The organism is Cyanobium sp. Cruz-8D1 (genome assembly GCF_024345975.1).
GTDB lineage: Bacteria > Cyanobacteriota > Cyanobacteriia > PCC-6307 > Cyanobiaceae > Cyanobium.
In genome coordinates this window covers 112006-219860 of sequence record NZ_JAGQCD010000002.1, presented here as the reverse complement: position 1 = coordinate 219860, position 107855 = coordinate 112006, and the positions used below count along the sequence as shown (strand labels likewise).

Genomic DNA, 107855 nt, shown 5'->3' with positions numbered 1-107855 from the left:
TCCTCCGGGCCTTTCCCAGCTTCCAGTTCAGCCGCTTCTCGGAGCTGCTGATCGGCCTTCTCCAGCAGGTAGCCGATGGCCAGCTGACGCGACTGATCGTCTGCTGTCCACCGCGGGCTGGTAAATCCGCTCTTGTATCGCGCCTGTTCCCCGCCTACTGGGTGAGCCAGCACCCGCAGCTGTTCTGCGCCATTGCCAGCTACTCAGCGGAGCTGGCCTATGCCCACAGCCGCGAGGCACGCCACTACTACCGCCTCACAGGCCATGCCCTCTCCAAGGATTCGGCCGCGGTGGGCAACTGGCTCACCCCCCAGCGCGGCGGCTGCATCGCTGCCGGTGTGAGAGGCCCGTTCACCGGCAAGGGCTACAACCTGGGGATCATCGATGACCCCTACAAGGGCCCGGAGGATGCCAAGTCGGCTCTTCAGAGGGAACGGCTGATCGATTGGCTCAAGAGCGTGTGGTTCACCCGGGCAGAGCCCGGCCAGAGCAGCGACGGGCAGTGGCTGCCGGCGGCCCAGGTGGTGGTGCAGACCCGCTGGGACCACCAGGACATGATCGCCTGGCTCCTCGCCCAGGAGGGCCAGGGGCACGAGGGCGGCGAGAACCCCGAGCACTGGACCGTGCTCAACCTGCCGGCGATTGCCGAGCCGATCAGCATCGCGATGCCGATCCCGCCCACCTGCACCCGCGTTCCGGACTGGCGCCAGCCCGGTGAGGCCCTCTGCCCCGAGCGGGTGCCGCTGGCGGTGCTGCAACGCATCCGCACCCGCCTGGGCTCCTACTGGTGGAATGCGCTCTACCAGCAGCGCCCCAGCCCGGCCGAGGGTCTGCTGTTCCGCAAGCAGTGGCTCCAGCCGCCCCTGCCTGTCGCCCCTGGCCAGCCCCGGCGCTACGCGCCGCTGGTGCTGAGCTGCGACCTGAGCTTCAAGGACGGCAAGGACAACGACGCCTGCGGCTTTGCCCTGCTGGGCCTGCTGGAGCCTCAGCGCCATCCGGCGGTGGAGGCGCGGCGACAGGGTCTGGCGCTGGCCGCCAACGCGGCAGGAGTTCAAGGGGCCCGCAGGGGTGTGAATACCACTCACACCCCTGCGGGCAGCCCAGACCCATGGGCGGAGCTGCAGATCGAGGCCCTCTGGGCCCACCGGCAGCGGCTCGACCTGCCGGGGGTGATCAAGTTTCTGCTGGCCTCGTTGGCGTCCCTGGAGCGGCAGGGCCTGCGGCCCAATGCCGTCTTGATCGAGGACGCCGCGAACGGCCCGGCGGTCTGCCAGCTGCTTAGGCGCCAGGTGCCAGGCCTGATCGCCATTCCGCCGAAGGGCAGCAAGGCCTCCCGCGCCCATGCCGTGGCCCCGCTGGTGGAGGCGGGCCAGGTGCGCTTTGCCCGCAAGGCCGACTCCCTGGTGGAAGAGCTGCTGGCCTTCTCCCCCAGGGGCGGTGTGGACGACCAGGTGGATGCCTTCTGCCAGGGGGTGCTCTGGATTGAGGCCCAGTTCTGGCGGGGCCGTGGCTACGGCAGCTCGCCGGTGCCGATGGTGTTTAGCCGCTGAGCGATGACCCACGCCATCGCTCAGCCCCTGCGAACGCCCGCCTGCCGCGCTGCAGCAAGCCAGCTCGATTTACCCCTGCGGCCGCCCGTGGTGGCGACATGCGTGCCACGGCAACGCCGTGCTCAGCGGGTGCGGATCGGTCTTCTAGCGAGGGAGCGACCCCAGCGCCAGGGCGATGCCGTTCAGCTGGTGCTCGCCTTCCCTCCCAAGCCACGCCGGCACCGGCCGGTGAATCCCCATGCCGCCGCTAATGCCCTGGCCCTTGAGCACCTCGACATCGCCAAGACCGTGGCGGCCAACATCTCCCGCCGCACTGGTCACCCCAGAGAAGACCTGGAGCAGATCGCCATGCTTGGCATCCTCCAGGCCGCGAGGCGCTATGCACCGGAGCGAGGATCATTCAGGCCCTTTGCGCGCACCTATGCGAATGGGGAGGTGTATCACTACCTCCGCGACAAGGGCTTCTTGATCAAGGTGCCGGCCTCCTGGCGGGAGCTGCATGCCAGGGGACAGAAGTTGCTCAGGTTGGGGATTTGTGTCGGTGAAGTGCCCAAGAGGCTGGGGGTAAGCACGGAGAGGTGGGGGGAAATTATGTTGGCATGCACTCAACGTGTCGTAACCATGGAAGCAGAAAAGGATTAACGGAAATATGCCATATTCCGCTAGTGAGAAACAATCGTTTATCGATCAGCGTGTTCATTCAACGGGACGAATAGCTTGCCTGCTGAACCCAGGCAATCCCAGGCGCACAGACATCCCCGTCGAGTCGATGTATAATTACAAGATCCGCAAATTCGGGACATTCGCCGTGAACGACCACACCCTCCTTGATTCCGCCGTCATGAATGTTTTTCACTTTGAAGACGGAAAGCCAAATTTCAACGACCTGGCGCAAGAGATAAATGGATTTACTTATTGGTCTGCGCGCGATTACATGAAAATGCTGGGCTACGAATCCTTTGAAGCATTTCGGAAGGCAATCAATAAAGCGATTTCAACGTGCACCACACTTGACATCGATGTTTCTGAGAATTTTCAGCAAGCCACTGCAGATATTGACGGCCATCCGGAAAGAGATTTTCGCTTATCTAGGTTCGCCTGCTACTTGGTGGTAATGAATGCCGATTCGAAGAAGTTGCAAGTTGCTCAGGCTCAGGCATTCTTTGCGGCAACTGCTGAGAGCATAAGGAGATATGTGGACAGAGCTGAGGACGTGGAGCGGGTGCTCATACGCGACGAAGTTTCGACCCACGAAAAAGCCCTAAACTCCGCTGCTATGTCGGCAGGCGTCTCAAATCAGGGGTTTGCACTTTTCCAGAATGCCGGCTACAGAGGAATGTACAATATGGATCTTAATCGACTCAAGAAGCATAAGGGGTTGCAGCAAACCAAGAGATCTCTGCTCGACTTTATGGGTAAAAATGAGCTCGCCGCCAATCTTTTTAGGCTTACCCAGACTGAGCTAAAATTGAAGAATGAAAACGTTCGAGGCCAGGCCAATGCCGAGCGAGTAGCCGAGGATGTCGGCAAAAAAGTAAGAGCCACAATGCTGGAAATTAGTGGAACAAAGCCGGAAGATATGGAGCTCACTGAAGACATTAAAACGGTCCGCACTTCATTGAAGCAAACCCATAAAGGACTTAGTAAAACAGATGGCTGACCTCCTTCAGGTTGCTCTTGCTGCCCTGGGGGAACGACTTCATCCCTGAGCTCTGATCAATACCATCGACACTGGACTTGTCGATATTCTGGGGTCTCGTTCGTTCCAGAGTTTGAAAGTTCTTAATGAACTTGTATCGCTTAACCTCTAGCCACCTCTAGGGATTTCGCCTACTTCGCCGCCGAGGAGCAGCGGCGTTCTTTGGCAATAGGAGGCACTTCTCTTGTGCGCGACGTGCTCGCCATCAAAACCTCTCCATGGCATACACATCTCGCTCTCACAGCGCTGAGAACGTCCCTGCAGATCACCGCCGACTGCTGGGCCCTGCTGGCCGCCTCCGACGGCACCAGCCGCAAAGAGCAGTACCTTCCCAAGGGCGAACGGGAACCGGAGACCGCCTACCGCAAACGCCTCGATGCCGCCCGCCCCTCGGGCTTCTTCCGCGATGCCCTGCGCACCTACGCCGGCATGCTCAGCCGGGGGAGCTGGATCAGCCTCCCGGCCAGCCTGACCTCGGTGCTGACCGACGTGGATGGCCGAGGCACGGACCTGGGCGTCTTCCTTGCTGCTGCCGACCTGCTGGTCCTGCGGGACGGTGCCGCCCTGGTGCTGGTGCTGCCGCCGGAGCACAGCTGGCCTTCAGAAGGCGACCGGCAGGAGGCCCTGCGCCGGGGTGATCGGCTGTCGCTGCCCCGGCTGCAACTGGTGCCCCGTGCCAACTGCCTGAACTGGGAGCTGCCCGTCTCCTACGGCCTGCCGGGCCGGATCATCTGGCGGGAGCCGGTGAACCGGCCCATGAATGCTGAGCCCGCTGGGCCGGAAGAAGCGGTGGCCGAGCAGATCAACGCCCTGCTGGGCGATGCCGACGCCCCCGACCGCTGGCACTACCGCAGCCTGCAGCTGCTCATAGCCGGGGAGGCGAGCACCGGCCTGCAGCTGGCCCATCACCCGGTCTGCGCAGACCCCCAGGCGACCAGCGGCTGGCGCTGCGGCGAACCTGTGGTCACCAGCTACGAGGGCATCCACCGGCTGCCGGCCTGCTGGTACACCTCAGATGGCTCGGCCTTCGGCGAGGGTGATCTGCCCCACCTGGGCCTGGCGCACCAGTACCTCAACCACTTCCGCTGCAAGAGCGAATACGAGGAACTGCTCTCCCGCACCGCCCTTCCGGTGGGGGTCCGCAAGGGGATGGTGGACGCCATGGGCAACAGCCAGGCCGGTCCGGTCGTGCTGGGCCCCAACACCTGCATGGACCTGCCATCGGACGCCTCCTTTGAGTTCGTGGAGATCCGGGCGCGCTCGCTGGCGGAGCACCGGGCCTGGCTGCAGATCCTCGATGACACCATGCGGCGCGATGCGCTGATCCCCTCGCAGAACCGCGGTGCGGCCCGTACCGAGATGGAGATCAGCCTCACGGCCTCCCAGAGCTACGCGCTGCTGCAGGCGATGGCAATCCAGAAGGCCTCGCTGTTCTCGACCCTGCTCCAGCACTGGTGCGCCCTGACTGGCGAGCCCCTCGATGCGGCGGCTGGTCTGCAGGTGACGGTGAGCCCGCTCACCCCGCCGATCCAGCCGCAGCCCCAGGTGAAGGAATGGATCGAGCTCTACGACAAGGGGGTGATCAGTCGGGAGGAACTGCGCCATCAGTTGGCGCTGGCCACGGCCAACGCCATCAGCAGTCCGACGCTCGATGACAGCCCGGCCACCAGGGCAGGCGAAAGCAGTCCTCCCCCAGTGGCCCTACGGCAAGAGGCAGCAGAGACCACCCCTGCTGCCGCATGAGCCAGACCCCCACCGACTCGCCCTACCGCTGGCGGGCTGCTGACCTGGAGGAAATTCGCATCGCCCTCTCGATTCCGGCCCGGATGCCGGCGATCCGCGCCATCAGCGATGCCATGGCGGATCTTGAGCAGCTCTACCCCGACGCCATCCCCACCGCCCGGCGGGAGCTGGATGCCATCGCCGCCATTGACATCGAGCTGGCGGGGCTGGGCCCGGAGCAGCTCCAGGCCCCGATCGAGCAGCGACGCAAGGCTGTGGCGCCAGATGTCCTGCCAGAGGACGGGACGTTGCCGGTGAAAAAGGCGGATGTGATCGAATTCGACACCGAGCTGCTGCGGGAGGAAACGGTCACCCGTTTTGGTGTGGGCCTCTCGATCGAGGCGGCTCTCCGGCGCCAGCGGGGCAGCCATGCCCAGGCCCTGCTGCTGATGCTGCCGAACCTTGCGAACTGGAGCCGCGATCCGCAGCTCAGTGGTCAGGGCAGTGCATTCACCACCGCTCTGGAGCGGGGCTGAACCGTGACCAGCACTCCCGCCACAGGCGGGCGGCCCCCCTCGGCGCTGCAGCCCTATGCCAACGCCCGCATCCTGCTGTTTTCCAACGCCATTCCCGGCGTGCTCGATTCCGACCGTACCGGCCGCTTTCTCTTTGAGGGCTTCCTCAAGCGCCTGCGAGGGATCTCCAGCAAGGAGAACGCTCCCGGCCTCGATACCGGTGACTTCACCTACGAGGGCTACCTCACCCGCGGAGCAGTGCTGTCGCTGACGCCCTCCCAACCCTGGGACTGGCTGGGGGCGGCCATCAGCTGGAGCACCAGTGGCATCCGGCCCGTGTCTGCCACCACCCCGGCGCTGCTCACCCCCTGCTTCGGTGCCGTCTGGTTGGGGCCGCTCACGGAGCTGCGCACCCCAGGCCTGCTTCCCTCCCCCAGCCGGGGGCAGTTGGGTGCCTTCTCGGTGACGGAGTTCGGCGGGCTCTACGGCGCCGGCGGCATCGGTTCATTGACCCAGCCGCTGCTGGGCGAGCGCATCCAGGCCGCGCTCAAACCCAACCGGGTGGCGGTCGTCGGCACCGGCGACAGCCTCAACCTGCTGGCCGAGCGCCACGGCACCACCGTGACCACCCTGCGTGGCCTGAACCCCACCATCACCAACCGCCCGTCGGATCTACTACCCCTGGGGAGCTGGCTATTCATCCCCAAGCGCCGCGCCGCCGCCAACGCCGACACCAGCACCACCAGCCTGCCGGCTGGCTTCTACACGCCCGAAACCCTGGCCACCTACCTGGGGGTGTCGCTCTCGACGATCTACAGCTGGAACTCCAGCGGCTATGGCCCGCCCTTCGTGAAGCTGGGCAACCTCGTCCGCTACACCTTCGAGGACGTGGAGCTCTGGCTGGCCAGGCAGCTGGAGCTCTCGCGGGGGTGAATTGGACCCATGGCAATAGTTGGAGAACGCAGCCCGGATGGGGCGTTCTTCCACGACAGCCGCGATGGGTCATGGCCACTGCCACTTCTTCTTCCACCACCTCCACTGCCCCTGCTGCTGCCACCGGCGGCCAGGGCGTTGACGACACCTACAGCGCCACAGGCCAGAGCGCCGATGCTGCTGCTGATTCACTGGGCGGCGACAGCATGCCGAGTGACCCACCGGCCCAGCCCCCGGCTGCTGCTGCACCACCTGTCGACCTTGGCAGCGACGACGCTCGATCATCTGACCCCCTGCGGGCCGAGCGGCGCAAGAACAACCAGCTTGAGAAAGACATTCGCACCCTGCGCCAGCAGCTGAACCGCTTCTCGGAGATCAACCCCGAGGAGTACGCCCGCCTGCAGGAGGCCGAACGCCAAAAGCAGATCCTTGAACAGCAGATGGATCTGCGCGAACGCCAGATGGAGGAGGCCTCCGCCCAGAAGGTGGCTGCTGTCTCTGCTGAGCGCGATGAAGCCAAGCAGCAGGTGCTCCAACTACGCAAGGACCGCCTGCTGGAGCGTGTCTTCTCCCAGGCCGAAGGCCGCACCGGCGGTGACGCGCGCGGCACCTTCTTTGACATCTTCAAGGGGCAGCTCGGCACCTGCTTCCGCCTGACCACCGGCGGTGACTGCAAGGACGTGCTCGAACCCCTGGACTCCCAGGGCAAACCGCTGCTGGGTGATGACGGCCGTCCGATGACCACCACCGAGTTCCTCGATCAGATGCGGGTGCATCCCGTCTACGGCTTCCTGTTCCAGCAGCGGGGGCCAGCCGGCATGCAGGCCGCCGGTGCCATGACCGCCTCCGGCATCGCCAGCAACGGCGAACCGCTCAACCCCCAGGCGATGTCGGCCTCGGAGCTTTACCGAGCCTCCTTCGCGGTCAACGGCCGCACCCCCTCCCGCCGGGCTTGAACGTCCGGCCACCTGCATAACCCCGAGGTGTCCCGTGACCCTCCGATTCCTTCATCACCTCCTCTCACCCTTCAGAGCCATGACTGCCCTGCTCGATCGCATCGTCGGCGTGATCGCCGGCTTCCAGTCCCGTGAGGCCAGCCTCCGTCAGCAACTGGCTGAGGCCCTGGCTGATGACGCGGCCGATGACGCCGCCATCGCAGCCGCCCAGCGCGATGCCCTTACCGCAATGGAGCGCGCATCCACCGCCGAAGCGCTGATGGCCCAACTGCAGGCCAGCGCTAAGGACGCCGACACCGAGCTGCAGGCCATCCGCGCCTACACCGATCAGTTCGTGCCGCCGCTCACCGACCAACCCCAGAGCACTGCTCTCCCTGGTGGCGACACCGCGGCGGTGCCTGCCGAACCGGTGGTTGTCGCCGGCGACAGCGACGGCGCCGATGAACCGGAGCCCAGCGCTGTCGCCGGCGATCCTGCCCTTGGGCTGGGCGCTGCTGACCCCGAGGCCAGCAGCAGCCGCGATCAGCCCCCGGCGGCCTGATCCCATGCCACGCCGAGGCAAGGACTACTACCGCGGCATCTCCTTCCAGCCGCCTGCTCCTGTCGCCGCTGCTGCCCGCCGCGCCCTCGAACGGCGGGCCCAGCAGCCACCGTCCAACCGCGGCATGACAACGGTGGGCCTGGCCCGGGCCCGGCAGCTTTCCAACCGCCAGGAGCTATCGCCCACCACCATCGACCGGATGGTCAGCTACTTCGCTCGCCACGAGGTCGACAAGCAGGGCTCCAGCTGGGAGAGCTACGGCAAGGGCCGTCAGGCCTGGGATGGCTGGGGCGGTGACCCCGGCCAGCGCTGGGCCCGCTCGATCGCCCGACGGATGGATGCTGCCGAGCGGCAACAGAACCAGCGCCGGACCGCCGAGCAAACGCGGTGATAACAGGCCTGCCAAGCCATCCAGCGATGTTGCTGATTCGGGAGAAATTCCTTACACGAACCGATCACATCCAGATCAAGCCAACCAAACTGGCCGATCCAGCATCAGAGCCGATCTGACGAAATCGATGCGAATCTTGCATAAGAAAGCTTGGACAATAAATGCGGGACCGCTTATAATCTATCGTCACCATTTAAGTACAAGCGTATCAATGCCCTCCCCCCCCCCCGCGCAGGGGCTGTCCGGATTTGATGCTTCCCGGATGCCGCAGCGATTGGATCTGGAGATTCAGCCTGAGATCTATGCGCAGATCGAGGAAATCTCCATCCGCAGTGGACGCTCCATCCCAGAAATCATCCAGGAGCTGATCAGCCGCTCCCTGCCTGATCCTCCTTCGATCGATACCTAGATGGGCATCATCAGGGCTGATCTGATCAGCACAGTGAAAAACCGGCCACAGGCGAACCCGCAGCCGGTGATGCAGGGCTGAGGGGGCCGCCGGCCCCAGCCGGAGCCTGCTGGCTCAGAGCACCGAGACGGTGCCAAGGCGCTGGGCCTGCAGCTTGCGAGCCCACTGATGGGCCAGAGCCGCCGGCATGAAGCGAGGCTTTTTGACTGGCCGACCACGACGGCCATAGAAGACCGTGATGCGCTCAGCACCGGGGCACTTGCTGCCACCGGGATAGACGTGCACCAGCAACTGGCGGATTTCGCAGCTGGGGGGAAGAAGAGGCCAACACGAGAGAGGAAAGGGACCGCTGGGCTGAGGGAGCCTGTCGGCCTCCAAGGCGGAGCTGCGCACCTGATTCAGCTCCTGCAGGGCTGCAGCGTGGTGTGGGTGAATTGAGGCGGCGGGTGGCCTTCGGCCTTATTCGCGGCTGAGCTCCTCCACGTAGCGGGCCAGATTCTGCCGTTCGGCTTGGCTGCCGGTGCGCAAGCTGCGGGGGGCGCGCTGCGGCAGACGCTGCAGCCGATCGAAGGTTTCGAGCAGCAGGGGCAGCTCGCGGCCACGGCGCTGGGCGAGGCCGGCGAAGCCGAGGCAGAAGCTGAGCAGCAGGAGAGTGTTGCGGCTGGCGAGGGGCACCACCTTCCAGAAGCGGCTGCGGGCCGCATCGGCGCGGCGAAGGTTGAGCTGTTGTTCGGCATCGAGCAGATCCCGCTTCATCCTTTCGCGCAGCACCGGCAACGGCATGGATTGATAGGCGGCTGGCGGGGGTGGTGCCGAGAGGCTCCGCAGCCGACTGAAGACCTCAGTGGTGCTGCCCGACTGCCGCACCACCTGGCGCAGGGAGGTCACCAGCGTTTCGAGACGGCTGAGTTCGCGCTGCCTCTGGCCGTCGGCCTTGCTGTTGAGCTGGCCGAGCGCTGCCCACTGGAGCGGGATCAGCAGCAAAAAACCCAGACACACCGGCAGGGCCAGGCGAGCCGCCCAGCGCAGCTGACGTCGCAGCCGCCGATCCCAGTCGCTGAGGCCGGAGGCGAGATGCAGCAGGCCGAGGCCGAGCAGGGGGAGGTAGGCGATCGCCAGCAGGGAGCTGATCAGCGAGAGCTGCCAGGCTGGATCAATCAGGCGGACCGGAACGATCGCCGCCAGCACCTGAATGACGAACAGTCCGAACAGCACATAGGCAAGAAAGGCGAGCCTCCAGGAGAGAAAGAGATGCTGGAGGGATGGGTCTTCTGAGCTCAAAATTGCGGTGCTCGCGGGTGAAGATCAACCTGCTGTATCAGGCGCCACTGGGCGAGCGAGGCGAATGCGACGCTTCAAGCGACGGCTGGCCCCGAAGGCGGCGGCGGCACCGAAGAGGGGGAGGGGGGCGGGAACATCAGTATTATTGGAGGGGGAGAAAGGATTGTTGTTCGCAACAATGAAACTTGCGCCACCACCAAAATCTCTAAATACAGCGTAAAGGGTGTGCGATCCTGCGGTGAGGTTAACAGTGCCAGCCCTATTCTCAAGATCTGGAAAATTTGTGGCCTCAAGGCCAATTTGGCTGCCGCCTGTAATGGTGGGTTGATCAAGAGTCCCTCCCAGATTCCCATTAACAAATAACGTTAATCCGTTATCAGCGCCAACTTCAAAATCAAAAAGATAATTGCCTGCTTGATTGACGGTAAATGTTTGTGCAAAAATCCAATTTCTCTCATTGCTGTCTCCAAAGGGATCAAATCCTGTATCATTTATGGAGATCCAATTGAAAGTCGTTCCCATAATAGTTGAAGGTCCGAATGCATTGACAACATACGAATCGTACCCAATTGATTGAGAGTCGGGTGGCGTGAATCCTTGCGGCGCGGCTATGATTTTCCAGCGCGTATCTCGATCGCCGATGTTGAGATTTTGACCCGTACCGAACACCGGCGCCGGCGTGGCGGCGCGAGCAGGGCTGCTGCCGATACTGAGAATGATGGAGGCCGTCAGGGCAACGGCGGATGCGAAGTTGCGAGCAAGCTTCATAGCAAAGATTTTCCGAGCGGAAAAAATTAGTTGCCAAGAGTTTAGGTAAGAAGGTTCGCCCAGTCTTCGCTGTTTGTTGACCTGGCGTCCGAGGTTTTTCACCTGGCGTCCGGCGACGGCGCCCCTCGATCGCGGCTGAGCCGTTGTACGGCCTTGTAATAGCGCTGCGCTCCATCCTTAAGCGCGTGCAGGCTGGCTTCGTCGGCTGCGCCCGCGGCTGTGGCTGATGCGGTATCTCGCTCGAGGTGGGCTGGGAGTGGCTGGTCGCCTGCCTGCTGCCGGGCCTGTTTCGGGGAGAGGCCCCAGCGATCGCTGAACGCTCGGCTGAAGCTGGAGACGCTGCGAAAGCCGAGCTGGATGGCGAGCTGGCTGATGCTGAGGCGGGAATCAGCCGATTCGAGCATCTCGCGGGCCATCTCCAGCCGCCGCGCCTGCAGATAGGTGCGGATGCCGCCCCAGGGTCTGAACAACTCATAGAGCGTGGATCGCGACAGGTGGAAGGCGGCCGCGATGCTGGCGGCATCGAGATCGCTTCTGTGCAGATTGCTGTCCAGCCATTGCTGGATGGTGCCGATCAGGGAGTGGTGGTGGTCGAGATCAGTACCCTGCGCGGAGACTGGTTCGCAGAAGTAAATGCGGGTCAGGCTTGCCAGGCCCAGTGCCAGGCCCTGGCCCAGGTTGGGCTGGGGACTCGGGGGCCTCAATCCTGTGGACTGCATCTGCCAGAGGCTGAGCAGGTGCTGGCGCAGCAGATCGGCGCGGGGGTCGTCCGAGCGCAGCAGGGCGGTGTGTGGTTCCGACCAGCCGGGAGCGGTGAGCAGGCTGCGCGGCAGAACGGCGTAGAGCTGCTGGTGCTCGCTCCATTCACAACGGAAGGTTTCGTGGTTGTTGAGCAGAAAGAGATCACCTACTTTGACCTGATACTCATTCTGCTCGCCGGCCCACTGCATCGAGCCGCTTTCCATCAGCACCAGCATAAAACTGTCAACATGATCCCGCCTGATCATCGTGGCGGTGCGCTCGAAATACTGAGGGGTAGACGTCATCTGCCCGATCATGATCTCCCCCATGTTCTGCAGCTGGGCGCGCACCATCAGGCTGGATGGTTGCTGATAGCGCTCATGAACTGGCCTGTGGACCAGTGAGCCGACGTCGTGCCAGAACGAGAAGCGTTCACGCCGCTCCACCAGCAACAGATCGAACGCAATCGGTGGCTCCTGCGGCTCCATTCGGGAGCATTGCTTTGAGGTTGCCTGGGAGTTTAGCTTGCTTTTGCTTTTGGATTGTCGCCTTTGTCACCTGGAGGTGGCCTGTCGCGGGCTTTGCCGATTGATGTTTCCCTTACACTTCTGCGGCTGCCTTCTGCTCTCCCCTGAGCTGTTCAGCGAGGTGTGCGAAGCCAACCTCGACGCCGTGGTTTCGCCCCGCTCAGCCCTGATCTGGCGGTGGAACTGGTGAGTGCGCGCGTAGCCGCAGGCTGGGCAGGAGTGGCAGGCCCGCGCGGGAGCACGGCGCTGTGCAGGAAGATGGCCTCCTTTCAGCCGCCGGCTCCTGTTGCCGCTGCTGCCCGTCGCGCCCTGGAACGGCGGGCCCAGCAGCCACCGTCCAACCGCGGCATGACACCGGTGGGCCTGGCCCGGGCCCGGCAGCTGCTCCACCGGCAGGAGCTCTCACCGCAGACGATCGATCGGATGGTGAGCTACTTCGCCCGTCACGAAGTCGACAAGCAGGGCTCCAGCTGGGAGACCTACGGCAAGGGCCGTCAGGCCTGGGATGGCTGGGGCGGAGACCCGGGCCGGCGCTGGGCTACGGCTGTTGCCCGGCGGATGGATGCTGCCGAGCAGGCAGGTGAACGCTCAGCCGACCAACGCCGCCGCTGACGGACGCATGATCGCTCCCACAACCAACCAGTTCCACAACCGACATCGCCACCGATAGAGCTGCCAACCCCGAACCGGTGAAACCAGAATCGCCGAACGAATCGAGGCTGAAAAGGGGGGTATACCCCCGAATATCAAAAACCCGCGCCGGCTGCCTCGGAAATTTCTCAGATTCTCGGAAATCACCACCCTTCAACCTTTGCTGTCCTGATCGACCACCAGCAACAGACCGCCCATGATTGCCAGGTTCTTGAACAGCTGAATCCGCTCCATCCTGTCGGCCACATCTCCGTGGAACAGCAAGGTGGTGGGCACCAGGAACACCAGCAGCAGCACCGCTCCCAGTCGGGCCTTCCAGGCGCTGATCACCAGCGCTGAACCCACCGCCATCAGGGCCATGGCCGCCACCAGCAGCACCGGTGCCAGCGGTAGTCCCTTGGCGGCAATGGCGCCGGCCACGCCGGCAAAGCCCGTCAGCTTGCCAATGACGGCATGGATGAACACCAGGCACAGCAACACCCGGGCGATGCGGTTCAGCAACGAGGGCTGGTGGCTCTGCTGGTTCATCGGGGTGAGGGCTGCTGCGGGCATTGTGTGGCCGGTGGCCAAGGTCCGGGCGTTGCCCGCGAGTTGTCCTGTATGCCTTTACTGCCCCACAGGGAAAAGCCCCGGGGGCCCGCAGGCCCGCCGGGGCAGGGGCCGCAGCCCCTGGCGGCTCAGAGCACCGAGACGGTGCCGAGCCGCCGGGCCTGCAGCTTGCGAGCCCACTGATGGGCCAGCTCAGCCGGCATGAAGCGGGGCTTTTTGACCGGGCGACCACGACGGCCATAGAAGACCGTGAGGCGCTCAGCAGCGCCCGCCTTGCTGCCACCGGGATAGACGTGCACCAGCAGCTGGCGGATTTCGCAACAGGGGAAAGAAGAAGCCATCACGAGGAAGGCGAGGGACACCCGCGTCAGGCCTCGGCTGTAGCGGCCCGCAGGGACGAGACGGCCGGGGCAGCGGTGCAGTCCTCCCCCCTCGCCGACCGTGATGGCTCCGGTCCCCACCAGTGCTCCACTTCCGCCAGTGGTGTCGTGGGTCCCGGTGGATCGGCTGCCAGGCCATGCCGGGCAAGTCGTCCATTGCGGCCGCGAGCAGCAGAAAGACAGGGCCCCGGGGAGCCCTGCCGGCTGGTGTGCCTGCCTCAGAAGGGCACCAACGCCTCCAGCGCCGGATCAACGGGCATGGCTGGCGCGGCCGACTGCTGCTCAAACAGCACCTCAGCCGCCAACTCAGCCAGCCGGGGATAGCGCTCGCTGCAGAACGCCAGATCATCGAGCAGCTCCCAGCAGCACTGCTGCAGGTGGGCTTTGCGGGACAGAGAAGCCATGGAAGGGCTCCGCGTAGGACTCCTCTGCCGGCGGGGGGCGGGTCAAGGGCCCGGCCACAACTGAGATGCGCAGCGCCGCGGAGCCAACGTCAGCACCGGCGGGCTCGTGAAACCCTTGAGGCGCCCCCCGACCATGAAGCGGGCCGGAGCGGAGCCCGTTCAGGAGCTGGTGGCTGCAGTGCCGCCGCGCTGCTCACTTCGGCGGCTGCACGAACGCCGCCGATCTGCTGATCGGCCGTTTGCAACGCCCTGGTATTCAGCGTGACAGTGCAACATCCGGCACAGTGGACAAAGTTGCTTTGCAAGCGGATCCCGTGATGGCACCCCTGAACGGCCCCATGCTTTTCTCTCGACAGCACGCGAGGCGGGCCTACCGGCTCATCGACGCCTTCCTCCAGCCCCATCCCTACCTTGATGGTCGTTACGAGTCGATCGAGGAGGCCATCTCAGAGGCCATCGGCTGGCTGGCTGGATTCGAACCTGACCCGGGCCAGGCCTCCATCGGCCTGGAGGTGAGCACCAGCAACGGTGACTGGCGCACCATCCGCCACCCCGTGCAGCTGCTCTGCCCGCTGCCGACGACGGCGCTCTGATTCCGTGGCGATCATGGGCAGCCAAAAGCTCTCGCTATGGCTGCTGACAATTCCGCGACAGATCGATCACCAGATCCCGCGAAAGAAGTCACATCGAGCGCTCCGCCGGCCGATCGGAAGCTCGCCCTGATCCGCTTTGCGGTGCGGGCCGTGCGGGTCACCGCCAGCACGATCGCCGTGGTGGCCCTGCTGCGGCAGCAATGGGTGGCGGCCGCTGCCTTCAGCGTGGCCTGGTTGCTGATCCTTGGCTCGCCCAGAGTGTTTCCCCTGCTGCAGGATCCCGCAGAGGCTCCATGAGCGGTGGGCATGGCCCGTTGGGCACTCAATCCAGCTGCGGGAGCAGGAGCAGGCGCAGATTCGCGCACAGGTGCGCTGCACCGGGCTGGAAGTCGTAGCGGCCGCCGCTGATCAGGGCCCCATGGGAAGTGGGCCAGCCCTGAGGCATCCGGCTGCCTGCAGGGACGCGACGCAGCAGGCGGGGCGGGCTGGTGGACCCTCCCTGGCGGGCTGCCGATGGGGTGTTGGGGTTGGTCATGGCCGCAGATGCGATGCCCCGATGCTCAGCACAAAACGCAAGACCGTAAGTATTTGTGCTCAGGCCCGGACGTTGGCAATAGCCGGTGACGTCAATTGGGGCCAGGCCCCGGGAGTGCAGCACCAATGGGCCTCACCCTGATCGAGGCAGCCAAGTACGAGAGCCGTCTGGAGCACCTGGCGGTGATCAAGACCTTTGCTGAGGGCGAACTGCTCAGCTGGCTGCCGTTCATGAACATCGCCGGCGGCGGCCTCTTCTATTCCGTCGAGAAGGAGCTCCCCTCGGTGGGCTTCCGCGCCGTGAACGAGGGCTACAAGCAGAGCTACGGCGTCGTTGATCCCCAATCAGAAGCGGTGCACCTCTTTGGCGGTGACGTGGATGTGGACCGCTCGATCGTTGACCTGCAGGGCCCCGAGGCCCGCGCCTCCCAGGTGGAGATGAAGGTGCGCTCGATGCGGTTGACGCTGGAGGCCGCCCTGGTCAATGGCGATGCCACCGCCAACCAGGGCAGGGGCTTTGACGGCCTAGCCAGGCGTCTCACCCCTGGAGCTGAGATGGCGCTGAACAACGGCGGCGGGCCCTTGGATTTCGACAAGCTCGATGAGCTGATCGATTCGGTCAACTCCTACGGCGGCATGAAGTACCTGGTGATGAGCAAGGCGATGCGCCGTCAGCTCAATGCCTTGGCTCGGGCCACCGTTGGTCAGGGCGTTTACAACGTCACCACCAACAACCTGGGGGTGATGGTGCACCACTACCAGGAGTGCCAGATCCTCACCGTCGACCGTGACGCCCAGGGCCTGGAAGTGCTGGGTTACGGCGAGGCCGGGGGCACCAGCTCGATCTACTGCTGCACCTTTGGCGACCAGGCCGTTACCGGTCTGCAGGGCCCGTTCCAGGGTCGTTATGGGATTTCGGTGCGGGACCTCGGTGAGGTGCCCGATGCGCCTGTGTTCCGCACCCGGATCGATTGGTACGTGGGCTTTGGCGTCATGCACCCCCGCGCTGCTGGCCGGCTGCACAGCATCGCCCCCATTTCCTGAGCTGCACCACACACACCTGATCTGGAGATCGCCCGATGACTCGCCTGAAAGCCAACGCCCTCCTCGATGCCGCCACGGTGCTGGTGGGCTGGACTAACCGCTCCGCCACCCGCGACACCGAGAAGGTGTTCACCAGCGGTGAGGTGGTCAAGCTGAACACCAAGCTCGATGCCGCCTCACAGTTCTCCCTGCTGGTGTCCCACCCCGGCCACAGCGCTGCGGTGACGGTGGTGCTGCACCTGGCCCCTGAACTCCGCGACGGAACCATGGGCACCTTCGTGCCCGTCGCCACCGTCGCCGTGCCTGCGGAAGGCGGCCGGGTGGAGGCCTACATCAGCGGCCACGACATCCTGCTGGACACGGCGGATGTGGATAACGCCGACCTGCCGGCGCTCTGCTTCGCCAAGGCTGTCGTCACCCCCTCAACGCCCGAGGGAATGGTCGTCGGCCTGACCGCCACCCTGCCGGCCTGAGCATGAACCCCTCACCCATGGTTGGTCAGGCGGCCCAGGGTCCGCTGCCGGCCGGGATGCTGCGTATCCGACAGGGCAGCCAGGAGCGCTACGTCTGGCCGGTGCATCTGCCGGGCTGGCTGGCACTCGGTTGGCGGGTTGCCGGGGTCGAGGCCACAGCCGGAGCCCCCTCAGGTGGGGTTTCCGCAGCAGAGCCGCCGGCACCGATCGCCGCGGCCGCTGGCGAACTCCTTGAGCAGGACGATGCAAAACCTGCAGCAACCCGCGGCCGGCGCGGGCGACGCCGCAAGGAAGAGCAAGAGCAGCCCCCTGTGGTCATTGAGGCCACGCCAGAACAGACCGGGACGATCGCTGAGGCGGGCGCGGCCGAAGCTGAGTCCCCGGTAGCCACTGATTTGGCACCGGAGCCAGGAACCGATTCAGGTGACGACTCCGCCGCAGATGGGGAGCTTGCGTTGACCGCCCTGCCTGATGACCTCTTCGACGACTCGTTGATCTGATCCCACCACCTGCTGGCCATGCCCTACCCCCTGCCCCAGCAACCCAGCACCGTGGGCGGCCAACGGGTACGGCTGCTTCCACCCATCGGCTGCCCGGGGGTGGAGCAGTGGGTGCTGCCGATGGAGTTCAGCCGCTGGGCCGAACTCGGCTACCGCAAGGGACCCATCCCGGCGGATGACCTGGAGTTGTTCTGGCTGCCGGCCGACAGCCGCTGGAACGAACCCATCGGTTCGGTCGCCATCGAGCTGCTGATCAACCCCCGCCAGACCATCCCCTCACCGATCTCGGTGACCTGGGGCGACGGCAGCAGCAATGTCGTCCCATGGCCGGCGATATCGCGCACAGCACCGCGCCTACGGCACGTCTACAGCCAGCGGGCGGATGTGACGGTGCAGGTGCAGCTGGGCATGCTCGTTGCCTCTCTCTCTGTTGCCCTGCTGGGTTGTCCGGTGCCGCCCCAGCAGCTCCTCAACAACCGCGATGGCGGCGGTGGAACAGGTGGTGTGATCCAGCCACTGATTCCCAGCGCCGGCATCAGCGGCGAGCCCTACGACGGCCGCCATGCCGTGGTCTGGCGCCTGCGGCTGCACCCGAACGGCGGTCTGGGCTTCATGCCGGACCCCAGCAGCGGTGAACCCGCCCTGGCGGTGGTGCAGGAATCAGGCGTCGGCAGCCGCGCCACCCGCTGGTACTCCGGCGATGGTCCACCGCCCACGACCTTGCAGCCTGCTCCGGCGGTGGGGGACTTCTACCTGGACCGCCTCAGCGGGCAGGTCTACGAACTCTCCGCCTGATCGCCGTGCCTGACACGAATAAGGGCCTGGCCGAGCGGGTGGAGGTGTTCACCCGCGCCACCAGCGATGCGCTGCAGAAAGCCGTCGGCGATGTGCTCGATGCCCGCAATCCCTGGCAGCTGCTCTATCGCCTCTCGCGCATCGTGCTGCTCGGGCTGGTGCTCTACACCGCCTGGCTGCTGATCACCCTGCAGCCGGACCTGGCCAAACGGTTCAGCACCACCCACCTGCAGACCCTGCAGGAGCAGGTAAGGGCGCATCAGGGGCAGGTGCAAACCCTGCTGCGCAGCGCGATCGAAAGCAGTGGCGATGGTCTCCACACCCTGGCGCTGCTGCAGTGGGAGGGCGGCGGCAGCGTGACCGTGCTGGCGGCCGATGGGCGCCATGGCCAGCTGGCTCTGACGCCGGGACAGCAACCGCTGCTGGGTGTGGAGATGGCCGAGGCGTTGGGCCACGCTGCCCTGGGCCTGTGCGCCAGCGATGAAGCCGGCGCTCTGCCGATGGCGGTGCGTTCGCCGGCAGGCAGCAACGGCGTGATCCTGGTCTGTCCTGTGGGTTGCAGCAGTGCAGGGCGCAGCCAGGGGCTACTGCTGGCGCTCTACGACCAAGAGCGGTCAGACACCCCTGGTGGCTTGCACCAGCGGCAGCAGAAGCAGTTGCAGCTGATCTCCCAGCGACTCGGCCAGCTCCTGGAGCAGCGCTGAGCGCAACTCCAAATTTGGCGTCGATTAGGAGTTCGCTTGGAGTTGGGGGAGCCCAGCCCGTGGGCAACTGGCAAAAGCCAGTGATGCCGCCATCTGTTCTCCATGCCCCTCTCCTGGCGTCAGTTGGCCTCGCTGCTCGGACCGCCAGGGCCGATGACACCGCTGGTGCTCTCGATGCCCAGCCCCCTGGTCAATGACCGGCGCCTCCTGCTGCGGGCACCCCAGGTCTTGACCATCAGCCGCGTCGATGCCGTGCTCACGGGCGGCACCAGCCCCAGCGTCTCCTTCTCGCTGCGCCATGGCGCCGATGTTTCCGCCACAGGCACAGCTGCCACGACAGATCCGATCACCGTCACCAGCACCACGACCGGCAGCGCAAGCACCATCTTTCAGAGCCCCACCATCCCCTCGGGTCACTGGCTATGGCTGCAGGTCACGGCGGCCTCCGGCAGCCCTCTGGGCCTGACGGTTTCGATCGAGCTGCAGTAAGGCCCCTGCCTTCCGGAAGGGAAGACAGGAGGCTGGGGCCGGGCTTGGGAAAGCTGGGGCGCGGGACTGCACGCGCCCAGCGTCGCCGGTCTGGATCAGCAGGTGGCTGGGGAGGCGCTGCCTGCGCCGGCAACACTCCACCTCTATTCGGACCCTGCCAGCCCTGGCCGTCCCCCGATGGGGACAATCCCGCTCCATGGCAATAGCCCGTGACGCAACACCCGTCTGGCTGCCATGGGGTCCTGGAATTCCACCGGTTCAATCCGCGGTCCTGAGGGGCCCGCTGGCCCGCAGGGTTCACCTGGTGTGCAGGGCAACCAGGGGCCTGCTGGCCCCCAGGGACCCCAGGGCCCGGCCGGTCTGCAGGGCCCCGAGGGTCCCGCTGGCCCTTCTGGTCCGGCTGGTCCGACCGGATCGCAGGGCATCCAAGGTCCAGCCGGCATCGGTATCAACTTCAAGGGCTCAGTGGCGGCGATCGCCAACCTGCCCGCCAATGCCGCCCAGGGCGATGCCTACTTGGTGCAGGCCGACGACTCGCTGCGGGTGTGGGACAGCGGCACCAGCAGCTGGGTGAATGGCGGCTCGATCCAGGGCCCGCAAGGCCCTGCGGGTGTGGCGGGCCCTGCTGGTGCGGCTGGCCCGCAGGGACCTGCTGGTCCCCAAGGTCCCCAGGGAATCCAGGGACCTGCCGGCATTGATGGGGCGATCGGTCCCCGCGGCACCGGCTGGTTCACCGGCAGCGGCGCTCCACCGCTGACCATCCCTGGTGCGGTCGATGGCGACCTCTACCTCGACCTGCTCACCGGCACCGTCTATCAGCTCGGCCCGATCCGCGTCGCCGATCTGCCGGCCATCGGCAGCTCCTTCCAGGGCGGCTTCTATGCCGGTCTGATCAGCCACACCGCCAACGGCGTGGCCAGCCATGCGCTGATCGTGGCGCCCAAGACGGCCGGCTCGCTGCTGAACGTGGCCTGGAAGAGCGCCAACACCACCAGCACCGGCACCACGAGTGTGTTTGACGGCTGGGCCAACAGCGAGGCGATGAACAACGCCAGCCATCCGGCGGCCCAGTTCTGCCGCTCGCTCACCATCGGCGGCTACGACGACTGGTACCTGCCGGCATCCCAGGAGTGGGATGTGCTGTATCGGGCCTTCAAGGCGGAGGCGACAGCTGCTGGCACCTACTCGGGGGCGGGCTTTGGCGCCAACCCCTATGCGGTGCCGGCGGGCGGGAACTACACCGACAGCAACCCGGCCCTCACCTCGGTGCTCGCTTTCCGCGCTGGTGGGGCGGAGACGCTCCGGCACTTCGACGAGAACGTCGGCGACGATCCCTTCTTCCACTGGACCTCCACCCAGGCCGCCAGTGGCACCGCCTACCTGCGGATGACCTACCTGGGTGATCAGTTCGCCGAGAGCAAGACGATCGCCTCAGGCACCCAGGTGCGGGCTATCCGCCGCATCCAGGTGCTGCCCTGATGCTCTGCCCCACCCTCTGCTGCTGATGGGAACCGGCTGATGGCCAACTGGCTGCCGCGCACCCAGGTCCCCGGCCAGTGGCTGAGCGTGAGCGCCACCACCACGCCCCTGCTGCCGGGCGCCAGCGCCCTGCTGGACCTACCTGGCCTGGGGCGGCTGGGCCATTTCTTCACCATCAGCACCGATGCACCGGCCTGGGTGAGCTTCTACAGCTCGGCGGTGGCGCGGGAGGCCGATGGCAGCCGCCCCCTCACCCAGGACCCGGCCCCGGGGAGCGGGGTGCTGCTCGATCTGGTCACCACGGCTTCTGCTCTGAACATCACCGCCCCACCAGGCGGCACCTACTTCTCAACCGAAACCGCTGCGGCGATGCCGCTGCTGCGGGCGCTGGTGCGCAACACCAGCACCGCCCAGGCCGCCATCGCCCTCACCGTCACCGCCGTCGTGTTGGCGCCCTGAGATGAGCCGCACCCTGATCGACATCAGCCGCCTCGGCACCGACACCACCTGGCCCTCGGTGGCCACCGAGGTGAACGGCTATCTGCAGAACTGGCTCACCGCCGCCAACGCCCAGGTGAGCCAACACCAGCTGCGCATCGCCACCGCCCCCAACCCCACGGCCACCGCCAGCGATCCCTGCGGCTGGCGGATCGAGGCGACCCTGTCGCAGCTCACCCCTGGTGGAGATCCGGCGGTGCTGCTGCTGGAGGTGTTCCTTACCGGCACCACCCTGCAGATCCGCCCTGGGATCGGCAACAGCGAGCCCTACGTGGGTGCCGATTCCCAGCAGGGCTGGGTGTATCCGGGCGCTGATGTCGGCACCAGCAGCGGGGCCTGGAGCACCACCCCGCTGCCGTTCAACGCGCAGGTGGGTTGGTCGCTGGCAGCGGGCGCTGAATACTTCGTGTTCGCCTACAGCCAGCACCGGTTCACCAACCGCCAGGCGGTGCCGCTGCTGATTGCCCGTGATCAGGTGTCCGGGCACTGGATCCTGGCGGCCTCGCCCCCCTCCACCAGCTTTGATGCGCTACGGGCGGTGAGCTGGAACGTCCGCTCGGGCCAGCCCTCAGGCTCCCGCACCCTGCTGCGTGAAAACTCCTTCGCCCCGATCCAGATCCGCCGGCCCGCTGAGTTGGTGATCGCCACCACCGACTGGAGCTACTACGAGAGCGCCAATGAACCGGCCCAGTTCTGGGAGCCGCTGCTGCTTCCCCCCGATTTCGCGGCAGTGAACCTCAGCAGCGGGGCGATGAGCTACTTCAAGCCGCCCGATGGCAGCGAGTGGCTGGCGATCGGCGGCCATGGCCTGCTGCTGCGCATCAAGGACGCACCCCCATGACCTATCAGGTGTTCTGCCAGAGCTTTGCGCCCGGCAGCTGGAAGTGGACCGGCAAGGACCCTGCTGGGGTCGGCCTGCAGCTTGACGCGGCTTTTCGGTCCTTTGCCGCCCTGGTGAACGCCCTCCCCGATAACGCCAGCACTCCCCTCTCGGTGGTGCGTTCCCACTCCGATGCGACCGCCAACCGCTGGGGTTACACCTGGCAGCTGGGCCATCCAGTGGAACCCGCCCACCTCTGGTTCCTCTCCGAAACCACAGGAGCCATCCCCCAGGGCGATACCCAGAGCAGCAGCAGCGCCGCGTTCGGCAGTGCGCTGGCCAGCACCTTCTCGAACAACACCAGCAACGGCGGCTACGGCACCTACAGCGACTCCAGCGCCAACAGCACCGGGTTGGCCTATGTCGACAGCACCCTCACCGGGGCCACCGCCATCGGCGCGATCCTGCTGATTGCCCAGGACACCACCCCCGGCCAGGAGTTCTTCTGCTGGGCCCTCAAGACCCATGGCGGCAACGACGAGCTTCATCGCGACAGCTGCCATGCCCTCTACAAGAGCCCTGGCTCGACGGGCTGGAACTCGATCGCCGTCTTCCCCCGCACCAGCAAGCAGTTCTACGGGCAGGTCGTGCTGCACGGCTATTCGGGCAACCGCTTTGGCGGTCTTCCCTCGGCGATCGGCTCGAGCATTACCGCCAACGGCCACCAGCTGCGCAGCGGCATCGCCCTGGGTCATTACGACTTCGTGCTCCAGCCCCAGGGCCTGTTCGATTCCCCGCCGCCGCTGATCCAGCTGCCGGCGCCGCTGTTCATCGGCTCCACCTCGATCCGCGGCGCCAGCACCCATTTCGGCAAGGTGACCCGGCCCGATGGGGTGATGCTGCAACTGGGGCAACGCTCCAGCGAGCGGGATGTGTGGCTGTGGGTGCCAGCGGGCACCGGCCACAACCAGGCCAGCCCCTGGAGCTCCGCCCTGGCCCTGAGCCACTGGCGGGAATGCAACGAGCTGCACTTCATCAGCGGCCTGCCGCCCCAGGGCCTGCAGCTGATCACCGGCACGGCGGACTTCATCCGCCACTTCCCGCCGATGAGCGCCATGGGCACCCGCCAACACCCGCAGCAGGGACCACTGCTCAGCAACAACCCTGGCGGAGGTGGGGGTACTGGCGGCGGCGAGGGTGGCACCGGAGGTTCCCCTCGACCCACTGCAGGGCTGCTCTGGCCCAGGGGGGTGTGAGGTCTGGGTTCAGCGCCCCAGCGTCCAGTGGATGTCCTTGAGCAGCAGCAGGTGCAACGGATCGGTGGGCGAACGCTCGAACTCCGGCATCAGGTACTCGTATCTGTGCCTGTTGTGTCCACCCGAGTTCTCCCTGCAGGCGCAGCCTGTCGCGTGCGGGCGGGAAGAAGGGGGGGCGAGCGATGACGGGGATCTGCAGGCCATCCGCCAGGCCCCTACCGGGCCCGCACCAACCTGCCGCGCACCTGCTCCCGCTCCGAGCGCCTAGCTGGCAGGGGTGATCCGCGCAGGATGGCTTCAATTCGCTCCACCAGGTATTTAGGCACCATCCCGCCTGCTACCCGCTCACGGGGCAGCAGGAAGCCACCAGCCAGCGGATTCCACTGGGCAGATTGCTGATGCAACAGCCGGCCGCCCTTGCCGCTTTTCTCAAAGCGCACCAGGGACCCTTGATCGGGGCAGGCATGGAGGGTGACGCGCCAGCGGATCCCGCTCTGGAGCACATCGTGGAGAACCTGGACCTGGGCCATGGCCGTAGCGGCGGAGGACCCGACCCAGAGGCGGCGCCGCGCAAGGGCTGGCCAGAACCCTTTGCAATCAGATCCACCGGGCAAACAGGGCCTGTGGCGGCCAGCTCGTGGAACCCTTGCGCGGCGCCGCAGCATGGGAAGGGCCGGCGGCGTCTTGATCGGCTACCACCAGACCATGGCAACGTTCCTGCGCCCACCGGACATGCTCGTGAGCCTGGCGTACGACATCGGCCCTGATGCCACACCCGACCAGGCCCAGCGACTGTTTGATGCCTTGGTCAGGCGGGGCCTGCTGCGGCCGTGGGAGCACGGCTTCTGGGAGTTGGCGGCGCTCACGGAGGACGAACTCCGCGCAATTATTGAGGTGACGATCTGAGATTGACGACAGCCGCCGACAGCTCACCACCGATCCCGTCCATCGACCACGAATCACCGCTGAGGTGAGTCGGCATCTGGGCAGTGGTGCAATGTGCTCCGCGGAACCTGGTTCCAGCCCCCTTCTCACGCCATCGTGCAGGAAACTGGAGGCACGCGCATGAGCTGGTCTGATCTGGAGCGGTTGGTGACTGATGCAGAAACCAGCAAGGACCTCAAGCAGACCCTGAGCCAGTGCCGCAGCCGCCAGGAGCTGCTGCAGACCGCACGCCAGCTGGGCTATCGGCTCACCCGAGCTGACCTGGACAACGCCTGGCTTGAGCACCACAACGCCTCTGCAGTGAACGGAGCCGGTGCTGCTGATCGCTGGGCAGCGGCCAGCAGCTGAGCATCTGCATCTGGGCCCACTGCTCCTGGCCGTCGATTGATTGGGCCGCAACCTTGAAGTCCCCGAGCGGGAGCGAGTGGGTGGAAGGAGGCGGGCTTGGGATGACAGGAAGGCAGCACCACGGCTGCCTTGAGCTGGGCATGGCGCTAGACGGCCCAGCGCAGGGGCTGCTCTTCCCAGGCTTCCTCTGGGCAGATCAGATCCCAGCAGCAGGCGATTGGCTGCGGCAGGGAGAACAGGCTGAGCTGCCGGGCTACCTGATCGGCCTTGCGCTGCCTGGTGCTGCTGGAGCGGAGCAGGGTGGAGGTGGTTTGCATCGCAGGAAGGAGAAAAAACGCCCCCACTCGCGCCCATAAAGCCGCTGGGTAAAGGCCGCCAGCAGGGCGCTCGCCTTGGCCTTGACGCTGCGGCGCTGCCAGCCCAGGACTTGCTCTGGGTGCTGGCCCTTGGGCGAACCATCGGGGATGTGCTCTCCCCTGCGGTGCACCACGGCTGACCCTCAACTCCAGCAATCCAACAGGGTGAAAAAGCCGGGATTAGGCCCCCGGCCGGGCCTGAGCCTTTGGCTCCTGAGCCTGGGGCTCCTGGGCCTTAGGCCAGGGCGTGCCGCTTGGATTCGCGCTCGCAGCGCAGCACCAGCAACTCATGCTGAGCTAGCAGCCGCTGATCGAGCTCCTCCACCCGCACCAGACACTCGCGGATGGCGGGCAGCACTTCCTCTTCCAGGCGGGTGATCTCTTCTTCTCCATAGGGCTGCTCGCTCCAGGTGCGGCGCAGCGGCAACCCGCGCCGCAGCATCAGCACCACCTCGATGGAACGGAGGGTGGATTCGAGCAGCAGGAAGGGATCTTCTGCTGGCCGGCAGAACGGTGAGGCAGCAGCAGAGCGGGTGGCCATGAAATCGGCGCCAGGTCTGGCGCAGCGACGGGACCGATCCCAGCGGAGGTCCGACGTCAGGAGGGCCTCAAACTGGAGAGGACCGGAGCAAGACCCAGAGGGTCGAGCCCCACAGGGGCTGGCTCCAGAGGGGCAAACCCCTCAGCTGCAGTGGGCCGCTGCGGCCGCCGCCCGGGGGCCATGGGCGGGAAAGGTGATCACAAACGGCCGATCGGCTTGGGCGCAGAGGGGGATGCCAAAGCGGCCGCCGCAGCTGATGCACTGGACTTTGCGGCCGCCTCTCCCCCGGCGGCTGGCGGGGCAGGCCACAAAGCGCACGCCCTCGTGGCGAAACACCGCCGGCGCATCGGACGGCACCACGCAGACCGCCGGGAGACCCTGGCGCACCATGGCTGCTGCCAAGGAGCGGGACTCGGTGGAGGCATTGACCACCAGCCCCTTGGCGGCTGCCTGCCGCACAGCGGCTTGATTCTCTGGACTCATCGGGAAGTGGGTGAATGACCAGGCCGCCCGCAGATGCCGGGTGGCCCGAGCCAGCTGCAGCAACAGGGCCTGATCGATGCGCAGCGGATCGGCCGGATCGGGCCATTGATCTCCGGCCACGCAATGGCGGAACAGGATCCCGGCCGGCAGCGCCAGCACCTGCTTGATGAAGGCCGCCGCCGGCAGGCCGCTCTCGCCCCGGCTGAGCCGATCCCAGTGCAGCCGGGTGTGGAAGCCAGCTTCGGCGTAGCAGCCCTGATCCCCGGCGAGGGGGCAGGAGGAGGGGCAGGTGAGCCGGCTGGTGCTGGAGACAGCGATCGGGCCGGTTTTGCCGTTGTCAGACGGGAAGGACAGGGAGGCACGGTGGGACTGGGCAGCAGCCACAGGAGGGGGTGACGCAGGACCCGCCCTGCAGCCGCGCCGCCAGGCAAGGGCCAGCCACCAGCGAATGGCGGAGCGCAGCGGAGCCCAACGTCCAGCCCGGCTGGCTGGTGAAACCCTTGCCCAGGCGCGGAGCATGGAAGGGCCTGCGGCACCGACCTCAAAGCGCAGTCGATCGCCTCAGCGGAAGCTGTCCACCACCACCGCCCAGCCCTTGCCTGCGGCATAGCGATAGGTACCGCCGCCGATGGGCTCCACCATCCAGCGCTTGCCGAAGTTGAGGCGGGAGAACCGCAGGCCCACGCCGTTGGCGTTGAGGGTGGTGCCGTGGATCAGATCGGGCTCCCCCCAGGGGTCGTTGACCAGCACATGGGTGGGGGTGTGTCCGTAGACGATCAGCCAGTGCCCCGAGCCGGTGGGCCGATCAACCGGGCCGCGGTGGATGTAGCCGCAGGGGACAGGGATGCCGCGGTTGATCTGCCGCTCAATCAGCTGGAAGTCAGCGGTCTGCACTAGCCGGGCCGTGATGCCGAAATGGGCCAGGGCACGCAGCTGGGCGTTGGCATCGGTGGTGTCGCCAAAGCGCTGCACCACCGCCAGGTAGTGGTCGTCGCCATTGGCGCCCTGGAGCGTGCCGGGCTTGATGGCTTCCAGGAGCATGGCGCAGCTGGAGGAGAAGCAGGTGCGGTCCCGCTGGGCCAGCTGGGCGGAATCGCGCTGACTGAACCGGGGTACACCCACCAGCGGGTTGGGATGACGCAGAACGGCAGGAGCATGCGCCTGTGCCGGCGCCTTGGGCTCCACCGCGGCCTTCCACAGATCCCGCAGCTCACTGCCCTCAGCCAGGGCCTCGGGCTCGTGCTGCACCAACAGGTCCAGCACCGCCTGCAGCCAGGCCCGGTGATGGCTCTTGGTGGGGTCGTAGTGGCTGACGTAATTCCTGGTGGGGATCGGAGGCTTCCCCTGCTTGGTGGTTTTGCTCATGGCTGCCACCGCTCCAGCTCCTCCGGCGTGGCCCCTTCCAGCCAGGCCGCGAAGGCCTCATCGCCTATCTGCCCCACGGCATGATCCGATGCGGTCCGTAGGTCGAACAGGGCAAACAGCGGCCCCAGGTCTTCAGTGGCCCAGCTCTCGCCGGTGAGGGCCTCCAGCTTCTGGCGCACCACCTGCTCGAGCTCGGCGCCGGAGCAGCGCTGCAGCAGCCCCGGCAGCAGGGGATCGAGCTGGCGAAACAGCATTGGACGGGAGGACGACTTTTTCATCGGTGAATCCTCATTGACCTGAAATGTCCATTCTTCAGCTTCAAAGTTGAGCCTCCTCTTTATCTCAAAGTCTCCTTCTGCAAGTCAAACAGCGGCTCCAACGGCATCACATCCAGTAACCCCTGCACCGCCACCTGCAAGCCGCCACTACCTGGCTGATGAGCCCTCTGACGCCTGAATCGATCCGTGCCAGCAAGGCGAACTTGCCGCCGATCGGCTCGGTGATCACAAAACTGCGCCGCCAGGACCTTTACATCCAGCAGGAGCAGCACCGCTACCGCTCCCCGCGGGGCTTTCAGCACTGGGCCAATCACCTGGCCTTTGCAGCAATGATCGAGGCGACCCTGCAGTTCATCGATGAGCTGGAAGATCCGATCGGCTTCTGGGCTGCTACCACCTGCCGCTGGGCCCGGATTGTGGAGGCGCCGCCCCGTTTCCTGGCGCCGGAGCTGACAGAAGCTTTCCGCCGCACCCCCTCGCCCCACCTCGATGAGGAGCTGCCGCAGGTGCTGCCCTGCTTCCGGTTGATGCTTCCAGACGGGGCCCTATTCACAGAAGACGGGGTGCCGATCCCGGTGGTGATCGTGGCTGACCTGCGGGTGATGGCCAACTGGCTGCCGCCTATGGCCCATCGCATTAGCGGCATCAGCTGCGTTGGTCTGGCCCTCGATGGCAGCTGCTACCTCACCCGCCACTCCTTTGCCCAAATCGGTGAGCGCCAACCCACCGAGGAAGACATGAGCCATCCGGCCTGGCAGTGGGATGAGCAGGCGGTGCATAGCACCAACCAGCGCATGGAGGACCTGGCAATCAACGCCCTGCTGGTGCAGCTCTACCAGCCGGAACTGCTTACCACCGGCCCGGCCGCCAAGATGCCAAGCGGCAAGGGTTTCTCCGCTGGCAGTGCCGACGACACCGGCGCCGTGAAGCCCCAGGGCCCGGTGTGGATCGGCAAGGACTTCCGGCTTGATCGCACCACCAGGGCGCCTTCACCGGGCAGCCCGAGCGGCGCCAGCGCCAGCGCCCCGCGCCGACCCCACTGGCGCCGAGGCCACTGGCACACCGTGTTGCACGGCGAGAAACGTCAGAGCCGCCGGATGCAGTGGTTTCAACCGGTGTATGTGGGGCTCAGTAGCGCAAATTGACCCGTACGCGAACCAGGCCCCCACCGGAGAAAGCCCGGCGGGGATGCCGCCGGGCGAGCACCTCAGAGCACCCGCACCCTCGCCTGAGGCCCGAGCACCCTCTGCTGATTGGAGGCCAGGATCAGGGCTTCATCGCGGGGCACGTAGTGCGGCGCTGCTGAGATGTGCCCCTCGCGATCGAGGAAGAGCACCCGCAGGAGCTCACCGGCAGCCCCGAGGAGCTGCACGGAGATGATGCGAATCGGACAGGCGAGGCTGAGAGGAGTGGCGGCCATGGCTGTGCTGGCGAACGACACCGCCGTCAAGCCCCGGCGCAGCCTGCGTTGCGCAAGGGGCGCGAAGCGAAGCGCAGCGACTCGCGTCAGCCCTTGCGCGGCGCGCAAGCCGGGGCAGGCCGGGTGGCGTGATCGCCAGCGCCATGGCCCTGCAATCCATCAATCCGATGCCTTCTCGCTATGGGCCGGAGCCGCCTTTTGGACTGCGCCAAACCGGCGAATCGATGCAGTTCCTGCATTGAAACAGCGTTGACGGGGAAGCAAAATGCGAGCTCCGGCAGCCATGCAGACAGTTTCCTGATTGTCACAGCGTCGCAAAGCTGGTCTAGCTGGACAATTTTAAGATCCCTTGCGCTGCAATGGATCTCGGGTTTTGGGGTTATTTTTGGTTATACGGGCCCGTGGTGCCTAGCCTTATGAACTCTCGTAACACGTAACCACAAGAGGCGATTCTAAGCACACCCGCCAAATTCCTGTAACACCTCGCAACATTCCCTGGCCTGCTACCACTGGTGGTGGCATGGCCCCGTTGCGCACCCCAGTGGTGGTGCCAAACTGTCTTCACTCCGAAAGGGGCTGGCTTCACTCGGTCTTCCGGTCTGGGAGCCCTGGGTTTTTCCAAAAGGAAAGGCCCAGGGGCTACTACCTCCCTGAGCCAACCCTTGAGGGGTGCTCCTTCGTCAAGAGCTGCCTAATGGTGACTCATCAGAAGCCGGACAGCGAGTCCGGCGTTCACAACTCGTCAATGGCCTATGGCGCCTTGACAGTTCCTGCATCGAGCTGCTCGATGTGTCCAGTGGCTGGCTTGGAGGGCTGCTCCAGCGCGTCTGTTCTGCGCTCGGCCGCTCCAGAAAGGGGGTGGCTGTGACGCCTGACCCCCAGCCGACCCGCTGTTTGCTGCACAAGGTCGAGGCGTTCGGCGTCTCAGCTACGGGTGATCCCTATGCCGATGTGACGCTGATCCATCCTCAGGGGAAGACTCTCTCCGCTCAGGCCTTCAGCAGTTGCTTTGGCGACCTGAATCAGCTCCATGCCTTCGAGGGTGCTGAGGTCAACCTGCAGGTGACTCCCACGGGGCTACAGCTCCGGCCGATTGCTGAGCAGGTCATCCCTGATCCGGATGCCTCAGCCGATACGGGACGTGACCAAGGCCTGCCAGAAGATCGGTCTGTCTTGAGTCCCGACTCCGTCTTCTTCCCCCCCGAGACAGACCCTGTCGCGATGCCCTTCCCCTCGGGCACCTGCACGACGCCAACCGTTCAAGAAGTAGCGGCGACTGTGGCCCGCCTGGCCCGGGACTTTGAGCTGCCTACTGTCATGTGGGTCCACCTGCCGATTCGGCGTGACCGCTCCTCGGACAGGCGTCGGTGCCCGCCGGAGCACAACGCACCCCTCTGAGGCTAGGCGATCTGATGCGGCCGAAGCAATCGTGGACTACTCCTCTACCTGCTCGTACTGGACAAGGAAGGCCTCGATCCAGTCGTGGTGGCACTTCTGGCTGATCCGATCGGCGATAGTCACCGCGGTGTCGGGCACCTGGAACCGCTTGCGGAACGCCCGGGTGAGGCTTTCCAGCAGGGGCCTGGGAAGGGCCCGCAGGGTGCTGTGGAGCTGCTGGATCGTCTCGGCATCAAGGGCCACGAGGCTCGCCTCGGACGGAGCTGATGGCGCTGGGGTCGGTGCCGTTACCTGGGTGCGCGCTTCTCCCTGGGCAGCGGTGCTGGGAGCGGGTGCGGCAGGCGCCGGCCGGCTTACAGAAGACCGCTGCCCGCCGGGCCGCTGAAGCCCTGCCGTCTCTCCATGGCTTTGACCTTGGCCCGCCGCACTACTGACCTGTCGCTGCGCCTTGTCATACAAGGCGAGGCCAAACGGATTCCCGAAGGTCATCAGGGCCCGCTTCATCGCGTCAGTCTCGGCTTCTTTGAGGGCGGACTCATGGGCCTGGCCCAGGTCCACATCGATGCCGTGGCCGGCGCCGCTGCCCTCCCGGATCAAAGGAGGCCGGCCACCTGCTGAGACGGTGACGCGCACGCGGGCGGTGTAGGTGACGCCCCAGCCAGGCTTCTGGTCCCTACCGATCGAGCGCTCAGCCTGGGCGACGCAGCGCATGGCGATGGTCTGCCGTTGCCAGCCGTCAAAACCAAAGATGCGGTTCGCCTCAGCCACGGCGAACCAGCCCTCGACGTAGGCGACCTTCCCGCGGCCCTGCTCCCGCTGGCGGACGTTGGCCCGATCAAGGGGGGCGGCAAGGGCAGCGTGCTGCTCGGGGGAGAAGCCGCTGGGCAGTGCCTGGTGGGCCTGCGGAGCCGGGGCGGATGTTGGAGGCGCTGCCTCGTGGAGGTCAGTAGAGCGGATCAGCTCCAGTGCCGATGAAGGCCTCTGGACGGGACGAGGAGCAGCGGGCCGGCTGGTGGTGCTGGCCCCGTTGGCAGAAGGAACGGTGACGTTCATGGCGATGAGCGGCGATGGTGTGAGGAGGGAAGCGGGCCCCGGCTGCACCACCGGAAGCCCACTTGCGAGGAGGCTCTGCCCCCTCAGTGGATGCGCCAGGAGCGGCGGGAGACCAGCTGGGCCCCGGGGATGAGGTGGCCGGCTTTGAGGGCTTCTTTGATGGCGGCCTTGTCGGGCTGGCTGGTGGTCTTGAGGGTGAGCCAATCGGAGGGGAGGGCGTCCTCGTCGCCGATCTCGACCGCCTGGGACTTGCGGGAAGTCAGCTCGTGATTGGGGAACGAGAAGCGATTGGCGGTGGGCTGCAGGCGGGTGAGCACCAGGACGAGCGAGTCCTCGAGGGCATCGGCCCGGGAGGCATCGGAGCGGGACAGCTCGGTGAGCCGCTTGGCCTGCTGCTGGCGGTAGGCGGCCTGGCCGCGCAGGTGCTCGATCACCCAGCAGGTGGCATCGGCTTTGGCAGCCAGGGCCTGTTTGTTGCCTTCTTCCGCAAGGAGGGCGGCCTCCAGCTCGGCGAGGGCCTGGGCGCGGGTGTCGTCGTCGGCTTCCAGCTGCTGGGCCAGCTGGCCGATGGCCGTGGTGAGCTCCTGGGCCTCGATGCCCAGCTGCCAAAGGGAGCTTGAGCGCTGCAAGGAACAGGCGGGGCCAGCTGCATCCGCAGCAACGTGAACGGGCGCCGTGGCAGCAGCGGTGGGGGTGGGGGTAAGAACGGGCATGACGGTGAAATGGGAATGGGAACGGAGGCGCCTAATGGCGCGGAAGGCTTCAGGGGCAAGAGACAGCAGTGGGCTTGGCCCAACGGCCCGCTGATGGGCTGACTTCCACCACGGCGATCGGCACCGGCGCACGGGAAACCATGCGGCGGGCTTCGCTCACCAACGAGGCCGTGCCAGGTCCGCCGGGGAAAGCCACCACCAGCACGGAGGTGGAGACCCCAGGGGAGGTGTGGGCCTCGGCCCTGGCCACAGCCAGCTCAAGCAGCTCCCGGTTGCGGATCGGCCCGGCGGCCCGGCCATGGCGCCGCCACTCGGCAGGCAGGACCAGCGCCGACCAGCCCAGCTGATGGGCCGCGCGGGCGATGGCGGCATCGGCACCGCGGGCCCCGCCGTGGAGCAGCAGATGGACCAGCCGGCCACCGCTGCGGGCCAGCAGCTCAGCGGCAATGCGCTGATGGGACCAGGCCAGATCACGGCCGCCGCCGGCCGCGATCACAAGGGAGCGACCGGCAGCGATGACGGACCTGGATGAAGTACAGAAAGCCATGGAATCAGTTGCCGTGGGTGACAACTGATCGGGGCATCACGGCCGCTCAGACTTATGCGGCGGTGATGGCGAGATCAGGGGATGAGGTTGCCGCCGGCGATGGGCTTAGGGCCTTTGGCGCAGACTCTATCCTACCAGAACACTTGCACTATCAACTCAGCAAAAGCCAGCTGCAGACTGGAATATGGCCCAATCTCCTTGGAGCGCCGCTGAGCCAGATCCTCCCGCTCGGCCATCAGCCTGAGCCAGGACATTCCGGCTCTTCAGCAACATCAATTGGCATCAGAAAACCCCTGGCACCGCAGTCGCGGGAGACACCTTCAGCCCCACACCCACGCCCGGAGGGCAGCGGAGGGCGGCGGAGGGCGGCGGCGGCTGTCTGACGTCAGCCACGGCACCGCCGTGGCAAGTTCAGGACGGCCGCCGCTGACCGAAGCGTCTTGCCAGCGCAGCCAGGCCGCGATGCCATAGCGGTCACGCGCGCCGGCTGAACAGCAGGCAGCTGGTCCGAGAGATGGCTGCCTAGACGGGGCGACACCAGCAGCAACTACCCACCCAGCTCAGTCACCACATCCGCTAGTGGCCTGTCATCGAGCTCGTTGCGCAGTAAGAAAGCCCTCTATTGGCCCCGCTGCGGAGCAGGGGCAAAATCTGCGGCCACACGTCTCTGGCGTCTCAATCCCGTCTTGGCGGCTGTTTGAAGGCGACCCTCAAGAAGGCTGCGGCTTCGCAAGCAAAGGGGCAAAAATGGCGAACCTTCTCACATACCTTCTCACATGCCCAGCATTGCCAACTTAGAGAGTCAGTTCTCGCAAGGCTTTTGCCCTAGTTAAATCCTTGCCTTACAAGCAGGATGTCGCTGGTTCGAAACCGGCATCGGGCATCACACTGGCTGCGTCAGACATCCGGGGACCTGCTCCGAGACCTGTTGCGGGACCTAAAGTGGGTCCACGAGCTGGTCGTAAGAGTTGATGGCCCATCGCATGCTGGCCGAGATCGCTGTGAGCATCTCGGAACTCAAGAAAAATCCGATGGCCACGGTGGCGGCTGGCGAGGGGCTGCCGGTGGCCGTTCTGAACCGCAACGAACCGGCGTTCTACTGCGTGCCCGCCAAGGCCTATGAGGATCTGATGGACCTGGTCGAAGACCTGGGGCTCAACCGCATCGCCGACACGCGACTGGCGGATGGGCAGGAACCGGTGCGCGTGACCATGGATGGGCTATGAGCTGGCCTTCCACCCCGAGGCCCTTCGCGAGTGGCACAAGCTGGCTGCAGAGATCCGGGAGACGTTCAAGAAGAAGCTGGCTGAACGGCTGATCCAGCCCCGCATCCCCGCCAGCAAGCTGCGGGGCTCAAGCGATCGCTACAAGATCAAGCTCCGCGCCGCTGGATTCCGCCTGGTCTATGAGGTGCGGGACCAGCAGTTGCTCGTGCTGGTGATTGCGATCGGCAAACGGGACCGCCAGGCCGTCTATCGGCAGGCTTGTTAAAGGAAGTGCCGGTTCCCTTGAATCCGCCGTTGCCTTATTCAAGCCATGGCGCCAGGAGCGCGGTGGCGCGCTGAGCAGCCGCAGGCCCTCCAGCTGGGCCTGCACCACCAGCAGACGATCGAAGACGAAGTCTTCCGCGCAGCGGTGGGGGTCGCGGTGGATCCAGGGCAGGTGCTGCACCGCCAGCGCGTGCTCGGCGCGGACAGGGAGTTCGCGGAATCCCTGCCCCAGCAGGCCCAGGCGCAGGGCGGCGGCCTCCACCTGGAAGTCGGCCCGGCCCAGGGACGATTTGATCGCCACCTCCCACAGGCTCATGACGCTGAGCACCAAAGGCTGGGCCGGATCCGCCAGCAGGCTCGCCGTCCCGGCCGGCAGCCGGCTTGGTTCGATCGCCCACCGGAGCAGCAGCTGGGTGTCGACCAGCAGGGGCTGGGGTTCGCTGGGGGGCACGGCGGGCAGATCAACCGAACAGGGCGTCGATCTCGTCGGCGAAATCAGCCTTGAGATCGGCTCCCACTTCCGCGGAGTCCCCCAGGACGCCGCCCCGGCGGGGTTCGCCGCTTGCGGCTAAGTCCATGGCCGCCACGAACTCCCCACAGCTGATCTGCTCGCCATAGCCGGCGAAGCATTCCAGGGCAGCGGCATGGCGCTCAAGGGTCACCGCCAGGCAGGCGTCGTGGACACAGACGACGCGGTAGCCGCGGTCGGCGGCGTCCTTCACGGTGTGGTCAATGCATTGGTCGGTGAGCAGGCCGATCACCACCAGCGTCCGGATACCCAGGTTGCGCAGCAGGTAGTCGAGGCTGGTGGAGCTGAAGGGCGAGGAGGAGCTTTTGGCTAGCACCAGCTCATCGGCCAGGGGCGCCAGCTCGGCGATCACCTCGGCGGCGCGGCTGCCGGGCGGGAAGCCCATGCCGCAGCGCGTGTAGTCAAAGCTGCGGTCGCGGCCGTCGGCGGTGAGGTTGGCGATCACGGTATGGATCACCTCCAGAGCGCCGCGGCGGGCCGCCGCCAGCACCCGCTGGGCGTTCGGCAGGGTGGTGGCGCGGAAGCGGCGATCGAAGTCCGCATCCGGCCGGGGCTGGGCGTCACCGCAGGTGCCCTGCTGCAGATCCACCAGCAGCAGCGCGGTGCCACCGGGGTCCAGCCACTCGGCGGGAGAGCACGACGCCATGCAGGCTCCGGCGATCCGTTCAATCATTGCGGCAGACGCTCGCTGGGCCCGTGTCCATTCCCCCCGCCCCCATGGCCGCGGCACTGGCTGCGCAGGGGATCCGCTGGGTGGCGATCACCTGGGTGAACCACGCCGGGGCGCCGCTGGTGAAGGTGGTGCCCCTGGCCGGTTTCGAGGCGGCGGCGGCAGTGGGCGTGGGCTTCTCACCGGTGGCCGATGCCTTCGGCGCCGACGGCGGCATCGCTGCCACCCATCGCCTGGCCCGGCCCGACGGCGACCTGCGCCTGCGGGCGGATGCGGCGGCCCTGGCGCCGCTGGAGCCGGCCAGCGGCTGGGCCTGGGCGCCGGGGGAGCGCTTCGAGCGCAGTGGCGAGCCCTATGTGGGCGACCAGCGCCACCTGTGCCGTCGCCAGATGGAGCAGCTGCAGCGCGCCGGGGTGGAACTGCGGGCCGGCTTCGAGCTGGAGTGGCTGGTGGCCAGCCCCGCTGCCGATGGCACGCCGGGTCCGGCGATCCCCGGGGGGGCCTACGGGGCCGATCGGCTGGTGGAGGGCCTCGACTACGCCACGGCCCTGCTCGAGGCCCTGGAGGCGGCCGGCCTGCCCTGGCTGCAGTTCCACCCGGAGTACGGCGCCAGCCAGTTCGAGCTGTCGCTGGCGCCGGGAACGGCCCTGGAGGCCGCCGACCGGCTGGTGCAGGCGAAGTTGCTGATCCAACGGCTGACGCGCCGCTTCGGCTGGCGCTGCAGCTTCAGCCCCAAGCCCAGCCTGGAGCGGGTGGGCAACGGCGGCCACCTGCACCTGAGCGTCCGTCGCGACGGGGCGGCGCTGCTGGAGGGCGGCGACGGCGAGGGGGGCCTGGGCGCGGCGGGGGCCGGGGTGCTGGCGGCCCTGCTGGCGGAGCTGCCGGCCCTGCTGGCCCTGGCCTGCCCCCTGGCGGTGTCGTACCGGCGGCTGGCCCCGGGGTCGTGGTCGGCCCCGTTCCAGGTGTGGGGCGTGGAGAACCGGGAAGCGGCCCTGCGCCTCGTGCCCGCCGCGGCCGATGGCGCCCCGGCCCACCTGGAGCTGAAGGTGGCGGACCTGGCCGCCAACCCCTACCTGCTGCTGGGGGCCCTGCAGGCCGCTCCTGCCCGCCAGCCTGGCGCAGGCCTCGGCCGCCTTCACCGCCAGCGGCCTGCTGCGCCGGGCCCTGGGGGAAGCGCTGCACGGCTCCCTGTGCGACAGCCAGGCGGCGGAGGTGCGGCGGGCCGCGGGCTGCAGCGAGGCGCAGCTGACCGCCGCCGCGGCCTGGTGGCCGGTGGTGGGGGGGATCGGCTGAAGGCCGACAACCCCGTCGTGGTCGCGAGGCTCAGGGGCTGATCAGATCCAAGCCCGGGAACGCCTGCCGGTAGCGGCGCTGATCCCTGGTAAGCAACGGCAGGCGCTCCACCAGAGCATGGGCGCCGATCAGGAAATCCGGCAGGATCGAGCGCTGCTCTCCGCCCCGGCTGCGGTACTCCGCATGGGCCCGGGCGGCCAGGAAAGCCGCCTCCCGTGGCATGGACCGGTACTCGAAAAGATGGGGAGGCAGCAGCTCGTCCACCGACTCGATCGTCTCGCAGGCAAAGGCGATTTCGCCATACACGCTGGCGTTGATCGCCACCGGTCCGCGGTCCAACCAGTGACGGAGCTGATGGGCGCTCCAGCCACTCCAGCGGGGATCGTCCGTGGCGACGTCCAGGATCACGTTGGAGTCGACCAGCACCATCAGCCGGCGTCTCCCCGGGTGAGGGCCAGCAATTCATCGGTGCTGAGCCGGGTGCGCAGCCGTGCCTGGCGCAGCCGCTGGATCGCCTCGGCCCCGGGCTCCTGCTGCTCAGGGGCCTTCTCCAGCAGCACGCGCCCCTCCTCGACACGGAAGACCACCTCGGTGTGGGGCAGAAGGCCGCACTGGCGCCGGATGTCCTGAGGGATGGTCACCTGGCCTTTGGAGGTGATCCGCATGGGCGTGCCCGCAGCCAAGAGCTGGTAAGAATATTACTGGCGCCCCTCAGCTCGCCACCAGCACCCGGTTCCGCCCCGCAGCCTTGGCGGCGTAGAGCGCGCTCTCCAGCTTGAGCAGGGGCCGCGCGCCCTCGGTGTCCACCCCGGGCAGCACACCCCGCATGGCCGTGGCCGCCTCGCGCAGCACCGCATCGCCTGCCGCGTGGCCCCAGCCGTCGTTGATGGCCTTGAAATGGTCGATGTCGAGCATGGCGCCCACCACCGGCCGGCCGTCGCGCGCGGCGGCGGCGAGGGCCGCGGCGGCCAGCTCGACCTCCAGCACGTCGCGCTGGCGCAGCGCACCCCGCGCGGCCAGCGCACAGAGCAGGGCCGTGGCGCCGCGCAGCACGAAAAAGGCGAGGTCGGCGGCGGTCAAAGGCTCAGGATCTCGGTCACCGGTGGCACCGGCGCTTCAGGGGTGTCGCCCAGGAAAGTAGGGGCGGATGGACGACGCGTCATTCGTGGCGAGCTTGCTCCGCCGGCATGGGCGCCCGTCCCTGGCCAGAATCGCCCCAACGACCGCCCCCGCTCCATGGCGCCCCTCCACCCATGACCTTCGCGGTGGCGCTGGCGATGCTGGAGCGGGAGGGCCAGTGGCTGCTGCAGCTGCGGGACGACATCGAGGGCATCGTCCATCCGGGCTGCTGGGGCCTGTTCGGCGGCCACCTCGATCCGGGGGAGCGACCGGAGCAGGCGATCCTGCGCGAACTGCAGGAGGAGATCAGCTGGGGGGCGCCGCCGTTGCCGCTCTGGTTTGAGCATCACGATGCCCAGCTCAGCGCCTACTACTTCCAAGGCCCCCTCACGGTCCCCCTGGCGGCCCTGCAGCTGAACGAGGGGCAGGACATGGTGCTGGCCGGCTTCGAGGCGCTGCGAAGCGGCCAGATCTGGAGCCCCAGGCGGAGGCAGTGGCGCAGCCTGGCGCCCTCCCTGGAGCGAGCCGTGCGAAGGCTTGGAACAAAGAGCTGAAAAATCCGCTGGGACGACGTCTCCTTACCGTCGTGCCTCCGGCGGCCATGGCCTCTCCTCTCCACCGCCAGGATCAGCCTCGTCAACGGTCAGCAGCTGGCCGATCCGATCGCCCGCCATTGGACCCAGCTCCCCGGTGAGCTCCGGGATCGTCTTTGGCCCAGCAGAATGACGGCCCTCTTGCCCCCCCTGATCCCATGCCCGCGCGCTCGCGCCGCAAGACTCCAGGGCCCAGCAAGACCATGCCCGCCAAGGCCGCGTCAGGCGGCCTGCGCCCACGCCTGCAGATCCTGGCGGGGTTCCTGTTGCCGCTGCTGGTGCTGAGCCTCTGGCTCAATTCCCGTGGCTTCTTCGGCAGCCCCTGAGCTCACGGAAACGTGGGGCCGCTGCCGAGCAGCTCCACCTCCGGATCGTCCCGGAAGATGGCCAGCAACTCCCCGTGCAGGGCCGCCGCCCAGGGGGCCGTGTCGATGAAGCCGAACCGCCGCCAGTTCCAGATCCGCGCGGCGCTGGCCCCATCGGTGCAGCAGAACTCAGCCCGATCCCCTTCGCTGGGGAGGCTGTAGACGCAGACCCCGAAACGGAAGGGAGTTCCGGCCAGCTCCAGCCACCAGCCCCAGTCTTCGCAGCAGACGAAGGGCACGTCCCGGCCCAGGCGCCGCAGCTTCTCCTGCAGATAGAGGGCCAGGGCTCTGCCCACCAGCCCCTCATTCACCCTCTCCTCGGCTTCGCCGGGCAGCAGCGGGAATTGGGCGGACCGCAGGTGGATGAACTCCTTCATGGCCCCAGCCAACGGATCCAGGCTGACCCTGGGCGGACGGTAGGTCCTGCTACCGGAGCTGGCCCGTCTCCGCCCGCAGAGTGGACGGGCCACAACGGGTCAAGGGCGTGCAGGAGCTGGTGGGGACGGTGCAGACGCTGTGGCGCTACCCGGTCAAATCGATGCTCGGGGACTCCCCCCAGCGGCTGGATGTGGAGGCCCGCGGCATCCGGGGCGATCGGGCCTACGCCCTGTGGGACCACGCCAGCGGCCGGGTGGCCAGCGCCAAGAACCCGCGCCTCTGGAGGGATCTGCTCGACTATCGCGCCCGCTTTCGCGAGGAGCCAACGCCGTCCGCGCCCCTGCCAGCGGTCCTGATCGGCCCGCGTCAGGAGGACGGTACCGCCGAGCTCTGCAGCGATGACGCCGATGTCGGCGCCTTCTTCAGCGAGCTGTTCGGGCGCCGGGTGAGCCTGCTCGACACCCCCCCCGACAGCGCCAGCCTCGACCAGTACTGGCCGCCGGTGGAAGGTCGCGCCTTCCAGGACGCAACCAACGCCCTGGAGTTACCTGCGGGCACCTTCTTCGACGCCTGCCCCATCCACGCCATCAGCACCGCCACCCTGGAGCGGCTGCGGCAGCTCGAACCCCAGCTCGATTTCGCCGTCGAACGGTTCCGCCCCAACCTGCTGATCCGCACGCCGGAAGGGGCCGAAGGCTTCGTGGAAGAGGCCTGGAGCGGCGGCTGTCTGCAGATCGGCGAGCAGCTGGTGTTGCGGGTCGATGGCGGCTGCCCCCGCTGCGTCGTCACCACCCTGGCCCAGGGCGCCCTGGGCGAAGACCTGGAGATCCTGCGCGCCACCGCCCGTCACAACGGCGTGGTGGCCGGCATCCGCCTCAGCGTGGTGACCCCCGGCCCGGTGGCGGTGGGCGATCCGGTGCGGCTGCTGGCCTGAGCCGCCGCGAAACCCCATGACCCAGAGTCACGCTTTGATCGTTGCGCCACCGTCCCTTGGTCGCCCCTTCTCCAGACCACTCCACCCCGGTGCGGGTGCGGCTGTTCGCCGCCCTGCGGGAGCGGGCCGGCTGGGGTGAACGCCTGATCCCCCTCGAGACCAGCCTCACCAGCGCCGCCGATCTCTGGCACCAGCTGGCCCTGGACGACGGCCCCGCGGCAGGCGCCAGTGACCTCCCGCCCAGCATCCGCGTCGCCATCAACCAGGCTTTCGCCACCCCCGACACCCCCCTGCGCCCCGGCGACGAGGTGGCCTTCCTGCCCCCGATCACCGGAGGCTGAGCGATGCCGACCCCCAGCCCAGGACACCCCATCGCGGTGCAGCTGCTAGAGACACGCTTCCAGCCGCTGGAGCTGCTGGCCGCCTGGCAGCGCGGCCTGGGCCCAGCCGCCCCGGCCGCGGAAAGCCACTTCATCGGCCGCGTGCGCCCCACCACCGCCAGCGGCGAGCCCCTCGAGGCCCTGGAACTCGAGCACTACCCCGGCATGAGCGAGGCCCAGCTGCGAACCATCGCCGAGGCCTGCGGGGCGTGCCACGGGGCGGGCGCGGTGCTGGTCGCGCACCGGGTGGGGCGGGTGCGGCCGGGGGAAGCCATCGTGCTGGTGGCCGTCCAGGCCGACCGCCGCGGTCCCGCCCTGCGCTGCGTCCAGGAGCTGCTGGAGGATCTCAAGCACCACGCTCCCTTCTGGAAACGGGAGTGGAGCGGCGGCCGCGGCACCTGGGTGGCCGGAAACACCCCCCTCTGAGTGGGCGGGCGATGCCGCAGCGGGGGGGTATCGGCCGTCTCTGGGGTGGGGGCGGCCTCAGGGGGCACGTCCACCACTTGGCGTTCACCACGGCGGCGAAGTGGGTTCATCGTTCAGAGAGGGCGTTCGAGCCGCTGCAGGCGCAGCTCGCTCACGGAGGCGATGGCCTCGAAGTCGGCATCGAAGCTCACCAGCACAGCGTTGTGATGCAGGGCCACGGCGGCGACCAGGAGATCAAGGCTCAGCACGGTACGGCCGACCTGGCGGCAGGCCTGGCCGAGAGTGATCGCCCGTTCCCACAGATCCGCAGGGGTCTGGAGGGACGGCAGAACGGCGAACTGGGCCTCCAGCTGCTGGGCCTCCTGCGGCCTTGCTGAGCGCAGCACTTCGAAGCGCACCGGTTCCGCCAGGTGCGTGGTGGGATCGAGCACGTAGGGAGCAATGAACTGCTTCAACACCAACGGGCTGCGGGCCCGGGTGAAGTCGATCCACAGGCTGCTGTCGAGCAGCAGGGTCATGGGGCCAGCCCCAGATCGCGCTGGCAGTCGCGCTCCTGGTCAGCCTCGAAGGTTTCCAGTTCGACGCCCCACGCGCCGCTGATGAACCTTTGGGCGATCAAGGCGCGGCGGCGAAGCTGCAACGCTTCCTCCATAAGCCGTCGGATGGCGGGGCCCTTCTTCCGCTCGCCGGTGAGATCAAGGATTTCAGCCATCTCTTTCTCTGAAAGCTCAACGGTCACTTTCATGGTCTCGCCACTCGGACGTCAGACTCTGGGGTCAGCATGGCACCGGTCGTCCCTGGGGGACCTCCCGGCGGCCAGCTGGAGCGGCCGGTTCCTTGTGATCCATGGGCTGGGCCGCCCGCACCAGCCCGGAAGCTGCCGGAGGATCTCTTCCACCACCACCTGCCCCCGTCCCATGGGCCAGTCCAGCGACGCCCTCACGGCCGACCACATCGCCTTCATCGCCACCCAGAAGCTCTTCTTCGTCGGCACCGCCACCGCGGACAGCACGGTCAACGTGTCCCCCAAGGGGCGGGATGCGCTGCGGGTGCTCGATGAGCGCCGCGTGATCTGGCTCAACCTCACCGGCAGCGGCAACGAAACCGCCGCCCACGTGCAGGCGTTCCCGCGCATGACCCTGATGTTCTGCGCCTTCGAGGGCCCGCCCCAGATCCTGCGGCTCTACGGCACTGCCCGCACCATCCAGTACGGCGAGGAGTGCGGCGAGGACGGCTGGGCGGCGCTCTACGGCCTGTTCGAGCCCCTGGCCGGCGCTCGCCAGATCTTTGATCTGGCCATCGAACGGGTCCAGACCTCCTGCGGCATGGCGGTGCCCACGTACGCCTACGGGGGGGATCGCACCGCCCTCGACAGCTGGGCCCGCCGCAAGGGGCCCGAGGGCCTGGAGCGCTACTGGCAGCGCAAGAACCGCCGCAGCATCGACGGCCTGAGCGCCCCGATCCCCGCCCCCAGGCCCGCCGGCGACGGCACGCCCTGACTCAGAGCAGGGGCAGCCGCAGCAGCTGGGCCCACAGCTCCGCGCCGGCCTCCAGGGCACCCGCCTCGGCGGGGATCTCCAGCAGCAGATCGGCCCCCTGCAGCGAACCGAGGCGGGAGGAAGCCTGGCTCCCCTCCACCAGCGCCAGCAGGACACCGTCGCCATCCACCTGCAAGCGGGCCCGGGCCAGTTCGGGCCGGCCGGCACCCCGTTTCAGCGCCGCCGCCAGACGCACCTTCAGCCGCGGCAGCAGCAGCACCTCGCCCCCCTCCAGCCGTTGCAGGGCCGGCCACAGCAGCTGCAGGGCCGTGATCGCCGCGGCCACCGGGTTGCCGGGCAGGCCGAAGAAGGGCCGCGGCCCCAGCCGCCCGAAGGCGAAGGGTCGGCCGGGCTTGAGGAACAACTTCCAGAAGCCCACCTCCCCCAGCTCGGCCAGCAGGGGCCGGATCCAGTCGCTGTCTCCGGCCGACACCCCGCCAGTGCTCACCACCACGTCGCAGCCGCTGGCCAGCTCCAGCAGCGCCCGATGCAGGGCGGCCGGATCGTCGGCCACCACCCGCTGCTCGGTGACGGGATAGCCGAGCCGCGCCAGCAGGGCCCGCAGCAGGGTGCCGTTGCTCTCCCAGATCTGGCCCGGCCCCCGCGCCGCGCCGGCCGCCACCAGCTCATCACCGCTGATCAGCAGCCCCAGCCGGGGCTGGGCGCTCACCAGCAGCGTCGCCACACCGCAGCTGGCGAGCCGACCCAGGGCAGCAGGCCCCAGGCGCACGCCGGCGAGCAGCAATGCGTCGCCGGCGGCAGCCTCCTCCTCAGGGGCGCGGATCCAGGGGTTGGGCCCCGCCTCCCCGGTGAGCACCAGGCTGTCGGCGCCAGGATCGGGGGTCACCAGCTCCTGGGGCAGCACCCGCTGGGCCCCCTCCGGCAGGGGGGCGCCGGTGAGGATCCGGATCGCTTCCCCCGCCACCAGCACCGTTCCGTAGGGGGCCCCGGGGGCGGAACGGCCCACCAGACGCCAGCGGCGGCCCGCGCCGGGGGGCTCGGCTTCGGCGATGGCATAACCATCCATGATCGAGGCCCGGAATCCCGGCACGGCCTCGGGAGCCCGCACCGGCTCGGCGCTCACCCGGCCCAGGCACTGCGCAAGGGGCAGCCGCTCACGGCCCGCCAGCGGCGTGAGCGCCGCCAGCACCAAGCGGCGCGCCTCCTCCAGGGGCAGGCCTTCGCGGGGGAACGGCTCAGCCATCGGACTCACCGGCTGGACCCTGGGCATCGGGGTACACCCAAGGGCCCCGGCGCCCCCCTTCCTTGCGCAACAGCCGCACCGGGCCGATGGTCATGGCTGGATCGGCCGACTTGACCATGTCGTAGAGGGTCAGCAGGCCCACCTGCACCGCCGTCAGCGCCTCCATCTCCACGCCGGTGGATCCGTTGGTGCGGGCGCTGGCCTGCAGCCGCAGGCCGCTGCCATCGGCGCTGGGCTCGATCAGCACCTCCAGGCCCGTGAGGGCGATCGGGTGGCACAGGGGGATCAGCTCCCAGGTGCGCTTGGCGCCCTGGATCGCCGCCACCCGGGCCACCGCCAGCACGTCCCCCTTGGCCGCCCGACCCTCCAGCACCAGGGCCAGCACCTCGGGCACCATGGTGATGTGGCCCTCGGCCACGGCGCGGCGGTCGCTGGCGGGCCGGTCGCCCACCTCCACCATGTGCACCTGACCGGCGGCGTTGAGATGGGAAAGGCCTGGCTGGCTCATGCCGGGGCTGATGGGATCGGGCAAGGCACCAGCATGGCGCCCGTCCCGGCTGGGGTGGCTCAGAAGGGGATCGGCATCGCCACATCGGCGGGCGACGGCGCACAGGACGGCACCCGCTCCTCCACCACCGCGCCCACCACCACGATCGATGGCGAGGCGAACGCCTCGGCCTCCACCCGGTCGGCCAGCACGGCCAGGGTGGCCACCAGCTGCCGCTGGCCCCGCACGGTGCCCTGCTGGATCACGGCGGCGGGGGTGGTTGGCGGCAGGCCCCCGGCGATCAGCTCCGCGATGATGTGGCGCAGGTTGTGCAGGCCCATGTAGATCACCAGGCCGTCGCTGCTGCGGGCCAGGCCGCGCCAGTCGACGCCTGGACGGCGCTTGTCGATCTCCTCATGGCCCGTCACGAAGGTGACGCTCGAACCCGCCCGCCGGTGGGTGACCGGAATGCCGGCGTAGGCGGGGGCGGCGATGCCGGCCGTGACCCCGGGCACCACCTGCACCGGGATCCCATGGGCCGCCAGGTGCGCCGCCTCCTCACCGCCGCGGCCGAACAGGAACGGATCGCCGCCCTTGAGGCGCACGATCAGCCTGCGGCGGCCGGCCAGTTCGCGCAGCACGGCGTTGGTGCTGGGCTGGGGCACCGAATGGTGGCCGCGGCGCTTGCCCACGAAATGGCGCTCGCACCCCTCTGGCACCAGATCCAGCAGGGCGGTGGGCACCAGGGAGTCGTAGACGAGGGCGTCGCACTGCTGCAGCAGCCGGTGGGCCCGCAGGGTGAGCAGGTCGGGATCGCCGGGGCCGGCCCCCACCAGATACACCGTCCCGGGGCCGTCGTTCGCCACCGGGGCCAGGGTCGCGTCCGTCATGGCAGCGCCATCAGCGCCTCCAGCAGCACGGCCCGGAACCGGGGCCGCTGCAGCAACGGCACGCCCAGCGGCGACGGCAGGGCGTCGGTGAGCCGGTTGGCCGCCAGGGCCAGGGGCAGGGCGGGGCCAGGCAGGGGCAGCGGAGCGTCCGCGGGGTTGGGGGCAGTGTATGGAGTGGCGCGGCAGCGGCCACCGGTGACAGCCTCGAGGTGGGCCAGGAACGCCGCCCCCAGCGGCCCCTCCAGGGGGTGATGCAACAGCCAGGGCCCATCCCCTGCGGGCGCGTCAGCCGGCGCCTTCAGGGCCGCCAGCTCGGCGGCCAGGGCCCCCTGCCAGGCGGGCCAGGAGCCCAGAAACGGCAGGCTCCGCAACGGCCCGCACTGGCGGCAACGGGCGGCGATCCGCGGCACGTCCCGGCGCACATGGCTGCCGGGCAGGAGGAACAGGGGCACCAGCAGCAGGGGGGTTGCGCTGCTGCTGGCCGGCAGGGCCGGGGGTTCGCCTGCGGTGAGCGCTTCCAGTCCCACAGGCGCCCCACGACCCTCTTCCAGCTGACGGGCCAGGTCCTGCAGTTCGGCGGGGATCAGGCCACCGGCACGGCCATGCACCACCAGCAGAAGGGGGCTTGCGATGATCCGGCGCATACCCCTCAGCCTAGGGATCACCCTATGGAGGCCGCCGCGCATGTCGACGCTGAGCCCGGGGGGCGAATGGACACCGCAGCGGCGTCAGCAGCACGGGGACGCCCTGGGGCCCGACCGCTGCCGCTGCCGCGAGCTGATCGCCGCCCTGGGCAGCGGCGAACGCAGCGGCCGGGCCCTGAGCCGGGCCGAGGCCAGCGAAGCCCTCGATCTCCTGCTCAACGGTCGCTGCACGGACGCCCAGGCGGGTGCCTTCCTGATCGCCCATCGCCTGCGGCGTCCTGAGCCCCAGGAGCTGGCCGGCCTGCTGGACAGCTACCGGCAGCGGGGACCCCGGCTGGCGACGACGCCGCGGCGGGTGCTCAGTTTCGGGGTGCCCTTCGATGGCCGCAGCCGTTCCGCCCCGCTGCTGCCCCTGGTGGCCCTGCTGCTGGTGACGGCCGGCGTCGGGGTGGTGCTGCATGGCGGCGGCCCGATGCCCGTGAAGTACGGCTTCACCACGGCCGAGGCCCTGGCCGCCCTCGACCTTGACCGCCGCGGCCTGGCCTGGAGCGCGGTGAACCGCCGCTTCGCCCAGGAAGGGCTGGCCCTGATGCACCAGCCGGCGCACTTCCCGGCCGCCGAGCGGCTGGTGCCGGTGCGGGAGCAGATCGGCAAGCGCCCGCCGATCGCCACCCTCGAATTGCTGTGGAGCTGCCACGACGGGCCCCATCTGCAGGTCAGCGGCTTCGTCCATGCCCCCACCGAACGGCTGGCCCGCGAGGCGCTCGCCGCCACCGGCCAGCACGAACTGCTGCTGATCAAGGGGATGGAGGGGGGCGTGGAACTGCCCACCAACCGGGTGGCCATCGCCTCCCACCGCCAGGCGGGAGCGGGGGGAGACTCTGAACGGCTGATCCTGCGGGCCCGCGACCACGGCCTGGGGGCGCCCGAGGTGCCGCTGGAGAGCGTGGCGCAGTGGCAGGGCCAGGCCCGGGAGGCCCTGGCCGCCTCGGGGCCCCTGGCGGCGGGGCTGATCTGGAACGCTGGCTTCCTGCTCTGGCGGGCCGGAATCAGCGAGAGCCTCCAGGCGGGGCTGACCCTGGCGGAGCGGCTGCTGGAGGATGGGGCGGTGGAGCAGCGGCGCCGCCAACTGGCCGACGGGCTCGCGCTCACAGCAGGGGATAGCCCCCCAGCAGGGCACTGGCCCGATCCAGCAGGTTGTTGATCAGCCGTCGCCCCTGGCGCTCCCCCTGCTCCCCCCAGCGGGCCTGGCCGGCCCGCACCTGCTCGACCCCGTCCGGCCCGAGCGCCAACCGCACGTAGTCGCCGTCCTCATCGAGCCAGGTCTGCAGGGCGGCGTCCGTCACCTCCACGTGGAACTGGAGCCCATGGGCGTGGTGGCCGATCCGGAACAGCTGCTCGGCGCAAAGGGGCGTTGACCCCAGCAGGGTGGCCGCGGCGGGCAGCCGGATCCGATCGCCGTGCCAATGCAACACCGGTATGGCATCCCCGAGCCCGGCGAGCACCGGTTCCTGCCCCTGCGCCCGGGTCCAGGTCACCGGTCCCCAGCCCACCTCGTAGGCGCGCACGGGGGGCTCCCCCGCCATCAGCGGCACCACCTGGCCGCCGGCGGCGACGGCCAGCAGCTGGGCCCCCAGGCACAGGCCGATCACCGGGCGCTCGCACGCCAGGCACTCCCGCAGCAGGGCCACCTCCCCCGCCAGCCAGGGGAACGACGGCGAGCCGATGTCAGCGACGCCCATCGGTCCGCCCAGCACCAGCAGGGCCTGGTCGGGGCCAAGCCGGGGCAGGGGCTCCCCCCGGTCGGGCCGGCACACCGTCAGCGTCCAGCCCCGGCGGCTCACCTCCTCGGCGAAGCGACCCGGGCCTTCCCGCTCCAGGTGCTGGAGCACCACCAGGTGGGTCATGGGTGGGCAGGACAGCGTTGGGAGCCCCAGCATGGGGGGGTCCGTCGGTTCAGGCCAGGATCCATGCGCAGTGATCCGAGCCTCGGCCAACTGTTGGCGCTGTTGATCAGCTCGGTCGGTCTGGGTTACGCGATCTACGGCAAGAAGCAGGCCCACGCGGTAGCCCTGGGCTGTGGGGTGCTCCTGATGGTGATCCCCTACGGCCTCAGCAACCTTGCCGTCCTGCTGATCGTGGCGCTGCTGCTGATGGTGCTTCCCTTTCTTCTGAGCCGTTTCCTCGCCTGAACCATGCCGACCCCGGAGGAGGTGCTGCACTTCTGGTTTGAAGAGATTCCCCCCTCCGCCTGGTTCCGGCCCGGCCCCGAGGGCGACCGGGTCGTGCGGGAACGCTTCGCTGCGCTCACCGAGCAGGCCCTGGGCGGCGGCCGTTCTGGCTGATGCCCCTGATGCACAGTGAGGATCTGGCCCTGCAGGAGCTGGGCCTGCCCCTGTTCGAGCAGCACACCGACGCCCGCACCGCCGACTTCGCCCGCCGCCACCTGGACGTGATCGCCCGCTTCGGTCGCTTTCCCCATCGCAACCGGGTCCTCGGCCGGCCCAGTACCAGCAAGGGGCTGGCGTTCCTGCAGCAGCCCGGCTCCCGCTTCTGATCCCTGCCCGATGCCCTCCCCCACCGACTCCTCAGGCGCCGACGCGACCCTCCGGGCCGCCGAAGCCACCGCCCATCGGCTGGCGGGCGAGCTGTTTGCCTGGGACCTCACCCAGGCCCTGGAGCTGGCCCTGCTCAAGACCTTCTGCGTGCCCTCCATCTCCGGACTGCTGGCCCGCACCGGGGAGTTCGAGCGCCGGCCGCGCAAGCGTTACGACGACACGGGCCTGATGGTGGCTGAACTGCTGCGCCATGGCCCCGGCAGCCCGGCCGGGGCCGCGGTGATCGAGCGCATGAACCGCATCCATGGCCACTACGCGATCAGCAACGACGATTTCCTCTATGTGCTCTCCACCTTCGTGGCCGAGCCGATCCGCTGGCTGGCCCGCTACGGCTGGCGGCCCCTGACCCCCCTGGAGCAGGAGCACCTGTTCCGCTTCTGGTGCGGGGTGGGCGAACGGATGGGGATCGCGAACCTGCCGGACAGCCTCGCGGCACTGCTGGCCCTGAACGAGCGGGTGGAGCGGGAGGCCTTCGCCCCGGCCGCCACCAACCGGCGCATCGCCGAGGCCACCCGGGCCATGCTGCTGGCCGACTGGCCCGCACCCCTGCGCCCCGCCCTGCGGCGGGGGCTGCTGGGCCTGCTGGATGGCCAGACCTGCGTGGCCCTGGGCTGGAGCACCCCGCCCGACTGGCTGCAGACACTGGTGCTGCAGGCCCTGCGAGGCCGCAGCCGGGCCGCCGCCCTGGTGGCCAGCGCCCGCCGCCGCCTGGGCCGGCCCGCCGCCGCCCGCTTCTATTCCCAGCAGCCCACCCCCAGCTACGGCGCCGCGTTCCGGCTCGAGCAGCTGGGTCCACCGCCGTTACTGGCGGATCTGGCTAAGCAAGAGGTACCGTCTTTTTCCCGCCCGCCCATGGTCGACCCTTTGCAGTCCCCCCACTTCGCCATCGCGCGCACGGAGGACGGCTGGATCATCGAGGCCCGCGTCACCAAGGATCAGCAGGGGGACTGGCTGCTGAGCCGCCACGAACTGGACGAGCTCCACGCCCTGCTGGAACGGGTGATCGCCTCCTGACCCGCTCCGCTCCCCCCGATCCGGTCTCCCCGGAGCTGGAGTCGCCGGGCCGCCTGCTCAACGTGCTGGGGGTGACCTTCGGCATCGCCGGCGCGGTGGGTGGCACCATCGGAGCCGGCATTTTGCGCACCCCCGGCCTGGTGGCCGCCCAGCTGGGCAGCGGCCCCTGGGTGTTGGCGGCCTGGCTGGCCGGCGGCCTCTATGCCCTGCTCGGCGCCATCGCCGTGGCGGAGCTGGGGGCCAGCCTGCCCCTGGCCGGCGGCTGGTACGTCTACGCCCGTCGCTGCTTCGGCGATGCCGCCGGCTTCAGCGTGGGCTGGATGGACTGGATCGGCCACTGCACCGGCATCGCCTGGGTGGCGATCACCATCGGCGAGTACACGCTGTTCCTGCTGCCGGGCCTGGAGTTGCCCGGGAAGCTGGTGGGGCTGGCGGTGGTGGCCCTGTTCACCCTCATCCAGCTGCTGGGAGTGGAGGCCGGCAGCGGCAGCCAGAAGCTGCTCAGCCTGGCCAAGGCGCTCGCCTTCCTGGCGGTGGTGGCGGCCTGCTTCCTGCTGGGCGGCCCCGACACCCGCGCCGCTGCCGGCGCGGCGATCTCCACCCCTGCAACGGCCCTGGCCACCCCGGCGGGCTGGATGGGTCTGGCGGTGGCGCTGGTGTTCTCCCTGCAGGCGATCGTCACCACCTACGACGGCTGGCACAGCCCCATCTACTTCTCCGAGGAGTTCAGCGAACCCCAGGAGGACCTGCCCCGCTCCCTGATCGGCGGTGTGCTGGCCGTGATCGTCCTCTACACCCTGTTCAACCTGGCCCTGCTGCGGGTGCTGCCCCTGAAGGTGATCGCCGTCTCCAGCCTGCCGGTGGCGGATGCGGCCGCCCTGCTGTTCGGCGCCTTCGGCGGCCAGGCGATCACCGTCCTGGCCCTGGTGTCCCTGGCGGGCCTGATCAACGCCTCGATCATGGGCGCCCCCCGCATCCTCTACGGCCTCAGCCGCGACAAGCTGTTCAGCCCCTTGGTCGACCGGGTCAACCGGGGCGGCACCCCCACCGTGGCCCTGGTGCTCACCAGCCTGGCCTCGGCCCTGCTGGTGCTCGCCGGCGACTTCACGATCCTGCTCGGGCTGGCGGCGTTCCTCTACGTGAGCCTCTACCTGGTGGGGATCGTCTGCCTGTTCGTGCTGCGCCGGCGGGAGCCGGAGCGGCCACGGCCGTTCAAGGCCTGGGGCCACCCGTGGAGCACCGCCATCGTGCTGGTGGGGTCGATCGCCTTCCTGGTCGGCGCCCTGCTCAACGACACCGCCAACAGCAGCTGGGCCCTGCTGCTGATCGGCGTGAGTGTGCCCCTGTTCTGGGCCACCCGGGCCCTGACAGCGGCCGAAGCGCCATGAGCGGCCCGTGGCCGCCGGCCTGGTGGGACGGCGCCCTGGCGGGGGAGATCCTGCAGCGCAGCGGCGAGCACCTGCTGCTGGTGGGCAGCGCCATCGGCCTGGCCCTGGCGATCAGCCTGCCGCTGGGCCTGTGGATCAGCCGCCGGCCCCACTGGGCCGGGCCGGTGCTGGCGGTGGCCAGCACCGTGCAGACGGTGCCGAGCCTGGCGATCTTCGGGCTGCTGCTCACCGTGCCGCTGCTGGGGGGCATCGGCACCACACCGGCGATCGTGGCCCTCACCCTCTACGCCCTGCTGCCCCTGCTGCGGGGTCTGGTCACCGGCCTGGCCCAGGTGCCCCCGGGGCTGAAGCAGGCCGGCCAAGCCCTCGGACTCAGCGGGCGCCAGGTGCTGCTGCACGTGGAGCTGCCCCTGGCCCTGCCCACCCTGATGGCCGGCCTCCGGGTGGCCACGGTGATCGGCGTAGGTGTGGCCACGATCGCCGCGGCCATCGGCGCCGGCGGCCTTGGGGTGTTCATCTTCCGGGGCATCGCCACGGTGAACAACGGCCTGATCCTGGCCGGGGCCCTGCCGGCCGCCGCGATCGCCCTGCTCGCCGATGGCGGCCTGGGCCTGCTGGAACGACGGCTGGCCCAGCCCCGTGCCAAGGGTCCCAGCGGCGGCCGGCGACGGGGGCTCGCCTGGATCCTGGCGGGCCTGGCCCTCGGGGCCGTGCTGGCGCTGCGGCTGCTGCCGGCCAGCGGCGCCGGCACGGTGCGGATCGGCAGCAAGAGCTTCACCGAGCAGCTGATCCTGGGGGAACTGCTGGCCCAGCAGATCGAGGCCAGCACGCCGCTGAAGGTGAAGCGGGACTTCGGCCTGGGGGGCACCGGCCTGATCCACGCCGCCGTGCGCAGCGGCCGCATCGACGGTTACGTGGAATACACCGGTACCGCCTGGACCACGTTGCTTGACCAGCCGCTGCCGCCGCCGGACACGCCCGATCCGGCGCGGCGGGTGTTCGAGCAGACGCGCCGGCTGTATGGCGAGCGCTTCGGGCTCACCTTGTTCCCCTCCCTGGGGTTCGAGAACAGCTTCGCGATCCTGGTGCGCCGCGCTGAGGCGCGCCGGCTGGGGATCGCCACGATCAGCGAGGCGGCCCCCCACACCCCCCGCTGGCGGGCGGGCTTCGGCTACGAATTCCTCAACCGGCCGGATGGCTTCGCCGGCCTGGCCCGGAGCTACGGGTTGCGCTTCGCCCAGCCGCCCGAGGCGATGGATCTGGGCCTCACCTACCGGGCCCTGGCCGAGGGGCGGCTCGACCTGATCGCCGGCGACACCACCAACGGCCTGATCCCCGCCCTCGACCTGCAACAGCTGCGGGACGACCGCCACTACTTCCCGCCCTACGAAGCCGTACCCGTGTTCAACGCGGCCACCCTGCGGCGGCGGCCGGAACTGGTGCCGGTGATCGAGGCGCTGGCCGGCCGCATCCCCGCCGCCACGATGCAGCGCCTCAATGCCCAGGTCGACCTCGAGGGCCTGGGTGTGGCGGAGGTGGTGCGCCGCTGGCGCCTTCAGCAGGCCGGCGCGGTCGGGGCCGAGGGAGCCTCCTGATCGTTGCCGGCGGCGGGCTCCGGGCTCCGAAACACCAGCACGGGCAGGTCGGAGTGGGTCAGCACCCGCTGGGTCTCGCTGCCCAGCAGCAGCCCGGCGAGACCGCGACGGCCATGGGAGGCCATGAAGATCAGGTCGCAGCCATGGCGGCTGGCGGCCTCGATGATCGCCTCGTAGACGACGGGGTGATCGCCCACGGCCGTGTCGCAGCGGACGCCCGCCGCCTCGGCCAGGGCGCGGGCCCGCTCCAGCAGCCCGGCGGCGTAGGCCCGCTCCGCCCGGCTGAACTGCGCCACCACGGCAGGATCGAGCAACACCGGATCGCCGTAGAGGGAGCCCTGGGGTGGCATCGCCAGGTTGGCGAGCACGTGCAGGAAGGTGATGGTCGCGCCGGTCTCGCTGGCGTAGCTCACCGCCCGCCGGATGGTGCCGTCGGAGAGATCGGAGCCGTCGGTGGGCACCAGCAGGTGACGGAACATCGGCCTCGCCTCATGGGCGCTGGGGTGGATTCCATGATCGCCCGGCGGCCGTGACCCCACCGGCCCCTGCGAGGCGCCGCTCCACTCGCTGCGCCAGTTCCGGGGCCAGCCGGCCCCGATCAAGACCGGCCAGGTCCCCCCGGCCCGCCGGCAGACGGGCCAGCAGGTCCACGGCCGTGGCCGCCAGGGCGGGATCGAGATCCCCGATGAGATGGCACAGGGTCTGCCGCAGTGGGGCCGCCGGCCAGGCGGCGAGCCCCACCGCCAGGCCCTCCAGGGCGGCCCGGCGCTGCTGCAGCGGCAGGGGGGCCAGGGCCCGCTGCCGCAGCAGCTGGAAATCCTCGGGATCGCGCTGGTGGCCCAGCAGCGGCAGCAACAGCTCGATCCGCCCAGCGCCAGGGCTGTCTCCCTCCAGGGCCTGCCGCAACAGGACTCGGCAACGGGGATGGCGGCGGCGGCCGATCACGGCCAGCAGGGCCGGATCGGCGGCGGGCTCAGCCAGCCACCAGACCAGCAGCCGGGCCGCCGCCGGGCCATCGAGCCAATCCGCCAGGGCGCCCAGCAGATCCAGGGCGGGCCGCAGCTGGCCGGCCTCCACCGCCTGCAGCCAGGGCTCCAGGTCAAGGTCCTGGGCCCGCCGCAGGCCCTGCAGCCAGGGCCAGCGCTCGGGGCTGCCGCTGGCGGGCAACTGCAGGGGATCCCAGGCGGCGAGAGCGGCGGTCACGAGGCCGTCACGGTGCGGACCGCCGCCGGGCGCCGAAGCGTTCCACCAGCAACCCTTCCAGCACATCCGCGAGCTCGGAGAGGGGCACCGCCTTCTCGTGCAGCTCGGCCAGCTGCGGGTCCTGATCCAGGCGCCCCCCCAGGAAGATCTTGGCCGCCTCCACCAGCTGGCCGTCCTGGCGGGCCTTGGCCCCCATCAGGCCGATCTGGCCCATGTAGGGCTGGCCGCAGGCGTTGGGGCAGCCGGTCCAGTGGCTGCGCACGGCCTCGGGCAGCTCCAGCCGCCGCTCCAGTTCGTCGAGCACCGCCTGGGCGGTGCGCTTGGTGGGGATCAGAGCAAAGCTGCAGTAGCGGCTGCCCGTGCAGCTCACCGCTTCGGCCTGCAGGGCGCCGGGCTCCAGGCGGAACCGTTCCAGCAGGGGTTCGGCCTCCAGGGCCCCGAGGCGGTCGGTCGGCACATTCACGATCAGCACGTTCTGGGCCTCGGTGAGGCGCAGCTCACCGCTGCCGTAGGTGCGGGCCAGGCGGGCCAGCTCGAGCATGGAGCTGGCGTCGAGGCGCCCCATCGGCACATGCAGCCCCGCCCAATGCAGGCCCGCCTGCTTCTGGGCCTGGACTCCCAGCCCGTCGCGGGGGGCCCGCACCACCAGATGGCGGCCATCGTGGGGCAGGGGCGCCGGCGCTGATTCCCCGGCCAGCTCCTGATAGGCCGCCACCACGGCGGCGCGGTAGGCCTCCAGCCCCAGGCCATCGATGAGGTACATCAGCCGGCTTTTGTTGCGCTGGACCCGGTTGCCGTGGGCGTCGTAATGGCGCAGCAGGGCCAGGGTGAAGGCGGGCAGCTGGTCGGGCCGCAGCCAGAGGCCGAGGGGAACGGCCAGTTCGTTGCGCTGGGCCGAGAAAAAGCCGCCCACCATCACCGTGAAACCGAGGGGCGCGGCCGGATCCTGCGGGTGGGGCGCCGGCAGGAAGGCCAGGTCGTTGTGCAGCAGGAAGCTGTCGGGGGCGCCACCCACCGCCACGTTGAACTTGCGCGGCAGGTTGCGGGGGCCGTCGTCGGCCAGCAGCCGGGCCTGGATGGCGTCCACCAGTGGCCGGGTGTCGACCAGTTCCTCCGGATCGAGGCCGGCCAGGGGGTTGCCGGTGATGTTGCGGGGGTTGTCGTGGCCCGACTGGCGGCTGGTGAGGCCCACACGCTCCATCGCCGCCAGCAGGGGTGGCATGTCCTCCAGCAACAGGCCCCGCAGCTGCAGGTTCTGGCGGGTGGTGATGTCGGCGCTGCCGTGGTCACCGCAGCGGTCGACCGCATCGGCCAGCAGCTCCAGCGGCTCGGCGTCGATCACACCATTGGGCAGCCGCAGGCGCACCATGAAGCGACCGGGGGTGACGGGGCGGAAGAAGATCCCCAGCCACTTCAGCCGGATCGTCAGGGTGGCCTCATCCAGGCTGTCCCAGCCCGCCGCGGCCAGTTCCGCCAGCCGGGGGGCCAGATCCAGGCCGCAGAGATCCGCCTTGGCCTGTTCCACCTTGCTGAGGCTGGGCGCTGGCGGCGTGGTGAGCTCGGTGCTGGTGTCGGTGCTGTTCATGCGGAAGCGGCGGTCCGCATGGCGACCATGCGGAGGATCCCTGCCAGGCAGGAGGACGCAGAGAAACCCTCGGGGGGTCGTCTAAGGCCGGGACGCCGATGAGAGCTGCGCCGTCGGGAACGATCGTCTGTCGGGGAGCGCCAGGGAAAGCTGCGCCGACCCACCGATCAACAAGGGCTTAGTTTCCGCCATGGAACTGTCCGCCCATGTCGTCACTGTTACCAGAACCGGCCAGCCTGGGGCCCGACGCCGCTTCGGATCGACGCCAGGTCCGCCTGCGGGCGCTCGGCCCTGAGCGGGCCCGCTTCCGTGAGCTGATCGGCAAGGTGGGCAGCGGCGAACACACCAGCACCGGCCTGGATCGCCAGCAGGCCGCTGAGGCGATGGACCTGATGCTCCGCGGGCTGGTCGATGACGCCCAGATGGGGGCCTTCCTGATCGCCCACCGCATCCGGCGCCCCCACCCCACCGAGCTCTCCGGCATGCTCGACAGCTACCGCCGTTGCGGCCCGGTGCTGGAAACCCCCGGGCGGCGACCACTCTGCTTCGGGGTGCCCTACGACGGCCGCAGCCGCACCGCACCGCTGTTGCCCCTGGTGGCCCTGGTGCTGGCCAGCGACGATCTGCCGGTGGTGCTGCACGGCGGCGACCCGATGCCGGTGAAGTTCGGCGTCACCCTGGCCGAGCTGTTCGAGGCGATCGGCATCCCCTCGACCGGCCTGCCGCTGAGCGCGGTGCAGCACCGCCTCGACCGCCATGGGCTGGCCCTCACCCACCAGCCCGACCATTTCCCCTGGGCCGAACGCCTGGTGCCGGTGAGGGACGCCATCGGCAAACGGCCGCCGGTGGCGAGCCTGGAGTTGCTGTGGACGCCGCACCGTGGGGAGCACCTGCTGGTGAGCGGCTTCGTCCATCCCCCCACCGAGACCCGCGCCTGGCAGGCCCTGCAGGACTGCGACGAGACCGACCTGCTGACGGTGAAGGGACTGGAGGGCTCCACCGACCTGCCCACCTCCCGCGCCGGCATCACCGCCCGGGTGCGCCAGGGAGCCACCCAGCGCATCCTGCTCCACCCCCGCGACCACGGCATCACCAGCGCCGAGGTGCCCTGGCAGGGCCTCCAGCTTTGGCGATCGCAGGCCCTGGAAGCCCTCTGCGGCGAAGGCGCCCTGATGCCGGCGCTGCGCTGGAACGTGGCGGCCTACCTGTGGTTCGCCGGGCGGTTCGAGCGCCTCGAAGACGCCCTGGAACGGGCCACGGGCCTGCTGCTGGCCCGCAGCGGCGAACGCCTGCGTCGCCAACTTGCGAATCGGTAACCAACGCGACTCTGGAGGAAGCTGTCGCCGTGGTCTCTTGAATCGTGTCTGGTCAGCCTTTGCGCCAGCCACCCAACCTTCGCCAGCACGGTGCGCTTTGTTGTGAGGCCCGTCCTGAGAACACATGCACCTGCAGGTGCCTTCCTCCGGTCCTCCCTGGCACTCCCTTGGCTCCATGTCCAACCTTTCCCGTCGCCAATTCCTGATCACCGCCGCCGGCACCACGGCCGGCGCCATCTGGCTCAGTGCCTGTGGTGGCACCAAGGAAGCGGCCACCCCCGCACCGGCTGGTGGTGGCAGCGATGCCCCTGAAGTCACCGGCGTGTCCCTCGGCTTCATCGCCCTCACCGACGCCGCTCCGCTGATCATTGCCAAGGAGAAGGGCTTCTTCGCCAAACACGGCATGCCGGAGGTGAAGGTGATGAAGCAGACCTCCTGGGCCGTCACCCGCGACAACCTGGAATTGGGAGGAGCGGGCGGCGGCATCGAGGGTGCCCACATCCTCACGCCGATGCCCCTGCTGCTGGCGGCAGGCAAGATCACCAAGAGCAAGCAGCCGCTGCCGATGGCCACCCTGGCCCGGCTGAATCTCCAGGGACAGGGCCTGTCGGTCTCGAAGGACTTTCTGGCCAACAAGCTCACCATCGACAACAAGGCGGGTCTCGCCGATGCCGTGGCCGCCACGGCCAAGACCGGCAGGAAGTTCAAGGCCGCGGTCACCTTCCCTGGCGGCACCCACGACCTGTGGATGCGCTACTGGCTGGCCGCCAACGGCATCGACCCCAACAAGGACGCCGACCTGGTGGTGGTCCCCCCGCCCCAGATGGTGGCCAACATGCAGACCGGCACCATGGACACCTTCTGCGTCGGCGAGCCCTGGAACCAGCGCCTCGTCAACAAGAAGCTCGGCTACACCGCCGCGGTCACGGGTGAACTCTGGAAGTTCCACCCCGAGAAATCCTTCTCCATGCGTGCCGACTGGGTCGCGAAGAACCCCAAGGCCACCCAGGCCCTGCTGAAGGCGGTCCTGGAAGCCCAGATGTGGTGCGAAGACCCCGCCAACCTCGACGAGCTCTGTGAAATCACCTCAAAGGACAAGTACTTCAAAGCCAGCGTGGAGGACATCAAGCCCCGCCTGGCCGGCAACTTCGACTTCGGCGACGGCCGTGTCGTGACCGACAGCCCTTATCGCATGCGCTTCTGGAGCGAGAACGCCTCCTTCCCGTTCAAGAGCCACGACCAATGGTTCGTCGTTGAGGACATGCGCTGGGGCTATCTCCCCGCCAGCACCGACATCGACGCCCTGGTCAACCAGGTCAACCGCGCCGATCTCTGGAAGGAAGCGGCCAAGGCGATCGGGCAGGACAAGGCCATTCCGGCCAGTGATTCACGGGGCAAGGAAACCTTCTTTGACGGGGTCGTCTTCGACCCGGAGAATCCGAAGGCCTACCTGGACGCCCTGAAGATCAAAGCCATGTCCTGACGTTGAAGACACTCCCAACGGAGACCTCTTCACCCCGCCGCTTCCCAACCTTCCCCCATGGCCACCAGCGCAGTCGCCCGACACAATCGACCCAAACGGATCGCGCCCGTCTGGGTCGCCCAGTTATCGCCCTATCTGATCTGCATCGGCGCCTTTCTGGTGGTCTGGCAGCTGCTGTCCCTGGTCCTGGGCGTCGGCCGGCTGCCGGGGCCCGTCAATGTCGTTGTCGACACCTGGGATCCCTACATCATTCATCCGTTTTTCGATGATGGGGGGACCAGCAAGGGCCTGGCCTGGCAGATCCTGATCTCGCTGCAGCGGGTGGCCCTGGGATACGGGCTGGCCGCTGTGGTGGGGATCACCGTCGGCGGCCTCCTGGGGATGAACCGCTTCCTCGGCAAGGGCTTCGACCCTGTGATTCAGGTGTTGCGGACCGTCCCCCCCCTGGCCTGGTTTCCCATCACGCTCATGGTGTTCCAGGATTCCACGACATCGGCCATCTTTGTGATTTTCATTACGGCGATCTGGCCGATCATCATCAATACCGCCATCGGCATTCGTGAGATCCCCGAGGACTACATCAACGTGGCCAGGGTGCTGAAGCTTCCTAAGAAGGCCTACATCAAGGACATTGTCATACCTTCGACCATCCCCTATGTATTCGCCGGACTTCGCATCGCTGTGGGTTTGGCCTGGCTGGCCATCGTGGCCGCCGAAATGCTGAAGGCCGATGGGGGTATCGGCTACTTCATCTGGGATGCCTACAACGCCGGCGGTGACGCCAGCTCCAGCCAGATCATTCTGGCCATCATCTATGTGGGCATCGTGGGGTTGCTGCTGGATCGCCTGGTGGCCTTCGCCGGGCGCAAGCTCAGCAAGGGAGCCTCCTGACCATGGGCGCCCTGTTCACGGTTGACCACGTCACCCAGACCTTTCCCTTGCCGGGAGGCGGGGAGTATGTCGCCCTCAAGGATATTTTTCTCGATATCGCCGAAGGCGAATTCATCTCCCTCGTCGGCCACTCCGGCTGCGGCAAGTCCACCCTGCTCAATCTGTTGGCCGGCCTCACCAGTGCCACCCAGGGCGGCATTTTGATGAACGGACGCCAGGTCACCGATCCGGGGCCCGATCGGATGGTGGTCTTCCAGAACTATTCCCTGCTGCCCTGGCTCACGGTGCGTCAGAACATCGCCCTGGGTGTCGACAACGTGATCGCCGCCAAGGATCCCAAGGAACGGGAAGCGATCATCGAACACCACATTCAGCTGGTGGGGCTGAAGGCCGCCGCCGATAAGTACCCCAGGGAAATTTCCGGCGGCATGAAACAACGGGTCGCCATCGCCCGGGCCCTGGCCCTGCGACCGAAACTGCTGCTGCTCGATGAGCCCTTCGGCGCCCTCGATGCGCTCACCCGCGGCAACCTGCAGGAGCAGCTGATGCAGATCTGCCAGGAGGCCAAGGTCACCGCCCTGATGGTCACCCACGACGTGGACGAGGCCCTGCTGCTCTCCGACCGGGTGGTGCTGATGACCAACGGGCCCGAGGCCCACATCGACCAGATCCTTGAGGTGCCCCTGCCCCGGCCCCGCACCCAGCTGGGGGCGGTGGAGCACCCGCGCTACTACGGGCTGCGCGGCGAGATCGTGGGCTTCCTGTCGGAACAGCGCCGGGCCAGGCAGCAACGGCTCAAGCCCGCCGAGGCCATCGCCGCCAACGGCCTGGAGAAGGTGAATCTGGAGCTGGGCTTCATTCCCCTCACCGACTGCCTGCCGCTGGTGGTGGCTCAGGAGAAGGGGTTCTTCGCCAAGCACGGCCTCGGCCAGGTGCGGCTGCGGCGTGAAAGCAACTGGAAAACCCTGGAGACCCACGTCCGCCAGGGTGTGATCGATGGGGCCCTGATGGTGGCGGGGATGCCCATCGCCATGACCCTCGGTTGCAACGGGCAGCCGCCGATGCCCATGGTCAGTGCCCTCACCTTGAGCTGCAACGGCAATGCCATCACCCTGCATCGCCGCTTCCACGACGCCGGGGTGACCACCCTGGCTGAGCTCAAAGCCTGGATCGTGGCCCACCCGGGCACCAAACCGGTGCTCGCCATGGTGCATCCGGCCTCGATGCACAACCTGATCCTGCGGGCCTGGCTGGCCTCAGCGGGTATCCACCCCGAGCGTGACGTGGAGCTGCTGGTGATCCCACCCCCCCAGATGGTGGCCGCCCTCAAGGCGGGCACCATCGATGGCTACTGCGTCGGCGAACCCTGGAACTCCCGCGCCGTGCGGGAAGGTCTGGGCACCGTGATCGCCACCGATGTGGAGCTCTGGAATGGCCACGGCGAAAAGGTGCTGGGGGTGAAAGAGGCCTGGGCAGCGGCCTACCCCCGCACCCACCAGGCCCTGGTGCAGGCGCTGCTGGAGGCCTGCCGCTACTGCGACGACCCGGCCCACCGCGACGAACTGGCGGAATTGTTGTCCCAAAGTCAGTACGTAGGCACCGATGTGGCGACGATCCGGCCGGGCCTCATCGATGCCTACGACCGTGGCACCGGCGCGCCCACGTCGATGCCGTCGTTCAACCGCTTCTTCGGCCCCGAGGTCAACGAGCCGAACCCGAGTGAAGCGGTCTGGATCCTCAGCCAGCTGGGGCGCTGGGGCCTGACCAGCTTTCCCAGCAACTGGCAGGAGGTGGCCGATCGGGTGCAGGACCGCGCCCTGTTCCGGAGCGCCGCCGCCGCCCTGGGGTTGCCAGCCACCGAACGGCCCCCGTCGCCGCTGGGGGCCTTCGAAGGCGATCGCCTCGATCCGTTCGATCCCCTGGGCTATCTCGACCTTCTGGCCGTCAAAGGCCAGGTGACGGTGGCCCCGACGCCGCTGCCAGCCCCGTCCAGCCGCTGACGACCCCCTTGCGTCCCCATCCCCTTGCGCCTGCATGCAGACCCTGACGTCCCCCCAGCACACCCAAGCCGGCTCCGCTGAACCGTTCCTGGTGATCGATGGCGTCAGCAAGGTGTACCCCACCCCGCAGGGCCCCTACACCGTGCTCGACAACATCAGCCTGGAGGTGGCGGAAGGCGAATTCATCTGTGTCATCGGCCATTCCGGCTGCGGCAAATCCACCCTGCTCGACCTGGTGTCGGGCTTCGGCCAGCCCACCAGCGGCGAGGTGCGGCTGGAGTCGGTACCGATCCGCGAGCCCGGCCCTGACCGAATGGTGGTGTTTCAGAACTACTCGCTGCTGCCCTGGATGTCGGCCGCCGAAAACGTGGCCCTGGCGGTGAACAATGTGTTCCCCCATCTCAAACGCAACGGCGACGCCCGCCGGATCGTGGACAGCCACCTGGCGATGGTGGGGCTGAGTGAGGCGGCCGACAAGAAACCCGGCAGCCTGTCGGGGGGGATGAAGCAACGGGTCTCGATCGCCCGGGCCCTGGCCCTGCAGCCGAAGGTGCTGATCCTGGATGAGCCGTTCGGAGCCCTCGATCCGATCACCAAGGAGGAGCTGCAGGAGGAACTGCTCAAGATCTGGCAGGAACACAAGGTGACCGTGCTGATGATCACCCACTCGATCGATGAAGCCCTGTTCCTGGCCGACCGGGTCGTGATGATGACCAACGGCCCGGCCGCAAAGATCGGCGAGATCCTCGAGCTGCCCTTCCCGCGGCCCCGCCAGCGGGCCCAGCTGATGGAAATGCCGGAGTACTACGACGTCCGCAACCACGCCCTCGACTTCCTCTACCGACGCTACGCCCACGACGATCAGTGACACCACAACAGAGTGTCGGGATCAACATCGCCGAGGGTCACACCCTGCTGCTCGATCCAGAACATCAAGGTGGGGTCCGGTGTTTCCAGATCGAGCAGGGGCTGTTGAAGGTCTCGTTGTCAACCACCAACAACCAGGCCATCACCCTGGGATTTCTTCAAGCCGGCGATCAGTTGCCCCTGGAGTTTCAGCGCCGGGCAACGATGCATCTGGAAGCCATCACCCCGGTGCAGCTGAGCGAATGCAACGTCGACGCGCCGCAACCAGGGCAGCACAGCCTCAACGACTGGACCGTGGATCTGCTGCTGATTCGCCACCTGACAACGGCTGAACAACGCCTGACAGCCCTGTTGCGATTGCTGGCCGAACGCATCGGTTATCGACAGAAGGAATGGTATGTGTTGCCTTTCCAACTCACCCACGCCCAGATTGCCGATCTGATCGGACACACCAGGGTGACCGTGACGCAGAATTTCTCGATTCTGCGTCGAGCTCGGCTGATCGAAACCTGCCGCGGCCCGACCGGAGACCTGAGGCTCGCTCCGCGACTGGTGGAGCAGCCGGCAAGCGACTCAAGACTTCGGTTCGGACCGGAGACCTGGATGGTCACCGGAGTTCGACAGCCTCGGCTTTGACGGCGCCGCGATCGGCTTCAGCGTCACAGCCGCGGCCTTGAGTTCCGGCTGCTGGGAGATCGGGCAACCCAAGGCATGCATCAGCCGGTTGGCCTCGCAGGCCTGCTCCTGGGACGCCCCCCAGTGCATCGGCAGAAACACCGTGCCCTGGCGAATGCGCTCGGTGATCTGCACCGTGGCCGTCACGGCGCCCCGGCGGGAGATCACCTCAGCGCGGCCCGCATCGACCAATCCATGCGTTCGGGCGTCGACGGGATTCACCTCCAGCAGCGGCGCAGCGTGGGGCCGCAGCAGCCGCTCGACGTGGGCCGTGCGGGTCATGGTGTGCCACTGCTCCAGGTAGCGGCCGACGGTGAGCACCAGGGGGTAGTCGTCATCGGGGGGTTCGCCCAGGCCCATGGGCGCCTCGCTGATCAAGCGGGCGCGGCCGGAGGCCGTGGGGAAGCGGCCGGAGGTGTGCAGGCGCGGGGTGCCGCCACCCGGGGAGGTGCCGGTGGGGAAGGGCCATTGCTGGGGGCCGTGCTCGTGCAGCAACCCATGGCTGAGGCCGCTGAGATCGCACACCCGGCCTGCGGTGATCACCACGAACTCATCGAAGACCTCGGCCGAAGAGCCGTAGCGGAACTGCTCCTCAAACCCCAGGCGGCGGCCCAGCTCGGCAAAGATCGCCCAGTCGGCTCGGGCCTCGCCCGGGGGCACACGAAAGGCCGGACAGTAGGTGACACGGCGTTCGGAATTGGTCATCACCCCGGCCTTCTCACTCCACTGCGCCGCCGGCAGCACCAGGTGGGCGATGGCGGCGGTCTCGGTGCCGGCATAGGCCTCGTTGAGCACCACCATCGGGCAGCGGGCCACGGCGGCCCGCACCCGATCAAGCCAGGGCAGGCTCACCAGCGGATTGGTGGCCGCCACCCACCAGAGCCCCAGGGCGTCCCGCTCCATCGCCTCGATCTGCTCCCACACCGTGAGCCCCGATTCCGGTGCGATGGCACCGGGGGCCAGACCCCAGTGGCGTTCCAGCTCAGCGCGATGCCCGGCATCGGTGACGGAGCGGTAGCCCGGCAGCAGCTTGGCGAGGCCACCGGCTTCCCGGCCCCCCATCGCGTTGGGCTGGCCGGTGAGGGAAAAGGGCCCGGCACCGGGCTTGCCGATCTGGCCGCTGACCAGATGCAGGTTGATGATCCCGGCCACGGTGGCGGTGCCCTCGACGCTCTGGTTCACCCCCATTGACCAGAGACTCAGCACGGCGGGGCTTGCCTCCCAGCGGTCCGCGAGCTGGTGCAGCTGCCGCTCCTCGATGCCGCAGAACCGGCTCACCTTGGCGGGTGTCCACAGCGCCCACAACTCCGCCAACGCCTCAAAGCCCTCGGTCGACGCCTGCACATAGGCCCGATCCACCCCGCCCATCTCCAGCAGCAGGTGGCCGAGGCCGTGCAGCAGGGCCAGATCGGTGCCGGGCCGGATGGCCAGGTGCAGGTCGGCCGCGTCGCTGGTGGCGGTGGTGCGCGGATCCACCACCACGATCTGCAGGGCCTGCTTCTGCTTGCGCTTGCGCTTCAGCAGGCGCTGGAACAGCACCGGATGGCACTCGGCCGTGTTGGTGCCGATCAACAGCACCGTATCGGCCTGATCCAGGTCGTCGTAGCAACAGGGGGGGCCGTCGGAGCCGAAACTGCGCACATAACCCGACACGGCCGAACTCATGCACAGGCGCGAGTTGGCGTCGAAGTTGTTGCTGCCCAGCGCCCCCTTGAAGAGTTTGTTGGCGACGTAATAGTCCTCGGTCTGGAACTGCCCGGAGCCGTACATCGCCAGGCCTGAGGGGCCCTTCTCAGCCAGGGTGCGTCGCACCTGGGCCTCCAGCAGGTCAAAGGCCCGATCCCAGCTGATCGGCGCCAAGGGCTGGTCGGTGCGCTGCCGATAGAGCGGTGTGGTGAGCCGGTTGCGGTGCAGGGTCTCGCCCACGGTGGCCCCCTTGACGCAGACCTGCCCCAGGGAGGAGGGGTGCTGGCGGTCACCACGGGCCGTCCAGATGGCCTCGCTGCCGGCCGCCGCCGCTGTGGGGGGCTTCATCTCCAGGCCGCAGCCGACACCGCAGTAGGGGCACTGGGCCCGGGCCGGACCGTCGGCGGAGGAGAGAGGCGCGGAGGGGTCGCTCAAGATCGCGGGCGGACGACTGGCGCAGGCGGCTTTGCGACGGGCACTGGTGTGTCAGCAGCGGCTACCGGCCCCACCTTCCACCGTCCTGGCCAGAGTAACGAGCTTAAGTGAGCGGGACGATGTCTCCCCGCCAGAGCCCTTCCGTGACGCTCCAACCGTGACAACGATCCAGAACGGCCCCGCCCCCGCCGCCGAGGTGGTGCTCATTCGCCACGGCGAAACGGCCTGGAGCCTCTCGGGACAACACACCGGCAGCACCGACATCCCCCTCACCGAACGGGGGGAGGCGGCCGCCCGCGGACTGGCTCCGGTCCTGGCAGCCAGCCCGTTCTCCCTGGTGCTGTCCAGCCCGCTGCAGCGGGCCCGGCGCACCTGCGAACTGGCGGGCCTGGCCGGGCAGGCCCACCTTGAGCCCGATCTCATCGAATGGAACTACGGGGCCTATGAAGGACTGACGAACACAGAGATCCAGGGTCTGCGGCCCGGCTGGATGGTGTTCCGCGACGGCTGTCCTGAGGGGGAGAGTCCTGCCCAGGTGGGGGACCGGGTCGACCGGGTGATTCACCGGCTGCAGCAGAGCGGTGGCCGGGTGGCCCTGTTCGCCCACGGGCATCTGCTGCGGGTGTTCGTGGCGCGCTGGATCGGGCTGCCGCCCAGCCACGGCGCCCACTTCCTGCTCGACACCGCCACGCTCACGATTCTTTCCAACTACCGAGGACTCCCGGCCGTGAAGTGCTGGAATGCAGCGCTGAATCCGGTGGCCTGATGGCTCTGCCGCGTTCCTTTACCTGGGCGGGGTAAGAAAGATCAAAGGCTTCGGCAGCCCGTTCTCCAGCCCCCATCCTCAGCGTGACCGACGCCTTCCCGATCGATCTGGCCGCCTACCAGCCCCTGGCCCTCGACCCCTGCCAGCCCGAGCTGAGCCCCTCCCAGCGGCAGGCCCTGCGCGCCAACATCCAGCTCTGCCGGGACGCGATCGTCTTCTTCACGGCCACCGGCGCTGCCCGGGGGGTGGGCGGCCACACCGGCGGCCCCTACGACACCGTGCCGGAGGTGATGATCCTCGATGGTTTCTTCCGCGGCGCCCCGGAGCGCTTCGTGCCGGTCTTCTTCGATGAGGCCGGCCACCGGGTGGCCACCCAATACCTGATGGCGGTGCTGCGGGGCCAGCTGCAGGCCAGCGATCTGATGCAGTACCGGGCCGCCCATTCCCGCCTTCCCGGCCACCCGGAGCTCGGTCTCACCCCCGGGGTGGAGTTCAGCTCGGGCCGGCTGGGGCACCTCTGGCCCTTCGTCAACGGGGTGGCCCTGGCCCATCCCGGCCGCATCCTCTTCTGCCTCGGCTCCGATGGCGCCCAGCAGGAGGGGGATGACGCCGAAGCGGCCCGCTTCGCGGTGGCCCACGGCCTCGACGTGAAGCTGGTGATCGACGACAACGACGTCACCATCGCTGGCCATCCCTCCCAGTACCAGAAGGGCTACGACGTGGGCCGCACCCTGGCGGGCCAGGGGCTGGCCACCCTCAGCGGCGATGGCGAGGATCTCGACGACCTCTACGGCCGGCTCTGCGCCGCCGTGGCCACCGATGGGCCGGTGGCGGTGATCAACAAACGGCCGATGGCCGTGGGCATCGAGGGGCTCGAAGGCTCCACCCATGGCCACGACGTGATCCCCGTCGATCTGGCGATCGCCTATCTGGAGCAGCGCGGCCAGTACGCGGCCGCCGCACACCTCAAGGCGATCGAAAAACCCGTCAATCCCACCATCTACCTGGGCTCCAGCCGCACCACCGCCGCCAACCGCAACATCTTCGGCGACACGGTCGTGACGGTGCTCTCCCACCTGGACGCCAGCGAGCGCAAGGACACGGTGCTCTGCGTCGACTCCGATCTGGAGGGGTCCTGCGGTCTGAGCCAGATCCGCAAGGCCTATCCGGAGATCTTCATCAGCGGCGGCATCATGGAGCGGGCCAACTTCTCCGCCGCCGCCGGCTTTGGCATGCAGAAAGGGCGCCAGGGCCTGTTCGCCACCTTCAGCGCCTTCCTGGAGATGTGCATTTCCGAGATCACCATGGCGCGCCTCAACGGCGCCAACGTGCTCTGCCATTTCTCCCATGCCGGCGTCGACGACATGGCCGACAACACCTGCCATTTCGGCCTCAACAACCTGTTCGCCGACAACGGGCTGGAGGATGACCACCTCCCCACCCGGCTCTATTTCCCTGCCGATGCGGGGCAGATGAAGGCCTGCGTGGAGGCGGTGTTCCACGATCCGGGACTCCGCTTCATCTTCTCGACCCGCTCCAAGGTGCCCAACCTGCTGGATCAGCAGGGCAACGACCTGCACGGGGATGGCTACGTCTTCGAGCCGGGGCGGGACGAAGTGGTGCGGGAGGGGGAGGCCGGCACGATCATCAGCTTCGGGGACTGTCTCTACCGGGCCCTTGATGCGGTGGAGCGGCTGCGCCAGGAGGGCACGGCCGTGCGCCTGATCAACAAGGCCAGCCTCAACGTGGTGGACGAAACGATGATGGAGACCATCGGCCGTTCACCGTTCGTGCTGGTGGTGGAAGCCTTCAACCGCCGCACCGGCCTGGGCAGCCGTTTCGGCACCTGGCTGCTGGAACGGGGTTACCACCCCAGATACGCCCACCTGGGCACCTGGCGCGAAGGTTGTGGCGGCCTCTGGGAACAGGCTCCCCACCAGGGCATCGACAGTGAGGGGATCCTGGCCCACGTGCGCAACCTGCTGGGCTGAACGCACGCCCATGATTCAGGACGCTGGATGTCGGATTCCTGACCCCCCCAAAGCAGGGCCATTGATTTCCAGCTTTTTAACGCGGGCAGGCGAAAGTTGAACCCATAGCCCCCTGCCTGTGACGGCCATGACCATCTCGACGATGGCTCCCTTCGAGGCCCAGGCCTCGACACCGGAATTTGAGCAGGAACTGTCCCTGATCGATGCCTGGTGGCGCGCCGCCAACTACCTGGCGGTGGGGATGATCTACCTGCGCGCCAACCCGCTGCTGGCCGAACCGCTGCGTCATGAGCACGTCAAGGCGCGGCTGCTGGGCCACTGGGGCTCCTCCCCCGGTCAGGCCTTCCTCTGGGCCCATGCCAACCGGGTGATCCGCCGCCACGACCTGGACATGATCTACCTGTCGGGGCCGGGACACGGTGCCCCCGGGGTGCTCGGCCCCACCTACCTCGACGGCAGCTACAGCGAGGTCTACCCCGACAAGAGCCAGGACGCCGAAGGGCTGCGGCGCTTCTTCAAGCAGTTTTCCTTCCCGGGCCACATCGGCAGCCACTGCACCCCGGAAACCCCCGGCTCGATCCATGAGGGGGGCGAGCTCGGCTACGTGCTCTCACACGCCTGCGGGGCGGTGTTCGACAACCCCAACCTGATCGCCCTGGCCTGCGTGGGCGATGGCGAGGCCGAGACCGGCCCCCTGGCCACCTCCTGGCACATCAACAAGTTCCTCAACCCGATCGGCGACGGTGCGGTGCTGCCGGTGCTGCACCTCAACGGCTACAAGATCGCCAACCCCACCCTGCTGGCCCGCATCCCCCACGAGGAGCTGGCCAACCTGATGCGCGGCTACGGCTGGGAGCCGATCTTCGTCGAAGGCCACGAGCCGATGGCCATGCACCGGGCCATGGCCGCCGCCATGGACCAGGCGATCGGGCGCATCCTGCAGATCCGCGCCGAGGCCCGCGCCAGCGGCGAGGCGGTCCGCCCCGCCTGGCCGATGATCGTGCTGCGCTCGCCCAAGGGCTGGACCGGCCCGACCTCCCTGCACGGCAAGAAGCTGGAGGGCTTCTGGCGGGCCCACCAGGTGCCCCTGGCCGCACCGAACACCGATCCCGAACAGCTGCAGCTGCTGGAGCAGTGGCTCAGGAGCTACCGGCCCGAGGAGCTGTTCGACGCGAACGGCACGCTGCGGCCCGAACTGCAGGCGCTCTCACCGCAGGGGAACCGGCGGATGGGCTCCAACCCCCACGCCAACGGCGGCCTGCTGCGCCGCAAGCTGCAGTTCCCCTCCCTGGAGGACTACGCGGTGCAGGTGGTGGCGCCGGGGGCCACGGAGGAGGAGAACACCTACCCGCTGGGCGAGCTGCTGCGCGACATCATCCAGGCGAATCCCAACTCCATGCGGGTGTTCGGCCCCGATGAGACCGCCTCCAACCGTCTGCAGGCCATCTACGAAGTCAGCAAGAAGGTGTGGATGGAGGAGTTTCTTCCTGAAGACCTCAACGGCAGTGAACTGGCCCGCAGCGGTCGGGTGGTGGAGATGCTCAGCGAGCACACCCTGGTGGGGATGATGGAGGGCTACCTGCTCACCGGGCGCTATGGCTTCTTCCACACCTACGAGGCCTTCGCCCATGTGATCGCCTCGATGTTCAACCAGCACGCCAAATGGCTGGAATCCTGCCTGCTGCATGCCACCTGGCGGGCCCCGATCGGCCCCTGGAACTGTCTGATCTCCTCCACGGTGTGGCGTCAGGACCACAACGGCTTCACCCACCAGGATCCCGGCTTCATCGACCTGGCGGGCAACAAGAGCGGTGACGTGGTGCGGGTGTACCTGCCGGCGGATGCCAACTGCCTGCTGGCGGTGGCGGAGGAGGCCCTGCAGGAAACCAATGTCTGCAACATCATCGTCTCCGACAAGCAGAAGCACCTGCAGTACTTCACCCTGGAACAGGCCCGGCGCCATGTGGCCAAGGGGGTCAGCATCGTCGGCTGGGCCAGCAATGACGACCACGCGGCCGAACCGAGTGAACCGGATGTGGTGATGGCCTGCGCTGGCGACATCCCCACCAAAGAAACGCTGGCGGCGGTGGAGATCCTGCACCGCGAGATCCCCAGCCTGCGCATCCGGGTGATCAACGTGGTCAAGCTGTTCGCCCTCACCGAACCGAACGAACATCCCCACGGCCTCAGCGACCGGGACTTCGACACCCTGTTCACCACCGACCGGCCGGTGATCTTCAACTTCCACGGCTATCCCTGGCTGATCCACCGGCTCACCTACCGCCGCACCAACCACGCCAACATTCACGTGCGGGGCTACAAGGAGAAGGGCAACATCAACACGCCCCTGGAACTGGCGATGAACAACCAGATCGACCGCTTCAATCTTGTCATCGACGTGGTCAACCGGGTGCCCTTCCTGCGCTCCCGCGCCGCCCACGTCAAGGAACGGATGCAGGACGCGATCCTGTCCCACCGCGCCTATGCCCATGCCCACGGCAAGGATGCCCCCGAAGTGACCGACTGGCGCTGGACGCCGCCGAGCGCCGACCACGGATGACGGCATCGGCCACGGCGACAGCGCCCGGCGTGGGCGAGGTGCTGGTGCTGAACGCCGGCAGCTCCAGCCTCAAGGTCTCCGTGCACGGGCGCACGGGGACCCGCCTCTGGAGCGACCAGCGCAGCTGGAGCCTTGCCGCCGCCGAAGACACCGAGGCGGTGCTGGACGCCTGGCTACCCGAGGCGCTGGCGACCTGGGGAGAGGGGCTGATCCGCGCCGGCCACCGCGTGGTCCATGGCGGCGAGCGCTTCACGGCCCCCGTCCGCCTCGACGCGGAGGTGCTCGACGTGCTGGAGGAGCTGGTGCCCCTGGCTCCGTTGCACAACGGGCCGGCCCTGCGGGTGATGCGCTGGCTGAGCGGCTGGAAGCCAGCGATCGAGCAGTGGGCCTGCTTCGACACAGCCTTCCACAACACCCTGCCGCCGGAAGCCCGCACCTATGCGATCCCAGCCCGCTGGCGCGCCGAGGGTTTGCGGCGCTTCGGCTTCCACGGCCTCAACCACCAGCACGTGGCCGAAAGCGTGGCCCAGCACCGCACCGAGGCCGCCGATCGCGACGGGCTGCGGCTGATCAGCTGCCACCTCGGCGCCGGCTGCTCCCTCTGCGCCATCCGCGGGGGGCGCAGCATCGCCACCACGATGGGCTACACCCCCCTCGAGGGTCTGGTGATGGCCACCCGCAGCGGTTCGGTGGATCCAGGGCTGTTGCTGCACCAGCTGCGCCGGGGGGCCACGGTCGAGGAGCTCGCCCACGACCTGCAGCAGGAGAGCGGGCTGCTGGGCCTTTCAGAGCTGAGTCCGAGCATGAAGGACCTGCGCCTGGCCGCCGCCGATGGCCACGGGGGTGCCCAGCTGGCGATCGCGGTGTTCCGCCACCAGCTGCTGCAGGGCATCGGGGCCATGGCCGCCTCGCTGGGAGGGGTCGATGTGGTGGCCCTCACCGGCGGCATCGGCGAGCACGATGGCGCTTTGAAGCAGGAGTTGGAGGCGGAGCTCGCCTGGCTGGGGCCGTTCGAACTGCTGCAGGTCCCCGCCGATGAGGAGGGGGTGATCGCCCGTCACTGCGGCGCTGCGGGCGCCTGAGGCCTCAGGGTCGCCGCCAGGATTCGCGGTGCATCCAGCTGATCCAGTCGGCGGAGATCTGCTGGGGGCAGGCGGCCTCACATTCCAGGTGGCTGCTGCAGCTGCCGAAGCCTTCGCTGACCATCTGCGCCTGCAACGCCCGGGCCCGATGCTGCCGCTCCGGCTGGCCCTGGGGCAACTGGCCCAGATGTGCCAGCTTGGCCGCCACAAAGAGGCTGGCTGAGGCGTTGCGGCAGCTGGCCACACAGGCGCCGCAGCCGATGCAGGTGGCCGCGTCGAAGGCCATGGCCGCCTGCTCGCGGCCGACCAGCAGGGTGTTCGCTTCCGGCGCACTGCCGGTGTTGATCGAGCAATACCCGCCTGCAGCGATGATCCGGTCGAAGGCGGAGCGATCCACGGCCAGATCCTGCAAGACGGGAAAGGCCCGGGCGCGGAAGGGTTCCAGCGTCAGCACCGCGCCATCGCGGAACTGACGCAGGTACAGCTGGCAGACGCTGGTGGCCCGCTGGGGCCCCTGGGCCTGGCCATTGACGAGAAAGCCGCAGGACCCACAGATGCCCTCGCGGCAGTCATGCTCGAAACCCACAGGGCGCTCCCCGGCAGCGATCAGCCGTTCGTTCAGCAGGTCGAGGGCCTCCAACAGGGAGAGGTCGGTGGAGACCGCGTCCAGCCGATGAACCTCAAAGCCACCGGGCTCGCCGGAACCGGCCTGGCGCCAGATCCTCAGGGTGAGGGAAATGGTGGTCATCAAAACAGGCTTGGCAGGGGCGTTGCCGGTGGCGGGACCAGGAAAGCCCCAGGGCCTGCATTGATTCTGCCGCCCAAGGGGCGTTGATGTTGTCGTTCCGCGTCATCCCCGCAGCAGGCCCCCCGCAGGCGAGGAGAAAGATGCAATTTTCATCTAATTTTCAGCATTCATTAGCCAGCCCTATGCCCGACCGGGTTCCTGCCGCCGCGTGAACGATCAACGCAAGCTGGTGATGAAACTGCGTCGGTCGCTGGGGAGGCTGGAGGCGGCCCTGGGCACGATCAGCGACGCCCTGGTGATCACCAGCGGCGAGGGGCGGGTGCTCTGGTGCAATGCCAGTTATGGGGAGCTGGTGGCGCGTACCCCTCCGTCTCTGCTGGGCGAATCGATCTACGACCAGCTTCCCCGCGACTGTGACGGTGCCTCCCTGCTGAACCCGGAGCAGGTGCTGGCCGGCAACGACCAGGGAGGGCCGTTCACCAAGGTCCTGCATCGCAACGAGCTGCGCGCCCTCGAGATCGAGTGGAAGCCCATCCGCAGTGAGCGGCTCCGCCCCCTGATCTTCTGCTTCCGCGACGTCAGCGCCCTGCTCTCCTATGAGCAGCTGCGGGTCGAGGCCGAACGGATCGAGCGGCGCCGCCAGCAGACCGAGAATCTGAACCGGGCGCTCGAGCAGGAACGCCTCGCCCTGGCCACCAAAGTGATGGAGTGCCCGGTCACCGGCCTGCCCAATCGCCGCGCCCTGCACGTCAGCATCCGTGCGGCCCTGAAGACCCAGCGGGAGAATGGCGGCCGGATCAGCATCCTGTTCTGCGATCTCAACTCCTTCAAGGAGATCAACGATCTGCATGGGCATCAGATCGGCGACGACCTGCTGGTCGAGATCGGCCGCCGACTGCAGCGATCCCTGCGTTTTGGAGACATCCTGTCGCGCCTCGGTGGCGACGAATTCGTGGTTCTCACGATGGGCCTTTTTGATGAGGGCGATGCCCTGCAACTGGCGATGCGCCTCAATGACGCTGTCGGCCAGACCTGGTCGGCAGAAGATCATACGATCCGCCCATCGATGAGCATCGGCATCACCATCTCGGACGATCCCGAGATCAGCGTCAATGAATTGATCCGGCGGGCGGATCTTGCCATGTATGAAGCCAAGACCAACAGCGATCAGCACATCTCTTTCTACCATTCCTCCATCGACAAAAAGGTCAGAAAGAACATCCACCTGCGTCATCAGCTGGAGGTGGCCCTCCTGCACGAGGCCATGTTCCTGGCCTATCAGCCGATCGTGGAGCTGGGCAACCGCGTGGTGGTGGGGATGGAGGCCTTACTGCGCCTCGGTGCCGTCGCCGCGCCGATTGCCACCCCGTCGGAATTCATCCCGCTCGCCGAACGCACGGCCCTGATCCTGCCGATCGGCCGCTGGGTGATCGGCCAGGCTCTCAAGCGGCTTTGCCAACTCCGTGCCGAGGGTTCGGACGTCACCATGGCGATCAACGTCAGTCCCCTGCAGCTGAAGGAAAACGGCCTCAGCGACTTCTTCCTCAGCCAGGCGGAACGCTCCGGTGTGGATCCCTCCTGGACGGTGATCGAGGTGACCGAAAGCATCCTGATCGAACATCCCGACCTGGCCACGTCTGAGCTGCGTCGCTTAAGGGAAGCCGGCGTCAAGGTGCATCTCGATGACTTCGGTACGGGCTACTCGAGCATGTCCTGGCTGGCGCGACTACCGATTGACACGATCAAGGTGGATCGAAGTTTCATCTCTGATTTTCTCCACGATCACCGAAAGGCCGTGGTGCTCAAGGCGATGATTCGCCTCTCCCGCGACCTGGGTCTGGGCCTGATCGCCGAAGGCATCGAGACCGCCGAGCAGCATGCAGGCCTGCTCGCCATGGGCTGCGCCCGGGGTCAGGGCTATCTCTTCGGCCGTCCGGAGCCAATCAACCGTAGCTGCGCGGTCCCGGCGTAACGGTTTGGAACACCAGCGGCTCGCTGTGGCGCACGGGCGTGGCTCCAGGCCGGTGCTCCCAGGCCGCGATGTGGGCGAAGCGTTCGTCATCCCGCAGGGCTTCACCGGACGCAGTCTGATGGTCCTCGCGGAAATGGGCGCCGCAGGATTCCTGCCGCGCCAAGGCATCCCGCAGCATCAGATCCGCCAGTCCGAAGAAGTCCTCCAGCCGCAGGGCCTTGGCCAGTTCAGCGTCAAGAACGCCGTCATCGCCTGGGATGCAGACCTCCGCCAGGAAGCCGAGCCGTAGCGTCTCCAGCTCGCCAAGCGCCGCCGCCAGGCGATCGGCTTGGCGGCTGATGCCGCAGGCGTCGATCATCAAGTGGCCGAGCCTCCGGTGGAAGACATCCACGGGCTGGGAGCCGCCCGTGCGGCGCAGGGCTGCGATGCGTGCCTCCACCGCTGCCAGCGCCTCGCGACAGGCCGGGTGCTCAGCGGGCAGAGCTTCCGCAGCGTTTCCAGCCAACCAGCCGGTCACCGTGGCCGGGGCGATGAAGTAGCCGTCGGCCAGCGCCTGCATCAGGGCACTGGCCCCCAACCGGTTGGCGCCGTGCTCAGAGAAGTTGGCCTCTCCGAGCACGAAGAGACCCGGCACCGTGCTCATCAGGTGGTAGTCGACCCACAGCCCGCCCATCGTGTAATGGGGGGCGGGATAGATCCGCATCGGGGTGGTTCTGGGGTCCTCGCCGGTGATTCGCTCGTACATCTCCAGCAGGTTTCCGTAGCGCGTCTCGATCGCCGTTGTGCCATCCCGGGCGATGGCTTGGGCCAGGTCGAGATAGACGGAGCGGCCCCCGGGGCCAACCCCCCGGCCCTCCAGACAGAGCTCCCGGGCCCGCCGTGAGGCCAGATCCCGCGGCACCAGATTGCCGTAGCTGGGGTACTGCCGCTCGAGGAAGTAATCCCGCTCCGCTTCCGGGATCGCCGCCGGCGGCCGGTCGTCGCCCGGCCGCAGCGGCAGCCAGATCCGACCGTCGTTGCGCAGGCTCTCGCTCATCAAGGTGAGCTTGCTCTGGTGGGCATCACCGCTGGGGATGCAGGTGGGGTGGATCTGGGTGAAGCAGGGGTTGGCGAAACAGGCCCCACGCCGATGGGCCTGCCAGATCGCGGTGGCATTCGACTTCAGGGCATTGGTGGAGAGGTAGAAGACGTTCGAATAGCCACCGGTGGCCAGCAGCACCGCATCGGCACTGAGCACCTCCAGGGCGCCGCTGAGCTGGTGGCGGCAGACCACCCCCCGGGCCACACCGTCATGGACGACCAGGTCGAGCATGTCCCGGCGGCAGAGCAGTTCCACCCGCCCGGCCGCGACCTGACGCAGCATCGCCTGGTAGGCGCCATAGAGCAGTTGCTGGCCCGTCTGGCCCCGGGCGTAGAAGGTGCGGCTCACCAGGGCGCCACCGAAGCTGCGATTGGCCAGGGTGCCGCCGTACTCCCGCGCGAACGGCACCCCCTGGGCCACGCACTGGTCGATGATCGAGCCGCTGATCTCGGCCAGCCGATGGCAGCCGGCTTCCCGGGCGCGGAAATCACCGCCCTTCACTGTGTCGCGGAACAGTCGCTCGACGCTGTCACCGTCGTTGGCGTAGTTGCGGGCGGCATTGATTCCCCCCTGGGCCGCCACCGAGTGGGCCCGGCGCGGGCTGTCGTGGTACGTGAGCACCTGCACCCGGTAGCCCTGCTCGGCCAGGCTGGCGGCCGCCGCTGCCCCGGCCAGGCCACTGCCCACCACCAGGATCCGCAGCCCCTGCTTGCGGTTGGGGCTGATCAGCGGCAGGCTCTCCCGGCACCGCTGCCAGACGGTGGCGACGGGGCCGTCGGGCAGGCGCGGATCCAGCAGCATCGGCGTGCTCATCCGCCGGCCAGCAGCGGGCCTGCAGGCCGCAGCACCAGAGCGAGCGGAAGCAGTGCGAAGCCCGCCCCCAGGAGCAGGGCCAGGCCCCTCCCACCCAGCCGCAGGACCGCCGCATTGGCGGGCTCCAGCAGTCCCAGCCGGCGCACGGCACTCTCGACGCCATGCAGCAGGTGCAGACCAACCGCGGCCCCGGCCACCGCGTACAGGACCAGGCTCCAGGGGGCCCGCAACACGGCCAGCACCGCGGCCAGTTCCGCGCCGGCCACCGGCCGGTGCCAGCGCAGCTGGGCCAGGTGAACGGCCAGGAAGATCAGCAGCAGCGATCCACTCCAGGGGATCAGCCGGGCCGCCAGGGCCGCCAGCGACTCCCACGGCCCCTTCCGGCGACTGCGCAGGGGGCCGGCGACCGGGCCCCGGGCCGATCGGTTGCGATGGGCCCTGTGCAGCGACAGCACGGGATGGCCCAGGCCGGCCGCCAGCAGGGCGACCTCCAGCCAGGGGAGCCAGGCCTGCTGGTGCAGGGAGGTGGAGAAGCGTTCGAAAACCGCCGGATCCGCCAGGGCCATCCCCACGCCACCCAGGTGGACAGCCAGGAACAGCACGAGGGCCAGACCGGTGACGGCGATCCAGAATCCAGGCAGGCTCAATGGCGAATGGCCTCCGCTCGCGATCGGGCGATGGGGGCTGAAGGCAGCATCACACGAGAAGAGAGCCAGAGCAGGGACATCAGGGTCGCAACGGTAAAATTTAGAAGGCCGCCTTGTCCTTAATGTTACAACGAAGCCATGCGAATACCAACAGAGGTAGAGGCCCTTTCTGCCAGGGGAACTTTGAACGGGAGGCTATTCCTGTTGCTTTCAACGACCATCCCTACAGTCAGGAAATCCCGCGTCGGAGCCTAACTGTTCATCAACATGGGCTTGGCGGCACGCGCCCGTATCATTCCGGCCAGGCCATCTGAAGCTCACAATTGCTGGCTTCCATGCATTCGCACGCTCTTCAGAGGCAAAAGTCTCCAGATGGTTGCCGTTGATATCGGCCCTCAGCATTTTGCGGCTGTTCGTTGCTTAATGTTTTTGCGACTGCACATCGATTAGAGATCTGGCAAGCACGCCATGAAACCCATGAACACGTCCACGCAGACTCCGTCTCATCACATTCATGAAAACCTTGGGGTGTGGGCTTCTTCAGAAATACCCCTAGTTAGCGTGATCGTACCCAATTACAATCATGCCCATTTTCTCCCCGAACGCTTCTTATCCATCCGCAGCCAGACCTTCAAGGATTACGAGCTAATAGTTCTAGATGATGCCTCAAGTGATCATTCGCTGGAGATTATCCGCAACGAGCTCTCTGATTTTCCACACCTGCTGATGACCAATGATCGCAATTCAGGGTCTCCTTGCAGTCAATGGCTGAAGGGCATCAAAAAAGCCAGAGGCCGATATATTTGGATAGCAGAATCCGACGACTCATGCCCTCCAACATTTCTAGCCACTATATTAGAATGCATGGGTCAAGAGGTTTTATTGTCTTACTGCCGCTCTTCAGAGATTGATGCCAATGGAACTCACATCAGCGAAGACAGTTTCTATTGGCCGGAGGCGTTTGACAGCAAGCTATGGAAGAAGAGCTTCAGCATATCTAGCGATCAGTTTTGCAGGCGATTTCTCACCCAAGGCAATGTCATACCCAACGCCAGCGCTGTAATATTCAGGCGTGATCAGGCCCTTACATGCATGAGCATTCAGCCAATCCTAGGCAATTTTCTTTTCGCTGGAGACTGGCTTTTCTGGCTTCATTACCTTACCAATACCGATGGCCATGTTTGCTATATACCCAATGTGCAATCGTGGTTTCGGAGCCACTCAACAACTACGCGAGCACTATCTAGAGACAAGGCAAGAGCCAGTCGCCATATCAGTGAGTTCTGTCAAGTCGATAGCATGATCAGCGACTATCAGCCGGAACAACGCCTTCGGAAATGCCAGCATCGAATGCTTTCTCCGGGCTGGGACTGGATTTTCGTTGAATATATTCAACGCATTAAGCCATCTATCTTTGAGCTACTGATTGGCCATGGGCTTCATGGATCTTTGCGTTTGCAATTCCCCCTGAGGCTAATTTTATCCAGACAGGTACACAGTCACGCCTTCCCCAGACTTTCCAGACTGATCTATGGAGCCTGCCTGACTTGGCGAATCGGGCAAGCCAAAGCAATCGGCTATATCAAGCAGCTATTGGCTTAGGGGAAAACCAGATAACTGATCAGCGCAAAGGCATTCTTCTCAGTCGCGACTAAACTTCAGGTTCAGGCTGAGCTATATGGAGAGGATCTGACCAGGCACTTATGCACCAAGTGCATTACGCAAACCGCCCCCCCTGTATTCGCCTTTAGGTCGGCGGCTGGTCTCCTTCATTGCCCAAGTGATCTTCTACTCCGAGAAGCTCACTTGGGCGATGACCCAAACCACCGATGACTCCCTCGAGAACCAAGAGGGCCCGGATCTGCGGAAGCTGCTCTCCACCATGGATCTGGAGAGCGTCCTCCTCCAGGCCGGCGCGCTTCGCACGCAGACACCATTATGGAGCAGCTCACGGAGCAGGGTGCCGACTTCCTTTTCACGATGTAGCCGAAGGCATCTCCGTTGGCGCTGCCTCCTCGAAGAGGAGGAGTGAGCAAACCAACAGACTCAGCATTGCCCGATCAGTGCGCGATTCCTCTACTCCCGCATGATTTCTTACTGCGCAGCGGTTGCAGAGCGTGGTCACGGGCGCGGACAACCAACTGAGCCCTCAGGGCCGAACAGGCTTCTAACTTCACGACAGAGGCCTGGCCCAGCTACAGCTGGATCGTCAGGCTGGTCGTCAGCCCCAAGCTGACCGGACAAGCCATCCCTCTAGCGGCACCTCCTTCTCACCGGCCTGCGCACCACGCCAAAAGCCATGCTGCAAATGGTGAGGAGCCAGCTGGTGCATGGAAAGCAAGCCTGGCCGCAGCGGTCCACGCCATCACCAAGCTGATCGCGGTGACTGAGATTAGGCGGGGATGGGCGACTTGACCAGACTTTCAATTATCTCTGCCACGCCACCCCCCGCCATGGGATGGTGCCCTGGCCCCCCGGCTCCCCGCCGTGCGCCTCTCGCGCCCCTCCCCCCTCTTCTGCGCCTTCCTGACGCTGCTCAACGACCGGCTGGGGGAGAGCATCGTGTTCCCGCTGCTGCCGTTCCTGCTGGCGGATTTCACCGCCGACGGCCGCACCCTCGGCCTGCTGGCCGGCAGCTATGCCCTCGCCCAGTTCGCCTTCACCCCCCTGATCGGCGCCCTCAGTGATCGCTACGGCCGCAGGCCCGTGATCACGATCTGCGTGGCCGGTTCGGTGCTGGGCCTGGGCCTGTTCGCCCTCACCGTGATCCTGCCCTGGGGCCGCCTCTGGCCGCAGGCCGCCGCCAGTGGTCTGCCCCTGGCCCTGCTGTTCGCCGCCCGCCTGATCGATGGCGTGAGCGGCGGCACGGCCGCCACAGCTGCGGCCGTGCTGGCGGACATCTCGACCCCGGAGCGGCGGGCCAGGGCCTTCGGCCTGATCGGCGTGGCCTTCGGGTTGGGGTTCATCCTCGGCCCGGCCCTCGGCGGCGTGCTGGGCCGCATCAACGTGAGCCTGCCGCTGCTGCTCGCCGTGGGCTTCGCGATCCTGAACCTGGTGGTGGTGGTGACCCTGCTGCCGGAAACCCATCCGCCCGAGGCCCGTCTGCCCCTGCCCAGGCAGTGGGAGCTGCAGCCCTTCGGCCAGCTGCAGCGGGTGTTCGCCAATCCAAGGGTCCGCCGCCTCTGCGCCGCCTTCTTCCTCTTCTTCCTCGGCTTCAGCGGCTTCACCGCCCTGCTGGTGCTCTATTTCAAGCAGGTGTTCGGCTGGGGGCCGGGCCTCTCGGCCGGTGCCTTCCTGGTGGTGGGCGTGGTGGCCACGGTGGTGCAGGGCGGACTGATCGGTCCGCTGGTGCAGCGGCTGGGGGAGTGGCGCCTCACCCAGATCGGCCTGGGCTGTGTCATGGCGGGCTTCCTGCTGGTGCCCCTGGCGGAACGCCAGAACGCCGTGCCCGTGGTGTTCACCGCGGTGGCACTGCTGGCCCTGGGCACCGGGCTGGTGACCCCCAGCCTGCGCAGCCTGGTGTCACGGCGCCTCGCCGACAGCGGCCAGGGCGCCGCCCTCGGCAGCCTGCAGGGGTTGCAGAGCCTGGCCAGCTTCCTCGGACCGCCCCTGGCGGGGCTGGCCTACGAGACCATCGGCCGCCGCAGCCCGTTCTGGCTGGGAATTCTCCTGATGGCTGTTGTGGTGTGGCTTGTGGCAGCAGGATCCCAGCGTCAAGCAGAGGCGACACCCTGACGGCGGGATCGCCATTGCTACGTTGCCTTTCCCCCATGCCCTCGGAGCTCCGCCGAATGTCGTCGCAGCCGGTCGTCGCTCCCGATCTCTACATCAACCGCGAGCAGAGTTGGATCGATTTCAACCATCGGGTGCTGTCCCAGGCTCTCGACGAGCACACGCCCCTGCTGGAGCAGGCCAAATTCAGTGCCATCTTCAGCAACAACCTCGACGAATTTTTCATGGTGCGGGTGGCTTCGCTGAAGTCCCAGGTGGAGGCCGGCGTCACCAGCCGCAGTGACGACGGCCTGACGCCCCAGGAACAGCTGGAAGCGATCCACACCAAGCTGCGTCCCCTGCTGGAGATGCAACAGCAGCACTACCGCCATTCCCTCAAGACCCACCTTTCCGAGTACGGCGTCCAGCTGCTCGATTACCTGCGGCTCAACGAGGCCCAGAAAACCTGGGCCGACGACTATTTCCGCAAGGCGATCTTTCCGGTGCTCACACCCCTGGCCGTCGACCCGGCCCACCCGTTTCCGTTCCTGAGCAACCTGAGCCTCAACGTGGCGGCCCTGATCCGCGACCCTGACACCGGCCGGCAGCAGTTCGCCCGGGTGAAGGTGCCCCAGAAGATCCTGCCCCGCTTCGTGCCGATCCCCGCCGAGCTGAGCGGCATCGTGCCCACTCCTGGCTTCACGGCGGTTCCCCTGGAGCAGCTGGTGGCCTTCAACCTGCGCTGGCTGTTCCCCGGCATGACCATCGAGGGGCACTACTTCTTCCGCATCACCCGCGACGCTGACCTGGAACTGCGGGACCTGGAGGCCGACGACCTGATGGAGGCCCTGCAGGAGGGCTTGCGCAAGCGGCGCGTCGGCGGCGAAGTGGTGCGGGTGGAGGTGGCCGACGAGATGCCCGAGGAGGTGGTGCACCTGCTGATGGAGGGCACCGACGTGGAACCGAAGGACATTTATCGCACCAACGGTCCCCTCGGCCTCGACGATCTGATGAGCCTGATGGCGATCCCCCTCAGCCAGCTGAAAGACGCCCCCCACAAGGGCCGCACCGTGCCTTCCCTGGTGCGGGCCCAGCGCAGCCAGCTGGAAGACGGGTCGATCAAGCAGGAGGAATTCGAGAGCATCTTCTCGGTGCTGCGCCGCGGCGATGTGCTGCTGCACCATCCCTTCGATCTCTTCTCCACCTCAGTGGAGGAATTTCTCAACCAAGCCGCCGCCGATGCCTCGGTGCTGGCCATCAAGATGACCCTCTACCGCACGTCGAAGGACTCGCCGGTGGTGGCCTCCCTGATCCGGGCCGCCGAAAACGGCAAGCAGGTGATGGCCCTGGTGGAGCTCAAGGCCCGCTTCGACGAGGACAACAACATCCAGTGGGCCCGCCAGCTGGAACGCTCCGGGGTGCATGTGGTGTACGGGGTGCTGGGGCTCAAGACCCACACCAAGGTGCTGCTGGTGGTGCGGCGTGAGAAGGGAACCCTGCGCAGCTACGTGCACATCGGCACCGGCAACTACAACTCCAAGACCTCCTCGCTTTACACCGATGTCGGCTTGCTTACGGCAAGGGAGGATTTTGGCCAGGACCTGGTGGAGCTGTTCAACTACCTCACGGGTTTCTCCAAGCAGCAGAGTTTCCGCAAGTTGTTGGTGGCGCCCGTCACCCTGCGCAAGGGGATGGAAGGGCTGATCCGCCGGGAGATCGACCATGCCCGCGAAGGTCGCGGTGGACACATCCGGGCCAAGATGAATGCCCTGGTCGACCCGGCGATCATTGCATTGCTTTATGAAGCCTCCGCGGCCGGCGTGCGGATCGAGCTGATCATCCGCGGCATGTGCTGCCTGCGCCCCGGGCTCGAAGGGGTCAGCGAGGGCATCAGCGTGGTGAGCGTGATCGGTCGCTTCCTGGAGCATTCGCGGCTCTTCTGGTTCGGCAACGGCGGCCAGCCGGAGATGTTCTTCGGCAGCGCCGACTGGATGCCCCGCAACCTGGATCGGCGCGTCGAGGCGGTGGCACCGATCGAGGATCCACGCCTGCAGAAACAGATCGAGGCTTTGCTTGACCTTTACCTGAGCGATACCGGCGCCTGGCACATGCACAGCGATGGACACTTTGCACAGCGTCAGCACTCCGGCGAGGCTAAAATGACGCAGAACCTCCTCATGGAGCGCTGGCGGGGCGGCCTCGTCAGCGCCGCCAATGCGTAGCCATCACGACATAAGCAACATTTTTCTGACAGCTTACAGACAATCTTCCAAAAGAATCTGGTTTCACCCATCCTGCAGTGCTACATTCCGGCCAAATTCATTCGGGAGCCTGGGGTGATGGGGACACCTCTGCATTCCGCCCTCTCACTGCTGAAAAGCAGTGCCGACGCGGCTTCGCCTAGCAAGGCGAAACCCAGTGGCGGTTCAGTCAGTTCCAAGACAGCCGCCCGCCAGGGAGGGCGCATCAGCGCTGATTCCATTGGTTGGTATCTCAGCACCATCGGCCGTGTGCCTCTTCTCACACCGGCCGAAGAAATTGAGCTGGCCCACCACGTCCAGGCCGGCAAGAAGCTACTGGCCCTCGTCGATGGTGAGCTCACGGCTCGTCAGAAGCGACAACTGCGCATGGCCCAACGGGCCCGCGACCGCATGATGGCCGCCAACCTGCGCCTGGTGGTGAGCGTGGCCAAGAAGTATCAGAATCAGGGTCTGGAATTACTCGATCTGGTCCAGGAAGGGGCGATCGGCCTGGAGCGGGCTGTCGACAAGTTCGACCCCGCCATGGGCTACAAGTTCTCCACCTATGCCTACTGGTGGATCCGCCAGGGCATGACCCGCGCCATCGATAACAGCGCCCGCACGATTCGTCTGCCGATTCACATCAGCGAGAAGCTCTCGAAGATGCGGCGGATCACCCGCGAGCTTTCCCACCGGCTGGGGCGCCAGCCCAACCGGCTCGAACTGGCCCACGCCATGGGCATGCGGCCCGAGGAGCTCGAAGAACTGATGACCCAGAGCGCCCCCTGCGCCTCCCTGGATGCCCATGCCCGGGGTGAGGAAGACCGCAGCACCCTGGGTGAGCTGATCGCTGACCCGGCCAGCAACGAGCACTTCGATTCGATGGATCGCCATCTTCAGAAGGAGCATCTCGGTGCCTGGCTCTCCCAGCTCAACGAGAGGGAACAGAAGATCCTCAGGCTCCGCTTCGGGCTGGAGGGGGCCGAACCCCTCACCCTCGCGGAGATCGGCCGCCAGATCAATGTCTCCCGCGAACGGGTGCGTCAGCTGGAGGCCAAGGCGATCATGAAGCTGCGCTTGATGAGCAATCTGCACCAGGCCGCCTGACCCCACCATCGGTGCTGGCGTTGGTCCTTCCGACCCAACTCGACGGGGCTGCCCAGCTCACCGGTGTGCTGCTGGTGGCCGCCTGGCTGGCCGTGCTCAGTGGCGCGGCCCTGCTGCTGCGCCGCCGCTGGCCCGAGCAACGGGAGTGGAGCCGCAAGCTGGTGCACATCGGTGCCGGGCCGGTGGTGCTGATCGCCTGGGCCTTCGGGGTGGAGCGCCTGATCGCGGTGCCCGCCGCCGGCGCCATCACCCTGCTGGCGGCCCTCAACCACCGGGTGCGGGTGTTGCCGGCGATCGAGGACGTGGAACGACGCAGTTACGGCACGATCGCCTACGGCGCCTCGATCACCCTGCTGCTCTGGCTCTGGTGGCCCGCCCATCCCGCCACGGTGGCCGCCGGCGTTCTGGTGATGGCCTTCGGTGACGGCCTCGCCGGTCTGCTGGGACCGTTGATTCCTTCCCCGTCCTGGACGGTGCTCGGCGAGCGACGTTCCCTGGTGGGCACAGCCGCCATGGGGCTCGCCAGCCTTACCGTTCTGCTGACCCTGGGGCAGCTGGGCGGCGGCCCCGTGCCGGCACCGGCCGCAATCGTGCTGATCGCCCTGGTGGCCACGGGGCTGGAGCAATGGGCCCTGCTGGGCATCGATAACTTCAGCGTGCCGATGGCGGTGGCGGGGCTATGGCGGGTGCTGAGCTGATGGGGCCGATCGAGCGGATCCTGATCGGTCTGGCCCTGGTGGCGGCCTTGCTGGGGTTAAGGCTCGCCAGCCGCCGTTTTCGCCTCCCGGCCCCGCCGCTGCTGGCGGTGTTGCTGTGGTGGGTGCTCGGCACGACAGCCCGACCGGCCGGGGTGCAGTGGCTCGCCGCCTTGGACGAACTGGCCACCGCCTATGCCCTGATCGGCCGGCCTGCTGGCCTGGCTGGCCCTGGAGTGTCCGGAGGCCCTGGGCTGGTGGCGTCCCACCGCCAAGATCCTGCGCGACCTGCTCAGCCTGGGTCTGTCGGCGGTGGCCACCGTGCTGGTGCTGCAGCGCCTGGCCAACCTCAACCTGGTGGGCCTGGTGACCACCTCAGCCGTGCTCACCGCCGTGATCGGCCTGGCGGCCCAGGAATCGCTCAAGGATCTGTTCGCCGGCATCGAACTGCAGCTGGATCCGCCCTTCCGGGAGGGGGACTGGATCAGCGTCGGCGAGGAGAACGGCACGGTGGAGTCGCTGCATCTGATGAACACCCGCCTGCGCCGCAGGGATGGCTCCACCGTGAACCTGCCCAACAACACGGTGGCGGACAACCCGATGCGGCGGTTCAGCCAGCACGAGCCGGTGGGGAACCGCTTCGAGATCGCCCTGGGTTACGAGATCCCGCCGGCCCGGGCCCGCCAGCTGCTGTTGCGGGTGATGGCTGACAATACCCTGGTGCTGATCGATCCACCCCCGGAGGTGCTGATCCTCTCCTACGAGGACTCCCTGATCCGCTACGAATTGCAGGGGTACCAACGGGGAGCCTCGGAGGGCGATCGGCTGCGGTGGCGCAGCGAACTGCTGGAGCAGATCTGGTACGCCCTGGAGCGGCAGGGCTGGGAGCTGCCCTATCCGGTGCGGGAGCTGAAGCGCCGCCAAACGCCCCGGGATCCGGCCCATCCCACCGGCGTGGATGCCTCCCTGACGGCGGAACTGCTGCGGCGCAACTGGCTGTTTGCCCAGCTGGACCAGGAGCAGGTGATGCGGCTGGCCCCTGAGGTGCGCTGCCTGCGCTTCGGCTCAGGCGAAACGATCGTGGGCGAGGGAGAGGGAGAGGAGGGCGACGCCCTCTTCCAGGTGGTGGATGGCGAGGTGGAGGTGTTCAAGGCCGATGGCTCCCCCCTGGGCCGGTCGGTGGCAGTGCTGGGACGTGATCAGATCTTCGGCGAGATGACCGTGTGTACGGGGGAACCCCGCACGGCCACGGTGCGGTCGCGGGGGGAATGCGTGTTGCTGGAGGTGGAACGGGACGACTTCATGCCCCTGGTGGAGGACGATGCCGGCGTGCTGGACGCCCTGGCGGCGATCGTGGGCCAACGGCGCTCGGAACTCGAGAAGCTCTCTTCCCCCGATGCGGCCCGGCGCCAGACCTCCATCCTGGCGCGCATGCGGGACCTGTTCGGCATCCAGGTCGAGTGAGACGCAGGCCCACGACGGTGTGGGGCCGTGCTCAGCCCTTCAGGAGCTGCTCGCAGCGGAACTCCCAGTCGCGCTGGGTGCCGATCCCGGCCACCAGCATCCGCTCGGCCGGCTCCTCCCGCAGCCGCAGCTGCCACTGGCGGATCACATCGGCCCGCTCCATCCAGACGTCGAGCACCAGCCGCTGGATGGCCTCGCCGTCCCAGCTGCGGCCCCCGGCGGTGTCGAGGGCCCAACCCAGCAGATCATCCAGCTGGAAAGGGCGGAAGCCGCCATAGATCGGGCCCGGGGTGGGGTGGCCCGAGGCCGGGGAAGCGGACTTCTGTTCGAGATAAAACAACTGCAACGGATCCGACAACCCGCAGAACTGCAGGAGATAGGACATCAGCGGACCTCGTTGATCTTGCCGATCCAAACGTACCCAGGGCGGACCAGTTAACTGTTCACCAAGAACAGTCTGTTGCAGACGATCGAATCAGCACTCACAGCTTCAGAGTGCTGATGAACCCCTCAGGCCAGGGCCAGACTGCGGGCCTGGGCCTGTTGGACGGCCTCGGCGAGTTCGACCAGCAGATCCAGGGTGGTGTCCAGATCGATGCAGGCATCGGTGATGCTCTGGCCGTAGGTGAGGGAGGCAAGATCGGCGGAGATCTTCTGGTTTCCTTCCACCAGATGGCTCTCCAGCATCACCCCCATCACATGGACAGAACCCTGGCGCACCTGGTCGGCGACCTGGCGCAGCACCTCGCCCTGGCGGCGGTAGTCCTTGTTGGAGTTGCCGTGGCTGCAATCCACCATCAGCCGGGCCGGCAGGCCGTCGCGGGCCAGCAGGGCCGCCGCGGCCTCGACGGCCTCTGGGTGGTAGTTCGTGCCGCTCTTGCCCCCCCGCAGCACCAGGTGGCCATCCGGGTTGCCGGTGGTGGAGACGATCGCGGCCTGGCCTTCCTTGTTGATGCCCAGGAAATGGTGCGGCCTCGCGGCCGCCTCCATGGCATTGATGGCGGTGGCGGCGCTGCCGTCGGTGCCGTTCTTGAAGCCGATCGGCATCGACAGGCCCGAGGCCATCTCGCGGTGGGTCTGGCTTTCGGTGGTGCGGGCGCCGATGGCGGTCCAGCTGATCAGATCGGCGAGGTACTGGGGCACCACCGGATCGAGCACCTCGGTGGCCGCCGGCAGGCCCAGCTCCGCCAGGTGCAGCAACAGGGAACGGGCGCGGCGCAGGCCGGTGTTGATGTCGTAGCTGCCGTCGAGGTGGGGGTCGTTGATCATTCCCTTCCAGCCCACGGTGGTGCGGGGCTTCTCGAAGTAGACCCGCATCACGATCTCCAGCTCGCCCCGGTGGCGGCGCTGGGCCTGGGCGATGGCGCCGGCGTACTCGCGGGCGGCGGCCACGTCGTGGACCGAACAGGGGCCGACGATCACCAGCACCCGCTGGTCACCGGCGTGCAGGATGGCCTTGATCCGTTCGCGCGCCTGCTGCACCGTGCGGGCGGCCTGCTCGGACAGGGGCAACTCCGCATGCAGAAGCGCCGGCGGCACCAGCGGCCGGGTTTCCACCACGTGGAGATCGGAGGTGGGGATCATGCGCTGCGGCCGGCGGAGATTGGTCAGGCCCTCCAGCCTACGAACTGACGGCACTGACGCCTTCGGCGACTTCTGCAGCCGTCGTCACCAGAGGGCGGCCCCGCGGGGAAGAACAATGGGGGCCATGCCCATGCCAGCCGGGGGTACGACCCGGACCCACTCCCCCATGTCCCTCTCGCCCGCCGACCTGCTCCCCAGCTACCGCGAGGCCGCCGCCGCCCGTGAAGCCCTCGGCGTGCCGCCCCTGCCGCTCACGGCACCCGAGGCCCAGGCCCTCACCCAGCTGCTGGAGCACCCACCCGCCGGGGAGGAAGCGTTTCTGCTGCACCTGCTGGGCGAACGCATCCCGCCGGGGGTGGATGAGGCCGCCTACGTGAAGGCCGGCTGGCTCAGCGCCGTGGCCCAGGGCAGCGCAGCGAGCCCCCTGGTGAGCGCCCTGGAGGCCACCGGACTCCTGGCCACCATGATCGGCGGCTACAACGTCGGCGCCCTGATCGCCCTGCTCTCTTGCCCGGAGGCCGCCATCGCTGCCGAAGCCGCCCGGGGACTGAGCCGCACGCTTCTCGTCTACGACGCCTTCCACGATGTTCTGGAGCTGGCCGAAACCAACCCCCTGGCCCGCCAGGTGGTGGACAGCTGGGCGGCGGCCGAATGGTTCCACGCCCGTGCCCCCCTGCCGGAGGCTATCACCGTCACGGTGTTCAAGGTGACGGGGGAGACCAACACCGACGACCTCTCCCCGGCCACCCACGCCACCACCCGTCCCGATATCCCCCTGCACGCCCTGGCGATGCTGGAGACGCGGATGCCCGAAGGGCTGGCCCTGATCGCTGAGCTGAAGGCCAAGGGCCATCCGCTCGCCTACGTGGGCGATGTGGTGGGAACGGGCAGCTCCCGCAAATCCGCCATCAATTCGGTGCTGTGGCACATCGGCACCGACATCCCCCACGTGCCCAACAAGCGCAGCGGCGGGGTGGTGCTGGGCAGCAAGATCGCGCCGATCTTCTTCAACACCGCTGAGGATTCCGGCGCCCTGCCGATCGAGTGCGACGTGAGCGCACTGAACAGCGGCGACGTGATCACGATCCGGCCCCACGCCGGCACGATCGAGCGGGCCGCCGGCGAGCCAGGTGCCGGGGAGGTGGTCGCCCGCTTCGAGCTCAAGCCCAGCACCATCGCCGACGAAGTGCGGGCCGGCGGCCGCATCCCCCTGCTGATCGGCCGCTCGCTCACCGACAAGGTGCGGCTGCAACTGGGCCTTCCCGCCTCGGAGGCCTTCATCCGGCCGGTGGCCCCCAGCGACACCGGCAAGGGCTTCACCCTGGCCCAGAAGATGGTGGGCAAGGCCTGCGGCCTGGCGGGCGTGCGCCCCGGCACGAGCTGCGAACCGCTGATGACCAGCGTCGGCAGCCAGGACACCACCGGGCCGATGACCCGCGACGAGATGAAGGAGCTGGCCTGCCTGGGCTTCTCCGCCGATCTGGTGATGCAGAGCTTCTGCCACACCGCCGCCTACCCCAAACCTGTCGACCTCAAGACCCACGCCGAGCTGCCCGACTTCATCAGCTCCCGCGGTGGCGTCGCCCTGCGCCCCGGCGACGGCATCATCCACAGCTGGCTCAACCGCATGCTCCTGCCGGACACCGTGGGCACCGGCGGTGACAGCCACACCCGCTTCCCCCTCGGTATCTCTTTCCCGGCCGGCTCCGGCCTGGTGGCCTTCGCCGCCGCCATCGGCGCCATGCCCCTCGACATGCCCGAATCGGTGCTGGTGCGCTTCTCCGGCTCCCTGCAACCCGGCGTCACCCTGCGGGACGTGGTCAACGCCATTCCCTACGTGGCCATCCAGCAGGGCCTGCTGACGGTGGAGAAGGCCGGCAAGAAGAACATCTTCAGCGGCCGCATCATGGAGATCGAAGGACTCCCCGATCTGAAGCTGGAGCAGGCGTTTGAGTTGACGGATGCGACCGCCGAACGCTCCTGCGCCGGCAGCACGATCAAGCTGAGCGTCGAGACGGTGAGCGAATACCTGCGCAGCAATGTGGCGCTGCTCAAGAACATGATCGCGCGGGGTTACAGCGATGCCCGCACCATGGCGCGGCGGATCAAGGCGATGGAGGCCTGGCTGGCCGATCCGGTGCTGATGGAGGCCGATGCCGACGCCGAGTACGCCGCCGTGATCGACATCAACCTGGACAGCCTGAGCGAACCGATCCTGGCCTGCCCCAACGACCCCGACAACGTCAAGGTGCTGAGCGAGGTGGCGGGCGACCGGATCGATGAGGTGTTCATCGGCTCCTGCATGACCAACATCGGCCACTACCGCGCCGCCGCCACGGTGCTGGATGGGGCCGGCACCAGCGCCGCCCGGCTATGGGTCTGCCCACCCACCCGCATGGACGACGAGGTGCTGCGCGCCGAGGGCTACACCGCCAAGTTCGAGACCGCCGGCGCCCGCATGGAGCTGCCCGGCTGCTCCCTGTGCATGGGCAACCAGGCCCGGGTCGAGGACAACACCACCGTGTTCTCCACCAGCACCCGCAACTTCAACAACCGCCTCGGCAACGGCGCCCAGGTGTACCTGGGCAGCGCCGAACTGGCGGCGGTGTGCGCCCTGCTGGGCCGCATCCCCACCCCGGCCGAGTATCTGGAGATCGCGGCGGCCAGGATCGATCCCCTCTCGGACCAGCTCTACCGCTACCTCAACTTCGACCAGATCGACGGCTTCGAGGATGCCGGGAGGGTGGTGAGCGTGGAGGAGGAGGCGAAGGTGCTGGCGGAGGTCTGAGATGGCGAGCCCGCGCCGTGCGTGGGTCCAGGGAGCGAATGGGTCAGGGCTGCCTCGATCGAATTCCCGGCGATGGCCTCCAGAGTCCAAATTGCATGGTACGGACTCTCAACTCCGCCTCTCTGTAGATCTCCTGGTTGCACGGGCTCGCGGCCTGGCGATCCAGCGCCGCCAAGCCGACTTGCACCAGGCACAGGTTGATCGGCAGTGTCGAACCAACGGGAATGATCTCCGCCAGCTCGACACCGTCAGCGGTCTTGCTGCGTGTCGACAACGTCACCCAGGCGCGGCGCTGGAGCAGGCCCTCCAGGGCTGCTTTGGCGGCCAGAGCTAAAACGTGCCATTCACGGCGCCATCCCTCACCACGGGCTGGGACCTCAGCCCCCCACCACGAGGGCGTCGACGATTTCATAGCGCTCGAAGTTCTCCCCAAGCAGCAGCACCGACACATCGCCGCGCCGCTGCACCGAGAGCGTTTCGGGCTGATCAGAAGCAACAGCCTTGCCCTTCACGAACAGGAACTGGCGTTTCTGACCCTCGGGGTTCATCACCACCACCGTGGCACTGTTGTAGGCCCGTCGGATCACGGAGGCCTTGCAGCTGGTGGCCTTGGCGCTGTTCACGGACCCACAGGGCACCTCCGCAGAGGCGTGGAACGGCGTGCCTGGGATCAGCGCATCGCGGGACGCGGGCACGGGGGCAAGGGGAGCACCGCCGATCCCCACCTTGAGGCTGTAGGTGCTCGTTTCGTTGCGGCGCGCCGCCGGCCGCATCAGAAACACCCTCACCCTGACATCGCCATCGCTGGGCAAGGGCCCACGGAAGCGATTGCCGGAGCTGCTGCCGATGAACAGGGCGGTGTCGGTCCCGGCCGCCATCACATTGAAGTCGTTCTGCGGGTTGGAACCCTTGAGTTCCACGCTCAGGGTCTGACCGGCGCCGGCCCGAAGCTTGTAATCGACGGTCTGGTCGCCCTTGAGCTGGCCCTTCAGCAGGGTGGAATCAGCTCCGGCACGAAACGTGACCCTCTCTGACTCTCGATCGCGCTCTGGGCCAGTCCAACCCCAGCCGGGAGGCTGATGGCCAGAAGGCCAGAAACAGCAAAGGCGAGGGGAGCACGCATCGGTCCTTTGCTCGGGGCCAAGGCAAACCCTACCTGGTTTGCTCCCGGGAACGTTTCTTACCGCCTATGCAATGAATGGGTGGGCAGTGCCGCAAGGTGATGCGCACAGCCAGCCCTTCAGGACGGATCATCTGTCAGGCGCTCCGACAACCACCACAGATTTCCGAACTGGTCTCAGATGCCGGCCTGCCTGTCGTTGTATGGCATGGTCGCTACATCCATGATCTTTACACTCCCCGCAGCAATGGCCTTCAACATCGCCTCATCAGCGTTCTCGACATACAGGTAGTAAGAAGCCGGCATGGCAGGAAACACTGCTGATGCCGCACTGACCATGACAGCTGATGTTCCAAGCCGCACATGTGCGATCGCGATACGCTCACCGTTCATGTGGCGGCCAATCTCGACACCACCAAATGCCTCGGCGAGGAATTGAAGAAAGTGGTCAGCACCTTCCACGAAGAAGTACGGAGTGACGGTACTGAAGCCCTGTGGAATTCGCATGGAATCTCCGTTTGTGCCGCCTGTCGCTTGCCATCACCGGGGCACCGAACTTTTACCCGGTGTAGGAATTCTTAAGGTGGCGGCTCCGGTGAATGGCATTGTTCAAAGTGTCGCGTCCCTAAAGAGATCGTTCACAGACCGACCCTTGACACGGCGCCTTAACTGCTGCCCACAAAAGGTAGTCGGTCTCTGTTTCGTCAGGCGGTGGGTTCGTCGAACCGCACTAGGCGAATGGTTCATGCCAATCCCAACCGCGCTCGTCGGAAGTAACCTTCTTCAACGCGACCATCAACGACTGTGTTTCCCGCGAATCAACAAGTTGACACACATAGGAGGACAAGAAGAGCTCACGCTTCTCTTTTGGGAGCAAGGAGACTAGGGTACGCAAAAGATGTTGACGCCTTGAGAGAGGGCGCGGCCGATTCACGGAACCAATCAGACGATAACAGGGATAGGTGAGCAGATGATTAATAACAGAACGAACAGCGGGGAAATTAACGTCATCAACAACCAGGATACCGCCTTCATTCAGCAGCCTAGTGGCATAGAAGGTGTCAACAATCGTATGATCAAATGTGTGCCAGCCATCAATAAGTATCAGATCATACTTCGTTGCATTGCTTGCATCAAGTTCAGGCAAGACATGCTCACTTCTTTTTTCAATGAGCTCCCAGCTATGAAAACCGGCCTTTGCAAGGTTGCCTATTCCGATTCCGCGCCATTGCGTGTGTTGAAATGGATCAATAATCGTATGGATTGCTCCCTCCCGACCATCAACGGCATTGCAGATATGGAGGGCGGATAATCCATAAGCACAGCCTATCTCTAGGGTTCTTTTGATATGCGGATTTTCGTGTATAACTTTAATGAGGAATTCCCCTTCGCGGGGATCGATGCAGTCAGCAAGATCAACATCTAGCCCTCCCGAATCATGCACCTTACCTGTCGAATAGATTTCTTTAATTAGCCAATTCATGCAAGTGCACTTGGTTTAGGCAAGCTTTCAATATAGATCAGCTGGCCCACCTACGCAACAACCCACCAGATCTGCCAGGAGATCAGCTGAAGATTTAGGGCGTCGTCCCTTCCATGCCCTGCTTTGAAGGTGGAGATGATATGCGGTCAATGCTCGTCGACCTACACAGCCTTGCTCAAACGATGTCGACGAGCATGCTTGCGAGCTGAGCATCAAGGGCTATAGGGGATCCCAAAAAGGGTCTTCCAGCTTGATCTCCTCGATCCTTCGAATGCTTCTTGGCCAGAACCATCTAAGTCCAAAATCTTCCGCCGTGGGAAGCATAAGTTCGAGTTGCCCTGAGGACAACGCCGTCAAACACTTGACATGGCCTGAGTTCACCTTTCAGCGCCACGACACCCCATCGACTTAGGCAGAACCGGAGCAACTCCCTGCTGCCTTGGCCAAGCTGGCCATCCGTCAGCGCTCCATCCAGGGAGTGGTTGAACCCAATCTCGCCGCATTGGGGCCGGTTCGGACGGAAAAACTTGAGCACGAAGCTCCACCCAGCTTCACTCCGAAGCGCTGAACGCCGGTCGCCCACGGGCTTGACCGATCAACCGAGCCCTGCCACAGCCCGCTCGCAGCGTTCCAGCTCCGTCACCAGCAGAGCCAGCAGCTCCGATCGCTCGGCCGGCAGGGGGAAGGGCCCTTCCCCGTAGCGGGCCTCCACGGCGAACTCCTGCAGCGCCGCCAGCCGGGGCTCCAGGGGCTGACCTGCCACAGAGGCCAGGTCGCTCAGTTCGTGCACCCGGGGAGGCCGGCGATCGCTCAGCACGATCCAGGCCTTGAGCAGCTTCTCCACCACCTGCTGCCCAGTGAAGCCCCAGTCCTCCACCGGATACTCGGGATCGAGCCCGATGCGCAAGGTGCGCAGATGGCGGCGCACGATCGCCAGCAGCAGGGCCGCGTCCTCAGCCGGCGACATAGAGCACCTTGCCCTCGCGGGCCACATCGCCGAACACGTGCCAGCGCGAGCCACTCAACCGTTCGGCGTCGGCGACGCCGGCCACCACCAGGTCGACCCGCACACCGAGGGGCCCGAGGGCCTGGCGAAAGCGCTGCCAGCAGGCGGCCTTCTCGGCGGGGGTGAGCTGGGGTCGGTGCACGATCACCGCCAGGTCGAGGTCGGAATCAGGACGCGCCTCGCTCCGGGCCCTCGATCCGAAAACCAGCACCGCCCTCACATCGGCATCGGCACAGAGCCGTGCCAGCGCCAGACGACAGCTCTCAGGATCAAGGCCGGGGCCGAGATCCGGCAGCCCCGACAGCTCCCGTTCCTATTCGCCGCCCTGAACGGCCAGCAGCTTGCGCTGCTGCTTCCAGCGCAGCACCTGCCAGACCAGGAACACCAGCAGCAAGGGCAGCACCGCCACCAGCACCACGAACCGGTAGGTGTTGTCGACGCTCTCGCCTCCTGCGGTGGCGGACAGGACCTGCTCCACCAGATAGAGCCCGTAGAGCCCCAGCAGCAACCAGCCCTCGACGCGGGAGATCGACCCGTTGGTCCAGAAGATCGGCAGACAGGCCAGGGTGGTGGCCACCATGATCGGCAGGTCGCGGCTCACCATCACCGGGTCCACCGCCAGCCCCCGGCCGCCGGAGGCCACGGCGCAGAGGCCCAGGATCAGCACAAGGTTGAGCAGGTTGCTGCCCACCACGTTGCCAATGGCCAGATCGGCCCGGCCCCGGTAGGCGGCCACCAGTGAGGTGACGAGCTCGGGCATGGACGTGCCGGCCGCCACGATCGTCAGGCCGATCACCGTCTGGCTCACCCCCAGGGCCACAGCGGCCGTGGTGGCCCCCTTCACCAGCAGCTGCGAGCCCAAAACCAGCAGGACGAGGCCGGCGGCCAGCTTCAGGCCAGCCACCAGCGGGGTGGCCCGTTCCTCTTCGATGTCTTCTTCGGCCTCCTCAGAATCCTCCGAGGCGGTGCGCATCTCCCAGACGACGTTGGCCACCAGCGCGAACAGCAACGCCACCCCGGCCTGCCAGGTGACGCGGCCCGCGGAGGCCATCCCCCACACGGCCATGGAAATGCCCAGCAGCAGCGGCATATCCCTGCGCACCAGGCGGCTCCTGACGCGCAAAGGAACGATGGCGGCGCTGGCGCCCAGCACCACCAGGATGTTGAAGATGTTGCTGCCCACCACGTTGCTGACGGCCAGGTCGGCATCGCCGTTGAATGTGGAGATGAGGCTCACGAACAGTTCCGGGGCACTGGTACCCAGCGAAACGACCGTCAGACCGATCACCAGCTGGGGAATGCCCAGCAGCAGGGACAGGGCGACGGAACCAGCCACAAACAGCTCCCCGCCGCCGAACAGCACCAGGATCCCGAGGATGATCTCGACGGAACTTGGCAGGGTGGGCATCGAAAGGGCGTTGTAAAGCCATCCACCCTAAGTAAGCGACGCCTGGTCGTCCAAAGTGACACGCTGGAACTCCCCTCCCTGACGCCCTCCTGAATCAGGAAACCCTGCTGTTTGAGCCAGCCCGGCCGGCAACCGATGCGCTGCGCACCGTGCTTGCTTTTCCGAGCAGCTATTCGGTGGGGATCACCAGCCTGGGGTATCAGGTGGTGTGGGCCAGCCTGGCGCGCCGCGGCGACCTCGATGTGCGCCGGCTGTTCACCGACCAGGGGGACCCGCCGCACCGCCACTGCGACCTGTTCGGCCTCTCGCTCAGCTGGGAGCTGGACGGTCCGGTGCTGCTCGACCTGCTGGAGCGCCAGGGAATTCCGCTCTGGAGTCACCAGCGGGGTGAGGACGACCCGATCGTGTTCGGCGGCGGGCCGGTGCTCACCGCCAACCCCGAACCCCTGGCTCCCTTCTTCGACGTGGTGCTGCTCGGCGACGGCGAGCTGCTGCTGCCCGCCTTCATCGACGCGCTCGAGGCCGGGCGCGCCCTGCCCCGTTCCGAGCGCCTGCGCCTCCTGGCCAGGGTTCCCGGGGTCTACGTGCCGGCGCTGTACGCCCCCCGCTACAACGGCGAAGGAGCCCTGCTGGCGGTGGAGCCGATCGAGCCGGACCTGCCGGCGACCATCGCCAAGCAGACCTGGCGCGGCAACACCCTGAGCCATTCCACGGTGATCACGCCGCAGGCGGCCTGGCCGTCGATCCACATGGTGGAGGTGGCCCGCAGCTGCCCGGAGCTCTGTCGCTTCTGCCTGGCCAGCTACCTGACCCTGCCCTTCCGCACCGCCTCCCTCGACGACGGCCTGATCCCGGCGGTGGAAACCGGGCTGGCGGTGACGCAGCGGCTTGGCCTGCTCGGGGCCTCGGTGACCCAGCACCCCCAGTTTGACGACCTGCTCAGCTGGCTCGATCAGGACCGTTTCGAAGGCACCCGGGTGAGCGTCAGCTCGGTGCGGGCCGCCACCGTGACCCCACAGCTGGGGCGGATCCTGGCCCGGCGGGGGAGCAAGTCGCTCACGATCGCGATCGAAAGCGGCAGCGAACGGATGCGCCGGGTGGTGAACAAGAAGCTGAGCGGCGAGGAGATCTTCGCGGCGGCCCGCTACGCCAAAGAAGGTGGCCTCAGCGGCCTGAAGCTCTATGGCATGGCCGGCCTGCCCAGCGAAGACGACGCCGACATCGAAGCCACCGCCGACCTGCTGCTGGCCCTGAAGACAGCCACCCCGGGTCTACGGCTCAGCCTGGGGGTGAGCACCTTCGTGCCCAAGGCCCACACCCCCTTCCAGTGGCAGGGGGTGCGCCCGGAGGCGGAGAAACGCCTGCAGCGGCTGGCGCGGCGCCTGCAGCCGAAGGGCATCGAGCTGCGACCGGAGAGCTACGGCTGGAGCGTCATCCAGGCCCTGCTGTCCCGCAGCGACCGCCGCCTGGCGCCGGTGATCGCCGCGGCGCGGGGCCAGCACGACAGCCAGGGCGGCTGGAAGAAGGCCTACCGGGCGGCGCGGGCCGGGGAGGTGGCGGCGCCCACGGATCTGCCGTTCCCCCTACCGATGCCGCCCCCCTGGGAGGAGGTGGTCCACGCCACCTGGGATGAGCAGCGGGTGCTGCCCTGGACCCATCTGGAGGGGCCCCTGCCGCCGGCCACCCTGTTCAGGCATCGGCAGGAGGCGCTGGCTGGCGATAGCAGCGCAGACCCGCCAGAAGCACCCAGCCCGCCACATTGACGCGGCTGTCATAAAGAGGAATGTCAGTGGCATGCAGCGCCACCAGCACCAGGGTCGCGGCCCACCAGGCTCGATCGAACAGGCCGCCTCCGGCCATGCCCAGCCAGCCGGCCCGGCCCAGCAGCCACAGCACCAACCCCACGATGAGCACGGCGACCGGCACCCCGTGGCTCAAGGCCAGATCGATCGGCAGGTTGTGGGGGTGGCCGTGCCAGACGCCGGTACGCATCGGGTAAATGATGCTGAAGGCGGCCGCCCCCCAACCCAGCCAGGGCCGTTCGACGATCAGCCCCACGGCCACCTGCCACTGGGCCAGGCGGGTGATCGCCAGCGGACGCTGGCCGCCGTGCTCAAGGTCGATCAGCCGGCCCCAGATCGCTTCGGGCACCAGCTGGCGGGCCAGCTCCTGCAGGCCCAGGGGCACCCAGGGCAGGGTGGCCAGACCGATCACCGCCAGCACCACCAGCAGCACCGGCAGCAGCCACACCCAGCTGCCCGGTCCCGCCACCAGCGGCACCGCCAGCAGCAGGCCCCCCCAGGCATTGCGGGAATCGGTGAGGAACACCGCCGCCACCAGGCTGGCGGCGATCACCAGCACCACCCCCCGGCGCCGCCAGCCCTGGCGGGCTTCAAGCAGGGCCGCCAGGGTGAAGGGCCAGGCCAGGACCATCCAGGCCCCGGCGATGTTGGCGTAGTCGAACAGGCCCGCCAGCCGCTGCGGCGGATTGCCCCCGGCCTTGATGTGCCAGATGATCAGACCCCCCAGCCACTGAAAGGGTCCGCTCCAGCCCCACCAGAGCTGGCCCAATCCCGTGAGGATCACCGGCACCGTTCCCGCCACCAGGACCAGCGCCACCCGGCGGCGGGCGGCGGGGGTGCCGAGATACACCTGGAAGCCCCAGAAACCCCAGAAGAAGGGCAGCCAGTTACCCATCCCCAGCCAGGCCAGCCCATTGCTGGCGGCCCGGAAGCAGCCGAGCACCATCAGCACCGCCGCCACCAGGAGCACGGCATTGGCCCGATCGGCCAGAACCGGACGGCGGCTGCGGCTGCCGAGGATCAGGGCCAGCAGCAGGGCCAGGCCACCGAGAAAGGCACTACTGGCCAGCAGGAACAGCCCCAGCTGGAAACAACCCCAGCCCAGCGGTGTGGCGGCGGCCGGGCGAGACGCCTGCAGGCGGTCGTCGAGGGCGGAGAAACGGATCACCGGAGCAGCGGCGGGTCCCATGGCACGGCTCAATCAAACACAGCGGTTCGGCCGCGATAGACCATCACCTGGCGACGCAGAAACAGGCGCACCGCCCTGGCCAGAGCCAGGCGTTCGGTGTCACGACCCTTGCGGATCAGGTCCTCCACCTCGTCACGGTGGCCGACATGCATGGTGGCCTGCTCGATGATCGGGCCCCCATCCAGCTCCTCGGTGACGAAGTGGGCCGTGGCGCCGATGAGCTTGACCCCTCGATCCCAGGCGCGGTGGTAAGGCTGGGCCCCCTGGAAGGCAGGCAAAAAAGAGTGGTGGATGTTGATCACCTGGGAGAAGCGGGCCAGGAAGGCGGGGCTGAGCACCTGCATGTACTTGGCCAGCACCACCAGCTCGATCCCTACTTCCTCCAGCAGGGCCAGCTGGTCCTGCTCCACCTCCGCCCGGGAGGCCGCCGTGATCGGCAGATGCACGAAGCGGGCGCCGAAATCAGCCGCCAGCGTTGCCAGATCCGGGTGGTTGGACACCACCAGGGGCACCTGCATCGGCAGTTCCCCGGAGCGGGTGCGCCAGAGCAGGTCCACCAGGCAATGGTCCTGGCGGCTGGCGAAGATCGCCACCCGGGGCAGGACATCGGAGAAGTGCACCTGGCCCTCGCCGCCGAGACGACCCGCCAGGGCGGCCACGGCCGGAACGATGGCCTCGCAGGGCAGACCGAAGCCCTCCAGAGCCCATTCGATCCGGCTCAGGAACAGCCCTGCGCCCGCATCGGTGTGGTGATCGGCGTGGAGGATGTTGCCGCCGTTGGCGGCCACCCAGCCCGAGAGTTCGCTCACCAGCCCTGGCCGATCGGGGCAGATCAGCTGCAGGATCGCCGTGGGGGAACGCATCGATGCTTCCGGATCGGAGCCGACAGAACCGTCATGGTGGCGCAGCCGGGCCGGTAAAGTCACGGCGCCAGCCACGTCACAGCACCGTCCCATGGCCGTCGCGTCGATTTCCGCGCCCATCTCCCTGATGGCTGGCCTGCGCCGCCTTGGCCTGCTCGCCGTGGCCCTGGTGCTCAGCGTTTCTCTGGTGGCCTGCTCGGGCGATCAGACCCGCAAGCCTCCAACGATCAGCCCAGCCGACATGACCCTGATCGCCCGCCAGGCCGAAGGGTTCCTGGCCTCGAAGGAGCGCCTGCCCGAACTGGCTGATCTGGTCAACGACCGCAACTGGGTGTTCACCCGCAACCTGATCCACGGTCCGATGCAGGACCTGGGTCGCCAGATGCTCTACATCAACCAGCGCCTGCTGCCGGCCGACCGGGCCGAGGCCGGCAAGCGGGCCACCAAGCTCAAGGCCTCCCTGGCCAAGCTCGACGAGGCCGCCCGTCTGCAGGACGGCGAGAACCTCCGCAAGGACTACATCAAAGTGGCCACAGGCTTCAGCGCCTACGCCGAGGTGATCCCGGCCGAGGCCGTCGCCATGGCCGAAGCTTTCGCCGCTGAAGCCAAGGTGCCGAACGCCGTGCCCCCGGCCCCGTCGGCCTCCACCCCGGCTCCCCAGCCCGCTTCCAGCAGCGACTCCGACGCCTGAAGCTGGGGCCCTAGGGACGCCGCCTACGTCCGGCTCCGCCACCGTGATTGTGGTGGGGGCAGGGATCGTTGGACTGGCCTGCGCCTGGTGGCTCCAGTGCCGGGGCCACCAGGTGCTGCTGCTCGATCCCGACTTGGCCGGCGCTGGCACAGAGGATCACGACCCGGGGGGCCTCGAGCGCAGCGGCAGCCGCGCCGCCCTCGGCGTGCTGATGGCCGACAGCTTCCACCGCGACCGGGGCAGGGCCTGGGAGCTGCGACAGCGCAGCCTGGAGCTCTGGAGCCAGTGGCGCCGTGAGCTGGCCCAGCGGGGGCATCCGCTCCCCTACCGGGCCGGCGTGCTGCTGCTGGCCGCCGCTGGCGCCGAAGAGGAACGCCTGACGGCGCTGGGGGCGCGCAAACGGGCCCTGGGTCTGCCCCTGGAGCTCTGGGACCGGCAGCGTCTGGAGCCGCTCCAGCCGACCCTGCCCCAACCCACCCTGGTAGGGCTCCACTGCGGCCGTGATGGGCAGCTCGACCCCGGTGCCGCCCTGGCCGCCCTGGCGGCGGACGGCAGGCGGCGGGGCCTGGCGCTGCGGGCGGAGGCGGCTGTCGCCCTCGAGCCCGAGCGGGGCGGCTGGCGGGTGGCGCTGGCCGGCGGCGGCGCCGAGCAGGCGGCCTGGGTGGTGCTGGCCGCGGGAACCGCCGCCGGCGTCCTGCTGGAGAGTGTCCCCGGCATCGAGCGCGACCGCTGGGCGCTGGAGCCCGTGCTGGGCCAGGCCCTGGAGCTGGAACTGGAAGCCCCCCTCCCCTGCAACTGGCCTGGGACGGTGGTGTGGCGGGGCCTCAATCTGGTGCCCCGTCCCGACCTGGAGGGCGGCCGGCGGCTGTGGCTGGGGGCGACCCTGGAACCGGGCAGCAGGGCCGACCCAGACGAGCTGGTCCAGCTGCGCCAGCTGGGGGGGGCGGCACCGGCATGGTTGCAAAAGGCACAGGTGGTGCACCACTGGCAGGGCCTGCGGCCGCGACCGGTGGGCCAGCCGGCGCCCCTGCTGGAGCAGCCGGCGCCGGGGCTGCTGCTGGCCGCTGGCCACTACCGCAATGGGGTGCTGCTGGCGCCGGCCAGCGCCGCCTGGGTGGCCGAACGGATCGAAGCCGGGCGTCCTAGGGCCTGACGCACCGTGCCGCGCCGAAAAGCAGCGGCGGCCCATGAAAAAGCCCCCCGAGGGGGGCTTGGTGCGGCAGGATCCGGGCCGAGCGGCCCGGGGATCACTTGCTCTCGGTGAACTCGGCGTCGATGACGTCATCGGCGGCAGCGCCAGTGCCGTTGCCGCCAGGGGCAGCGCCGGCGGAAGCAGCCTCGGCCCCGGCCTGCTGGTACACGGAGGCACCGGCGGCATAGAGGGCCTGCTGGAGCTGCTCGAGGCTGGCCTTGATGGCCGGGCTGTCGTCCTTCTCAAGGGCTTCCTTGAGGTCGGCGGAGAAGCCCTCCACCTTGGCCTTGTCCTCGGCGCCCACCTTGTCGCCCAGTTCGCCCAGCTGCTTCTCAGCCTGGTAGATGAGGGTCTCGCCCTGGTTCTTCAGGTCGATCTTCTCGCGCTTCTCCTTGTCGGCGGTGGCGTTGGCTTCGGCGTCCTTCACCATCTTGTCGACTTCGTTGTCGCTGAGGGTGGAGGCCCCGGTGATGGAGATGCTCTGCTCCTTGCCGCTGCCCTTGTCCTTGGCGGTGACGCTCAAGATACCGTTGGCGTCGATGTCGAAGGTGACTTCGATCTGGGGCACGCCGCGGGGGGCCGCGGGGATGCCATCGAGGCGGAAGGTGCCGAGCGACTTGTTGTCGGAGGCCATCTCACGCTCGCCCTGGAGCACGTGGATCTCCACGTTCGTCTGACCGTCGACGGCGGTGGAATACACCTCCGACTTCTTGGTGGGGATCGTGGTGTTGCGGGTGATCATCTTGGTCATCACGCCACCGAGGGTCTCCACGCCCAAGGAGAGCGGGGTGACGTCGAGCAGCAGGATGTCCTTGACCTCGCCGGCGAGCACACCGCCCTGAATGGCGGCACCCACGGCCACCACCTCATCCGGGTTGACCGTCTGGTTGGGGGTCTTGTTGGTGATCCGCTTGACCAGCTCCAGCACCGCGGGGATGCGGGTGGAACCACCCACCATCACGATCTCGTCGAGCTCGCTGGTGGAGAGCTTGGCGTCCTTGAGGGCCTGCTCCACCGGCACCCGGCAACGGTCGATCAGCTTGGAGGCGAGCTCCTCGAATTTGGCCCGGGTGAGGGTGAGGTCGAGGTGCTTGGGGCCTTCCGGGGTGGCGGTGATGAAAGGCAGATTGATCTCGGCCTGGGTGGCACTGGAGAGTTCGATCTTGGCCTTCTCGGCCGCCTCGGTGAGGCGCTGCAGGGCCTGCTTGTCCTGGCGCAGATCGATGCCTTCGTTGCTCTTGAAGTTGTCGGCCAGGTAATCAACGATCACCTTGTCGAAGTCGTCGCCACCCAGGTGGGTGTCGCCACTGGTGGAAAGCACCTCAAAGACGCCATCGCCCACTTCCAGCACGGAGACGTCGAAGGTGCCGCCGCCGAGGTCGAACACCAGGATGCGCTCATTACTCTTACGATCCAGGCCGTAGGCAAGGGCTGCCGCGGTGGGCTCGTTGATGATGCGCAGCACCTCAAGGCCGGCGATCTTGCCGGCGTCCTTGGTGGCCTGGCGCTGGGAGTCGTTGAAGTAGGCGGGGACGGTGATCACCGCCTGGGTGACGGTCTCACCCAGATACTTGCCGGCGTCCTCGGCCAGCTTGCGCAGCACTTCGGCCGAGATCTCCTCGGGGGCGAACTGCTTGCTGAGCACCGGGCACTTGATCTTGACATTGGAGCCGGCCTTCTCGACGCCGTAGCTCACTTCCTTCGATTCCTCGTTCACCTCATCGACCCGGCGGCCGATGAAACGCTTGACGGAATAAAAGGTGTTCTCCGGGTTCATGACCGCCTGGCGTTTGGCGATCTGCCCCACCAGCTTGTCCTGGTTCTTGGTGTAGGCGACCACCGAGGGCGTCGTGCGGAAACCCTCGGCGTTGGCGATCACCGTGGGCTTGCCGCCCTCCATCACGGCGACGCAACTGTTCGTGGTGCCGAGGTCAATACCGACGACCTTGCCCATGGATAACCACCTCCTGGTGTGGATGAATGTCTGGCTTCAGCCATCTTCCGCATCAGGGGTTGACCCAGGCGAGGTGTGGTTCCCGAACCGATGCCGTACCGGTGCAGGGCCGGCGGCCTGTCGGAGCCTGGGATCCGGCGGATCTACGGTCGGGCGGCAGCGGCTCGCGCGAACCCATGGTGACCCCCCCGACAGCACCGGCGATCGGTGGCGGCACCGCCCTGGTGGGGGTACTGGGGGATCCGGTGCGCCATTCCCTCTCACCGGCGATGCACAACGCGGCCATCGCCGCGCTGGGCCTCGACTGGGCCTACCTGGCCCTGCCGGTGGCGGCGGCGGACCTGGCCGTGGTGCTGCGGGCCCTGGCGGCGATCGACTGCCGCGGCCTCAACGTCACCCTGCCCCACAAGCAGGCCGCTGCCGAACTGGCGGACGAGCTGACGCCGCTGGCCCGGCGGCTGGGGGCCGTGAACACCCTGGTGCGGCGCGAGGGCGGGGGCTGGCTTGGCACCAACACCGATGTGGAAGGGTTCCTGGCCCCCCTGCAGGCGCTCACGGCCCGCGAAGCCCTGGTGCTGGGCTGTGGCGGCAGCGCCCGGGCCGTGGTGGCGGGTCTGGTGGACCTGGGGCTGGAACGCATCCGGGTGGCGGGCCGCGACAGCACCCGGCTGGGCACCTTCATCCGCTCCTGCGCCGACTGGGCCCCCGGCCTGGTGCCCCTGGCCTGGGGGGCCGACACGGCCGGCGCACCGGATCCCCTGGATGCCGCCCTGGCGAGTGCCGATCTGGTCGTGAACACGACGCCGGTGGGCATGGCCTCAAGCCGTGATCCCACCGCCGTGGAACGCTCACCCCTGCGCCCCGACCAGATCGCGGCGCTGTCGCCGGCGGCCACCGTCTACGACCTCATCTACACCCCCAGACCCACGGCCCTGTTGCGTCTGGCCCAGGAGCAGGGCTGCCGCAGCATCGATGGCCTGGAGATGCTGGTGCAACAGGGGGCCGCCGCCCTGCGGCTCTGGAGCGGGCTCGAGGAGATGCCGGTCATCGCCATGCGGACCGCGGCTCTGGCCAGACTGGAGGGCCCCTAGCCTGCGGGAACTGTCCCGACTGTCCCTGAAGCTCCCATGGAAGGTCCTCCGATCTGGCAGAGGCTGCTGGGAGCCCTGGCCTACCTGCTGCCCCTGAGTGACGCCCTGCGTTTCGGGCAAGCCCTGTTCGACATGTTCCCGCTGCTGCAGTGGGTCGCCCTGCCGGCTCTGCCCCTGGTGCTGCTGGAACGGGCCGTTCCCTTTGGCGGGCTGGTGCTGTTCCTGGTGCTGTTCCTGCTGGTGGTGCGCAACCCCAAGGTGCCCTACCCGATCCGCTTCAACGTGCTGCAGGCGATCCTGATCGACATCGTGCTGGTGCTGCTCAGCCTGGCCTTCGACACGGTGCTCTCTCCCCTCGGCGCCGGCTTCGCGATTCGCACCCTCTCGAACACGATCTTCCTCGGCACCCTGCTGCTGGTGCTGTTCTCGGTGATCCAGAGCCTGCGGGGCAAGGAAGCCGACATCCCCACCGTCTCCGAAGCGGTGCGGATGCAGCTCTACTGATCCCCCCTGCACAAGCAGCCGTCGGTGCTGCGATAGGTTCTTGAATCCGTCGCTGACGGGCTCCGTGCCCCTCAGCCCCTCCACAGGCGACCATGACGCAGCCCTATTACGAAACCATGTACATCCTCCGGCCGGACATCCCGGAGGAAGAAGTCGAGACCCACGTCGCCAAGTACCGCGACCTCGTGATTGAGGCCGGCGCCGAAGTGCTCGACACCCAGATGCGCGGCAAGCGCCGGCTGGCCTATTCGATCGCCAAGCATCGCGAAGGCATCTACGTGCAGCTCAACCACAGTGGCAACGGCCAGCAAGTGGCTGTGCTTGAGCGGGCCATGCGTCTCTCCGAAGACGTGATCCGCTATCTGACCGTGATCCAGGACGGCCCGATGCCTCCCCCCCGCGGCGTCCCCGGCGCTGCCGTGGACGTGGCTCCCACCGAACCGGCGGCGGTCTGAATCCCGCTTGTTCATCGCTGAGCACTGGGCCTAAAGTCCGCCCAATGGGTGGTAGGCGATGACTGCGACGGACAAGGAGGTCGCCAATTCGGACGGGAAGAATCCCTCCCGTGCGGTGCCGGCCCAGCCGGCTTACACCCCCTCCGGTTGGCCCGCCAACCAGGCGCCATCGATGCCGAGCGTGCTGACACCCGGCCAGGCGCAGGAACCACCCGCCAGCTTCAGCTTCGGCGAGGTGGTTGCTGCTGGCGGTGAAACGGTTTCCAGCCCCAGGGACGCGATCGACGCCGAACCCACTCTCCTCGCCCCGGACCAGCCACCGGCCCCTCCCCAGGCCCCACGGGCGGCAGGGCCGGGTCCGTCCGGCCTTGCTATCACGACCACCGGTCCTGATGCCCAGCAGCTCGAGATGGAGCTGGCGGCCGCCCGGGATGAGCTCAAGGCCCTGCACGAAATGCTCGAAGACCTGCCCGAGATCTTCGAGCGCAAGTTCCAGCAACGCCTGGCCACGGTGCTGGAACACCAGAAGCATCTTCTCGACGACAACCGGGCCCTGCGGGAACGGCTCTACAGCCTCAATCCGACCGCCGACCTCCCGCCCCCCGGCTCAGGACGCCCCCAGCCCCTGCTGCTGCCCACGGTGGCCAGGAAGGAGGGTTGGGGCCAGGCCATGAAGCGGGCCCTGCGGCTGGGCAGGCCGGAGGCCGATGGAACAACCCGGAAGATCAGTCGCCACGACGACGGGCGGCCCATAACCGCGTAGGCATTCCCCAGACGTAGATGAAGCCCTCGGCGGCGCGGTGATCGAACAGGTCCTCGGCCCCGTAGGTGGCCATGTCGGGCACATAGAGGCTGTCGCTGGCGCTGGAGCGCCCCACCACCGTGGCGCTGCCCTTCTGCAGCCGGATCCGCACCAGGCCATTCACCGTGGCCTGGGTGCGATCAAGAAAGCCGTCAAGAGCGTCCTTGAGGGGGCCGAACCAGAGGCCCTGATACACCAGGTCCGCCCAGCTCATCTCGATCTGGCGCTTGTAGCGGAGCACATCGGCGGCCAGGGTGAGGCTTTCGAGCTCCTGGTGGGCGCGGATCAGCAGCAACAGGCCAGGGGTTTCGTAGATCTCCCGGCTCTTGATGCCCACCACCCGGTTCTCGATCATGTCGAGGCGGCCGAAGCCATGGGCCCCCGCCAGGGCGTTGGCCCGCCGGATCAGGGCCACCGGATCGAGGCGCTCGCCCTCGATCGCCACCGGATTGCCCTGCTCGAAGGTGATCTCCACCACCTGCCCCTCGGCCGGGGCGTCCGCCACGGACCGGGTCATGGCGAAGACCTCTTCGGGCGGCTCCACCATCGGATCCTCCAGGGGGCCGGCCTCAATGCTGCGGCCCAGCAGGTTGAGGTCGATCGAATAGGGGGACTTCTTGCTCACCGGCGCCGGGATGTCACAGCGCTCGCCGTAGGCGATCGTCTCCTGGCGGCTCATGCCCCATTCCCGCGCCGGCGCCAGCACCTTGAGGTCGGGGGCCAGGGCACCGATGGCGACATCGAAGCGCACCTGATCGTTGCCCTTGCCGGTGCAACCGTGGGCCACCGCATCGGCCCCCACCTCCCGGGCCACCTCGACGAGGCGGCGGGCGATCAGGGGGCGGGCCAGGGCCGTGGAGAGGGGATAACGGCCCTCGTAGAGGGCATTGGCGCGGATGGCCGGGAAGGCGAACTCGCGGATGAACGGATCGATCAGGTCGTCGACCAGGGAGCGGCTGGCGCCGGCCGCCAGGGCCTTGAGCCGGATCGGCTCGAGTTCATCGCCCTGCCCCAGGTCGGCGGCGAAGGTGATCACCTCCTTCACGCCCCACTCCCGCAGCAGGTAGGGGATGCAGACGCTGGTGTCGACCCCGCCGGAGTAGGCGAGCACCACCTTCTCGGCGCGCGGCGTACCTGTAGGCGGCGCACCGCCCGCCACCTGCTGCCCCATCTCCGCCATCAGTGACGCTCCTGCGCTGTGGCGACCGATTCTGTCGCCTGGGGGCATTCTCCCCCCTGGTCCGCCGCCGGCAGGCGCCAGCGGAGCAGAACCACCAGGGCCAGCAGCAGGGGCGGCCCGAGCACCAGGGCGGCCACCACTGCCGGCAGGATCGGCAGGGGCCGGGGCCAGCGGACGGCGGCCGCGGCCAGCAGGGTGCTGAGCACGAGGGCCGCCGACCAGAGACGGCCCACGTCCAGGATCTTGGCGGTTGTCATTTGGGGATGGTCATGGGTAACGCGGTAGGGTGATGAGTCGGTCCTTGACGACCTAGCATGACGGCATGAGCATTCTCGATACGATCAATCCCTCCCTGACCCGCTACCGGCGCAACGAGCCGGCGCCGGTGCTGCCGTTGCGGGATGAGCCCGACCTGCTGAGCCTGCTGGAGGCGAGCGGCCGCCTGGTGGCCGACGAGGAAACGGCCAGCACCGATGTGAGCACGGTGGAAGAGGAGGAGCTGTCGGCGCTGATGGGCGAGAAGGAGGATTACAGCCCGGCCGACGAGCCCTCCGAGGAAGACTGGGAGGACTGACGGTCCGCTCCGTCACCACCCTGCAGCCCCTCCGATGGCCTCCCGCGACGGCCGCACGCCTGCGGCCCTGCTCGCCCTGATCCTGCTGGCCGCCTGCCTGGCCAGCGATACTTTCGTGGCCAACTCCATGCTGACCCTGCCGCTGGTGGTGGCGGCCCTGGTCAGCGCGGGGGTGGCGGCCCTGGGGGTGCCCCGGCTGCGGGCCCTGAGGCTGGGCCAGGTCATCCGCGACGAGGGTCCCCAGGCCCACCACAGCAAGGCGGGCACACCCACGATGGGAGGTCTGCTGGTGGTGCCCGTTGGGGTGCTGGTGGGGGGGCTGATCAGCCCGCAGGATCCCCGCCTGCTGGCGCTGGCGGGGATCACCCTGGCCTACATGGCCATCGGCGCCGTCGACGACTGGCGCAGCCTCACCCGCCGCACCAACACCGGCCTGAGCCCCCGGGGCAAGCTCCTGCTCCAGGCCCTGGCCGCGGTGGCCTTCCTGGTCTGGGCCCACCAGGGCGGCTGGCTGGGGGGCGGCGTGCCCGGCGATCTGGGTCTGCCCTTCGGCCGGGTGCTCACCCTCGGGTTGCTGATCTGGCCGCTGGCCCTGTTCGTGTTCCTGGCCGAGAGCAACGCCACCAACCTCACCGATGGCCTCGATGGCCTGGCCGCCGGCTGTGGCGCCATTGTGTTCACCGGCATGGGGCTGCAGCTGATGCTGCGGGGCCACGGGGGCGATCCGGTGCTGGCCGCCTTCTGCACGGCGATGGCGGGCTGCTGGCTGGGCTTCCTGAGCCAGAACCGCCACCCGGCCCGGCTGTTCATGGGTGACACGGGCTCCCTGGCCATGGGGGCCGCCCTCTCGTCGGTGGCGCTGCTCAGCGACAGCCTCTGGCCCCTGCTGCTGATGGGGGGGGTGTTCCTGGCCGAATCCCTCTCGGTGATCCTGCAGGTGGGGGTGT

121 protein-coding genes and 2 pseudogenes (2 of these 123 only partly in view) are annotated in these 107855 nt (G+C 67.6%); 72 read left to right on the top strand and 51 right to left on the bottom strand.

What is annotated here, in order from left to right; genetic code table 11:
• From KBZ33_RS02645 to KBZ33_RS02600, 10 genes are all read left to right on the top strand, one after another.
• On the top strand, positions 1-1550 hold the 3' portion of the coding sequence (locus tag KBZ33_RS02645) for a terminase (RefSeq protein ID WP_254949831.1). It extends 145 nt beyond the left edge of the window; 1550 of the gene's 1695 nt are visible here — the last part of the coding sequence; its start codon lies beyond the left edge, outside the window; the stop codon is at positions 1548-1550.
• A 3-nt stretch (positions 1551-1553) separates the two neighbouring features.
• Positions 1554-2192: a sigma-70 family RNA polymerase sigma factor gene (locus KBZ33_RS02640; protein WP_254949833.1), complete on the top strand. Its 639-nt coding sequence runs from the start codon at positions 1554-1556 to the stop codon at positions 2190-2192.
• 166 nt (positions 2193-2358) lie between these two features.
• A complete protein-coding gene (locus KBZ33_RS02635; protein WP_254949835.1) occupies positions 2359-3210 on the top strand; it encodes a BRO family protein in 852 nt (283 codons plus the stop codon).
• Between the two features lie 234 nt (positions 3211-3444).
• Positions 3445-4992: a DUF4055 domain-containing protein gene (locus tag KBZ33_RS02630; protein ID WP_254949836.1), complete on the top strand. Its 1548-nt coding sequence runs from the start codon at positions 3445-3447 to the stop codon at positions 4990-4992.
• Positions 4989-5507 carry a hypothetical protein gene (locus KBZ33_RS02625; RefSeq protein ID WP_254949838.1) on the top strand — a complete coding sequence of 173 codons (519 nt, stop codon included), beginning with the start codon at positions 4989-4991 and terminating at the stop codon, positions 5505-5507. The genes KBZ33_RS02630 and KBZ33_RS02625 overlap by 4 nt, the downstream gene beginning before the upstream one ends.
• A gap of 3 nt (positions 5508-5510) precedes the next feature.
• On the top strand, positions 5511-6419 hold the full coding sequence (locus KBZ33_RS21575; protein ID WP_254949840.1) for a helix-turn-helix domain-containing protein: 909 nt from the start codon (positions 5511-5513) through the stop codon (positions 6417-6419).
• A gap of 71 nt (positions 6420-6490) precedes the next feature.
• Positions 6491-7375 carry a hypothetical protein gene (locus KBZ33_RS02615; protein ID WP_254949842.1) on the top strand — a complete coding sequence of 295 codons (885 nt, stop codon included), beginning with the start codon at positions 6491-6493 and terminating at the stop codon, positions 7373-7375.
• A 79-nt stretch (positions 7376-7454) separates the two neighbouring features.
• Positions 7455-7916: a hypothetical protein gene (locus tag KBZ33_RS02610; protein WP_254949843.1), complete on the top strand. Its 462-nt coding sequence runs from the start codon at positions 7455-7457 to the stop codon at positions 7914-7916.
• Positions 7917-7920: 4 nt separating this feature from the next.
• Positions 7921-8307 carry a hypothetical protein gene (locus KBZ33_RS02605; RefSeq protein ID WP_254949844.1) on the top strand — a complete coding sequence of 129 codons (387 nt, stop codon included), beginning with the start codon at positions 7921-7923 and terminating at the stop codon, positions 8305-8307.
• A gap of 262 nt (positions 8308-8569) precedes the next feature.
• On the top strand, positions 8570-8716 hold the full coding sequence (locus tag KBZ33_RS02600) for a ribbon-helix-helix protein, CopG family (RefSeq protein WP_254949845.1): 147 nt from the start codon (positions 8570-8572) through the stop codon (positions 8714-8716).
• Between the two features lie 114 nt (positions 8717-8830).
• On the opposite strand, the gene KBZ33_RS02595 is transcribed toward KBZ33_RS02600, so the two are convergent.
• The 4 genes from KBZ33_RS02595 to KBZ33_RS02580 form a co-directional block, all read right to left on the bottom strand.
• Complete coding sequence (locus KBZ33_RS02595; RefSeq protein WP_254950231.1) at positions 8831-9007, bottom strand: hypothetical protein; 177 nt, start codon at positions 9005-9007, stop codon at positions 8831-8833.
• A gap of 168 nt (positions 9008-9175) precedes the next feature.
• Positions 9176-9997 carry an HpsJ family protein gene (locus tag KBZ33_RS02590; RefSeq protein WP_254949846.1) on the bottom strand — a complete coding sequence of 274 codons (822 nt, stop codon included), beginning with the start codon at positions 9995-9997 and terminating at the stop codon, positions 9176-9178.
• A 24-nt stretch (positions 9998-10021) separates the two neighbouring features.
• Positions 10022-10867, bottom strand: a complete 846-nt coding sequence (locus KBZ33_RS02585) for a hypothetical protein (protein ID WP_254949848.1) — start codon at positions 10865-10867, stop codon at positions 10022-10024.
• On the bottom strand, positions 10864-11994 hold the full coding sequence (locus KBZ33_RS02580; protein WP_254949850.1) for an AraC family transcriptional regulator: 1131 nt from the start codon (positions 11992-11994) through the stop codon (positions 10864-10866). Before KBZ33_RS02580 ends, KBZ33_RS02585 begins: the two co-directional genes overlap by 4 nt.
• Before the next feature lie 103 nt (positions 11995-12097).
• On the opposite strand from KBZ33_RS02580, the gene KBZ33_RS02575 reads away from it, so the two are divergent.
• A complete protein-coding gene (locus tag KBZ33_RS02575; RefSeq protein WP_254949852.1) occupies positions 12098-12223 on the top strand; it encodes a hypothetical protein in 126 nt (41 codons plus the stop codon).
• A gap of 68 nt (positions 12224-12291) precedes the next feature.
• A complete protein-coding gene (locus tag KBZ33_RS02570) occupies positions 12292-12645 on the top strand; it encodes a hypothetical protein (protein ID WP_254949854.1) in 354 nt (117 codons plus the stop codon).
• A gap of 192 nt (positions 12646-12837) precedes the next feature.
• Here KBZ33_RS02570 and KBZ33_RS02565 read toward each other — a convergent pair whose 3' ends face one another.
• The 3 genes from KBZ33_RS02565 to KBZ33_RS02555 all read right to left on the bottom strand — a co-directional run bounded on the left by KBZ33_RS02565 (position 12838) and on the right by KBZ33_RS02555 (position 14017).
• Positions 12838-13236: a DoxX family protein gene (locus KBZ33_RS02565; protein WP_254949855.1), complete on the bottom strand. Its 399-nt coding sequence runs from the start codon at positions 13234-13236 to the stop codon at positions 12838-12840.
• A gap of 125 nt (positions 13237-13361) precedes the next feature.
• Positions 13362-13694: a hypothetical protein gene (locus tag KBZ33_RS02560; protein WP_254949856.1), complete on the bottom strand. Its 333-nt coding sequence runs from the start codon at positions 13692-13694 to the stop codon at positions 13362-13364.
• 137 nt (positions 13695-13831) lie between these two features.
• A complete protein-coding gene (locus tag KBZ33_RS02555) occupies positions 13832-14017 on the bottom strand; it encodes a hypothetical protein (RefSeq protein WP_254949858.1) in 186 nt (61 codons plus the stop codon).
• Positions 14018-14355: 338 nt separating this feature from the next.
• On the opposite strand from KBZ33_RS02555, the gene KBZ33_RS02550 reads away from it, so the two are divergent.
• Positions 14356-14610, top strand: a complete 255-nt coding sequence (locus tag KBZ33_RS02550; RefSeq protein ID WP_254949860.1) for a hypothetical protein — start codon at positions 14356-14358, stop codon at positions 14608-14610.
• Positions 14611-14646: 36 nt separating this feature from the next.
• Positions 14647-14907, top strand: coding sequence for a hypothetical protein (locus KBZ33_RS02545; RefSeq protein WP_255011492.1), 261 nt, complete (start codon positions 14647-14649; stop codon positions 14905-14907).
• Positions 14908-14932: 25 nt separating this feature from the next.
• Here the strand turns inward: KBZ33_RS02545 and KBZ33_RS02540 are convergent, their stop codons facing one another.
• The gene (locus tag KBZ33_RS02540) at positions 14933-15145 is read right to left on the bottom strand and encodes a hypothetical protein (protein WP_254949863.1); all 213 of its coding nucleotides are present in this window, start codon (positions 15143-15145) and stop codon (positions 14933-14935) included.
• Positions 15146-15270: 125 nt separating this feature from the next.
• Here KBZ33_RS02540 and KBZ33_RS02535 point away from each other — a divergent pair, with 125 nt between their 5' ends.
• The 10 genes from KBZ33_RS02535 (at position 15271) to KBZ33_RS02490 (ending at position 23202) form a co-directional block, all read left to right on the top strand.
• Entirely contained in the window at positions 15271-16188 is a 918-nt protein-coding gene (locus tag KBZ33_RS02535) for a major capsid protein (RefSeq protein WP_254949865.1), read from the top strand.
• Between the two features lie 35 nt (positions 16189-16223).
• Positions 16224-16661, top strand: a complete 438-nt coding sequence (locus tag KBZ33_RS02530; RefSeq protein WP_190546143.1) for a hypothetical protein — start codon at positions 16224-16226, stop codon at positions 16659-16661.
• A gap of 2 nt (positions 16662-16663) precedes the next feature.
• Positions 16664-17161, top strand: coding sequence for a hypothetical protein (locus KBZ33_RS02525; protein WP_254949868.1), 498 nt, complete (start codon positions 16664-16666; stop codon positions 17159-17161).
• A gap of 18 nt (positions 17162-17179) precedes the next feature.
• Positions 17180-17956 carry a hypothetical protein gene (locus tag KBZ33_RS02520; protein WP_254949870.1) on the top strand — a complete coding sequence of 259 codons (777 nt, stop codon included), beginning with the start codon at positions 17180-17182 and terminating at the stop codon, positions 17954-17956.
• Positions 17957-17961: 5 nt separating this feature from the next.
• On the top strand, positions 17962-18660 hold the full coding sequence (locus KBZ33_RS02515; RefSeq protein WP_254949872.1) for a hypothetical protein: 699 nt from the start codon (positions 17962-17964) through the stop codon (positions 18658-18660).
• A gap of 102 nt (positions 18661-18762) precedes the next feature.
• The gene (locus tag KBZ33_RS02510; protein ID WP_254949873.1) at positions 18763-19149 is read left to right on the top strand and encodes a hypothetical protein; all 387 of its coding nucleotides are present in this window, start codon (positions 18763-18765) and stop codon (positions 19147-19149) included.
• A 234-nt stretch (positions 19150-19383) separates the two neighbouring features.
• A complete protein-coding gene (locus tag KBZ33_RS21435) occupies positions 19384-20628 on the top strand; it encodes a hypothetical protein (protein WP_261362182.1) in 1245 nt (414 codons plus the stop codon).
• A 39-nt stretch (positions 20629-20667) separates the two neighbouring features.
• A complete protein-coding gene (locus KBZ33_RS02500; RefSeq protein WP_254949875.1) occupies positions 20668-21087 on the top strand; it encodes a hypothetical protein in 420 nt (139 codons plus the stop codon).
• Between the two features lies 1 nt (position 21088).
• Positions 21089-21967, top strand: coding sequence for a hypothetical protein (locus KBZ33_RS02495; protein ID WP_254949877.1), 879 nt, complete (start codon positions 21089-21091; stop codon positions 21965-21967).
• Positions 21964-23202 carry a hypothetical protein gene (locus KBZ33_RS02490; RefSeq protein ID WP_254949879.1) on the top strand — a complete coding sequence of 413 codons (1239 nt, stop codon included), beginning with the start codon at positions 21964-21966 and terminating at the stop codon, positions 23200-23202. Before KBZ33_RS02495 ends, KBZ33_RS02490 begins: the two co-directional genes overlap by 4 nt.
• A 215-nt stretch (positions 23203-23417) precedes the next feature.
• Here the strand turns inward: KBZ33_RS02490 and KBZ33_RS02485 are convergent, their stop codons facing one another.
• Entirely contained in the window at positions 23418-23732 is a 315-nt protein-coding gene (locus KBZ33_RS02485) for a hypothetical protein (RefSeq protein ID WP_254949881.1), read from the bottom strand.
• Positions 23733-23865: 133 nt separating this feature from the next.
• On the opposite strand from KBZ33_RS02485, the gene KBZ33_RS02480 reads away from it, so the two are divergent.
• On the top strand, positions 23866-24108 hold the full coding sequence (locus tag KBZ33_RS02480; RefSeq protein ID WP_255011489.1) for a hypothetical protein: 243 nt from the start codon (positions 23866-23868) through the stop codon (positions 24106-24108).
• 159 nt (positions 24109-24267) lie between these two features.
• On the top strand, positions 24268-24495 hold the full coding sequence (locus KBZ33_RS02475) for a Nif11-like leader peptide family natural product precursor (protein ID WP_254949883.1): 228 nt from the start codon (positions 24268-24270) through the stop codon (positions 24493-24495).
• A 146-nt stretch (positions 24496-24641) separates the two neighbouring features.
• On the opposite strand, the gene KBZ33_RS02470 is transcribed toward KBZ33_RS02475, so the two are convergent.
• From KBZ33_RS02470 to KBZ33_RS02450, 5 genes are all read right to left on the bottom strand, one after another.
• Positions 24642-24812, bottom strand: coding sequence for a hypothetical protein (locus KBZ33_RS02470; RefSeq protein WP_254949885.1), 171 nt, complete (start codon positions 24810-24812; stop codon positions 24642-24644).
• A 274-nt stretch (positions 24813-25086) separates the two neighbouring features.
• Complete coding sequence (locus tag KBZ33_RS02465; RefSeq protein ID WP_254949887.1) at positions 25087-25392, bottom strand: hypothetical protein; 306 nt, start codon at positions 25390-25392, stop codon at positions 25087-25089.
• 141 nt (positions 25393-25533) lie between these two features.
• Positions 25534-26259 (bottom strand): hypothetical protein, encoded by a 726-nt coding sequence (locus KBZ33_RS02460; protein WP_254949889.1) that lies wholly within the window; start codon positions 26257-26259, stop codon positions 25534-25536.
• A gap of 177 nt (positions 26260-26436) precedes the next feature.
• The gene (locus KBZ33_RS02455) at positions 26437-27240 is read right to left on the bottom strand and encodes a hypothetical protein (protein WP_254949891.1); all 804 of its coding nucleotides are present in this window, start codon (positions 27238-27240) and stop codon (positions 26437-26439) included.
• Positions 27237-27518, bottom strand: coding sequence for a hypothetical protein (locus tag KBZ33_RS02450; protein ID WP_254949893.1), 282 nt, complete (start codon positions 27516-27518; stop codon positions 27237-27239). Before KBZ33_RS02450 ends, KBZ33_RS02455 begins: the two co-directional genes overlap by 4 nt.
• 158 nt (positions 27519-27676) lie before the next feature.
• On the opposite strand from KBZ33_RS02450, the gene KBZ33_RS02445 reads away from it, so the two are divergent.
• Positions 27677-28663 carry a hypothetical protein gene (locus KBZ33_RS02445; RefSeq protein WP_254949895.1) on the top strand — a complete coding sequence of 329 codons (987 nt, stop codon included), beginning with the start codon at positions 27677-27679 and terminating at the stop codon, positions 28661-28663.
• A gap of 62 nt (positions 28664-28725) precedes the next feature.
• Here the strand turns inward: KBZ33_RS02445 and KBZ33_RS02440 are convergent, their stop codons facing one another.
• The gene (locus KBZ33_RS02440) at positions 28726-28938 is read right to left on the bottom strand and encodes a hypothetical protein (protein WP_254949897.1); all 213 of its coding nucleotides are present in this window, start codon (positions 28936-28938) and stop codon (positions 28726-28728) included.
• Between the two features lie 894 nt (positions 28939-29832).
• On the opposite strand from KBZ33_RS02440, the gene KBZ33_RS02435 reads away from it, so the two are divergent.
• Positions 29833-30336, top strand: a complete 504-nt coding sequence (locus KBZ33_RS02435; protein WP_254949899.1) for a hypothetical protein — start codon at positions 29833-29835, stop codon at positions 30334-30336.
• Positions 30337-30372: 36 nt separating this feature from the next.
• Here KBZ33_RS02435 and KBZ33_RS02430 read toward each other — a convergent pair whose 3' ends face one another.
• From KBZ33_RS02430 to KBZ33_RS02420, 3 genes are all read right to left on the bottom strand, one after another.
• Positions 30373-31389 carry an RAD52 family DNA repair protein gene (locus tag KBZ33_RS02430; RefSeq protein ID WP_254949902.1) on the bottom strand — a complete coding sequence of 339 codons (1017 nt, stop codon included), beginning with the start codon at positions 31387-31389 and terminating at the stop codon, positions 30373-30375.
• Between the two features lie 83 nt (positions 31390-31472).
• Positions 31473-32018: a siphovirus Gp157 family protein gene (locus KBZ33_RS02425; RefSeq protein WP_254949904.1), complete on the bottom strand. Its 546-nt coding sequence runs from the start codon at positions 32016-32018 to the stop codon at positions 31473-31475.
• A gap of 133 nt (positions 32019-32151) precedes the next feature.
• Positions 32152-32649: an SLOG family protein gene (locus KBZ33_RS02420; protein ID WP_254949906.1), complete on the bottom strand. Its 498-nt coding sequence runs from the start codon at positions 32647-32649 to the stop codon at positions 32152-32154.
• Between the two features lie 971 nt (positions 32650-33620).
• On the opposite strand from KBZ33_RS02420, the gene KBZ33_RS02415 reads away from it, so the two are divergent.
• Together KBZ33_RS02415 and KBZ33_RS02410 are read left to right on the top strand one after the other, a co-directional pair.
• Positions 33621-33875: a type II toxin-antitoxin system Phd/YefM family antitoxin gene (locus KBZ33_RS02415; RefSeq protein WP_255011486.1), complete on the top strand. Its 255-nt coding sequence runs from the start codon at positions 33621-33623 to the stop codon at positions 33873-33875.
• Positions 33865-34056 (top strand): annotated as a pseudogene (locus KBZ33_RS02410) (type II toxin-antitoxin system RelE/ParE family toxin); the annotation flags it as partial. The gene KBZ33_RS02415 and the pseudogene KBZ33_RS02410, both read left to right, overlap by 11 nt.
• Here KBZ33_RS02410 and KBZ33_RS21775 read toward each other — a convergent pair.
• Together KBZ33_RS21775 and KBZ33_RS02405 are read right to left on the bottom strand one after the other, a co-directional pair.
• A complete protein-coding gene (locus KBZ33_RS21775; RefSeq protein ID WP_396107795.1) occupies positions 34003-34590 on the bottom strand; it encodes a type II toxin-antitoxin system VapC family toxin in 588 nt (195 codons plus the stop codon). The pseudogene KBZ33_RS02410 and the gene KBZ33_RS21775 overlap by 54 nt on opposite strands.
• Positions 34591-34600: 10 nt before the next feature.
• A complete protein-coding gene (locus KBZ33_RS02405) occupies positions 34601-35314 on the bottom strand; it encodes a cysteine hydrolase family protein (RefSeq protein ID WP_254949912.1) in 714 nt (237 codons plus the stop codon).
• 50 nt (positions 35315-35364) lie between these two features.
• On the opposite strand from KBZ33_RS02405, the gene KBZ33_RS02400 reads away from it, so the two are divergent.
• Complete coding sequence (locus KBZ33_RS02400) at positions 35365-36672, top strand: glutamine synthetase (RefSeq protein ID WP_255011483.1); 1308 nt, start codon at positions 35365-35367, stop codon at positions 36670-36672.
• On the opposite strand, the gene KBZ33_RS02395 is transcribed toward KBZ33_RS02400, so the two are convergent.
• From KBZ33_RS02395 to KBZ33_RS02385, 3 genes are read right to left on the bottom strand one after another with little or no spacing between them, the layout of a single operon-like run.
• A complete protein-coding gene (locus tag KBZ33_RS02395; RefSeq protein ID WP_254949915.1) occupies positions 36662-37060 on the bottom strand; it encodes a type II toxin-antitoxin system VapC family toxin in 399 nt (132 codons plus the stop codon). The genes KBZ33_RS02400 and KBZ33_RS02395 overlap by 11 nt on opposite strands.
• Positions 37060-37296 carry an AbrB/MazE/SpoVT family DNA-binding domain-containing protein gene (locus KBZ33_RS02390; protein ID WP_254949917.1) on the bottom strand — a complete coding sequence of 79 codons (237 nt, stop codon included), beginning with the start codon at positions 37294-37296 and terminating at the stop codon, positions 37060-37062. Before KBZ33_RS02390 ends, KBZ33_RS02395 begins: the two co-directional genes overlap by 1 nt.
• A 46-nt stretch (positions 37297-37342) precedes the next feature.
• Positions 37343-37711 carry a diguanylate cyclase gene (locus KBZ33_RS02385; protein ID WP_254949919.1) on the bottom strand — a complete coding sequence of 123 codons (369 nt, stop codon included), beginning with the start codon at positions 37709-37711 and terminating at the stop codon, positions 37343-37345.
• 173 nt (positions 37712-37884) lie between these two features.
• Here KBZ33_RS02385 and KBZ33_RS02380 point away from each other — a divergent pair, with 173 nt between their 5' ends.
• Both KBZ33_RS02380 and KBZ33_RS02375 read left to right on the top strand, forming a co-directional pair.
• Positions 37885-38304 carry an NUDIX domain-containing protein gene (locus KBZ33_RS02380; RefSeq protein ID WP_254949922.1) on the top strand — a complete coding sequence of 140 codons (420 nt, stop codon included), beginning with the start codon at positions 37885-37887 and terminating at the stop codon, positions 38302-38304.
• 197 nt (positions 38305-38501) lie between these two features.
• Complete coding sequence (locus KBZ33_RS02375; protein WP_254949924.1) at positions 38502-38669, top strand: hypothetical protein; 168 nt, start codon at positions 38502-38504, stop codon at positions 38667-38669.
• 2 nt (positions 38670-38671) lie between these two features.
• Here KBZ33_RS02375 and KBZ33_RS02370 read toward each other — a convergent pair whose 3' ends face one another.
• On the bottom strand, positions 38672-39085 hold the full coding sequence (locus KBZ33_RS02370; RefSeq protein ID WP_254949926.1) for a hypothetical protein: 414 nt from the start codon (positions 39083-39085) through the stop codon (positions 38672-38674).
• A gap of 80 nt (positions 39086-39165) precedes the next feature.
• Between KBZ33_RS02370 and KBZ33_RS02365 the strand changes: the two genes are divergently transcribed.
• Genes KBZ33_RS02365 through KBZ33_RS02355 form a run of 3 tightly spaced genes read left to right on the top strand, consistent with a single transcriptional unit; the run spans position 39166 to position 40826 of the window.
• Positions 39166-40020 (top strand): MOSC domain-containing protein, encoded by an 855-nt coding sequence (locus tag KBZ33_RS02365; RefSeq protein WP_254949927.1) that lies wholly within the window; start codon positions 39166-39168, stop codon positions 40018-40020.
• A 56-nt stretch (positions 40021-40076) separates the two neighbouring features.
• Positions 40077-40361: a molybdopterin converting factor subunit 1 gene (gene moaD, locus KBZ33_RS02360; protein WP_254949929.1), complete on the top strand. Its 285-nt coding sequence runs from the start codon at positions 40077-40079 to the stop codon at positions 40359-40361.
• A gap of 3 nt (positions 40362-40364) precedes the next feature.
• The gene (locus KBZ33_RS02355) at positions 40365-40826 is read left to right on the top strand and encodes a molybdenum cofactor biosynthesis protein MoaE (protein WP_254949931.1); all 462 of its coding nucleotides are present in this window, start codon (positions 40365-40367) and stop codon (positions 40824-40826) included.
• 113 nt (positions 40827-40939) lie between these two features.
• Here the strand turns inward: KBZ33_RS02355 and KBZ33_RS02350 are convergent, their stop codons facing one another.
• Complete coding sequence (locus KBZ33_RS02350) at positions 40940-41344, bottom strand: PIN domain-containing protein (RefSeq protein WP_254949932.1); 405 nt, start codon at positions 41342-41344, stop codon at positions 40940-40942.
• The gene (locus KBZ33_RS02345; protein WP_254949933.1) at positions 41341-41571 is read right to left on the bottom strand and encodes a hypothetical protein; all 231 of its coding nucleotides are present in this window, start codon (positions 41569-41571) and stop codon (positions 41341-41343) included. Before KBZ33_RS02345 ends, KBZ33_RS02350 begins: the two co-directional genes overlap by 4 nt.
• 172 nt (positions 41572-41743) lie before the next feature.
• Here KBZ33_RS02345 and KBZ33_RS02340 point away from each other — a divergent pair, with 172 nt between their 5' ends.
• A complete protein-coding gene (locus KBZ33_RS02340; protein WP_254949941.1) occupies positions 41744-42325 on the top strand; it encodes a pyridoxamine 5'-phosphate oxidase family protein in 582 nt (193 codons plus the stop codon).
• Between the two features lies 1 nt (position 42326).
• Here KBZ33_RS02340 and KBZ33_RS02335 read toward each other — a convergent pair whose 3' ends face one another.
• From KBZ33_RS02335 to KBZ33_RS02320, 4 genes are read right to left on the bottom strand one after another with little or no spacing between them, the layout of a single operon-like run.
• Complete coding sequence (locus tag KBZ33_RS02335) at positions 42327-43568, bottom strand: molybdopterin molybdotransferase MoeA (protein WP_254949943.1); 1242 nt, start codon at positions 43566-43568, stop codon at positions 42327-42329.
• Positions 43561-44076 (bottom strand): cyclic pyranopterin monophosphate synthase MoaC, encoded by a 516-nt coding sequence (gene moaC / locus KBZ33_RS02330; RefSeq protein ID WP_254950218.1) that lies wholly within the window; start codon positions 44074-44076, stop codon positions 43561-43563. The genes KBZ33_RS02335 and moaC overlap by 8 nt, the downstream gene beginning before the upstream one ends.
• A gap of 59 nt (positions 44077-44135) precedes the next feature.
• Positions 44136-44945 (bottom strand): uroporphyrinogen-III C-methyltransferase, encoded by an 810-nt coding sequence (cobA, locus tag KBZ33_RS02325; protein ID WP_254949945.1) that lies wholly within the window; start codon positions 44943-44945, stop codon positions 44136-44138.
• Complete coding sequence (locus KBZ33_RS02320) at positions 44942-45589, bottom strand: CbiX/SirB N-terminal domain-containing protein (protein ID WP_254949947.1); 648 nt, start codon at positions 45587-45589, stop codon at positions 44942-44944. The genes cobA and KBZ33_RS02320 overlap by 4 nt, the downstream gene beginning before the upstream one ends.
• Positions 45590-45629: 40 nt before the next feature.
• On the opposite strand from KBZ33_RS02320, the gene KBZ33_RS02315 reads away from it, so the two are divergent.
• Positions 45630-46793: an anthranilate phosphoribosyltransferase gene (locus tag KBZ33_RS02315; RefSeq protein ID WP_254949949.1), complete on the top strand. Its 1164-nt coding sequence runs from the start codon at positions 45630-45632 to the stop codon at positions 46791-46793.
• On the opposite strand, the gene KBZ33_RS02310 is transcribed toward KBZ33_RS02315, so the two are convergent.
• Entirely contained in the window at positions 46738-47496 is a 759-nt protein-coding gene (locus tag KBZ33_RS02310) for a type 1 glutamine amidotransferase (RefSeq protein WP_254949951.1), read from the bottom strand. The two genes, KBZ33_RS02315 and KBZ33_RS02310, sit on opposite strands and share 56 nt — an antisense overlap.
• A 63-nt stretch (positions 47497-47559) precedes the next feature.
• Between KBZ33_RS02310 and KBZ33_RS02305 the strand changes: the two genes are divergently transcribed.
• The 6 genes from KBZ33_RS02305 (at position 47560) to KBZ33_RS02280 (ending at position 52204) form a co-directional block, all read left to right on the top strand.
• Positions 47560-47781, top strand: a complete 222-nt coding sequence (locus KBZ33_RS02305) for a hypothetical protein (RefSeq protein WP_254949953.1) — start codon at positions 47560-47562, stop codon at positions 47779-47781.
• Positions 47782-47784: 3 nt separating this feature from the next.
• The gene (locus KBZ33_RS02300; RefSeq protein WP_254949955.1) at positions 47785-47934 is read left to right on the top strand and encodes a DUF924 family protein; all 150 of its coding nucleotides are present in this window, start codon (positions 47785-47787) and stop codon (positions 47932-47934) included.
• 8 nt (positions 47935-47942) lie between these two features.
• A complete protein-coding gene (locus tag KBZ33_RS02295) occupies positions 47943-48146 on the top strand; it encodes a DUF924 family protein (RefSeq protein ID WP_255011480.1) in 204 nt (67 codons plus the stop codon).
• 10 nt (positions 48147-48156) lie between these two features.
• Positions 48157-49221, top strand: coding sequence for an oxygenase MpaB family protein (locus KBZ33_RS02290; protein WP_254949958.1), 1065 nt, complete (start codon positions 48157-48159; stop codon positions 49219-49221).
• A gap of 62 nt (positions 49222-49283) precedes the next feature.
• A complete protein-coding gene (locus tag KBZ33_RS02285) occupies positions 49284-50609 on the top strand; it encodes an amino acid permease (protein WP_254949960.1) in 1326 nt (441 codons plus the stop codon).
• The gene (locus KBZ33_RS02280; protein WP_254949961.1) at positions 50606-52204 is read left to right on the top strand and encodes a glycine betaine ABC transporter substrate-binding protein; all 1599 of its coding nucleotides are present in this window, start codon (positions 50606-50608) and stop codon (positions 52202-52204) included. Before KBZ33_RS02285 ends, KBZ33_RS02280 begins: the two co-directional genes overlap by 4 nt.
• On the opposite strand, the gene KBZ33_RS02275 is transcribed toward KBZ33_RS02280, so the two are convergent.
• Genes KBZ33_RS02275 through KBZ33_RS02265 form a run of 3 tightly spaced genes read right to left on the bottom strand, consistent with a single transcriptional unit; the run spans position 52165 to position 54992 of the window.
• Positions 52165-52683 (bottom strand): universal stress protein, encoded by a 519-nt coding sequence (locus KBZ33_RS02275; protein WP_254949963.1) that lies wholly within the window; start codon positions 52681-52683, stop codon positions 52165-52167. The two genes, KBZ33_RS02280 and KBZ33_RS02275, sit on opposite strands and share 40 nt — an antisense overlap.
• Positions 52684-52693: 10 nt before the next feature.
• Entirely contained in the window at positions 52694-53407 is a 714-nt protein-coding gene (locus KBZ33_RS02270; protein WP_254949965.1) for a hypothetical protein, read from the bottom strand.
• A gap of 7 nt (positions 53408-53414) precedes the next feature.
• The gene (locus KBZ33_RS02265) at positions 53415-54992 is read right to left on the bottom strand and encodes a ferredoxin--nitrite reductase (protein ID WP_254949967.1); all 1578 of its coding nucleotides are present in this window, start codon (positions 54990-54992) and stop codon (positions 53415-53417) included.
• Between the two features lie 206 nt (positions 54993-55198).
• Between KBZ33_RS02265 and KBZ33_RS02260 the strand changes: the two genes are divergently transcribed.
• The 6 genes from KBZ33_RS02260 to KBZ33_RS02235 all read left to right on the top strand — a co-directional run bounded on the left by KBZ33_RS02260 (position 55199) and on the right by KBZ33_RS02235 (position 62185).
• A complete protein-coding gene (locus KBZ33_RS02260; RefSeq protein WP_254949969.1) occupies positions 55199-56308 on the top strand; it encodes an anthranilate phosphoribosyltransferase in 1110 nt (369 codons plus the stop codon).
• A gap of 175 nt (positions 56309-56483) precedes the next feature.
• On the top strand, positions 56484-57791 hold the full coding sequence (locus KBZ33_RS02255) for a CmpA/NrtA family ABC transporter substrate-binding protein (RefSeq protein WP_254949971.1): 1308 nt from the start codon (positions 56484-56486) through the stop codon (positions 57789-57791).
• 57 nt (positions 57792-57848) lie between these two features.
• Positions 57849-58682 (top strand): nitrate ABC transporter permease, encoded by an 834-nt coding sequence (gene ntrB / locus KBZ33_RS02250; RefSeq protein ID WP_254949972.1) that lies wholly within the window; start codon positions 57849-57851, stop codon positions 58680-58682.
• Positions 58683-58684: 2 nt separating this feature from the next.
• On the top strand, positions 58685-60682 hold the full coding sequence (locus tag KBZ33_RS02245; protein WP_254949973.1) for a nitrate ABC transporter ATP-binding protein: 1998 nt from the start codon (positions 58685-58687) through the stop codon (positions 60680-60682).
• Positions 60683-60716: 34 nt separating this feature from the next.
• A complete protein-coding gene (locus KBZ33_RS02240) occupies positions 60717-61550 on the top strand; it encodes a nitrate ABC transporter ATP-binding protein (RefSeq protein ID WP_254949975.1) in 834 nt (277 codons plus the stop codon).
• 173 nt (positions 61551-61723) lie between these two features.
• Positions 61724-62185: a helix-turn-helix domain-containing protein gene (locus KBZ33_RS02235; RefSeq protein ID WP_255011477.1), complete on the top strand. Its 462-nt coding sequence runs from the start codon at positions 61724-61726 to the stop codon at positions 62183-62185.
• Here KBZ33_RS02235 and KBZ33_RS02230 read toward each other — a convergent pair.
• Positions 62123-64345: a molybdopterin oxidoreductase family protein gene (locus tag KBZ33_RS02230; RefSeq protein ID WP_254949978.1), complete on the bottom strand. Its 2223-nt coding sequence runs from the start codon at positions 64343-64345 to the stop codon at positions 62123-62125. The genes KBZ33_RS02235 and KBZ33_RS02230 overlap by 63 nt on opposite strands.
• A 157-nt stretch (positions 64346-64502) precedes the next feature.
• Here KBZ33_RS02230 and KBZ33_RS02225 point away from each other — a divergent pair, with 157 nt between their 5' ends.
• From KBZ33_RS02225 to KBZ33_RS02210, 4 genes are all read left to right on the top strand, one after another.
• The gene (locus KBZ33_RS02225; RefSeq protein ID WP_254949979.1) at positions 64503-65111 is read left to right on the top strand and encodes a histidine phosphatase family protein; all 609 of its coding nucleotides are present in this window, start codon (positions 64503-64505) and stop codon (positions 65109-65111) included.
• Between the two features lie 83 nt (positions 65112-65194).
• Positions 65195-67102 (top strand): transketolase C-terminal domain-containing protein, encoded by a 1908-nt coding sequence (locus KBZ33_RS02220; protein WP_254949981.1) that lies wholly within the window; start codon positions 65195-65197, stop codon positions 67100-67102.
• A 127-nt stretch (positions 67103-67229) separates the two neighbouring features.
• Positions 67230-69662, top strand: coding sequence for a phosphoketolase (locus tag KBZ33_RS02215; RefSeq protein WP_254949983.1), 2433 nt, complete (start codon positions 67230-67232; stop codon positions 69660-69662).
• Positions 69659-70744 (top strand): acetate/propionate family kinase, encoded by a 1086-nt coding sequence (locus KBZ33_RS02210; protein WP_254949985.1) that lies wholly within the window; start codon positions 69659-69661, stop codon positions 70742-70744. Before KBZ33_RS02215 ends, KBZ33_RS02210 begins: the two co-directional genes overlap by 4 nt.
• Before the next feature lie 4 nt (positions 70745-70748).
• On the opposite strand, the gene KBZ33_RS02205 is transcribed toward KBZ33_RS02210, so the two are convergent.
• A complete protein-coding gene (locus tag KBZ33_RS02205) occupies positions 70749-71492 on the bottom strand; it encodes a succinate dehydrogenase/fumarate reductase iron-sulfur subunit (RefSeq protein ID WP_254949986.1) in 744 nt (247 codons plus the stop codon).
• A 208-nt stretch (positions 71493-71700) separates the two neighbouring features.
• Between KBZ33_RS02205 and KBZ33_RS02200 the strand changes: the two genes are divergently transcribed.
• The gene (locus KBZ33_RS02200) at positions 71701-73464 is read left to right on the top strand and encodes an EAL domain-containing protein (protein ID WP_254949987.1); all 1764 of its coding nucleotides are present in this window, start codon (positions 71701-71703) and stop codon (positions 73462-73464) included.
• Here KBZ33_RS02200 and KBZ33_RS02195 read toward each other — a convergent pair.
• Together KBZ33_RS02195 and KBZ33_RS02190 are read right to left on the bottom strand one after the other, a co-directional pair.
• Complete coding sequence (locus KBZ33_RS02195) at positions 73436-75358, bottom strand: fumarate reductase/succinate dehydrogenase flavoprotein subunit (RefSeq protein ID WP_254949990.1); 1923 nt, start codon at positions 75356-75358, stop codon at positions 73436-73438. The genes KBZ33_RS02200 and KBZ33_RS02195 overlap by 29 nt on opposite strands.
• Positions 75355-76005 (bottom strand): succinate dehydrogenase, encoded by a 651-nt coding sequence (locus KBZ33_RS02190; RefSeq protein WP_254949992.1) that lies wholly within the window; start codon positions 76003-76005, stop codon positions 75355-75357. Before KBZ33_RS02190 ends, KBZ33_RS02195 begins: the two co-directional genes overlap by 4 nt.
• Before the next feature lie 477 nt (positions 76006-76482).
• Between KBZ33_RS02190 and KBZ33_RS02185 the strand changes: the two genes are divergently transcribed.
• From KBZ33_RS02185 to KBZ33_RS02160, 6 genes are all read left to right on the top strand, one after another.
• A complete protein-coding gene (locus KBZ33_RS02185; RefSeq protein WP_254949994.1) occupies positions 76483-77607 on the top strand; it encodes a glycosyltransferase in 1125 nt (374 codons plus the stop codon).
• A gap of 885 nt (positions 77608-78492) precedes the next feature.
• The gene (locus KBZ33_RS02180; protein WP_254949996.1) at positions 78493-79740 is read left to right on the top strand and encodes an MFS transporter; all 1248 of its coding nucleotides are present in this window, start codon (positions 78493-78495) and stop codon (positions 79738-79740) included.
• A gap of 56 nt (positions 79741-79796) precedes the next feature.
• Positions 79797-81938 (top strand): polyphosphate kinase 1, encoded by a 2142-nt coding sequence (gene ppk1 / locus KBZ33_RS02175; RefSeq protein WP_255011473.1) that lies wholly within the window; start codon positions 79797-79799, stop codon positions 81936-81938.
• Between the two features lie 117 nt (positions 81939-82055).
• Positions 82056-83063, top strand: a complete 1008-nt coding sequence (locus KBZ33_RS02170) for a sigma-70 family RNA polymerase sigma factor (protein WP_254949999.1) — start codon at positions 82056-82058, stop codon at positions 83061-83063.
• Between the two features lie 20 nt (positions 83064-83083).
• A complete protein-coding gene (locus tag KBZ33_RS02165) occupies positions 83084-83761 on the top strand; it encodes a diacylglycerol/polyprenol kinase family protein (protein WP_254950001.1) in 678 nt (225 codons plus the stop codon).
• 309 nt (positions 83762-84070) lie between these two features.
• Positions 84071-85222: a cyclic nucleotide-binding domain-containing protein gene (locus tag KBZ33_RS02160; RefSeq protein ID WP_396107779.1), complete on the top strand. Its 1152-nt coding sequence runs from the start codon at positions 84071-84073 to the stop codon at positions 85220-85222.
• A 31-nt stretch (positions 85223-85253) separates the two neighbouring features.
• On the opposite strand, the gene KBZ33_RS02155 is transcribed toward KBZ33_RS02160, so the two are convergent.
• Positions 85254-85607, bottom strand: a complete 354-nt coding sequence (locus KBZ33_RS02155) for a hypothetical protein (RefSeq protein ID WP_254950003.1) — start codon at positions 85605-85607, stop codon at positions 85254-85256.
• 125 nt (positions 85608-85732) lie between these two features.
• Entirely contained in the window at positions 85733-86806 is a 1074-nt protein-coding gene (locus tag KBZ33_RS02150) for a 3-deoxy-7-phosphoheptulonate synthase (protein ID WP_254950004.1), read from the bottom strand.
• A 166-nt stretch (positions 86807-86972) separates the two neighbouring features.
• Between KBZ33_RS02150 and acnB the strand changes: the two genes are divergently transcribed.
• On the top strand, positions 86973-89594 hold the full coding sequence (gene acnB / locus KBZ33_RS02145; protein WP_254950006.1) for a bifunctional aconitate hydratase 2/2-methylisocitrate dehydratase: 2622 nt from the start codon (positions 86973-86975) through the stop codon (positions 89592-89594).
• Positions 89595-89971: 377 nt separating this feature from the next.
• Here acnB and KBZ33_RS02140 read toward each other — a convergent pair whose 3' ends face one another.
• The 3 genes from KBZ33_RS02140 to KBZ33_RS02130 form a co-directional block, all read right to left on the bottom strand.
• Positions 89972-90514: a hypothetical protein gene (locus KBZ33_RS02140; RefSeq protein ID WP_254950008.1), complete on the bottom strand. Its 543-nt coding sequence runs from the start codon at positions 90512-90514 to the stop codon at positions 89972-89974.
• A 377-nt stretch (positions 90515-90891) separates the two neighbouring features.
• Entirely contained in the window at positions 90892-91221 is a 330-nt protein-coding gene (locus KBZ33_RS02135; RefSeq protein WP_254950010.1) for a hypothetical protein, read from the bottom strand.
• Positions 91222-91444: 223 nt separating this feature from the next.
• Positions 91445-92197 carry an O-methyltransferase gene (locus KBZ33_RS02130; RefSeq protein WP_254950012.1) on the bottom strand — a complete coding sequence of 251 codons (753 nt, stop codon included), beginning with the start codon at positions 92195-92197 and terminating at the stop codon, positions 91445-91447.
• A gap of 439 nt (positions 92198-92636) precedes the next feature.
• Between KBZ33_RS02130 and KBZ33_RS02125 the strand changes: the two genes are divergently transcribed.
• On the top strand, positions 92637-92765 hold the full coding sequence (locus KBZ33_RS02125; RefSeq protein ID WP_254950014.1) for a hypothetical protein: 129 nt from the start codon (positions 92637-92639) through the stop codon (positions 92763-92765).
• A 27-nt stretch (positions 92766-92792) separates the two neighbouring features.
• Here KBZ33_RS02125 and KBZ33_RS02120 read toward each other — a convergent pair whose 3' ends face one another.
• The 3 genes from KBZ33_RS02120 to KBZ33_RS02110 form a co-directional block, all read right to left on the bottom strand.
• The gene (locus KBZ33_RS02120; protein ID WP_254950016.1) at positions 92793-93164 is read right to left on the bottom strand and encodes a HEPN domain-containing protein; all 372 of its coding nucleotides are present in this window, start codon (positions 93162-93164) and stop codon (positions 92793-92795) included.
• A complete protein-coding gene (locus tag KBZ33_RS02115) occupies positions 93151-93450 on the bottom strand; it encodes a nucleotidyltransferase family protein (RefSeq protein WP_254950220.1) in 300 nt (99 codons plus the stop codon). The genes KBZ33_RS02120 and KBZ33_RS02115 overlap by 14 nt, the downstream gene beginning before the upstream one ends.
• Before the next feature lie 66 nt (positions 93451-93516).
• Complete coding sequence (locus KBZ33_RS02110; protein WP_254950018.1) at positions 93517-94611, bottom strand: calcium/sodium antiporter; 1095 nt, start codon at positions 94609-94611, stop codon at positions 93517-93519.
• Positions 94612-94760: 149 nt separating this feature from the next.
• Here KBZ33_RS02110 and KBZ33_RS02105 point away from each other — a divergent pair, with 149 nt between their 5' ends.
• Entirely contained in the window at positions 94761-96374 is a 1614-nt protein-coding gene (locus KBZ33_RS02105) for a radical SAM protein (RefSeq protein ID WP_254950020.1), read from the top strand.
• Here the strand turns inward: KBZ33_RS02105 and KBZ33_RS02100 are convergent.
• Positions 96301-97602, bottom strand: coding sequence for an O-antigen ligase (locus KBZ33_RS02100; RefSeq protein ID WP_254950022.1), 1302 nt, complete (start codon positions 97600-97602; stop codon positions 96301-96303). The two genes, KBZ33_RS02105 and KBZ33_RS02100, sit on opposite strands and share 74 nt — an antisense overlap.
• A gap of 8 nt (positions 97603-97610) precedes the next feature.
• Entirely contained in the window at positions 97611-98465 is an 855-nt protein-coding gene (purU, locus tag KBZ33_RS02095) for a formyltetrahydrofolate deformylase (RefSeq protein ID WP_254950024.1), read from the bottom strand.
• A gap of 124 nt (positions 98466-98589) precedes the next feature.
• On the opposite strand from purU, the pseudogene psbQ reads away from it, so the two are divergent.
• Positions 98590-99045, top strand: a pseudogene (gene psbQ / locus KBZ33_RS02090) (photosystem II protein PsbQ); the annotation flags it as partial.
• Positions 99046-99208: 163 nt separating this feature from the next.
• Positions 99209-100309, top strand: coding sequence for an FAD-binding oxidoreductase (locus tag KBZ33_RS02085; RefSeq protein WP_254950026.1), 1101 nt, complete (start codon positions 99209-99211; stop codon positions 100307-100309).
• 94 nt (positions 100310-100403) lie between these two features.
• Here KBZ33_RS02085 and dnaK read toward each other — a convergent pair whose 3' ends face one another.
• Positions 100404-102302 (bottom strand): molecular chaperone DnaK, encoded by a 1899-nt coding sequence (gene dnaK, locus KBZ33_RS02080; protein ID WP_254950028.1) that lies wholly within the window; start codon positions 102300-102302, stop codon positions 100404-100406.
• Positions 102303-102478: 176 nt separating this feature from the next.
• Between dnaK and KBZ33_RS02075 the strand changes: the two genes are divergently transcribed.
• The 4 genes from KBZ33_RS02075 to KBZ33_RS02060 all read left to right on the top strand — a co-directional run bounded on the left by KBZ33_RS02075 (position 102479) and on the right by KBZ33_RS02060 (position 105115).
• Positions 102479-103393, top strand: coding sequence for a shikimate dehydrogenase (locus KBZ33_RS02075; RefSeq protein ID WP_254950030.1), 915 nt, complete (start codon positions 102479-102481; stop codon positions 103391-103393).
• 36 nt (positions 103394-103429) lie between these two features.
• Positions 103430-103897: a Tic20 family protein gene (locus KBZ33_RS02070; protein ID WP_254950033.1), complete on the top strand. Its 468-nt coding sequence runs from the start codon at positions 103430-103432 to the stop codon at positions 103895-103897.
• Positions 103898-103989: 92 nt separating this feature from the next.
• Positions 103990-104352 carry a 30S ribosomal protein S6 gene (rpsF, locus tag KBZ33_RS02065; RefSeq protein ID WP_254950035.1) on the top strand — a complete coding sequence of 121 codons (363 nt, stop codon included), beginning with the start codon at positions 103990-103992 and terminating at the stop codon, positions 104350-104352.
• Between the two features lie 58 nt (positions 104353-104410).
• Positions 104411-105115 (top strand): hypothetical protein, encoded by a 705-nt coding sequence (locus KBZ33_RS02060; RefSeq protein ID WP_254950037.1) that lies wholly within the window; start codon positions 104411-104413, stop codon positions 105113-105115.
• Here KBZ33_RS02060 and KBZ33_RS02055 read toward each other — a convergent pair.
• Together KBZ33_RS02055 and KBZ33_RS02050 are read right to left on the bottom strand one after the other, a co-directional pair.
• Entirely contained in the window at positions 105078-106325 is a 1248-nt protein-coding gene (locus KBZ33_RS02055) for an argininosuccinate synthase (RefSeq protein ID WP_254950221.1), read from the bottom strand. The genes KBZ33_RS02060 and KBZ33_RS02055 overlap by 38 nt on opposite strands.
• An 8-nt stretch (positions 106326-106333) precedes the next feature.
• The gene (locus tag KBZ33_RS02050; protein WP_254950039.1) at positions 106334-106591 is read right to left on the bottom strand and encodes a hypothetical protein; all 258 of its coding nucleotides are present in this window, start codon (positions 106589-106591) and stop codon (positions 106334-106336) included.
• A gap of 65 nt (positions 106592-106656) precedes the next feature.
• Here KBZ33_RS02050 and KBZ33_RS02045 point away from each other — a divergent pair, with 65 nt between their 5' ends.
• Both KBZ33_RS02045 and mraY read left to right on the top strand, forming a co-directional pair.
• Positions 106657-106908, top strand: coding sequence for a DUF3134 family protein (locus KBZ33_RS02045; protein WP_216907275.1), 252 nt, complete (start codon positions 106657-106659; stop codon positions 106906-106908).
• A gap of 34 nt (positions 106909-106942) precedes the next feature.
• A protein-coding gene (gene mraY / locus KBZ33_RS02040) for a phospho-N-acetylmuramoyl-pentapeptide-transferase (protein ID WP_254950041.1) crosses the window boundary here: on the top strand, positions 106943-107855 show its 5' portion. It continues 164 nt past the right edge of the window; 913 of the gene's 1077 nt are visible here — the first part of the coding sequence; it begins with the start codon at positions 106943-106945; its stop codon lies beyond the right edge, outside the window.

What these genes read in the sequence shown, in the direction of transcription:
- KBZ33_RS02415 (WP_255011486.1), top strand. Translation starts at nt 33,621, where the DNA reads ATGGCCCATCGCATGCTGGCCGAGATCGCTGTGAGCATCTCGGAACTC.
- KBZ33_RS02045 (WP_216907275.1), top strand. Translation starts at nt 106,657, where the DNA reads ATGAGCATTCTCGATACGATCAATCCCTCCCTGACCCGCTACCGGCGC.
- KBZ33_RS02110 (WP_254950018.1), bottom strand. Translation starts at nt 94,611, where the DNA reads ATGCCCACCCTGCCAAGTTCCGTCGAGATCATCCTCGGGATCCTGGTG.
- KBZ33_RS02440 (WP_254949897.1), bottom strand. Translation starts at nt 28,938, where the DNA reads ATGGCCGCCACTCCTCTCAGCCTCGCCTGTCCGATTCGCATCATCTCC.
- KBZ33_RS02260 (WP_254949969.1), top strand. Translation starts at nt 55,199, where the DNA reads ATGTCGTCACTGTTACCAGAACCGGCCAGCCTGGGGCCCGACGCCGCT.
- KBZ33_RS02120 (WP_254950016.1), bottom strand. Translation starts at nt 93,164, where the DNA reads ATGTCGCCGGCTGAGGACGCGGCCCTGCTGCTGGCGATCGTGCGCCGC.
- KBZ33_RS02565 (WP_254949855.1), bottom strand. Translation starts at nt 13,236, where the DNA reads ATGCCCGCAGCAGCCCTCACCCCGATGAACCAGCAGAGCCACCAGCCC.
- KBZ33_RS02060 (WP_254950037.1), top strand. Translation starts at nt 104,411, where the DNA reads ATGACTGCGACGGACAAGGAGGTCGCCAATTCGGACGGGAAGAATCCC.
- KBZ33_RS02475 (WP_254949883.1), top strand. Translation starts at nt 24,268, where the DNA reads ATGAGCTGGTCTGATCTGGAGCGGTTGGTGACTGATGCAGAAACCAGC.
- KBZ33_RS02570 (WP_254949854.1), top strand. Translation starts at nt 12,292, where the DNA reads ATGGCCTCCTTTCAGCCGCCGGCTCCTGTTGCCGCTGCTGCCCGTCGC.
- KBZ33_RS02290 (WP_254949958.1), top strand. Translation starts at nt 48,157, where the DNA reads ATGCCCTCCCCCACCGACTCCTCAGGCGCCGACGCGACCCTCCGGGCC.
- KBZ33_RS02615 (WP_254949842.1), top strand. Translation starts at nt 6,491, where the DNA reads ATGGCCACTGCCACTTCTTCTTCCACCACCTCCACTGCCCCTGCTGCT.
- KBZ33_RS02395 (WP_254949915.1), bottom strand. Translation starts at nt 37,060, where the DNA reads ATGGTGCTGGTCGACTCCAACGTGATCCTGGACGTCGCCACGGACGAT.
- KBZ33_RS02555 (WP_254949858.1), bottom strand. Translation starts at nt 14,017, where the DNA reads ATGGCTTCTCTGTCCCGCAAAGCCCACCTGCAGCAGTGCTGCTGGGAG.
- KBZ33_RS02340 (WP_254949941.1), top strand. Translation starts at nt 41,744, where the DNA reads ATGGGCCAGTCCAGCGACGCCCTCACGGCCGACCACATCGCCTTCATC.
- KBZ33_RS02155 (WP_254950003.1), bottom strand. Translation starts at nt 85,607, where the DNA reads ATGTCCTATCTCCTGCAGTTCTGCGGGTTGTCGGATCCGTTGCAGTTG.
- KBZ33_RS02185 (WP_254949994.1), top strand. Translation starts at nt 76,483, where the DNA reads ATGAACACGTCCACGCAGACTCCGTCTCATCACATTCATGAAAACCTT.
- KBZ33_RS02430 (WP_254949902.1), bottom strand. Translation starts at nt 31,389, where the DNA reads ATGAACGTCACCGTTCCTTCTGCCAACGGGGCCAGCACCACCAGCCGG.
- KBZ33_RS02575 (WP_254949852.1), top strand. Translation starts at nt 12,098, where the DNA reads ATGTTTCCCTTACACTTCTGCGGCTGCCTTCTGCTCTCCCCTGAGCTG.
- purU (WP_254950024.1), bottom strand. Translation starts at nt 98,465, where the DNA reads ATGCGTTCCCCCACGGCGATCCTGCAGCTGATCTGCCCCGATCGGCCA.
- KBZ33_RS02370 (WP_254949926.1), bottom strand. Translation starts at nt 39,085, where the DNA reads ATGAAGGAGTTCATCCACCTGCGGTCCGCCCAATTCCCGCTGCTGCCC.
- KBZ33_RS02580 (WP_254949850.1), bottom strand. Translation starts at nt 11,994, where the DNA reads ATGGAGCCGCAGGAGCCACCGATTGCGTTCGATCTGTTGCTGGTGGAG.
- ppk1 (WP_255011473.1), top strand. Translation starts at nt 79,797, where the DNA reads ATGTCGTCGCAGCCGGTCGTCGCTCCCGATCTCTACATCAACCGCGAG.
- KBZ33_RS02315 (WP_254949949.1), top strand. Translation starts at nt 45,630, where the DNA reads ATGTCGACGCTGAGCCCGGGGGGCGAATGGACACCGCAGCGGCGTCAG.
- KBZ33_RS02545 (WP_255011492.1), top strand. Translation starts at nt 14,647, where the DNA reads ATGGCTGCTGACAATTCCGCGACAGATCGATCACCAGATCCCGCGAAA.
- cobA (WP_254949945.1), bottom strand. Translation starts at nt 44,945, where the DNA reads ATGACGGACGCGACCCTGGCCCCGGTGGCGAACGACGGCCCCGGGACG.
- KBZ33_RS02470 (WP_254949885.1), bottom strand. Translation starts at nt 24,812, where the DNA reads ATGCAAACCACCTCCACCCTGCTCCGCTCCAGCAGCACCAGGCAGCGC.
- KBZ33_RS02245 (WP_254949973.1), top strand. Translation starts at nt 58,685, where the DNA reads ATGGGCGCCCTGTTCACGGTTGACCACGTCACCCAGACCTTTCCCTTG.
- KBZ33_RS02335 (WP_254949943.1), bottom strand. Translation starts at nt 43,568, where the DNA reads ATGGCTGAGCCGTTCCCCCGCGAAGGCCTGCCCCTGGAGGAGGCGCGC.
- KBZ33_RS02070 (WP_254950033.1), top strand. Translation starts at nt 103,430, where the DNA reads ATGGAAGGTCCTCCGATCTGGCAGAGGCTGCTGGGAGCCCTGGCCTAC.
- KBZ33_RS02550 (WP_254949860.1), top strand. Translation starts at nt 14,356, where the DNA reads ATGCTTTTCTCTCGACAGCACGCGAGGCGGGCCTACCGGCTCATCGAC.
- KBZ33_RS02455 (WP_254949891.1), bottom strand. Translation starts at nt 27,240, where the DNA reads ATGAGCAAAACCACCAAGCAGGGGAAGCCTCCGATCCCCACCAGGAAT.
- KBZ33_RS02480 (WP_255011489.1), top strand. Translation starts at nt 23,866, where the DNA reads ATGGGAAGGGCCGGCGGCGTCTTGATCGGCTACCACCAGACCATGGCA.
- KBZ33_RS02130 (WP_254950012.1), bottom strand. Translation starts at nt 92,197, where the DNA reads ATGAATTGGCTAATTAAAGAAATCTATTCGACAGGTAAGGTGCATGAT.
- KBZ33_RS02075 (WP_254950030.1), top strand. Translation starts at nt 102,479, where the DNA reads ATGGTGACCCCCCCGACAGCACCGGCGATCGGTGGCGGCACCGCCCTG.
- KBZ33_RS02450 (WP_254949893.1), bottom strand. Translation starts at nt 27,518, where the DNA reads ATGAAAAAGTCGTCCTCCCGTCCAATGCTGTTTCGCCAGCTCGATCCC.
- KBZ33_RS02625 (WP_254949838.1), top strand. Translation starts at nt 4,989, where the DNA reads ATGAGCCAGACCCCCACCGACTCGCCCTACCGCTGGCGGGCTGCTGAC.
- KBZ33_RS02280 (WP_254949961.1), top strand. Translation starts at nt 50,606, where the DNA reads ATGAGCGGCCCGTGGCCGCCGGCCTGGTGGGACGGCGCCCTGGCGGGG.
- KBZ33_RS02445 (WP_254949895.1), top strand. Translation starts at nt 27,677, where the DNA reads ATGAGCCCTCTGACGCCTGAATCGATCCGTGCCAGCAAGGCGAACTTG.
- KBZ33_RS21435 (WP_261362182.1), top strand. Translation starts at nt 19,384, where the DNA reads ATGGGGTCCTGGAATTCCACCGGTTCAATCCGCGGTCCTGAGGGGCCC.
- KBZ33_RS02265 (WP_254949967.1), bottom strand. Translation starts at nt 54,992, where the DNA reads ATGAACAGCACCGACACCAGCACCGAGCTCACCACGCCGCCAGCGCCC.
- KBZ33_RS02490 (WP_254949879.1), top strand. Translation starts at nt 21,964, where the DNA reads ATGACCTATCAGGTGTTCTGCCAGAGCTTTGCGCCCGGCAGCTGGAAG.
- KBZ33_RS02255 (WP_254949971.1), top strand. Translation starts at nt 56,484, where the DNA reads ATGTCCAACCTTTCCCGTCGCCAATTCCTGATCACCGCCGCCGGCACC.
- KBZ33_RS02600 (WP_254949845.1), top strand. Translation starts at nt 8,570, where the DNA reads ATGCCGCAGCGATTGGATCTGGAGATTCAGCCTGAGATCTATGCGCAG.
- KBZ33_RS02375 (WP_254949924.1), top strand. Translation starts at nt 38,502, where the DNA reads ATGCCCGCGCGCTCGCGCCGCAAGACTCCAGGGCCCAGCAAGACCATG.
- KBZ33_RS02055 (WP_254950221.1), bottom strand. Translation starts at nt 106,325, where the DNA reads ATGGGGCAGCAGGTGGCGGGCGGTGCGCCGCCTACAGGTACGCCGCGC.
- KBZ33_RS02390 (WP_254949917.1), bottom strand. Translation starts at nt 37,296, where the DNA reads ATGCGGATCACCTCCAAAGGCCAGGTGACCATCCCTCAGGACATCCGG.
- KBZ33_RS02310 (WP_254949951.1), bottom strand. Translation starts at nt 47,496, where the DNA reads ATGACCCACCTGGTGGTGCTCCAGCACCTGGAGCGGGAAGGCCCGGGT.
- KBZ33_RS02420 (WP_254949906.1), bottom strand. Translation starts at nt 32,649, where the DNA reads ATGGCTTTCTGTACTTCATCCAGGTCCGTCATCGCTGCCGGTCGCTCC.
- KBZ33_RS02530 (WP_190546143.1), top strand. Translation starts at nt 16,224, where the DNA reads ATGACTCGCCTGAAAGCCAACGCCCTCCTCGATGCCGCCACGGTGCTG.
- KBZ33_RS02205 (WP_254949986.1), bottom strand. Translation starts at nt 71,492, where the DNA reads ATGACCACCATTTCCCTCACCCTGAGGATCTGGCGCCAGGCCGGTTCC.
- KBZ33_RS02355 (WP_254949931.1), top strand. Translation starts at nt 40,365, where the DNA reads ATGCCGACCCCCAGCCCAGGACACCCCATCGCGGTGCAGCTGCTAGAG.
- KBZ33_RS02305 (WP_254949953.1), top strand. Translation starts at nt 47,560, where the DNA reads ATGCGCAGTGATCCGAGCCTCGGCCAACTGTTGGCGCTGTTGATCAGC.
- KBZ33_RS02525 (WP_254949868.1), top strand. Translation starts at nt 16,664, where the DNA reads ATGAACCCCTCACCCATGGTTGGTCAGGCGGCCCAGGGTCCGCTGCCG.
- KBZ33_RS02240 (WP_254949975.1), top strand. Translation starts at nt 60,717, where the DNA reads ATGCAGACCCTGACGTCCCCCCAGCACACCCAAGCCGGCTCCGCTGAA.
- KBZ33_RS02275 (WP_254949963.1), bottom strand. Translation starts at nt 52,683, where the DNA reads ATGTTCCGTCACCTGCTGGTGCCCACCGACGGCTCCGATCTCTCCGAC.
- KBZ33_RS02535 (WP_254949865.1), top strand. Translation starts at nt 15,271, where the DNA reads ATGGGCCTCACCCTGATCGAGGCAGCCAAGTACGAGAGCCGTCTGGAG.
- KBZ33_RS02605 (WP_254949844.1), top strand. Translation starts at nt 7,921, where the DNA reads ATGCCACGCCGAGGCAAGGACTACTACCGCGGCATCTCCTTCCAGCCG.
- KBZ33_RS02050 (WP_254950039.1), bottom strand. Translation starts at nt 106,591, where the DNA reads ATGACAACCGCCAAGATCCTGGACGTGGGCCGTCTCTGGTCGGCGGCC.
- KBZ33_RS02520 (WP_254949870.1), top strand. Translation starts at nt 17,180, where the DNA reads ATGCCCTACCCCCTGCCCCAGCAACCCAGCACCGTGGGCGGCCAACGG.
- KBZ33_RS02610 (WP_254949843.1), top strand. Translation starts at nt 7,455, where the DNA reads ATGACTGCCCTGCTCGATCGCATCGTCGGCGTGATCGCCGGCTTCCAG.
- KBZ33_RS02215 (WP_254949983.1), top strand. Translation starts at nt 67,230, where the DNA reads ATGACCATCTCGACGATGGCTCCCTTCGAGGCCCAGGCCTCGACACCG.
- KBZ33_RS02405 (WP_254949912.1), bottom strand. Translation starts at nt 35,314, where the DNA reads ATGGCGTCGTGCTCTCCCGCCGAGTGGCTGGACCCCGGTGGCACCGCG.
- moaC (WP_254950218.1), bottom strand. Translation starts at nt 44,076, where the DNA reads ATGAGCCAGCCAGGCCTTTCCCATCTCAACGCCGCCGGTCAGGTGCAC.
- rpsF (WP_254950035.1), top strand. Translation starts at nt 103,990, where the DNA reads ATGACGCAGCCCTATTACGAAACCATGTACATCCTCCGGCCGGACATC.
- KBZ33_RS02495 (WP_254949877.1), top strand. Translation starts at nt 21,089, where the DNA reads ATGAGCCGCACCCTGATCGACATCAGCCGCCTCGGCACCGACACCACC.
- KBZ33_RS02380 (WP_254949922.1), top strand. Translation starts at nt 37,885, where the DNA reads ATGACCTTCGCGGTGGCGCTGGCGATGCTGGAGCGGGAGGGCCAGTGG.
- KBZ33_RS02640 (WP_254949833.1), top strand. Translation starts at nt 1,554, where the DNA reads ATGACCCACGCCATCGCTCAGCCCCTGCGAACGCCCGCCTGCCGCGCT.
- KBZ33_RS02295 (WP_255011480.1), top strand. Translation starts at nt 47,943, where the DNA reads ATGCACAGTGAGGATCTGGCCCTGCAGGAGCTGGGCCTGCCCCTGTTC.
- KBZ33_RS02135 (WP_254950010.1), bottom strand. Translation starts at nt 91,221, where the DNA reads ATGCGAATTCCACAGGGCTTCAGTACCGTCACTCCGTACTTCTTCGTG.
- KBZ33_RS02195 (WP_254949990.1), bottom strand. Translation starts at nt 75,358, where the DNA reads ATGAGCACGCCGATGCTGCTGGATCCGCGCCTGCCCGACGGCCCCGTC.
- KBZ33_RS02100 (WP_254950022.1), bottom strand. Translation starts at nt 97,602, where the DNA reads ATGGGACCCGCCGCTGCTCCGGTGATCCGTTTCTCCGCCCTCGACGAC.
- dnaK (WP_254950028.1), bottom strand. Translation starts at nt 102,302, where the DNA reads ATGGGCAAGGTCGTCGGTATTGACCTCGGCACCACGAACAGTTGCGTC.
- KBZ33_RS02300 (WP_254949955.1), top strand. Translation starts at nt 47,785, where the DNA reads ATGCCGACCCCGGAGGAGGTGCTGCACTTCTGGTTTGAAGAGATTCCC.
- KBZ33_RS02510 (WP_254949873.1), top strand. Translation starts at nt 18,763, where the DNA reads ATGCCCCTCTCCTGGCGTCAGTTGGCCTCGCTGCTCGGACCGCCAGGG.
- KBZ33_RS02210 (WP_254949985.1), top strand. Translation starts at nt 69,659, where the DNA reads ATGACGGCATCGGCCACGGCGACAGCGCCCGGCGTGGGCGAGGTGCTG.
- KBZ33_RS02345 (WP_254949933.1), bottom strand. Translation starts at nt 41,571, where the DNA reads ATGAAAGTGACCGTTGAGCTTTCAGAGAAAGAGATGGCTGAAATCCTT.
- KBZ33_RS02485 (WP_254949881.1), bottom strand. Translation starts at nt 23,732, where the DNA reads ATGGCCCAGGTCCAGGTTCTCCACGATGTGCTCCAGAGCGGGATCCGC.
- acnB (WP_254950006.1), top strand. Translation starts at nt 86,973, where the DNA reads ATGTCCCTCTCGCCCGCCGACCTGCTCCCCAGCTACCGCGAGGCCGCC.
- KBZ33_RS02500 (WP_254949875.1), top strand. Translation starts at nt 20,668, where the DNA reads ATGGCCAACTGGCTGCCGCGCACCCAGGTCCCCGGCCAGTGGCTGAGC.
- KBZ33_RS02320 (WP_254949947.1), bottom strand. Translation starts at nt 45,589, where the DNA reads ATGCGCCGGATCATCGCAAGCCCCCTTCTGCTGGTGGTGCATGGCCGT.
- ntrB (WP_254949972.1), top strand. Translation starts at nt 57,849, where the DNA reads ATGGCCACCAGCGCAGTCGCCCGACACAATCGACCCAAACGGATCGCG.
- KBZ33_RS02350 (WP_254949932.1), bottom strand. Translation starts at nt 41,344, where the DNA reads ATGACCCTGCTGCTCGACAGCAGCCTGTGGATCGACTTCACCCGGGCC.
- KBZ33_RS02465 (WP_254949887.1), bottom strand. Translation starts at nt 25,392, where the DNA reads ATGGCCACCCGCTCTGCTGCTGCCTCACCGTTCTGCCGGCCAGCAGAA.
- KBZ33_RS02150 (WP_254950004.1), bottom strand. Translation starts at nt 86,806, where the DNA reads ATGATCCCCACCTCCGATCTCCACGTGGTGGAAACCCGGCCGCTGGTG.
- KBZ33_RS02170 (WP_254949999.1), top strand. Translation starts at nt 82,056, where the DNA reads ATGGGGACACCTCTGCATTCCGCCCTCTCACTGCTGAAAAGCAGTGCC.
- KBZ33_RS02540 (WP_254949863.1), bottom strand. Translation starts at nt 15,145, where the DNA reads ATGACCAACCCCAACACCCCATCGGCAGCCCGCCAGGGAGGGTCCACC.